106 protein-coding genes (2 of these 106 only partly in view) are annotated in these 112,698 nt (G+C 70.1%); 66 read left to right on the top strand and 40 right to left on the bottom strand.

What is annotated here, in order from left to right; translation table 11 throughout:
- Both H8N03_RS16895 and H8N03_RS16890 read left to right on the top strand, forming a co-directional pair.
- Positions 1-426, top strand: partial view of a BaiN/RdsA family NAD(P)/FAD-dependent oxidoreductase gene (locus tag H8N03_RS16895; protein WP_354005137.1) — the end only. The gene continues 834 nt to the left of window position 1, outside the view; only the last 426 of its 1,260 coding nucleotides appear in the window; its start codon lies off the left edge, out of view; its stop codon occupies positions 424-426.
- Between the two features lie 58 nt (positions 427-484).
- Positions 485-1,315 (top strand): ParB N-terminal domain-containing protein, encoded by an 831-nt coding sequence (locus tag H8N03_RS16890; protein ID WP_187077374.1) that lies wholly within the window; start codon positions 485-487, stop codon positions 1,313-1,315.
- Positions 1,316-1,318: 3 nt separating this feature from the next.
- Here H8N03_RS16890 and H8N03_RS16885 read toward each other — a convergent pair whose 3' ends face one another.
- Entirely contained in the window at positions 1,319-2,326 is a 1,008-nt protein-coding gene (locus H8N03_RS16885) for a hypothetical protein (protein ID WP_187077373.1), read from the bottom strand.
- A gap of 22 nt (positions 2,327-2,348) precedes the next feature.
- Here H8N03_RS16885 and H8N03_RS16880 point away from each other — a divergent pair, with 22 nt between their 5' ends.
- Positions 2,349-2,624, top strand: a complete 276-nt coding sequence (locus H8N03_RS16880) for a hypothetical protein (protein ID WP_187077372.1) — start codon at positions 2,349-2,351, stop codon at positions 2,622-2,624.
- A 499-nt stretch (positions 2,625-3,123) separates the two neighbouring features.
- On the opposite strand, the gene H8N03_RS16875 is transcribed toward H8N03_RS16880, so the two are convergent.
- The 3 genes from H8N03_RS16875 to H8N03_RS16865 all read right to left on the bottom strand — a co-directional run bounded on the left by H8N03_RS16875 (position 3,124) and on the right by H8N03_RS16865 (position 7,973).
- Positions 3,124-4,698: a M28 family metallopeptidase gene (locus H8N03_RS16875; RefSeq protein WP_187077371.1), complete on the bottom strand. Its 1,575-nt coding sequence runs from the start codon at positions 4,696-4,698 to the stop codon at positions 3,124-3,126.
- Positions 4,699-4,828: 130 nt separating this feature from the next.
- Positions 4,829-6,415, bottom strand: a complete 1,587-nt coding sequence (locus tag H8N03_RS16870; protein ID WP_187077370.1) for a benzoate-CoA ligase family protein — start codon at positions 6,413-6,415, stop codon at positions 4,829-4,831.
- 10 nt (positions 6,416-6,425) lie between these two features.
- On the bottom strand, positions 6,426-7,973 hold the full coding sequence (locus tag H8N03_RS16865) for a 3,4-dehydroadipyl-CoA semialdehyde dehydrogenase (RefSeq protein WP_187077369.1): 1,548 nt from the start codon (positions 7,971-7,973) through the stop codon (positions 6,426-6,428).
- A gap of 115 nt (positions 7,974-8,088) precedes the next feature.
- Here H8N03_RS16865 and H8N03_RS16860 point away from each other — a divergent pair, with 115 nt between their 5' ends.
- The 4 genes from H8N03_RS16860 (at position 8,089) to boxA (ending at position 13,562) form a co-directional block, all read left to right on the top strand.
- Positions 8,089-9,054, top strand: a complete 966-nt coding sequence (locus tag H8N03_RS16860) for a helix-turn-helix transcriptional regulator (protein WP_187077368.1) — start codon at positions 8,089-8,091, stop codon at positions 9,052-9,054.
- A gap of 98 nt (positions 9,055-9,152) precedes the next feature.
- On the top strand, positions 9,153-10,826 hold the full coding sequence (gene boxC / locus H8N03_RS16855) for a 2,3-epoxybenzoyl-CoA dihydrolase (protein ID WP_187077367.1): 1,674 nt from the start codon (positions 9,153-9,155) through the stop codon (positions 10,824-10,826).
- A 14-nt stretch (positions 10,827-10,840) separates the two neighbouring features.
- Positions 10,841-12,268 carry a benzoyl-CoA 2,3-epoxidase subunit BoxB gene (gene boxB / locus H8N03_RS16850; RefSeq protein ID WP_187077366.1) on the top strand — a complete coding sequence of 476 codons (1,428 nt, stop codon included), beginning with the start codon at positions 10,841-10,843 and terminating at the stop codon, positions 12,266-12,268.
- A 7-nt stretch (positions 12,269-12,275) separates the two neighbouring features.
- Positions 12,276-13,562, top strand: coding sequence for a benzoyl-CoA 2,3-epoxidase subunit BoxA (gene boxA, locus H8N03_RS16845; protein WP_187077365.1), 1,287 nt, complete (start codon positions 12,276-12,278; stop codon positions 13,560-13,562).
- 220 nt (positions 13,563-13,782) lie between these two features.
- Here boxA and H8N03_RS16840 read toward each other — a convergent pair whose 3' ends face one another.
- The 5 genes from H8N03_RS16840 to H8N03_RS16815 all read right to left on the bottom strand — a co-directional run bounded on the left by H8N03_RS16840 (position 13,783) and on the right by H8N03_RS16815 (position 18,697).
- Positions 13,783-14,235: an RcnB family protein gene (locus H8N03_RS16840; RefSeq protein ID WP_187077364.1), complete on the bottom strand. Its 453-nt coding sequence runs from the start codon at positions 14,233-14,235 to the stop codon at positions 13,783-13,785.
- A gap of 445 nt (positions 14,236-14,680) precedes the next feature.
- On the bottom strand, positions 14,681-15,511 hold the full coding sequence (locus H8N03_RS16830; RefSeq protein ID WP_187077363.1) for an N-acyl homoserine lactonase family protein: 831 nt from the start codon (positions 15,509-15,511) through the stop codon (positions 14,681-14,683).
- A 95-nt stretch (positions 15,512-15,606) separates the two neighbouring features.
- Entirely contained in the window at positions 15,607-16,464 is an 858-nt protein-coding gene (locus tag H8N03_RS16825) for a hypothetical protein (RefSeq protein WP_187077362.1), read from the bottom strand.
- Positions 16,465-16,544: 80 nt separating this feature from the next.
- Positions 16,545-17,747, bottom strand: a complete 1,203-nt coding sequence (locus H8N03_RS16820) for an MFS transporter (RefSeq protein WP_187077361.1) — start codon at positions 17,745-17,747, stop codon at positions 16,545-16,547.
- Positions 17,744-18,697: a LysR family transcriptional regulator gene (locus H8N03_RS16815; RefSeq protein WP_187077360.1), complete on the bottom strand. Its 954-nt coding sequence runs from the start codon at positions 18,695-18,697 to the stop codon at positions 17,744-17,746. The genes H8N03_RS16820 and H8N03_RS16815 overlap by 4 nt, the downstream gene beginning before the upstream one ends.
- Before the next feature lie 117 nt (positions 18,698-18,814).
- Between H8N03_RS16815 and H8N03_RS16810 the strand changes: the two genes are divergently transcribed.
- The 3 genes from H8N03_RS16810 to H8N03_RS16800 are packed head-to-tail and all read left to right on the top strand — an operon-like array spanning position 18,815 to position 22,343.
- Positions 18,815-19,792 (top strand): Bug family tripartite tricarboxylate transporter substrate binding protein, encoded by a 978-nt coding sequence (locus tag H8N03_RS16810; protein ID WP_187077359.1) that lies wholly within the window; start codon positions 18,815-18,817, stop codon positions 19,790-19,792.
- Positions 19,793-19,800: 8 nt separating this feature from the next.
- The gene (locus H8N03_RS16805; protein WP_187077358.1) at positions 19,801-20,625 is read left to right on the top strand and encodes an alpha/beta fold hydrolase; all 825 of its coding nucleotides are present in this window, start codon (positions 19,801-19,803) and stop codon (positions 20,623-20,625) included.
- Positions 20,622-22,343, top strand: a complete 1,722-nt coding sequence (locus H8N03_RS16800; protein ID WP_187077357.1) for a tannase/feruloyl esterase family alpha/beta hydrolase — start codon at positions 20,622-20,624, stop codon at positions 22,341-22,343. Before H8N03_RS16805 ends, H8N03_RS16800 begins: the two co-directional genes overlap by 4 nt.
- A gap of 99 nt (positions 22,344-22,442) precedes the next feature.
- On the opposite strand, the gene H8N03_RS16795 is transcribed toward H8N03_RS16800, so the two are convergent.
- A complete protein-coding gene (locus H8N03_RS16795) occupies positions 22,443-23,366 on the bottom strand; it encodes a LysR family transcriptional regulator (RefSeq protein WP_187077356.1) in 924 nt (307 codons plus the stop codon).
- Between the two features lie 84 nt (positions 23,367-23,450).
- Between H8N03_RS16795 and H8N03_RS16790 the strand changes: the two genes are divergently transcribed.
- The 3 genes from H8N03_RS16790 (at position 23,451) to H8N03_RS16780 (ending at position 27,304) form a co-directional block, all read left to right on the top strand.
- Positions 23,451-24,431, top strand: a complete 981-nt coding sequence (locus H8N03_RS16790; RefSeq protein WP_187077355.1) for a Bug family tripartite tricarboxylate transporter substrate binding protein — start codon at positions 23,451-23,453, stop codon at positions 24,429-24,431.
- Positions 24,428-26,101, top strand: coding sequence for an FAD-dependent oxidoreductase (locus H8N03_RS16785; RefSeq protein WP_187077354.1), 1,674 nt, complete (start codon positions 24,428-24,430; stop codon positions 26,099-26,101). The genes H8N03_RS16790 and H8N03_RS16785 overlap by 4 nt, the downstream gene beginning before the upstream one ends.
- A 201-nt stretch (positions 26,102-26,302) precedes the next feature.
- Entirely contained in the window at positions 26,303-27,304 is a 1,002-nt protein-coding gene (locus H8N03_RS16780) for a GNAT family N-acetyltransferase (RefSeq protein WP_187077353.1), read from the top strand.
- A 14-nt stretch (positions 27,305-27,318) separates the two neighbouring features.
- Here the strand turns inward: H8N03_RS16780 and H8N03_RS16775 are convergent, their stop codons facing one another.
- The 14 genes from H8N03_RS16775 to H8N03_RS16710 all read right to left on the bottom strand — a co-directional run bounded on the left by H8N03_RS16775 (position 27,319) and on the right by H8N03_RS16710 (position 38,717).
- On the bottom strand, positions 27,319-27,483 hold the full coding sequence (locus tag H8N03_RS16775) for a hypothetical protein (protein ID WP_187077352.1): 165 nt from the start codon (positions 27,481-27,483) through the stop codon (positions 27,319-27,321).
- A complete protein-coding gene (locus H8N03_RS16770) occupies positions 27,480-28,034 on the bottom strand; it encodes a hypothetical protein (protein WP_187077351.1) in 555 nt (184 codons plus the stop codon). Before H8N03_RS16770 ends, H8N03_RS16775 begins: the two co-directional genes overlap by 4 nt.
- Positions 28,021-28,443: a GreA/GreB family elongation factor gene (locus tag H8N03_RS16765; protein WP_187077350.1), complete on the bottom strand. Its 423-nt coding sequence runs from the start codon at positions 28,441-28,443 to the stop codon at positions 28,021-28,023. The genes H8N03_RS16770 and H8N03_RS16765 overlap by 14 nt, the downstream gene beginning before the upstream one ends.
- The gene (locus H8N03_RS16760; RefSeq protein WP_187077349.1) at positions 28,440-29,366 is read right to left on the bottom strand and encodes a universal stress protein; all 927 of its coding nucleotides are present in this window, start codon (positions 29,364-29,366) and stop codon (positions 28,440-28,442) included. Before H8N03_RS16760 ends, H8N03_RS16765 begins: the two co-directional genes overlap by 4 nt.
- A 68-nt stretch (positions 29,367-29,434) precedes the next feature.
- Positions 29,435-29,836, bottom strand: a complete 402-nt coding sequence (locus tag H8N03_RS16755) for a GreA/GreB family elongation factor (RefSeq protein WP_187077348.1) — start codon at positions 29,834-29,836, stop codon at positions 29,435-29,437.
- A gap of 331 nt (positions 29,837-30,167) precedes the next feature.
- A complete protein-coding gene (locus tag H8N03_RS16750) occupies positions 30,168-31,049 on the bottom strand; it encodes a universal stress protein (protein WP_187077347.1) in 882 nt (293 codons plus the stop codon).
- A gap of 27 nt (positions 31,050-31,076) precedes the next feature.
- On the bottom strand, positions 31,077-31,421 hold the full coding sequence (locus tag H8N03_RS16745) for a monovalent cation/H(+) antiporter subunit G (RefSeq protein ID WP_187077346.1): 345 nt from the start codon (positions 31,419-31,421) through the stop codon (positions 31,077-31,079).
- Entirely contained in the window at positions 31,418-31,693 is a 276-nt protein-coding gene (locus H8N03_RS16740) for a K+/H+ antiporter subunit F (protein ID WP_187077345.1), read from the bottom strand. Before H8N03_RS16740 ends, H8N03_RS16745 begins: the two co-directional genes overlap by 4 nt.
- On the bottom strand, positions 31,690-32,178 hold the full coding sequence (locus H8N03_RS16735; RefSeq protein ID WP_187077344.1) for a Na+/H+ antiporter subunit E: 489 nt from the start codon (positions 32,176-32,178) through the stop codon (positions 31,690-31,692). Before H8N03_RS16735 ends, H8N03_RS16740 begins: the two co-directional genes overlap by 4 nt.
- Positions 32,175-33,815, bottom strand: a complete 1,641-nt coding sequence (locus H8N03_RS16730) for a monovalent cation/H+ antiporter subunit D (protein WP_187077343.1) — start codon at positions 33,813-33,815, stop codon at positions 32,175-32,177. The genes H8N03_RS16735 and H8N03_RS16730 overlap by 4 nt, the downstream gene beginning before the upstream one ends.
- Entirely contained in the window at positions 33,812-34,156 is a 345-nt protein-coding gene (locus H8N03_RS16725) for a Na+/H+ antiporter subunit C (protein WP_187077342.1), read from the bottom strand. Before H8N03_RS16725 ends, H8N03_RS16730 begins: the two co-directional genes overlap by 4 nt.
- Positions 34,156-37,032: a monovalent cation/H+ antiporter subunit A gene (locus H8N03_RS16720; RefSeq protein WP_187077341.1), complete on the bottom strand. Its 2,877-nt coding sequence runs from the start codon at positions 37,030-37,032 to the stop codon at positions 34,156-34,158. Before H8N03_RS16720 ends, H8N03_RS16725 begins: the two co-directional genes overlap by 1 nt.
- A 9-nt stretch (positions 37,033-37,041) precedes the next feature.
- Positions 37,042-37,962, bottom strand: a complete 921-nt coding sequence (locus tag H8N03_RS16715) for a universal stress protein (RefSeq protein WP_187077340.1) — start codon at positions 37,960-37,962, stop codon at positions 37,042-37,044.
- The gene (locus H8N03_RS16710) at positions 37,959-38,717 is read right to left on the bottom strand and encodes a hypothetical protein (RefSeq protein ID WP_187077339.1); all 759 of its coding nucleotides are present in this window, start codon (positions 38,715-38,717) and stop codon (positions 37,959-37,961) included. The genes H8N03_RS16715 and H8N03_RS16710 overlap by 4 nt, the downstream gene beginning before the upstream one ends.
- A gap of 431 nt (positions 38,718-39,148) precedes the next feature.
- Between H8N03_RS16710 and H8N03_RS16705 the strand changes: the two genes are divergently transcribed.
- The gene (locus tag H8N03_RS16705; RefSeq protein ID WP_187077338.1) at positions 39,149-39,574 is read left to right on the top strand and encodes a GreA/GreB family elongation factor; all 426 of its coding nucleotides are present in this window, start codon (positions 39,149-39,151) and stop codon (positions 39,572-39,574) included.
- On the opposite strand, the gene gdhA is transcribed toward H8N03_RS16705, so the two are convergent.
- Positions 39,567-40,910: an NADP-specific glutamate dehydrogenase gene (gdhA, locus tag H8N03_RS16700; RefSeq protein ID WP_187077337.1), complete on the bottom strand. Its 1,344-nt coding sequence runs from the start codon at positions 40,908-40,910 to the stop codon at positions 39,567-39,569. The genes H8N03_RS16705 and gdhA overlap by 8 nt on opposite strands.
- The gene (speE, locus tag H8N03_RS16695) at positions 40,907-42,184 is read right to left on the bottom strand and encodes a polyamine aminopropyltransferase (protein ID WP_187077336.1); all 1,278 of its coding nucleotides are present in this window, start codon (positions 42,182-42,184) and stop codon (positions 40,907-40,909) included. The genes gdhA and speE overlap by 4 nt, the downstream gene beginning before the upstream one ends.
- Positions 42,185-42,626: 442 nt before the next feature.
- Between speE and H8N03_RS16690 the strand changes: the two genes are divergently transcribed.
- Complete coding sequence (locus tag H8N03_RS16690; RefSeq protein WP_187077335.1) at positions 42,627-43,490, top strand: polymer-forming cytoskeletal protein; 864 nt, start codon at positions 42,627-42,629, stop codon at positions 43,488-43,490.
- A complete protein-coding gene (locus H8N03_RS16685; protein ID WP_187077334.1) occupies positions 43,480-44,058 on the top strand; it encodes an N-acetyltransferase in 579 nt (192 codons plus the stop codon). The genes H8N03_RS16690 and H8N03_RS16685 overlap by 11 nt, the downstream gene beginning before the upstream one ends.
- Positions 44,059-44,162: 104 nt before the next feature.
- Here H8N03_RS16685 and H8N03_RS16680 read toward each other — a convergent pair whose 3' ends face one another.
- On the bottom strand, positions 44,163-45,134 hold the full coding sequence (locus H8N03_RS16680) for a Bug family tripartite tricarboxylate transporter substrate binding protein (RefSeq protein ID WP_187077333.1): 972 nt from the start codon (positions 45,132-45,134) through the stop codon (positions 44,163-44,165).
- Between the two features lie 46 nt (positions 45,135-45,180).
- Positions 45,181-46,080, bottom strand: coding sequence for a LysR family transcriptional regulator (locus H8N03_RS16675; protein WP_255428258.1), 900 nt, complete (start codon positions 46,078-46,080; stop codon positions 45,181-45,183).
- Between the two features lie 94 nt (positions 46,081-46,174).
- Between H8N03_RS16675 and H8N03_RS16670 the strand changes: the two genes are divergently transcribed.
- From H8N03_RS16670 to fghA, 7 genes are all read left to right on the top strand, one after another.
- Positions 46,175-47,155, top strand: a complete 981-nt coding sequence (locus tag H8N03_RS16670) for a tripartite tricarboxylate transporter substrate binding protein (RefSeq protein ID WP_187077332.1) — start codon at positions 46,175-46,177, stop codon at positions 47,153-47,155.
- Positions 47,156-47,159: 4 nt separating this feature from the next.
- Positions 47,160-48,569, top strand: coding sequence for an FAD-dependent oxidoreductase (locus H8N03_RS16665; protein WP_354005136.1), 1,410 nt, complete (start codon positions 47,160-47,162; stop codon positions 48,567-48,569).
- Between the two features lie 57 nt (positions 48,570-48,626).
- The gene (locus H8N03_RS26715) at positions 48,627-49,706 is read left to right on the top strand and encodes a phosphotransferase (protein WP_187077331.1); all 1,080 of its coding nucleotides are present in this window, start codon (positions 48,627-48,629) and stop codon (positions 49,704-49,706) included.
- A gap of 65 nt (positions 49,707-49,771) precedes the next feature.
- Positions 49,772-50,758: an aldose 1-epimerase gene (locus H8N03_RS16655; protein ID WP_187077330.1), complete on the top strand. Its 987-nt coding sequence runs from the start codon at positions 49,772-49,774 to the stop codon at positions 50,756-50,758.
- Between the two features lie 80 nt (positions 50,759-50,838).
- Positions 50,839-51,006, top strand: a complete 168-nt coding sequence (locus H8N03_RS16650; RefSeq protein WP_187077329.1) for a hypothetical protein — start codon at positions 50,839-50,841, stop codon at positions 51,004-51,006.
- A 141-nt stretch (positions 51,007-51,147) separates the two neighbouring features.
- Positions 51,148-51,876, top strand: a complete 729-nt coding sequence (locus H8N03_RS16645) for a hypothetical protein (RefSeq protein ID WP_187077328.1) — start codon at positions 51,148-51,150, stop codon at positions 51,874-51,876.
- A gap of 74 nt (positions 51,877-51,950) precedes the next feature.
- A complete protein-coding gene (gene fghA, locus H8N03_RS16640; protein WP_187077327.1) occupies positions 51,951-52,799 on the top strand; it encodes an S-formylglutathione hydrolase in 849 nt (282 codons plus the stop codon).
- Positions 52,800-52,871: 72 nt separating this feature from the next.
- On the opposite strand, the gene H8N03_RS16635 is transcribed toward fghA, so the two are convergent.
- Positions 52,872-53,801 (bottom strand): tripartite tricarboxylate transporter substrate binding protein, encoded by a 930-nt coding sequence (locus H8N03_RS16635; RefSeq protein ID WP_187077326.1) that lies wholly within the window; start codon positions 53,799-53,801, stop codon positions 52,872-52,874.
- Positions 53,801-54,712, bottom strand: a complete 912-nt coding sequence (locus tag H8N03_RS16630; RefSeq protein WP_187077325.1) for a LysR family transcriptional regulator — start codon at positions 54,710-54,712, stop codon at positions 53,801-53,803. Before H8N03_RS16630 ends, H8N03_RS16635 begins: the two co-directional genes overlap by 1 nt.
- A 127-nt stretch (positions 54,713-54,839) precedes the next feature.
- Here H8N03_RS16630 and H8N03_RS16625 point away from each other — a divergent pair, with 127 nt between their 5' ends.
- Entirely contained in the window at positions 54,840-57,497 is a 2,658-nt protein-coding gene (locus H8N03_RS16625) for a tannase/feruloyl esterase family alpha/beta hydrolase (RefSeq protein WP_187077324.1), read from the top strand.
- An 8-nt stretch (positions 57,498-57,505) separates the two neighbouring features.
- The gene (locus H8N03_RS16620; RefSeq protein WP_255428257.1) at positions 57,506-58,831 is read left to right on the top strand and encodes a hypothetical protein; all 1,326 of its coding nucleotides are present in this window, start codon (positions 57,506-57,508) and stop codon (positions 58,829-58,831) included.
- A 30-nt stretch (positions 58,832-58,861) separates the two neighbouring features.
- Here the strand turns inward: H8N03_RS16620 and H8N03_RS16615 are convergent, their stop codons facing one another.
- On the bottom strand, positions 58,862-59,431 hold the full coding sequence (locus H8N03_RS16615) for a lipid-binding SYLF domain-containing protein (protein WP_187077322.1): 570 nt from the start codon (positions 59,429-59,431) through the stop codon (positions 58,862-58,864).
- Between the two features lie 104 nt (positions 59,432-59,535).
- Here H8N03_RS16615 and H8N03_RS16610 point away from each other — a divergent pair, with 104 nt between their 5' ends.
- Positions 59,536-60,192 (top strand): hypothetical protein, encoded by a 657-nt coding sequence (locus H8N03_RS16610; RefSeq protein WP_187077321.1) that lies wholly within the window; start codon positions 59,536-59,538, stop codon positions 60,190-60,192.
- Here H8N03_RS16610 and ligD read toward each other — a convergent pair.
- Together ligD and H8N03_RS16600 are read right to left on the bottom strand one after the other, a co-directional pair.
- On the bottom strand, positions 60,189-62,771 hold the full coding sequence (gene ligD, locus H8N03_RS16605) for a DNA ligase D (protein WP_187077320.1): 2,583 nt from the start codon (positions 62,769-62,771) through the stop codon (positions 60,189-60,191). The two genes, H8N03_RS16610 and ligD, sit on opposite strands and share 4 nt — an antisense overlap.
- Before the next feature lie 47 nt (positions 62,772-62,818).
- The gene (locus H8N03_RS16600; RefSeq protein WP_187077319.1) at positions 62,819-63,847 is read right to left on the bottom strand and encodes a ferritin-like domain-containing protein; all 1,029 of its coding nucleotides are present in this window, start codon (positions 63,845-63,847) and stop codon (positions 62,819-62,821) included.
- 223 nt (positions 63,848-64,070) lie between these two features.
- Between H8N03_RS16600 and H8N03_RS16595 the strand changes: the two genes are divergently transcribed.
- On the top strand, positions 64,071-64,559 hold the full coding sequence (locus H8N03_RS16595; protein ID WP_187077318.1) for a hypothetical protein: 489 nt from the start codon (positions 64,071-64,073) through the stop codon (positions 64,557-64,559).
- Positions 64,556-65,404 carry a hypothetical protein gene (locus H8N03_RS16590; protein WP_187077317.1) on the top strand — a complete coding sequence of 283 codons (849 nt, stop codon included), beginning with the start codon at positions 64,556-64,558 and terminating at the stop codon, positions 65,402-65,404. The genes H8N03_RS16595 and H8N03_RS16590 overlap by 4 nt, the downstream gene beginning before the upstream one ends.
- Before the next feature lie 752 nt (positions 65,405-66,156).
- Here H8N03_RS16590 and metK read toward each other — a convergent pair.
- Positions 66,157-67,338 (bottom strand): methionine adenosyltransferase, encoded by a 1,182-nt coding sequence (gene metK, locus H8N03_RS16585; RefSeq protein ID WP_187077316.1) that lies wholly within the window; start codon positions 67,336-67,338, stop codon positions 66,157-66,159.
- Between the two features lie 136 nt (positions 67,339-67,474).
- Between metK and H8N03_RS16580 the strand changes: the two genes are divergently transcribed.
- Together H8N03_RS16580 and H8N03_RS16575 are read left to right on the top strand one after the other, a co-directional pair.
- Positions 67,475-68,299 (top strand): lysophospholipid acyltransferase family protein, encoded by an 825-nt coding sequence (locus tag H8N03_RS16580; RefSeq protein ID WP_187077315.1) that lies wholly within the window; start codon positions 67,475-67,477, stop codon positions 68,297-68,299.
- Positions 68,296-69,162 carry an LpxL/LpxP family acyltransferase gene (locus H8N03_RS16575; RefSeq protein WP_187077314.1) on the top strand — a complete coding sequence of 289 codons (867 nt, stop codon included), beginning with the start codon at positions 68,296-68,298 and terminating at the stop codon, positions 69,160-69,162. Before H8N03_RS16580 ends, H8N03_RS16575 begins: the two co-directional genes overlap by 4 nt.
- A gap of 386 nt (positions 69,163-69,548) precedes the next feature.
- Here H8N03_RS16575 and H8N03_RS16570 read toward each other — a convergent pair whose 3' ends face one another.
- Positions 69,549-70,445, bottom strand: coding sequence for an alpha/beta fold hydrolase (locus H8N03_RS16570; protein WP_187077313.1), 897 nt, complete (start codon positions 70,443-70,445; stop codon positions 69,549-69,551).
- Positions 70,442-71,101 (bottom strand): ribosome biogenesis GTP-binding protein YihA/YsxC, encoded by a 660-nt coding sequence (gene yihA / locus H8N03_RS16565; RefSeq protein WP_255428256.1) that lies wholly within the window; start codon positions 71,099-71,101, stop codon positions 70,442-70,444. Before yihA ends, H8N03_RS16570 begins: the two co-directional genes overlap by 4 nt.
- A 202-nt stretch (positions 71,102-71,303) precedes the next feature.
- On the opposite strand from yihA, the gene H8N03_RS16560 reads away from it, so the two are divergent.
- The 4 genes from H8N03_RS16560 to msrP all read left to right on the top strand — a co-directional run bounded on the left by H8N03_RS16560 (position 71,304) and on the right by msrP (position 76,546).
- Positions 71,304-71,954, top strand: a complete 651-nt coding sequence (locus H8N03_RS16560) for a c-type cytochrome (protein WP_255428267.1) — start codon at positions 71,304-71,306, stop codon at positions 71,952-71,954.
- A 93-nt stretch (positions 71,955-72,047) separates the two neighbouring features.
- On the top strand, positions 72,048-74,159 hold the full coding sequence (locus H8N03_RS16555) for a cytochrome c biogenesis protein ResB (protein ID WP_187077310.1): 2,112 nt from the start codon (positions 72,048-72,050) through the stop codon (positions 74,157-74,159).
- On the top strand, positions 74,156-75,481 hold the full coding sequence (ccsB, locus tag H8N03_RS16550; RefSeq protein ID WP_187077309.1) for a c-type cytochrome biogenesis protein CcsB: 1,326 nt from the start codon (positions 74,156-74,158) through the stop codon (positions 75,479-75,481). Before H8N03_RS16555 ends, ccsB begins: the two co-directional genes overlap by 4 nt.
- Positions 75,482-75,547: 66 nt before the next feature.
- Positions 75,548-76,546 carry a protein-methionine-sulfoxide reductase catalytic subunit MsrP gene (gene msrP, locus H8N03_RS16545; protein ID WP_187077308.1) on the top strand — a complete coding sequence of 333 codons (999 nt, stop codon included), beginning with the start codon at positions 75,548-75,550 and terminating at the stop codon, positions 76,544-76,546.
- Here msrP and H8N03_RS16540 read toward each other — a convergent pair.
- Entirely contained in the window at positions 76,530-76,952 is a 423-nt protein-coding gene (locus H8N03_RS16540) for a hypothetical protein (protein ID WP_187077307.1), read from the bottom strand. The two genes, msrP and H8N03_RS16540, sit on opposite strands and share 17 nt — an antisense overlap.
- A gap of 205 nt (positions 76,953-77,157) precedes the next feature.
- On the opposite strand from H8N03_RS16540, the gene msrQ reads away from it, so the two are divergent.
- A complete protein-coding gene (gene msrQ, locus H8N03_RS16535) occupies positions 77,158-77,796 on the top strand; it encodes a protein-methionine-sulfoxide reductase heme-binding subunit MsrQ (protein WP_187077306.1) in 639 nt (212 codons plus the stop codon).
- Positions 77,797-77,955: 159 nt separating this feature from the next.
- Here the strand turns inward: msrQ and lysA are convergent, their stop codons facing one another.
- Together lysA and lptM are read right to left on the bottom strand one after the other, a co-directional pair.
- Positions 77,956-79,233: a diaminopimelate decarboxylase gene (lysA, locus tag H8N03_RS16530; RefSeq protein ID WP_187077305.1), complete on the bottom strand. Its 1,278-nt coding sequence runs from the start codon at positions 79,231-79,233 to the stop codon at positions 77,956-77,958.
- Positions 79,233-79,481, bottom strand: coding sequence for an LPS translocon maturation chaperone LptM (lptM, locus tag H8N03_RS16525; protein WP_187077304.1), 249 nt, complete (start codon positions 79,479-79,481; stop codon positions 79,233-79,235). Before lptM ends, lysA begins: the two co-directional genes overlap by 1 nt.
- A gap of 12 nt (positions 79,482-79,493) precedes the next feature.
- Here lptM and cyaY point away from each other — a divergent pair, with 12 nt between their 5' ends.
- Positions 79,494-79,823 carry an iron donor protein CyaY gene (gene cyaY, locus H8N03_RS16520; RefSeq protein ID WP_187077303.1) on the top strand — a complete coding sequence of 110 codons (330 nt, stop codon included), beginning with the start codon at positions 79,494-79,496 and terminating at the stop codon, positions 79,821-79,823.
- Here the strand turns inward: cyaY and H8N03_RS16515 are convergent.
- Positions 79,813-82,269, bottom strand: a complete 2,457-nt coding sequence (locus H8N03_RS16515) for a penicillin-binding protein 1A (RefSeq protein WP_187077302.1) — start codon at positions 82,267-82,269, stop codon at positions 79,813-79,815. The genes cyaY and H8N03_RS16515 overlap by 11 nt on opposite strands.
- Positions 82,270-82,551: 282 nt before the next feature.
- Here H8N03_RS16515 and H8N03_RS16510 point away from each other — a divergent pair, with 282 nt between their 5' ends.
- The 30 genes from H8N03_RS16510 to hisA form a co-directional block, all read left to right on the top strand.
- Positions 82,552-83,631: a pilus assembly protein PilM gene (locus H8N03_RS16510; RefSeq protein ID WP_187077301.1), complete on the top strand. Its 1,080-nt coding sequence runs from the start codon at positions 82,552-82,554 to the stop codon at positions 83,629-83,631.
- On the top strand, positions 83,628-84,335 hold the full coding sequence (locus tag H8N03_RS16505; RefSeq protein WP_187077300.1) for a PilN domain-containing protein: 708 nt from the start codon (positions 83,628-83,630) through the stop codon (positions 84,333-84,335). The genes H8N03_RS16510 and H8N03_RS16505 overlap by 4 nt, the downstream gene beginning before the upstream one ends.
- 9 nt (positions 84,336-84,344) lie before the next feature.
- Positions 84,345-85,007 carry a type IV pilus inner membrane component PilO gene (locus tag H8N03_RS16500; RefSeq protein ID WP_187077299.1) on the top strand — a complete coding sequence of 221 codons (663 nt, stop codon included), beginning with the start codon at positions 84,345-84,347 and terminating at the stop codon, positions 85,005-85,007.
- A complete protein-coding gene (locus H8N03_RS16495) occupies positions 85,004-85,546 on the top strand; it encodes a pilus assembly protein PilP (protein WP_187077298.1) in 543 nt (180 codons plus the stop codon). The genes H8N03_RS16500 and H8N03_RS16495 overlap by 4 nt, the downstream gene beginning before the upstream one ends.
- On the top strand, positions 85,546-87,663 hold the full coding sequence (locus tag H8N03_RS16490; protein ID WP_187077297.1) for a type IV pilus secretin PilQ: 2,118 nt from the start codon (positions 85,546-85,548) through the stop codon (positions 87,661-87,663). The genes H8N03_RS16495 and H8N03_RS16490 overlap by 1 nt, the downstream gene beginning before the upstream one ends.
- A 28-nt stretch (positions 87,664-87,691) precedes the next feature.
- Positions 87,692-88,198, top strand: a complete 507-nt coding sequence (locus H8N03_RS16485) for a shikimate kinase (protein ID WP_222623024.1) — start codon at positions 87,692-87,694, stop codon at positions 88,196-88,198.
- Between the two features lie 10 nt (positions 88,199-88,208).
- Entirely contained in the window at positions 88,209-89,312 is a 1,104-nt protein-coding gene (aroB, locus tag H8N03_RS16480; protein WP_187077295.1) for a 3-dehydroquinate synthase, read from the top strand.
- An 8-nt stretch (positions 89,313-89,320) separates the two neighbouring features.
- Entirely contained in the window at positions 89,321-90,463 is a 1,143-nt protein-coding gene (locus tag H8N03_RS16475; RefSeq protein ID WP_187077294.1) for a deoxyguanosinetriphosphate triphosphohydrolase, read from the top strand.
- Positions 90,460-91,674 (top strand): MFS transporter, encoded by a 1,215-nt coding sequence (locus H8N03_RS16470; RefSeq protein ID WP_187077293.1) that lies wholly within the window; start codon positions 90,460-90,462, stop codon positions 91,672-91,674. The genes H8N03_RS16475 and H8N03_RS16470 overlap by 4 nt, the downstream gene beginning before the upstream one ends.
- A gap of 1 nt (position 91,675) precedes the next feature.
- Positions 91,676-92,236, top strand: a complete 561-nt coding sequence (locus H8N03_RS16465; RefSeq protein ID WP_354005140.1) for a DUF1415 domain-containing protein — start codon at positions 91,676-91,678, stop codon at positions 92,234-92,236.
- Positions 92,233-93,111, top strand: coding sequence for a class I SAM-dependent methyltransferase (locus tag H8N03_RS16460; protein ID WP_187077291.1), 879 nt, complete (start codon positions 92,233-92,235; stop codon positions 93,109-93,111). Before H8N03_RS16465 ends, H8N03_RS16460 begins: the two co-directional genes overlap by 4 nt.
- Positions 93,112-93,120: 9 nt before the next feature.
- The gene (locus H8N03_RS16455; protein ID WP_187077290.1) at positions 93,121-93,828 is read left to right on the top strand and encodes a transposase; all 708 of its coding nucleotides are present in this window, start codon (positions 93,121-93,123) and stop codon (positions 93,826-93,828) included.
- A 113-nt stretch (positions 93,829-93,941) separates the two neighbouring features.
- Positions 93,942-98,675, top strand: a complete 4,734-nt coding sequence (locus H8N03_RS16450; protein ID WP_187077289.1) for a glutamate synthase-related protein — start codon at positions 93,942-93,944, stop codon at positions 98,673-98,675.
- A gap of 21 nt (positions 98,676-98,696) precedes the next feature.
- On the top strand, positions 98,697-100,163 hold the full coding sequence (locus H8N03_RS16445; RefSeq protein WP_187077288.1) for a glutamate synthase subunit beta: 1,467 nt from the start codon (positions 98,697-98,699) through the stop codon (positions 100,161-100,163).
- A gap of 235 nt (positions 100,164-100,398) precedes the next feature.
- Positions 100,399-101,217, top strand: coding sequence for an ABC transporter ATP-binding protein (locus tag H8N03_RS16440; RefSeq protein WP_187077287.1), 819 nt, complete (start codon positions 100,399-100,401; stop codon positions 101,215-101,217).
- Positions 101,214-101,996 carry a lipid asymmetry maintenance ABC transporter permease subunit MlaE gene (gene mlaE / locus H8N03_RS16435; protein WP_187077286.1) on the top strand — a complete coding sequence of 261 codons (783 nt, stop codon included), beginning with the start codon at positions 101,214-101,216 and terminating at the stop codon, positions 101,994-101,996. The genes H8N03_RS16440 and mlaE overlap by 4 nt, the downstream gene beginning before the upstream one ends.
- A 146-nt stretch (positions 101,997-102,142) precedes the next feature.
- Positions 102,143-102,628 carry an outer membrane lipid asymmetry maintenance protein MlaD gene (gene mlaD, locus H8N03_RS16430; RefSeq protein WP_187077285.1) on the top strand — a complete coding sequence of 162 codons (486 nt, stop codon included), beginning with the start codon at positions 102,143-102,145 and terminating at the stop codon, positions 102,626-102,628.
- Complete coding sequence (locus H8N03_RS16425; protein WP_187077284.1) at positions 102,625-103,455, top strand: MlaA family lipoprotein; 831 nt, start codon at positions 102,625-102,627, stop codon at positions 103,453-103,455. Before mlaD ends, H8N03_RS16425 begins: the two co-directional genes overlap by 4 nt.
- 102 nt (positions 103,456-103,557) lie before the next feature.
- Positions 103,558-104,211: an MlaC/ttg2D family ABC transporter substrate-binding protein gene (locus tag H8N03_RS16420; RefSeq protein WP_187077283.1), complete on the top strand. Its 654-nt coding sequence runs from the start codon at positions 103,558-103,560 to the stop codon at positions 104,209-104,211.
- A 4-nt stretch (positions 104,212-104,215) separates the two neighbouring features.
- Entirely contained in the window at positions 104,216-104,506 is a 291-nt protein-coding gene (locus H8N03_RS16415) for an STAS domain-containing protein (protein WP_187077282.1), read from the top strand.
- Positions 104,507-104,555: 49 nt separating this feature from the next.
- On the top strand, positions 104,556-105,476 hold the full coding sequence (locus H8N03_RS16410; protein WP_187077281.1) for an ABC transporter ATP-binding protein: 921 nt from the start codon (positions 104,556-104,558) through the stop codon (positions 105,474-105,476).
- Positions 105,477-105,609: 133 nt separating this feature from the next.
- The gene (locus H8N03_RS16405) at positions 105,610-106,365 is read left to right on the top strand and encodes an ABC transporter permease (RefSeq protein ID WP_187077280.1); all 756 of its coding nucleotides are present in this window, start codon (positions 105,610-105,612) and stop codon (positions 106,363-106,365) included.
- Positions 106,366-106,370: 5 nt separating this feature from the next.
- Complete coding sequence (locus tag H8N03_RS16400; RefSeq protein ID WP_187077279.1) at positions 106,371-106,613, top strand: BolA family protein; 243 nt, start codon at positions 106,371-106,373, stop codon at positions 106,611-106,613.
- A 6-nt stretch (positions 106,614-106,619) separates the two neighbouring features.
- On the top strand, positions 106,620-107,885 hold the full coding sequence (gene murA, locus H8N03_RS16395) for a UDP-N-acetylglucosamine 1-carboxyvinyltransferase (protein WP_187077278.1): 1,266 nt from the start codon (positions 106,620-106,622) through the stop codon (positions 107,883-107,885).
- On the top strand, positions 107,882-108,550 hold the full coding sequence (gene hisG, locus H8N03_RS16390) for an ATP phosphoribosyltransferase (RefSeq protein WP_187077277.1): 669 nt from the start codon (positions 107,882-107,884) through the stop codon (positions 108,548-108,550). Before murA ends, hisG begins: the two co-directional genes overlap by 4 nt.
- The gene (hisD, locus tag H8N03_RS16385) at positions 108,547-109,863 is read left to right on the top strand and encodes a histidinol dehydrogenase (RefSeq protein WP_187077276.1); all 1,317 of its coding nucleotides are present in this window, start codon (positions 108,547-108,549) and stop codon (positions 109,861-109,863) included. Before hisG ends, hisD begins: the two co-directional genes overlap by 4 nt.
- Before the next feature lie 141 nt (positions 109,864-110,004).
- Positions 110,005-111,081: a histidinol-phosphate transaminase gene (gene hisC, locus H8N03_RS16380; RefSeq protein WP_187077275.1), complete on the top strand. Its 1,077-nt coding sequence runs from the start codon at positions 110,005-110,007 to the stop codon at positions 111,079-111,081.
- Positions 111,078-111,665 (top strand): imidazoleglycerol-phosphate dehydratase HisB, encoded by a 588-nt coding sequence (gene hisB, locus H8N03_RS16375; RefSeq protein ID WP_187077274.1) that lies wholly within the window; start codon positions 111,078-111,080, stop codon positions 111,663-111,665. Before hisC ends, hisB begins: the two co-directional genes overlap by 4 nt.
- Entirely contained in the window at positions 111,662-112,315 is a 654-nt protein-coding gene (gene hisH, locus H8N03_RS16370) for an imidazole glycerol phosphate synthase subunit HisH (protein WP_222623016.1), read from the top strand. The genes hisB and hisH overlap by 4 nt, the downstream gene beginning before the upstream one ends.
- Before the next feature lie 49 nt (positions 112,316-112,364).
- A protein-coding gene (hisA, locus tag H8N03_RS16365; RefSeq protein WP_187077272.1) for a 1-(5-phosphoribosyl)-5-[(5-phosphoribosylamino)methylideneamino]imidazole-4-carboxamide isomerase crosses the window boundary here: on the top strand, positions 112,365-112,698 show its 5' end (the start). The gene runs 407 nt beyond the window's last position; only the first 334 of its 741 coding nucleotides appear in the window; it begins with the start codon at positions 112,365-112,367; its stop codon lies beyond the right edge, outside the window.

The raw sequence follows: 112,698 nt of genomic DNA, 5'->3' as shown, positions 1-112,698 counted from the left end.
ATCGACCTGCTGCCGCAGCACACTGCGGACCATGTGCTGGCGGAAACGCGCCGGCCGCGCGGTGCCCGCAGCCTGTCGACGCACCTCAAGAGTCGCCTGGGCATCGAGGGGCTGAAGATGGCGCTGCTGCACGAGCTGCTGTCGCCGCAGCAGCTGCACGATCCGGAGGCGCTGGCGTCGGCGCTGAAGTCCCTGCCGCTGACCCTGGCGCGCTGCCGCCCCGTCGAAGAGGCGATCAGCACGGCCGGCGGGGTGCGGCTGGAGGCGCTGGATGCCAACGGCATGCTGCGCAAGGTGCCTGGCGTGTTCTGCGCGGGCGAGATGCTCGATTGGGAGGCGCCCACGGGCGGCTACCTGCTGACGGCCTGTTTCGCCACCGGCGTCGTGGCGGGGCAGGGCGCGGCACGCTGGCTGCGCCAGCGATGAGGCACGCGCTGCCTACAATGCGCGTCCTTCCGCAATCCGCCCCGCACCGCATTCCCCGATGGACATCGTCGTCAACGAAGAACTCCAGGCCTACATCGATCCGCTGACACCCGACGAATACCGCGCCCTCGAGCGCAGCATCCTGGCCGAGGGCTGCCGCGACGCCCTGGTGCTCTGGGGCGACCTGCTGGTGGACGGCCACAACCGCTACGCGATCTGCCGCAAGCACGGCCTGCCGTTCCAGACGGTGCAGAGCACGCGCTTCCAGTCCATGGAAGACGTGCACCTGTGGATGATCGACCAGCACCTGGGCCGGCGCAGCCTCTCCGACTTCCAGCGCGGCGTGCTCGCGCTGCGCAAGCGCGAGATCGTCGCCGCGCGGCTGGCACGCACGGAACCGGAAGCCGCGTCCGAGGTTTCCGCCCCGGACGCAGCGCCTGCCGACGCGCCCGCTCCCGTCGAGGCGCCTGCCGCCGAGACGCAGGAGACCACGCGCGAGGCGCTCGCCCGCGTGGCCCGCCTGAGCAGCAGCCAGGTCATGCAGATCGAGAAGATCCACAAGCGCGCCGCGCCGGAGGTCGTCGCCGCCGTGAAGGCGGCCGAGATCTCGATCAACGCCGCGGCCACGGTGGCCAGCCTCCCGTGGGAGGAGCAGGTGGCCGCCGCCACCGGCGGCAAGGAGGAACTGAAGCAGGCGGCCAAGCGCGTGCGCGAGTCGCGCAGGAAGCCGGCCGCCGAGGCCGCGCCTGCGTCCGCGCAGGACGACCCGTCGGCGGAGGCGGAGGACACGATCGAGTCCCTGCGCCAGCGCGTCGCCGCCCTCACCGCGGAGAACATGCAGCTGCGCGAGCAGCTGGCGCGCTTGCAGGGCGAAGCCGCCGGCGGCTGACGCTCAGCCCTTCAGCCAGGCCTTGACCGCGTCGAGGTCCGTCAAGGACCGCACCTGCCGGCGCACGTCCTGCAACTCGCCGCGCAGGCGCTGCGCTTCCGAGGAGATGACGCGATCGGCCTTGCGCGGCTGCAGTCCGGACCCCGCCGGCAGGCCGGTCGCGGCGCGAAACGCAGCTTCGAGCCGATGCGCTTCGGCCTGCAGTTCCGCGACCTGCTCCTGCAGCACGGTCACGTAGTGCTGCAGGCGGCGGCCGTCCACCGGCGCCGCGCGTGCCGCATCGACCTGCTCGGCCTGCAATTGCAGCTCCAGCAGCGCCAGCAGGTCTTCGTCGGCGTACGCCTGGTTGGCGTGCTGCATGAGGGCGGTCTTGTGCGCCCGCCGTTGCGCATCGGGCTCGCGGTCCGGGTGCAGTGCGCTCGCGACGCGGCGGTACACGTCGCGCAGCGATTGCGAGACCTCCTGCTCTTCCTTCTTCCGTCGCTTCGCGGCACTGGCGGCACGGCGCTGTGCCGCCCAGGCTGCGCGCTGCGCGGCGGCCGCGGCGGCCTCCTGCTCCCAGGCCTGGGCCAGGTCTTCCAGGAGCCCGTGTCCGCCAAGGGGCGGAGCCGCATCGTCCTGCCGAGGCACCGCGGACGCGGTGTCCTCCGCATGCCGGCTCGCGATGGCGGCCAGCTCGGCATCGTCGTCCAGCTCCAGCAGCGCGGCCGCGGTGTCGCGTACCAGCTCGTCCAGCCGGGCACGCTCCGTGCGCGACAAGCCGGGCTGCAGGCTGGCGTCGTCGAGCGCGAGCACCCATTGCCGCCACGCGGCATGCAGCTCGCGCCGCACCGGCTCGACGGCCTGGTGGTAGCGGGTCGTCCTGTCCTTCCACTCCTGGACGGCGGCACGCCACCGCGCGACCTCCTGGACCAGGGCGTCGAAGCGCGACTGCGCCTGCTCCTGCACCGGGCCGGGCGCGCCTCGTACAATGCTCGCCCCGACAGGCAGCTGCGCGCGAGACATTCCCATTTCGATCATCCTTTCCCACCAGGTGCTGGACGAGATTCTGCAGAAGCACAAGATCAAGTCCAACGACCTCGCCGCCATCGACAGGCTGTTCGGCGGCGCCGACGGCTATTACTGGTACCACACGCTGCGGCACATGTGCCCGAAGAACGCCATCATGACGTGGCGCAGCGAGGACGAGATGCGCGCGGCCGTGCAGGACCACGAGAACGAGACGGCCGCCGAAGACGAGGTGAAGCCGCAGGTCCTGCAGGACGCGCACGTGGCGGCCATCGTGAAGCTGCTGTCGGTGCGCGGTTGAAGCCGCGCCATCGGCCCGACGCAAGGTCAATCGCCGGCAGCGTTGTAGGGTGGCGCGGCGAAGCCGCGGCCGGTGAGCGAAAGCGAACCCCACCGGACGGCGCCCATGTTGGCCGCCCATCGGTGGGGTTCACTTCGTTCACCTTCCCGGCGTTCCGCCGGCCACCCTACATGTTCGCGCGCGGCGTGATCAAGCGAGCCGTGACGCGAGCGGACCCCACCGGACTGAAGGCGCGCCATCGGCCCGACGCAAGGTCAATCGCCGGCAGCGTTGTAGGGTGGCGCGGCGAAGCCGCGGCCGGTGAGCGAAAGCGAACCCCACCGGACGGCGCCCATGTTGGCCGCCCATCGGTGGGGTTCACTTCGTTCACCTTCCCGGCGTTCCGCCTGCCACCCTACATGTTCGCGCGCGCCGTGATCGAGCGAGCCGTGACGCGAGCGAACCCCACCGGACGGCGCCCATGTCGGGCACCCCGTCGGTGGGGTTCCGGATCACCTCATCACCGCCGCGAGTTGCGCAGGTGGTCGCTCTCCAGCGACGGCATCCGGAAGTTGCCCTTGCCGCGCTGGCCGTTCACGGCTTGCGTGTTCATCGAGAACTGCAGCACCGCATAGGCGATCGCGTCGCTGTTGACGTCGAGCGCCGTGTCGTTGTTGTTCGCGTACGTGTCGCAGGCGAGGTGGTAGCACGGGTCGTACGCCTGGCCGGCGGTGCCGCCCCAGAGCGCCGCCTCCTGCGCGGTCTTCACGCCTTCGGCGCCGGTGAACAGGCCGCCCGCCGGGATGCCCGCCGCGATGAAGGGCCCGTAGTCGGAGCGCCCGTCGAAGTCGGTGCCCTTGAACGGGATGCCGCGGCTGGTGAAGAAGCCCTCGAACACCTGCTCGACCTGCGCGGAGCCGCCCGGCCCGGGGCCTTCGCCGACGTTGTCGGAGTTGTCGCCGTCGTAGATGAAGAACACGTGGTTGGGCGAGCCGACCATGTCGAAGTTGAGGTACAGGGCGATCTTCGCCTTGTCCGCGTCGCTCAGGCCGGCCACGTAGGCCGTCGAGCCGACCAGCCCCGCTTCCTCGGCGCCCCACCACGCGAAGCGCAGCTTGTTGCGCGGCTTCACCTTCGCCATCTGGAGGGCCGTCTCCAGGATCGCGGCGGTGCCGGAGCCGTTGTCGTTGATGCCCGGCCCGCGCTGCACCGAGTCGAGGTGCGCGCCCGCCATCACCACGTTGTTCGGGTCGCCGCTGCGCGACTCGGCGATCACGTTGTACAGCGTCATCTCCACCGGCGGGTCGACACGCACGCGCGCCGCCGAGCCCGGCGCGGCCAGGGCGGAACCGTCCGCGAACGAAGCGCCGACGACCGGGATGGCCGCCGTGTCCGGCGCCAGCGTGCCCACGATCAGCGGTTCGCGTTCCGGCGTGTTGCCCTGGTTGAAGATGATCACCGCGGAGGCTCCGGCGGCCTGCGCGTTGAGCGCCTTCACCGCGAAGGTGCAGGTGCCGCGCTGGACCAGCGCGATGTTGCCCACCGGGAAGCCCGCGAAGTCCGCCGCCTCGCACCCGCTGGTGCTCGCCCGCGGCGGCACGAGGTTGATGTCGACCGCGGTGACGGGTGCGCTCACGTTGCCGTACCCGGTGCCGGTGAACGCGCCGGAGTCGTACGTTGCAACGGTCGGTGCGGTCTGCTGCAGCAGCGGCAGCGCGACGTAGGTGAACGGGAAGGGGTTCAGCTGCACGTCGTAGCCCGCGGCCGTCATCTGGCCGACGACGTACTGCACGCTCTGCTCGTAGCCGGGCGTGCCCGCGGCGCGCGTGCCGCCGTTCGCATCCGCGATCGCCTGCAGGGCCGCCTGGTGGCGGCGCACGCCGGCGAGCGTGACGCACTGGAGCAGTTTCTCCTGCGTGTTGTTGACGCGCGTGTCGCACGCGCCGCTGTCGGACCCTCCCTTGGCCAGGAGGTCGGAAGTGCCGGCGTCGCCGCCGCCGCCTCCGCACGACACGAGGGCGACCGCGGAAGCGACCGCCAGCAACGAGAGGCCGAGCGAACGCGGCGCAGCGCGCCGCAAGATGGATGGCTGCATGTCACTCCTTCCCTGTCCGCCATGGCGGCGGTGCGGAGAGGATGCGCCGCGCCCGCCAGCCTCTACAAGGGGGCGGGGTGCCGCGATCGGGGGAGGGACGCGTTACATCGTGTGAAGTGTGCAGCGAAGCTCAATGCGCCGCTGCCGGCCGCTCGCGTTCGCGCAGCCGGAAACGCTGGATCTTGCCCGTGGCGGTCTTCGGCAGGTCGGCCACGAACTCGATGAAGCGCGGGTACTTGTAGGGCGCCAGCCTGTCCTTCACGAACGCCTTCAGTTCGGCCTCGCTCGCCGCGGAGCCCGGCTTCAGCACGACGAAGGCCTTGGTCTTGGTCAGGCCCTCCTCGTCTTCCTTGCCGATCACGGCCGCTTCCAGCACCGACGGGTGCTGCACCAGCGTGGCCTCCACCTCGAAGGGGCTCACGTAGATGCCGCTCACCTTGAGCATGTCGTCGCTGCGGCCGGCATAGGTGTACGTGCCGTCCTCGTTGCGCACGTACTTGTCGCCGCTCTTCGTCCAGCCGCCCTGGAAGGTCTCGCGCGTCTTCTGCCGGTTGCCCCAGTAGAGCATCGCCGCGCTCGGACCCTGGATGTAGAGGTCGCCGGGCTCCCCGTCCGGCACCGGCCCGCCGTCCTCGCCGCGCAATTCGATCTCGTAGCCGGGCACCGGCCACCCGGTGGTTCCGTAGCGCACGCGGTCCGGCCGGTTGGACAGGAAGATGTGCAGCATCTCGGTGGAGCCGATGCCGTCGACGATGTCGACGCCGAAGTGCGCCTTGAAGCGTTCGCCGAGATCCGCGGGCAGCGCCTCGCCGGCCGAGGACACGAGCCGCAAGGCCATCTGCGCGCGCGCGGGCAGGTTCGGCGATGCGAGCATGCCGGCGAAGCCGGTGGGCGCGCCGTAGAACACGGTGGGCTTCGCGCCGCCCACGCCGCCGGTGAGGCGGTGGAAGGTCGCGTCCGGCGTCGGGCGCTCGGCCATCAGCAGCGTCGTGGCGCCGGCCGCGAGCGGGAAGGTGAGCGCGTTGCCCAGGCCGTAGGCGAAGAACAGCTTCGCGGCCGAGAAGCACACGTCGTCGCTGCGCAGCTGCAGGACGCCCTTGCCGTACAGCTCGCAGGTCCAGTAGGGATTGGCGTGCGAATGCACGGTGCCCTTGGGACGGCCCGTGGAGCCGGAGGAATAGAGCCAGAACGCGGGATCGTCGGCCCCGGTGCGCGCGGGGCGCGCCAGCGGCGTCGCGGCCTGCAGGAAGGACTCGAACTCCACCTCCGCCGGATGCAGAGGCGCCACCGGGCGCGACACGATCACCTTTGCCACCTCGTGGTCGCTGCGGGTCATCGCCGCCGTGATCGCGGGCAGCAGCGCGCCCGACACCAGCACGGCCTGCGCGCGGGAGTGTTCGAGCATGTACGCGTAGTCGTCGGCCGTGAGCAGCGTGTTCACGGCGACGGGCACGGCGCCGGCATACATCGCGCCGAGGAAGGCTACCGGCCAGTCGTTGCAGTCCTGCATGACGAGCAGCACGCGCTCTTCACGCCGCAGCCCCAGCGCGCGCAGGCCGGCCGCGAGACGGCGCACGCGCTCGTCGAGGGCGCCGTAGGTGAGGGTGCCGAGGTCGTCGACGAAGGCGGCCTTCGCGTGGCGCGATGCGTTGGCGGCCAGCAGGTGCTGCGCGAAGTTGAAGGCCTCGGGCGGCGGCGGGACGGTGGTGGGCGGCATCGGGGTTCCTTCAGTTCAGCTGCGACAGGACAGGGGTGGCGGCCTGCACGGCGGCGCGCCGGTGGTAGAAGTTCAGGGCGCGCACGCCGCCGAGCTCTTCGCCGCCGCCGGCGCGACCCGGGCCGCCATGCAGCGATTGCGGCATCACGTTGCCGTGGCCGGTGTGGAGGACGGCGACGTCCGGCGACACGACGTGCACGCGTCCGTGGCTGTCGGCGAGTTCGAGCGCGGTGGCGCCCAGGCTGCCGGCGTCGCTGCCGTACAGGGAGGCGACGAGCGAGCCCTGGCCGCGGCGCACGAGCGCGAGGCCGTGCGCGAGGTCGCGGTAAGGCATGAGCGTGGCGACGGGGCCGAACACTTCCAGGTCGTGCACCTGCGGGCTCGCGTCGGGGTTGCGCGCACCGAGCAGCGTCGGGCCGACGCAGCACGCGACCGCGGGGTCCGCGTCCACGAGGGCGTGCGAGGCGCCGTCGTGCAGCACCTCGGCGTGCTGCTTCAGTTCCTCGAGGCCGGCGCGCACCGCGCTCAGCTGCGCGCGGCTCACCAGCGCGCCCATGCGCACGGAGTCGTTGCGCGGATTGCCGACCGTGGTCTTCGCCAGGCGTGCGGCGATCGCCTCGGCGGCTTGCGCGTACAGCGCCTCCGGCACGAAGACGCGCCGGATCGCCGTGCACTTCTGGCCGGACTTCTGCGTCATCTCGCGCGCGACTTCCTTCGCGAGCAGGTCGAAGGCCTCGCTGCCCGCCGCTTCGCCGCGCAGGAGCAGCGCGCTGTTGATGCTGTCCGCCTCGATGTTCACGCGGACCGAGCCGCGCGCGATCGCCGGATGCGAGCGGATGATGGCGGCAGTCTCGGCGGATCCCGTGAACGACACGACGTCGAAGGGCTGCAACTGGTCGAGCAGGCCGGCCGAAGAGCCGCACACCACCGACAGCGCGCCGGGCGGCAGGATGCCGGCCGCATTCACGTCCTGCACCATCTGCTGCGTGAGCCAGGCCGTCGCGGTGGCCGGCTTCACGATCACGGGCACGCCCGAGAGCAGGGCAGGACCGGCCTTCTCCCACAGCCCCCAGCCCGGGAAATTGAAGGCGTTGATGAACAGGGCCACGCCGCGCGCGGGCACCAGCACGTGCTGCGACTGGAAGGCGGGATCCTTGCCGAGACGCGCCGCTTCGCCGTCGAGGAGGTGGCGCCGGTCGCCGAGGGTCTCGCCCATCTTCGCGTAGGTGCCCAGGGTGTAGATGCCGCCGTCGACGTCGATGGCCGTGTCGTTCTTCACCGTGCCGCTGTTGGCGGTGGAGATCTCGTCGTAGCGATCGCGGTTGGCCTGCAGCACTTTCACGACCGCGGCCAGCAAGGCGCCGCGCTGCGCATACGTGAGGGCGCGCAGGGCGCGGCCGCCTTCCGCGCGCGCGAAGGCGAAGCCGCCCGCGAGGTCCAGGCCGCCGGCGTCCACGCGGGCGAGTTCGGTGCCGAGCACCGGGTCGAACAGCGCCGTGCCGGCGCCCGTGCCGGCCTGCGGACGGCCGGCGAGATGGTTCAGGAGGAGTTCGCTCATGGAGGGTTCCGGTCAGCGGGAGAGGGGAAGCGGCGGCTGTTGCGGCGGATCAAGATTGCGTTTACCGCCTGGATGCAATATCGTGCATGCGGAATGTAGAAGCAGCCCAAAATCCATGTCAAGCAAAATAATGCATGAATCGGGGTTAACCCTCGGCGACCGGATGCGCGACGTTTCCGAGCCCGCCGACGGCCCCGACGGCAACGGAAAGCATCCTTTCCTCGTGCGGCTGGGGGAGCGGGTGCGCACGCGCCGCAACGGGCGGGGCATGACGCGCAAGGAACTCGCGGCGGCCGCGGGCGTGTCGGAGCGCCATCTCGGCAACCTGGAGCTGGGCGTGGGCAACGCCTCCGTCCTGATCCTCCTGCAGGTGGCGTCGGCCCTGAAATGCAGTCCCGCGGACTTCCTGCAGGACGAAGAGCGCTCCATCGAAGGGGCCTTGATCCGCGAACTGCTCGCGAACCAGGACGATGCGACGCTGCGGCGCGTGAGGGAGGCGATCCTGCCCATCGTCGGTGGCCCGGCAGGTGCCGGCGGCGGGCCTCGTCCGCCGCGGATCGCGCTGATCGGCCTGCGCGGGGCGGGCAAGTCCACGCTGGGGAGCATGCTCGCCGACGATCTCGGCTTCCCCTTCCTCGAGCTGAGCCGCGAGATCGAGAAGTTCGCCGGCTGCACCATCAACGAGATCCAGGCGCTGTACGGCCAGAACGCCTATCGCCGCTACGAGCTGCGGGCCGTCGAAGAGACGCTGCAGATCTATCCGGAGGCGGTGGTGGCCATCCCCGGCGGGCTGGTCGCCGAACCCGCCACCTACAACCTGGTGCTCTCGCACTTCACGACCGTCTGGCTGAAGGCGCATCCGGAAGACCACATGGGCCGCGTCGCCGCCCAGGGCGACCTGCGCCCCATGGCCGGCAACAGGGAGGCCATGGAGGACCTGAAAGGCATCCTCGCGCACCGCACGCCCTTCTACGCGAAGGCCGAGATGCACCTGGACACCAGCGCCAGGCCGCTGGACGAGACCTTCCTGGCGCTGCGGGCCATGGTCCGCAACGCGCTGCAGATCGAGGGAAAACCCTAGGAACAAAAGTGCTTGAATTCTCCCGGCTGCATGCACTATGATGCGTGTACCGTCCAACGCGCTAACGCAGTTTAGTGCATCAGCCTCCGGAGACTTCCTTGACCGCATCTGCCCAGCCCACTCCCGCGCCGGTCGACTACCAGACGCATCCCAGCCAGTACCGCCACTGGAAACTGAGCTTCGACGGCGCGCTCGCGCGGCTGGTCGCGGACTTCGACGAGAACGCCGGCCTGCGCCCCGGCTACAAGCTCAAGCTGAACAGCTACGACCTCGGCGTCGACATCGAGCTGAACGACGCGATCAACCGCATCCGCTTCGAGCATCCTGAGGTCCGCACGGTCATCGTGACGAGCGCGAAGGAGAAGGTGTTCTGCTCCGGCGCGAACATCTTCATGCTGGGCGTGTCGAGCCACGCGTGGAAGGTGAACTTCTGCAAGTTCACCAACGAGACGCGCAACGGGCTGGAGGATTCGTCGCAGAACAGCGGCCTCAAGTTCCTGGCCGCGGTCAACGGCGCCTGCGCCGGTGGCGGCTACGAGCTGGCGCTGGCCTGCGACGAGATCATCCTCATCGATGACCGCAACAGCGCGGTGAGCCTGCCGGAAGTGCCGCTGCTCGGCGTGCTGCCGGGCACGGGCGGCCTGACGCGCGTGACCGACAAGCGCCACGTGCGCCACGACCTCGCCGACATCTTCTGCACCACCGCGGAAGGGGTGCGCGGCCAGAAAGCCGTGGACTGGCGGCTGGTCGACGAAGCGGTCAAGCCCGCGCAGTTCGCCGCCCGCGTGCAGGAGCGCGCGCTGGAACTCGCGGCGAAGAGCGACCGTCCCGCGAACGGCAAGGGCGTGACGCTGGTGCCGCTGCAGCGCACGATCGAAGCCGACGCGCTGCGCTATTCACACGTCACGGTCGAGATCGACCGCACCCGCCGCGTCGCCACCTTCACGGTCAAGGCGCCCGCCGCGCCCGTCGAAAGCGACATCGCCGCCATCGAAGCGAAGGGCGCCGCGTGGTACCCGCTGGTCGTCGCGCGCGAGCTGGAGGACGCGATCCTCTCCATGCGCACGAACGAGCTGGACATCGGGACCTGGCTGGTCAAGACTGAAGGCACTGCCTCGAACGTGCGCTCCATGGATGCCGCCCTGCTCGCCCACAAGGACCACTGGTTCGTGCGCGAGACCATCGGCCTGCTGCGCCGCACGTTCAGCCGCCTCGACGTCTCCAGCCGCAGCCTGTTCGCGCTGATCGAGCCGGGCTCCTGCTTCGCGGGCAGCTTCCTCGAGCTCGCGCTGGCCTGCGACCGCAGCTACCAGCTGGCGCTGCCTTCCGACCCCGCCGCCGCGCCGGCGATCGAAGTGGGCGAGACCAACTTCGGCCTGTATCCGATGGCCACCGGCCAGAGCCGCCTGCAGCGCCGCTTCTATGACGAGGCGCCGGCGCTGGAAGCCGTGCGCGCGAAGGCCGGCCAGCCGCTCGACGCGGATGCCGCGTTCGCCCTCGGCCTCGTCACCAGCAACCCCGACGACATCGACTGGCCCGACGAGACCCGCCTCGCCATCGAGGAGCGCGTCTCCATGAGCCCCGACGCGCTGACCGGCCTGGAAGCCAACCTGCGCTTCAACGGCCCCGAGAACATGTTCACCCGCATCTTCGGCCGGCTCACCGCCTGGCAGAACTGGATCTTCCAGCGCCCCAACGCCGTCGGCGAAAAGGGTGCGCTCAAGGTGTACGGCAAGGGCGAGCGCGCCCACTTCGACTTCAACCGCGTCTGACCCGAGGAGACGACATGAGCACGATCAACTACAGCGAGAAGATCCCCAACAACGTCAACCTGAGCGAGGACCGGACGCTGCAGCGTGCCCTCGAGCAGTGGCAGCCCAACTACCTGAGCTGGTGGAACGACATGGGCCCCGAGGGCAGCCAGAACTTCGACGTGTACCTGCGCACGGCGGTGAGCGTCGACCCCGAAGGCTGGGCGCAGTTCGGCTACGTGAAGATGCCGGAGTACCGCTGGGGCATCTTCCTCAACCCCGGCGACGCCAACCGCAAGATCCACTTCGGCGAGCACCAGGGCGAGGCTGCCTGGCAGGACGTGCCCGGCGAGTACCGCGCCAACCTGCGACGCATCATCGTCACGCAAGGGGATACCGAGCCCGCGTCGGTGGAGCAGCAGCGCCACCTGGGCCTGACCTGCCCGAGCCAGTACGACCTGCGCAACCTGTTCCAGGTGAACGTGGAGGAAGGCCGCCACCTCTGGGCGATGGTGTACCTGCTGCACAAGTACTTCGGCAAGGACGGCCGCGAGGAGGGCGAGGCCCTGCTGGAGCGGCGCAGCGGCAACGAGGACAACCCGCGCATCCTGCAGGCCTTCAACGAGAAGACGCCGGACTGGCTGTCCTTCTTCATGTTCACGTACTTCACCGACCGCGACGGCAAGTTCCAGCTGTCGGCGCTGGCCGAGTCCGCGTTCGACCCGCTGGCGCGCACGACGCGCTTCATGCTGACCGAGGAAGCGCACCACATGTTCGTGGGCGAGTCGGGCGTGAGCCGCGTCATCCAGCGCACCTGCCAGGCGATGAACGAGCTGAAGACGGACGATCCGAAGAAGCTGCGCGAAGCCGGCGTGATCGACCTGCCGACCATCCAGCGCTACCTGAACTTCCACTTCAGCGTGACCGTGGACCTGTTCGGCGCGGACGAATCGAGCAACGCGGCGACCTTCTACACCTCGGGGCTCAAGGGCCGGTTCGAGGAGGGCAAGCGCACGGACGACCACCAGCTGCGCGGCCAGACCTACCGCGTGCTGCAGGCCTCGAACGGCCAGCTCACCGAGAAGGAAGTCCCGATGCTCAACGCGCTGAACGAAGTGCTGCGCGACGACTACATCAAGGACAGCGTGGCCGGCGTCGGGCGCTGGAACAAGGTGATCGAGAAGGCGGGCATCCCCTTCAGGCTGACCGTGCCGCACAAGGCCTTCCACCGCAACATCGGCGCGCTCGCGGGCGTGAAGGTGTCGCCGGAAGGCCGGGTGGTGAGCGAGGCCGAGTGGAACGCCAAGGTCGGCGAATGGCTGCCGACGGCGCAGGACCGCGCCTTCGTCGCGAGCCTCATGGGCCGCGTGGTGGAGCCGGGCAAGTTCGCCAACTGGATCGCGCCGCCGGTCATGGGCATCAACCGCCAGCCGGTGAACTTCGAGTACGTGCGGTTCGCCTGAGGTTCGCATGGACGCGTCGGATGTCGTCTTCCTCAAGCAGCACCTGATCGACCCCGAGATCTGCATCCGCTGCAACACCTGCGAATCGGTGTGTCCGGTGGGCGCGATCACGCACGACAGCAACAACTACGTCGTGGACGCCGCGAAGTGCAACCTGTGCATGGCGTGCGTGCCGCCGTGTCCCACGGGCAGCATCGACAACTGGCGCACCGTACCGAAGGCGAAGGCGTATTCCGTCGACGAGCAGTTCGGGTGGGAGTCGCTGCCCGAGCCGCTCGGCGAAGCGGAACTCGCGGAGGCCGCGGGCGGCGTGGAGGCCGCGGTGCTGCCGCCGCAGGCGGAAGCGGCTTCCGCGCCGATCGGCATCGAGCCGGGCGACGCGACGTTCCGCAGCGCGGACTACGGCGCGGTCGTTCCGCCCTGGTCGGCTGCCCACGCGTACACCAACCTGTACGGCCCGAAGGCCGCGGTGAAGACGCTGGTGGCGACCGTGACGGGCAACGTGCGCGTGACCGAGGTCGGCACGGACTACGACACGCACCACATCGTGCTGGACTTCGGCACCACGCCGTTCCCGGTGCTGGAAGGCCAGAGCATCGCGGTCGTGCCGCCCGGCGTCGACGAACGCGGCAAGCCGCATTTCCCGCGCCAGTACAGCATCGCCAGCGCGCGCAACGGCGAGCGTCCCGGCTACAACAACGTCTCGCTCACCATCAAGCGCGTGCTGGAGGACCACCAGGGCCGCCCGGTGCGCGGGGTGGCGAGCAACTACATGTGCGACCTGAAGGTGGGCGACAAGGTGGAGGTGATCGGGCCTTTCGGCGCGAGCTTCCTCATGCCGAACCACCCGAAGAGCCACATCGTGATGATCTGCACCGGCACGGGCAGCGCGCCGATGCGCGCGATGACCGAATGGCGCCGCCGCCTGCGCAAGAGCGGCAAGTTCGAGGGCGGCAAGCTGATGCTCTTCTTCGGCGCGCGCACCCGCGAGGAACTGCCCTACTTCGGGCCGCTGCAGCAGCTGCCGAAAGACTTCATCGACCTGAACCTCGCCTTCAGCCGCGTGCCCGGGCAGCCGAAGCGCTACGTGCAGGACCTGATGCGCGACCGCGCCGCGGACCTCGCCGTGCTGCTGGGGGACCCGAACGCGTATTTCTACGTGTGCGGGTTGAAGGCGATGGAAGAGGGCGTGGTGCTGGCGTTGCGCGACGTGGCGCAGCAGGCGGGACTGGATTGGGAAGCCGTGGGGGCCGCGCTCAAGCGGGATGGGCGTTTGCACCTGGAGACGTATTGAGGCCCCATCGGTGGGGTTCTCTGCGCTCACCTTCCGCGGCTTCGCCGCGCCACCCTACAGCCGCGGTGGTCACGCGTCGGTCACGCGTCCCTCCGGTTCGTAGGGTGGCGACGCGCCAGCGTCGGAAGGTGAGCGCCAGCGAACCCCACCGTGAAGTTCCACGCGACGCAAAGAAAACGGGGGCCGACGGCCCCCGCTTCTGCTTTTGCGACCCTTCCCCTCACGACCCGAGAATCAGGTTCGTGATCACCCCCGTCGCGATCGCGGCGAGCACGTAGTCCGGCCCCACCTGCACCCAGTGGTACCCACGGGGCGGCGCGGAGAGGTGGTGGCCGCGCCAGTTGGACACGACGTACTGGTTCTGGCGCAGCTCCGGCGGCAGGCGGTGGCCGCGGCGGAACTCGGGGCTGCGCGCGTTGTAGTAGCGGCGCGCTTCGCGGCGGTCCTGCTGCGCGTTGCGCAGGTCACGCTGCGCCTCGCGCAGGTCCTGCCGTGCCTCGCGCGTTTCGCGGCGCGTGTCGGCCTGGCGCAGGTCGCGCTGGGCTTCGCGGATGTCCTGGCGCGCTTCGCGGGCATCGCGCTGGGCTTCGTGGCGCGCCGGCTGCGCGAAGGAAACCGAGCCGAGGCCGAGCGACGCGATGACGATGCTGGAGGCGATGGTCTTGAACTTCATGTCTTGTGTACTCCTTGTTCGAAGCTCCATGCTCGCGGCGCAACGCGAAGCGCAGGCAAACGGACGGTACGGAGATGCAAGACACTGTTTCGCGCGGCGGCGTTCGCGGCGCGGTCCTACGCGGCGCGTCGGAACGCGCGCACGGCACGCGCCTCAGATCGAAACGTCGTGAGCTTCTGCCCCATAAGCTAGGCACGAACGATTCGTTGGGATTCGCCGCGGGGCTCCGCAGAATCGGCCGCATGGACCGACTCGCCACCGCCCGCCACGGCGCCCTCGATGCCGACGGGGCTGGACCCTGGCCCCGCACGACGTGCCCGCGGCGGTCCCGCTCATCGTGCCAGGCTGGCGCAACTCCGGGCCCGGCCACTGGCAAACGTGGACTCCGGCCATGGGCAATGGCCGCTCGGGTTCGCGCTGCTGCAGTCGCTGCTGGCGCGCTCGCCTACCGCGCAGCCGCAGGGAAGGCCGGCAGCTTCCCGATATCGCGCGGGTCGTGCTGGATGATGATCGTCGCGCGCGTGTTCTTCTCGATGCCCTTGATGCGCTCGAGCGATGCGATGGTCTGCGCGCGGTCGTAGTTGAAGCCCGGCACGCCGTTGCTCTGGTAGTTCTCGTGGAAGTGCGCGGCGTCGCCGACCAGCACCACGGGGCCCTTCTCCTTCAGGCGCACCAGCAGTGCCTGGTGCCCGGGCGTGTGGCCGGGCGTGCGCAGGATCATCACGGTGCCGTCGCCGAAGACGTCCTTGTCCCCCGCCTGCGGTTCGACCTTGCCGCCGCCGCTGATCCAGTGCGTGAAGCCGGCGACATTGGCGCCTGGCATGGGCGGCTTCGACGTGATGCCGGCCCACTCGCGGTCGCCGATCAGCAGCGTCGCGCCGGGGACCGTGGCGAGCTGGCCGGTGTGGTCCGCGTGGAAGTGGCTGATGCCGACGTACTTCACCTGCTCGGGCCGCACGCCCATCTGCGCGAGCTGCTCCGCCAGCGAGATCTTCGGCGCGTTCGCGTTCGTGCCGGGCGCGTAGCCCGTGTCCCAGACCATGTAGTCGTCGCCATGCCGGATCACGTAGCAGCTGAACGTGAACGGCATGCGCGGGTCGCTGTACGCGAAGGTGTCCGTGAAGCGCCGGGAATCGTTGAAGCCGTTGCCGCAGTCCAGGCGGGTGAGCGTCACTTCGGGGCCGCCCGGCGCCGGGGCCGGTGCGGGCGAGGGTGCCGTGGCGCACCCGGCGGCGAGGGCACTGGCGGTGAGGGCTGCAAGCAGGATCCGGCGCATCTGTGTCTCCGAAAAGCCCGACCGGGCGAATGGGCGCGGAGTTTGCCTCAAGCGCCGTATTCCCGCCAGTCGACGAACGGAGGCTCAGACGAGGGTCAACCCTTGCCCCGCTTCGTCCACTGGATCGCGCCTGCCGGGACTTCGCCGTTCTTCTGCGGGCGCACGGTGCCGTCGGACAGCACCACGTAGCTGCGCCGTCCCGCGTTCGGGCCTTCGCCGCCGCTGCCGGACCACTCGATGGTTCCTGCGGGTTGCGGCGCAGCGCGCCTGGTGGTGGCCACGCGCGTGAGCTCTTCGGGCGGCAGCGGCGGCAGGCTCGGGCCGCCCAGGCGCGCATTCAGTTGGTCCGCCTGCGCCGCACCGGCGCGCAGGTTGCGGATGTGCCTCTGCGTTTCGACGGGCAGGCGATCCGTGTTCAGCCCGTTCCATGCGCTGCGCGCCTGGGACGACAGGTTGTAGTAGATGGAGACGCCCTCGCGCAGCTTGGCCGCGCGCTGCTGCGCCGACAGGCCCAGCCCACCGATGCGCTGCGCGCTCCACACCGCGGCTTCGCGCAGCAGGCGCGCGGCCGCATGCACTGCCTGCACGGCGTCCTGCGGATCGCGCAAGCCCACGGCACGCGCGGTCGCCGGCTCGAATTGCGCGAGGCCTTCGCTGGTGACGCCGTTCTTGCCCTTGCCGTCGCGCGGCACCCAGCTCGTCTCCGCGTGGATGAGCCCGTACACGTCGCGGAAGTCCAGTCCTACTTCGGCCAGGCCGGCGCGGTCCGCGGCGGAGCGGGCCAGGCGCAGGCGCGACGCGGGGTCCAGGGTCTGCCCCGCGGAGGACGAGACCCAGCGCAGCCCGGCGTCACGAGGCAAGGAAGAAGCGGGGGTAGCGGGAGAAGCGGCCATCGCGCTGCCGGCGAGCAGCAGCGTGGCGGCCCCCAGCACGGAGGCGCGGCGACGAAGCAATGGATTTCCTGGACGTAGGACGGAAGGAGGAGCCTTGTATGACCCGTCCTACGCGGAGAGTTCCCGAGGCGCGTGGCTCATCAGGACTTTCGCAGCACGCCCCGCCACAGCACCACGGCGCAGAGCGCCAGCGGCAGAGCCAGCACGACGAAGCTGGCGCGGTAGCTGCCGAAGCCCGCCGAGACGCTGCCGAACAGCGGCGGGCCGAGGACGTTGCCGAGGAAGGTGATCGCGAGCGTGCCGCCGGTGGCCATCCCGGCGCGGCCTTCAGGCGCTTGCCGTGCCACTTCCGCAAGATAGACGCCGTTCCAGCCGATCGCCGACGCGCCGAACACGAACAGGACCAGCACGACGACCGCATGCGGCACCGCCGGCTGGAGCAAGGCGGCCGCCAGCGCGGCGAGCGCCATCAGCGTGCCGAGCGACGCCAGCATGCGGCGCGCGCCGAACCAGCGGTCCGAGGCGTAGCCCCACCACACGCGGCCGAACACGCCACCCAGTTGCGAGATCGCCAGCACCGCGCCCGCCGCGACGAGCCCGTACGCGAGGTCCTGGGTGAGGAAGGTGACGAGGTAGGTGGTCAGCGACAGCTGCGCCACCGAGAACACGAAGGAGCAGCCGGCCAGCATGCGCAGCGCGGGCACCGCGAACACCATGCGGACCGGCTCGAGGATGTTGCCCAGGCCGAGCCGCCGCTTCGGGTCGCGGTCCGCGTCGAATTCCGCGCGGAGCGTTTGTGCGACGAGCGCGCACGCGATGCTCGCGCCCGCGACGAACAGCAGCGCGAACTGCCAGCCCGCCACGAGCTGCAGGCTGGGCACGATCGCGCCGGCCAGCGCGCCGCCGAGCGGCACGCCCGTCTGCTTGATCGAGAAGACCACGGCCATGCGGTGCGGCGGCGTCGTGCGCGCGAGCAGGTGCGAGCTCGCCGGCGTGATCGGCCCGTACCCGAAGCCCACCAGCACCGCGCCGGCCGCGATCGTCGCCACCGACGGCAGCGCGCACAGCGCCAGGCCCGCGGCGCAGAGCACCAGGCAGGCCTGGCTCACGCGGATGCTGCCCCAGCGGCCGACGGCCGCGCCGGAAGCGAGGCTCGCGAGGATGGACGCGAGATAGGCCGCCGCGACGTAGAGGCCGACGTAAGCCGCCGACACGCCTACGGCTTCGGCCACGCGCGGCGCCATCGCGGGCAGCGCCAGCAGCGCCATGGCGGTCATCGACTGGATGCCGGTCGTGATGGCCAGCGGGGCCCAGCCGCCGGCGTCGTTGCGTTGCGTCGTCATCGGGCCGCGCCTTTCGTGGGCTTGCGCGCGCGCAGGAATTCGCCGAGGCGCCCGGCTGCTTCGCCGCGGCCGTCCTGCGGCTGCAGGACGCCGATCGCTTCCATCGGGCCGAGCTGCGCCGTACGCACTTCCGCGAGCAGGCCGGATTCGATCAGCGGCCGCGCCAGGTTGAGCGGCAGCAGCGCGAGCAGGTTCTCGCGCCGCAGGAGCCACACCACCATGGGCAGGGCGCGCGTCACGATGGAATGCGTGCGTGGCGGCGCGGGAAACTGCTGCGCGAGCTGGTCGAAGCGCGCCCGCGCGGCGAGGCCCGTGGGCAGCAGCAGCCAGCCCTGCTGCCCGAGCTCCGCCCAGGGCACGACGCGGCGCGTGCGCGCGAGCGGATGCTCCGCGCGGCAGATGATGGCGAAGCGGTCCTCGCGTACGGCGTGGAACTCCCAGCCTTCGGGAATGACGGGCGGACGGCGGCAGGCGACGAGGTCCACCTCGCCGCGCGCGATGGCGAGCAGCTGGTCCTCGCCTTCCGCTTCGCGCAGCTGCACCTGGATGCCCGGCGCGCGCGCGCTGAACTCCGGCAGGGCGTCCACCAGCAGGCCGTTGATGGCGGCGGCGGAGGCGACCATGCGCACCACGCCTTCGCCGAGCTTCTGCCTCGCCGCGACGATCTCCGCGCTGTCGGCGATGCCCATCATCATCTGCCGCGCCACGGGCAGCAGGTCGGCGCAGGCAGGCGTGGGACGCACGCCGCGCGCGTGGCGCTCGAACAGCTTCACTTCCAGCAGGTCTTCGAGGTAGGCGAGGGTCTGGGTCACGGACGACTGCGTCATGCCGATCGCGTCGGCGGTGCGTTGCACGCTGCCCAGCTCGGCGAGGTGCAGCAGCACCTGCACGTGGCGGAACTTGCCGCGGGCAAGGAGCCGGTTCAGGAGGGCGGAGGCGGAATCGGGCAAGGTATGGGCAAGTCTAATACCTGCCCCCGGAAATTAATTTGGCACCGATGGCTCCCGCGGCCAAGATGCGCCATCGCAAGAGACGCGCCGCACGACGGCCGTCCACCAGGAGACAACGTGAGAAGCATTACCCGCCGGCTCGCCGCCGCCGCACTGGCCTGCCTGGCCGCCACCGCTTTTTCCGCCCACGCACAGGGCGACTGGCCCGCGCGGCCGATCCGCATCATCGTGCCCGCGCCCGCCGGCGGCCCTTTCGACCGCACCATCCGCCCGCTGGCGCAGCACCTGTCGCAGACGCTGAAGCAGCCGGTGGTGGTGGACAACCGCCCGAGCGCCGGCAACATCGTCGGCACGCAGGCGGGCGCGACCGCGGCGCCCGACGGCTACACGCTGACGATGACGGGCATGCTCAACACGATCGCGCAGGGCCTCTACGACAACGTGCCTTTCGACATCGTGAAGGACTTCGAGCACGTGGGCGCCATCGGCGAAGGTCCGCAGTGGCTGGTGGTGCGCAGCGACGCCGGCATCGCCACTTTCCAGGACCTGGTGCAGCAGGCGAAGCGCGAACCGGGCAAGATCAATTACGCGAGCTCGGGTGCGGGCAGCACGGGCCACCTGGTGATGGAGCAGCTGCAGCGCGCCGCCGGCGTGCAGCTCACGCACGTTCCCTACAAGGGCGGCGCCCCGGCGCTGCAGGACGTGCTGGCCGGCGTCGTGTCCGTCATCGTGATCCCGTCGAACGCGGCGCTGGCGCCGGTGCAGGCGGGCAAGCTGAAGGTGCTGGCCGTCTCCAGCGGCAAGCGCAGCGCCAACGCGCCGCAGGTGCCCACGTTCGCGGAGCTCGGGTATCCGCAGCTCACGGTGAGCTCGTGGATCGGCCTCTCGGCGCCCAAGGGCACGCCGGCGCCCATCGTGCAGAAATTGAACACCGCGCTGAAGACGGCCATGAGCGACGCCGCGCTGCTCAAGCAGCTGGAGTTCGAAGGCCTCGTTCCGCTCAGCACCACTCCCGAGCAGTACGCCCGGATGGTGCGCAGCGACACCGAGCGCTGGGGCCAGCTGGTGCGCAGCCTGAACCTGAAGGCCAACTGAGGATCCGCATGCCTTTCGTGGAATCGCGCGGTCGCCGCATCTATCACGAGCGCCACGGCGACGGCCCGGCCGTCCTGTTCCTGCACGGGGCGGGCTCGAACGCCGCCACCTGGTGGCAGCAGCTGCCGGCGTTCACGCCGCGGCACACCTGCCTGACGATGGACATCCGCTGCTTCGGCCGCTCCGTCGCGCCGGTGGAGGAGTTCTCGCTGGAGAATTTCGTCGCCGACGTGCTCGCGGTGCTGGACGCGGAGCGCATCGAACGCGTGACGCTCGTCGGCCAGTCGCTCGGCGGGATGATCGGCCTCAAGCTGGCGCTGGACCATCCTTCGCGTGTCGCCGCGTTCGCCGCCTGCGACACCTCGCTGGCCATCGACCATCCCGTGCTGCTGGACATCCTCCAGAAGCGCCAGCTCACGCAGCGCGCCGTGGCGATCGAGCAGCGCTCGCTGGGGCGCTGGTTCCTGGAACACCACCCGGACAAGGCGGTGCTGTACGCGCAGATCAACCACTTCAACCCGAGCGCGCATTCCATCCCCGGTCCCGCGTGGGGCCAGGCGCTCGCCGGCCTGCTCGCGCCGGGCCGCTGCATCCCCATCGACGCCTTGCGCGGGCTTGCGTGCCCGACGCTGTTCCTCGTCGGCAGCGAAGACCCAATCGTCCCGGTGGCGGTGATGCGCGAAGTATCGGAGCTGGTGCGTGGCAGCGAGGTCGTCGTCGTCGACGCCGCCGGCCATTCCACGTACTTCGAGAAGCCGCAGGAGTTCAACCGCCACGTGCTGGACTTCATCGCGCGCCGCGTTCCCGCTTCCACCCCCGAGGAGACCTCTTGAACATCACCTTCCGCGCGACCGTCGTCGCCGCCGCGGTCCTGCTGTCCGCCTGTGGCGGCGGCGGCAAAGGCATCACCATCGAAACGGAGCTGCCGCTGCCGCAGCTCACCGCTGCGCAGGGCGCGACGCTGTCGTCCTGCACCGCGCTCTCGGGCGGCGGCTTCAGCTTCGCGAACACCTCCATCACGGCGGCGTCCGTCGTCGCGGCCGGCACGCTGGTGAATGCGACCCAGCCGGTTGGCGAGCACTGCCTGGTCACGGGCAAGATGAACCAGCGCGTGAGCACGGTCGACGGGCAGACGTATGCCATCGGCTTCGAGATGCGCTTGCCGAAGGACTGGAACGGCCGCTTCCTGTACCAGGGCAACGGCGGCACCGACGGTGTCGTGTCGCAGGCCAACGGCGGCTTCGTCGGCGGCGGCCCGCTGCAGAACGCGTTGCAGATGGGCTTTGCGGTGATCAGCTCCGACGCCGGCCACAGCAGCGCGCAGAACCCGCTGTATGGCCTGGATCCGCAGGCACGCCTGGACTACGGCTACATGGCGGTGGGCACGCTCACGCCCATGGCCAAGGCGCTGGTGAAGGCCGCCTATGGCAAGGGCCCGGACCGCTCCTACATCGGCGGCACCTCCAACGGCGGTCGCCACACCATGGTCGCCGCCACGCGCTACGCGGACCAGTACGACGGCTACCTCGCGCTGTCGCCCGGCTTCCACCTGCCCAAGGCTGCCGTGGCGCAGCTCTATGGCGCGCAGCAGTGGGCGACGGTCGCGACCACGAACACCAACCTGGAAACCGGCTTCACGCAGGCGGAGCGCACGGTGGTCGCCAACGCCATCCTCGCCAGGTGCGACGCGCTCGACGGCGTGGCCGACGGCATCGTCAACGACGTCGAGGGATGCCGCACCGCCTTCGACCTGCAGCGCGACGTGCCCACCTGCACCGGCGCGCGCGACGGCACCTGCCTGAGCGCCGCGCAGAAGACGGCGGTGGGCAACGTCTACACCGGCGCGCGCAACAGCCGCGGCGAGAAGCTGTATTCGCGCTGGCCGTACGACCCGGGCCTGCGCGCCACCGGCTGGGCCGACTGGAAGTTCCGCAACTCGGTGGGCGCGGCACGCGACCCGGTCGCCGTGGCCTTCATCTTCTCCTCGCCGCCGGCGAGCACCAGCATCCTGTCGGACACGCTGAACTACGCGCTGACCTTCAACTTCGACACGGACGCACCGAAGATCTTCGCCACCAGCGGCGTGTACGCGGAGAGCTCCTGGTCGTTCATGACCCCGCCGAACGAGACGCGCCTGGACACGCTGCGCCAGCGCGGCGCGAAGATGCTCGTCATCCACGGCAGCTCCGACCCGGTGTTCTCCGTCGACGACACGACGACCTGGTACGAGGCGGTCGATGCGCAATACGAAGGCACGGCCGCCGACTTCGTCCGCTTCTACCGCGTGCCCGGCATGGGCCACAGCCGCGGCGGCCCGGCCACCGACCAGTTCGACGCCTTCACGGCGCTGGTGAACTGGGTCGAGAAGGGCCAGGCCCCCGACCGCATCGTCGCCAGCGCACGCGGCGCCGGCAACACCGGCGGTGTCAACCCCGAAGTGCCGTCCGACTGGGCGGCCAACCGCACGCGCCCCCTGTGCCCGCACCCGCTGGTTGCGCGCTACACGGGTGGCGACAAGGAGTCGGCGGCGAGCTTCGCCTGCCAGCGTTGAGGATTTTCTGAACGCAGAGGGCGCAGAGGAAGCGCAGAGGTCGCAGAGAACTTCCAGGATTCCTCTGCGACCTCTGCGTCACCTCTGCGACCTCTGCGTTCAAGAATGTTCGTTCTTGCGCCCCAGCTCCCCTTCGATCACTACCGCCAGTGCCTGCGCCGCCGGCGACAGCGACCGCCCGCGCTTCGTCACGAGGTAGATGTCCCGCGACACCACGGGTGCGTGCAGCTTGCGCACTGCGAGCCCCGTGCGCCCCGATCCCAGCGCATACGCCGAGGGCATCACCGCTCCGCCCAGCCCGCACTCCACCATCCACAGCGCCGTCGACAGGAAGGTCACGTCGTTGACCACATCCAGCTGCACGCCCGCCTGCGCCGCCGCGCCGTCGATGAGGGGACGGATGCCGTAGCCGGGCCGCACCGTGATCACCGGCTGCCGCACCAGGTCGGCCCAGCGCACCTGCCTGCGCGCCGCGAGCGGATGGTCCTTGCGGCACACGAAGGCCAGCGTGTCGCCGAGCAGCTTGCGCGTGTCCACGTCCGCCGCGGCGCGCTCGGGCGTGCCTATGCCCAGGTCCACGTGCTCGCCCACGACGCGCGACACGAACTGTTCCGGCGAGCAGTCGTCCACCAGCACCTGGATCTCCGGGTGCTGTTTCGTGAAGCGCCGGACCACGGCCGGCAGCAGGATCTCGCCCAGCGTCGGCGTCACCGCCACCGACACGCGGCCGCGCCGCAGCGCGCCCAGGTCGCGCAGGCCGGCACCGAGCGAATCGACGTCGCGCAGGATGCGCTCGGCCACCGCGATCGCTTCCGCCGCCGCGGGCGTGGGCCGCAGCGAGCGCGTGGTGCGGTCGAACAGGCGCGTGCCCAGCCCATCCTCCAGCTGCCGGATCAGCACGCTCACGGCCGACTGCGTGATCGACAGCTGCTCCGCCGCCGCGCTGAGCTTGCGCAGGTGGAACACGGCGCGGAAGGCCCGCAGCTGGCGCAGGCTGGGCGTGAAGGCGGTCGCGGCATTCATGAAGAAACATCATAGGTGCTTCGGAATTCTTCGATTTACGAATGAATGGGCGTCGGTTCCAATGGGGCGACAAGGAGACAACCCATGCGACACCTCGCCCGCGCGCTCGCCGTGCTGCTGGCGGCCGGCTTCACCGCCGCCGCCTCCGCGCAAGCCCCCGCCGACTTCCCGAAACAGCCGATCCGCACCGTCGTGACCTTCCCGCCCGGCGGCAGCGCGGATGCCGTCGTGCGCATGCTCGTACCTCGCCTGAATGAAAAGCTGGGCCAGCAGGTCATCGTCGACAACCGGCCCGGCGCGGGCGGGAACATCGGCTTGTCGATCGTCGCCAAGGCGCCGCCGGACGGCTACACGCTGGGCGTCGGCGCGGCGGGCGCGCTGTCCGCCAACAGCAGCCTGTACGAGAAGATGCCTTTCGACCCGCTCAAGGACTTCAAGCCGGTCAGCATGCTGGCGGCCATTCCCTTCGTGATCATCGGCAACCCCAGCGTGGCCGCGAAGACGCAGAAGGACCTGATCGCGCTGGCGAAGTCGCAGCCGGGCAAGCTGTCCATCGCGCACGGCGGCAACGGCACGGCCATGCACCTGTCGGCCGCGCTGTTCTCGCAGATGGCGGACGTGAAGCTGGTGGAAGTGCCGTACAAGGGCTCGGGCCCCGCGGCGCTGGACGTGCTGGCCGGCAACGTGCCGCTGGCGGTGGTGGACCTGCCCTCGGCCCTGCAGCACATCAAGGCGGGCAAGCTGGTGGCGTACGCCGTGACGAGCCCGCAGCGCCTGCCGCAGCTGCCCGACGTGCCCACCGTGTCCGAAGCGGGATTGGGCGGCTACGACTCCACCGGCTGGTTCGGCGTGGTGGCGCCCGCGGGCACGCCGCAAGCCATCGTGAACCGCCTCAACGCGGAGATCACGGGCGCGCTGAACGACGAGCACATCAAGGCCAGCATGCGCAACCTCGGCGTGGAACCCGCGCCGACGAAGCCCGAGGAATTCGAGGCCTACATCCGTGCCGAGACCCAGAAGTGGGCGAAGGTGATCCGCACCGCCAACATCAAGATCGAGCAATGAGCCTGCAGGACATCGAGACCGACGTGCTGGTGGTCGGCGCGGGCCCCGTGGGCCTGACGCTCGCCATGGACCTGCAGTCGCGCGGCGTGAAGGTCGCGATCGCGGAGATCCGCCGCTACGCCGAACCGCCCAACGTGAAGTGCAACCACGTCTCGGCGCGCACGATGGAGCGCTTCCGCCGGCTCGGCGTCGCGCACAAGCTGCGGGCGGCGGGGCTGCCGGAGGACTATCCGAACGACGTCGTGTTCCGCACCAGCGTGTGCGGCACGGAGCTCACGCGCATCCCCATTCCCGGGCGCGGCGAACGCTACACGTCGAAGGAAGGCCCCGACACCTGGTGGCCGACGCCGGAGCCGCCGCACCGCATCAACCAGCTGTTCCTGGAACCCATCCTGCTGCAGCACACGGCGGCGCTGCCGGGCGTGACGCTCCTGAACCGGACGCAGGTCACCGCCTTCACGCAGCAGGGCGACAGCGTCGTGGCGACCGCGCTGGACCTGGAAAGCGGCCAGGAGCGCCGCATCCGCGCACGCTACCTCGTGGGCTGCGACGGCGGCAGTTCCACGGTGCGCAAGGCGATCGGCGCGAAGCTGGAAGGCACGCCCGTGATCCAGCGCGTGCAGTCGACGTACATCCGCGCTCCGAAGCTGCGCGCGATGATCCCGGGCAAGCCTGCGTGGTCGTACTACTCCGTCAACCCGCGCCGCTGCGGCACCGTGTTCGCCATCGACGGCCACGAGACCTGGCTGGTGCACAACCACCTGAATCCCGACGAACCCGACTTCGATGCGATCGACCGCGACTGGTCCATCCGGCAGATCCTCGGCGTGGGCGACGATTTCCAGTACGAGATCATCAGCAAGGAAGACTGGGTGGGCCGCCGGCTCGTGGCGGACCGCTTCCGCGACCGCAACGTGTTCATCGCCGGCGACGCGGCGCACCTGTGGGTGCCGTACGCGGGCTACGGCATGAACGCCGGCATCGCCGATGCGCTCAACCTTTCGTGGCTGCTCGCCGCGCGCGTGCAAGGCTGGGGCGAGGAATCCATCCTCGACGCCTACGAAGCCGAGCGCCAGCCGATCACCATGCAGGTCTCGAACTTCGCCATGGACCATGCGGCCAAGATGATCAAGGCGCGGCGCGCGGTGCCGGCGAACATCGAGGCGCAGGATGCGGAAGGCCAGCGCGCGCGCGAGGAGATCGGCCGCGAGGCCTACGAGCTGAACGTGCAGCAGTTCTGCTGCGCGGGCCTGAACTTCGGGTACTTCTACCGCGGCTCGCCCATCATCGCGGACGACGGCGAGGAGCCGCCCGCGTACACCATGGGCGGCTTCACGCCGTCGACGGTGCCGGGCTGCCGCGCGCCGCACTTCTGGCTGGCGGACGGGCGCTCGCTGTATGACGCGTTCGGCGCGGGGTATACCTTGCTGCGCTTCGATGCGGGCGTCGACGTGCAGGCGCTGGTGGGTGCGGCGCAATCGCGTGGCATGCCGCTCACGGTGGTGGACGTGCAAGGCGTCGCCGCGCCCGAAGGCTACCGCCACCAGCTCGTGCTGTGCCGCGACGACCAGCACGTGGCCTGGCGCGGCGACACCGTGCCGCGCGATGCGGTGGAACTGGTGGACCTGCTGCGCGGGGCTCGCACGCAGGCGTTGCGGATGGCGGCTTAGGGGGCCGCCCGTGCTGGTTCGGGTCGTTTGAACGCAGAGGGCGCAGAGGAAGCGCAGAGGTCGCAGAGAACATCCAGGATTCCTCTGCGACCTCTGCGTCACCTTTGCGACCTCTGCGTTCAGACATTTCTCGCCTGACGGTGTGACGCCCTACGGGGCGCCTTTGGCTTCCCTTCAGGTTCGCCGCCCAGAATGCGGCGCATGGAAGCCATCGAACGTTCCACCGCGATCTCCTTGCGCCCGTTCGCGGGCGAGGAGGATTTCCCGCGCATGGCGCGGGTCGCCAACGCCAGCATGGCCGCGGACGTGCTGGGCATCGTGCGGCGGGTCGAGGACATCCGGCGGGACTACGCGAGCTTCCACCAGTGGGATCCGGCGCGCGACATGCGCATGGCGGAAGTCGGCGGCGAGCTGGCGGGTTACGCACGCACGACGGACTGGACGACGGCGGAGGGAAGCCTGGTGCTCGGGCAGATCGCCTTCGTGCACCCGGAACAGCGCCGCCGCGGCGTCGGCACCGCGCTCCTGCGGTGGATCGAAGCGCGCCAGCGGGAGATCGCCGCGGCGCGCGAGGACGTGCAGGACGCGTTCCACCACGCCGGACTGAGCGAGAGCGAACACGATCGCGCGCACCTGCTGCGTGCAGCGGGTTATGCGCCCGTCCGCCATTTCCTCACGATGCGGCGGCCGGACCTCGAGGACATCCGCGACTTTCCCCTGCCGCCCGGGTTCGAAGTGCGGCCCGTGGAGACCTCGGACCTGCGCGCGATCTTCGATGCGCACATGGAGGCGCTGCGTGGCCACTGGGGCTTTTCGCCGCCGACGCCGGGCGCGTTCGAGCGCTGGACGCAGTCGCGCCTCTTCCAGCCGCACCTGTGGCAGGTGGCCTGGCACGTCGCGAGCAACCAGGTGGCGGGGCAGGTGAAGCCCTGGATCGACTTCGAGCAGAACGCGACGCAGGACCGGCGCCGCGGCTACACGGAATTCATCAGTGTGGGTGCCCCGTGGCGCCGCCAGGGCATCGCACGCGCGCTCGTCGCGCGCGCCTTGCACGCGCAGCGCGAAGCCGGCATGACGGAGAGCGAGCTGGGCGTGGACGCGGCCAACGCGCACGACGCGGCGCGTCTCTACGAAGCGTGCGGCTTCCGGGTGGTGCAGCGGCACGCGGCGTGGCGCAAGCGGGTCGAAGCCGCCGTGGCCTGACGGCGGCTCGGCCCTCAGGCCACCGTGAGCACCGCGGCCAGCGCCAGCTTGCCGCCACCGAGCGCGGCCATCAGCCACGCATCGCGGCTCGCGGCGCCTGAGCGGCGCGCGAGCCACGCCGTGGCCACGCAGGTGCCGCCCAGCACCGCCAGCAGCAGCGCGAGGTCTTCGATCGTCATGCCACCTCCGCCTGTTGTTCCGCCGCGCCCTGCGCGGCGGGTTCGTACCGCACCAGCCACGACAGCACCTGCGATGCGCCGTCGGTGATCTCCATGACCCGGCTCTCGAGGTCGACCGCGCGGGCGAGCACCAGGTCCGCCCGCAGCACGATGCGCTCCCGCCGGATTTCCATCGCGTGGAGCGCCGCGCCGCATTCCTTCAGCAGCGCCTGCAGCGGCTCGCCGTGCGCCCGCGGCGCGTCGATGCGCACGAAGATCACGGGGACCATCGTCGCGTTCGTCCGCGGGTCCAGGTACGTGTGCACGGTCGGGATGCCGAAGGAGACGCCGGGCCCATAGGCCTGCCGCAGCAGGGCGCGCGCCTCCGCCAGCGCCCGTTCGCCGGCGGCCAGGATCTGGCCCCCGGCTCCGCCGTGCGCCACGATGGCGTAGCGGTGCGGCTTGGACAGCCGGTCCAGCAGCACCTGGCGGGCGAACACGTCGGCCGCCTCGCCGTGCACCGTCACCAGTTGCCGCAGCGGCAGCAGGTCGAGCGCGTCACGCATTGGCATGGTCCTGCTCCTTCGTGCCGAAGGCAGCGGCGCGCGCGCCGCCATCGAAGCCGACCAGCCGCGCCACGCCGTGCGGGATGCGGATGTGGCTGCCCAGCACCTGGCCGATGCAGGCGAGCCCGAGGTCGCTCAGCACCGACACGCGGCCGCGCCAGAGGTCTTCGTCCTGCGGGCGCACCAGCGTGATGGGGATGGGCTCTGCCTCGCCGGGGATCTCCAGCAGCAGCGTGCGGCCCAGCGCGGCGACGTCCTCGCGCGCGCAGTGCGGCTCGCGGATGTGCGAGGCCGCCAGCAGGGCGGCCGCGTCCTCGCCCGCATTGAACTCGATGTCGCGCACGCGCAGCCACCGCTCCGCCGCGTTCTGGATCAGGACCGCTTCGTCGGCGGTGAGATACCGGTTCGTGTTCATGCATTCCTCCTTCCTGCGGGCTGCATCCGCAGCGCGGGCTGCGGGTGGGTGCCGCGCATGCGCTGCGCGGCGGCCGGCGCGGTCGCCGGGACGAAACCGTGGGGCACGACGAGGACGTCGCTGCTGCCCCAGCTGAGGACGCGGTGGGCGACGCTGCCGCAGAAGAAGTCTTCCCACGCGGAACTGCGCCGCTTGCCCACCACCACGAGGTCGGCCTCCGAGTGCTCCTGCTGGATCACGGTCTGCCGCCCCGGGTCGCCGCGGCCCAGCGCCGCGAGCAGCCGGTTGCGGCGGGCCACGTACGAGTCGGTCAGCGTGAGCATGCGCTGGCGCGCATCGCGCAGGCAGCGCTCGCGGTACGCGCGCACGGCCTGCTCGGTCGCTTCCGCCGAGCGCAGCTTCGCTTCGCCGAGCGTGTCGATCGCGTGGAAGAGTTCCAGCGCCGCACGCGCGTCCAGGTCCGCCGCGAGCCGCACCAGCCCTTCGGACGCGGGCGAGAAGTCGACCGCCACCAGGATGTGGCGGTACGGCAGTTCGCCGCCGTGGCGCGTCACGAGCACGGGGCAGCTGGCGTCGCGCAGGATGCGCACCACGGGCTGCCCGCGGAAGAACGCGGCCGTGGAGCGCTCGCGCCGGTGCGGCAGCACCACGAGGTGGGTGCCGCGCGCTTCGGCGACGAGGTCTTCGGGCTTGTGCGCCTTCACGGGCACGGTGCGCACGCGCAGCGCGAGGTCTTCCTCCAGCTGCATCGCCAGCGCGCCCAGGCGCAGCGTCGCGTCCGCCGCGGGCTTGTGTCCCTGCGGCGGCATGTACATCAGTTTCATGGAGGCGCGGTGCGCATCGGCCAGTTGCCGTGCGCGCAGCACCGCCCCGTTTTCCTGCACGGAAAGATCCGTCGCGACGAGGATCGATTGGATCGTCATCTTCCTGCTCCTTGTTGGATGCCGGCCATTCGGGGGGCAGGCCGGCCGCCCGGGGACACGCGCGGCGACTACGTCAGGTAGTCGCCGGTGGCCTCCGGCTGGAACAGGATCCCTTCGATCTGTGCGACGCTCTCGACGCCGCCCGGTCCCACCCAGCGCGCGACCGCGCCGACCGGCAGGCCGATGAGGCCCATGCCCGCCGGGGAGAGCACCGAGATGTAGCCCTTCGCCGGCTCGGCGTCGGCCGGGTAGCAGAGCACCAGCGTCTGGCGGTTCTGCAGCTTCAGGTCGCGGATGACGAACTGGGCGTACATGGTGACCACGTCGCCCGGGATGGCGCGCGCGGGCACCACCTCCGCTTCGTCCAGCAGGTCGTGCAGCTGCGGCAGCGCGCCGGCAGCGGTGAATTTGCTCAGGCGGGTGAAGTCAAGCTCGGTGAGCCTGCGCTCGCCGTTGTTCGGGGGAAGCATGGGCACTCCAATCGAAAAGCGAAGGGCCGGGCACGAAGGCTCGGTTCGCGGACACGCCGGGTGTGAGCCCGGCGGTCGATGGAATGGCGCTAGAAGGGAGGAAGGGCGGCCGCCGGGCCTAGGAATGTGCGGGCGTTCGCCGCGGACCCGCCTGCACAGGCGTGGTCGCGAGCGCCCGCACGCCGCGTGCGGCACGGAGCAGCGCGGCGGAAGCGGTGGGATGCGACGTGGGAAAACGTGCCATGCGCAAGAGTATAGGCCGAGGTACCGGAAAGCGGCGAATCCATTCTGGCAAGGAATGCAAGGGCATTGCGCGCGGCGCGTGCACTCCTCAGGGAAGCACGAGGACGTCGGCCTCGGCTTCGGCCAGCACGCGCCGGCTGACGCTGCCCAGGAGCAGGTCCTCGACGCGGCTCTGTCCCTGCCGCCCCATGACGACGAGGTCGCAGTCCTCGTCGTCTTCGAGGGCCAGGATGCGTTCGGGCGCGGAGCCGTGCACGACCATCGGGTACGTGCCTTCCCGCAGGCCCGCCTCGTCGCACAGCGACGCCATCTTCGCTTCCGCCTCGACGCGTGCCTGCTCGCGGTACTCCTCGAGGTAGCGCTCCTCCACGCTCGCGACGCGCAGCTTGCCTTCGAAGGGCGCTTCGTAGGCGTGCATGGGCACGAGCCGCGCGCGCGGCGCCACGGCCCGCGCGAGCCGCAGGGCGGGCAGCGAAGCCTCGGAGAAATCCACGGGCACCAGCACGCAGCGGTACTCGGCGACCGCCGGGCGCTTCACCACGAGCAGCGGCCGCGTGCACACGTCGATGAGGCGCGCCGCGGTGGAACCGAGGACCAGGTGGCGCAGCATGCTGCTGCCGCGGGCGCCCAGCACGAGCAGGTCGGCGTCGACGGCGGCGGCGGCAGCGTCGATGGCCTGCAGCAGCGGTCCGGTGGCCACGTGCGTCGCGGCTTCCACGCCATGGCGTTCGCGCACGACGGCCGCGAGCGCGTCCACCAGCATCTGCGTCTGCTCGCGCATGCGCGACGCGACGTCTTCGGGCAGGCCCGCGACGAGGCGGCGCAGTTCGTCGACGCGGGAGTAGGCCGCGACGTGCACCAGGTCGAGCCGCGCGCCGGTGGCGCGTGCCACCAGGGCGGCGCGTTCGACCGCATGCCGCGCGGGAGCGGAGAGGTCCGTGGCGGCCAGCAGCCGCTGCAGTGCGTTCATCGTCGGCTCCTCGAAGCGAAGTTCATTCTAGGACGGGGGTGGATCGCCGCGCGTCGCGTCGGCCGCCTTCGTCAGCATGCGCTCCACCCTCGTGCGGAACAGCGCGGCCCGCGCCACCACCGCGGTGGTGATCGGCACCGTGATGCACAGCACCACCACGATCACCCACTGGTGCAGCGCGAGCCGGCCGGTGCCCGCGGTGAAGTACACGATGGACGCGAGCGCGACCGCCCAGCTCGCGAGCGTGTTGGCCAGCGCCGGCGCGTGCATGCGCAGGAAGAAGTCCTCCAGCCGCCACAGGCCCAGCGCCGCGGTGAGCACCAGCGCGCCGCTCGCGAGCAGCAGCAGCGCGACGAGCACCTGCACGATCATTCGATCACCTCCCCGCGCAGCAGGAACTTGCCGAGGGCCGCGGACCCGAGGAAGCCGAACACCGCCATCAGCAGCGCCGCGTCGAAGTACATGCTGCTGTCGTAGCGGATGGCGAGCACCAGCACGGCGAGCAGGGCCACGGTGAACACGAAGTCGAACGCGACCACTCGGTCCTGCGCGCGCGGCCCCCGGAACAGGCGGGCGAGGCCCACGATCATCGCCAGGCAGTACAGCACCAGCGTCGCCGTGATGGCGCCATCGAGCAGGGTCATCCGAAGATCTCCTTGAGCGGCAGTTCGTAGCGCTGCTTGTACATCGCGATGAAGGCGTCCTCGTCCTCGAGGTCGAACACGTGGATCAGGAGGTGGCTGCGGTCGGCGGCCAGGTCGCACCACACCGTGCCGGGCACCACCGCCGTGATGATGGCGAGCGCCGCCAGGCCGTGCGGGTCGTGCAGGTCCAGGGGCACGTCCACGAAGCGCCCGCGCGGGGCGTGCCTGCCGGCGCGCAGCACCCCCGCGGCGACTTCCAGCGCCGAGACGACGACGTCGCGGCCCACGCGCAGCACCAGGCGCGCGAGCACGAGCGGCTTGCGCAGGCGCGGGCCGGCCGGCTTCAGCGGCGCCGCCACGAGGGGCGCGAGGAACGCGAGGATCGCCCCGAGCAGCAGGTCCGCGGGTGCGACCGAGTCGTTCAGCAGCAGCCACAGCGCCAGCAGCCCGGCGGACAGCGGCAGCGACGGGAACCAGCGCCTCACGGCCTGCTCCCGGTCGGGGAGGGCACGGGTTGCGCCTCGAACACGGTCTGCACGTAGCGGTCGGGCGCATGCAGCGCGGCCGCGACGCCCGCGGTGAACGCGAGGACGCGCTCGCCGCCGGCCGCCAGCGCGATGCAGGCCGCCAGCAGCAGGCCCACCGGCAGCATCTCGGCGATGCGCAGGGTCGCGGGCGTGCGCTGGTACGAGGCCCAGAAATGCGTGGAGAAGGCGCGCAGCAGCGCGACGCTGCCGGTGAAGCTGGAGAAGATCAGCAGCGCGAACAGCAGCCAGGCGGCGAACTGCGGGGCCGGTGCGAAGCGGGCCTCGGTGATGGCGCGCAGCATCGCGAGCTTGCCGACGAAGCCGGACAAGGGCGGCATGCCGGCGACCACCAGCGTGCACAGGAGGAAGGCGGTGGCGAGCAGCGCCAGCGATGCGGGGATCGCTCGGCCCACCAGCGGCACCTGGCGGTCGTCGAGGTTGGCGTCGATCGGCGAGGCCTCGCCGAAGCGCGGCAGGCGGCCGCCCGTGTCCGCGCGCGGCGGGTCCACTTCCGCCTGGCGCCTGCGCTCCACGAGTTCCGCCAGCAGGAAGAGGGCGGCGGCGCCGAGCGTGGAACTCGCGAGGTAGACGAGCGCTCCCGCCGTGAGCGCCGGCGTGTCGAGCCCCGCCGCCGCGACGACGGTGCCCGAGGAAGAGATGATGCTGTAGCCCGCAACGCGCCCGAGCTGCTGCGAGCGCAGCATGCCGATGGCGCCGAAGGCAAGCGTCGCCAGCCCGCCCCACACCAGCAGGCCGCCGCCGAAATGCGCGGAGAAATCGGCGCTGGTGGGAAAGCACAGCGTCCACAGCCGCAGCACCGCGTACACGCCGACCTTGGTCAGCGTCGTGAACACGGCCGCCGACGGCGCGCTGGCCGCCGCATAGGCGCGGGGCAACCAGAAGTTCAGCGGCCAGAACCCCGCCTTCGCGAGGAAGGCCACGGCCAGCAGGGCCGCCGCCGCGTGCAGCAGCCCGCGGTCCTCCAGCGGCACGAGCGGCAGCTTGCGGGCGATGTCGGCCATGTTCAGCGTGCCGGTCACGCCGTAGAGCAAGGCCACGCCCATCAGGAACAGGAAGGACGCGACCAGGTTCACCGCGATGTAGTGCAGGCCCGGACGCACGCGGCTGGTCCCGCCGCCGTGCAGCAGCAGGGCGTAGGAGGCCGCGAGCAGCACCTCGAAGAAGACGAACAGGTTGAACAGGTCGCCCGTGAGGAAGGCGCCGTTCAGTCCCGCCAGCTGCAGTTGCAGCAGCGGGTGGAAGTGCACGCCCGCGCGGTGCCAGCGCGCGAGGGAGAAGAGCAGGCCTGCCAGGGCCGTGGATGCAGCGAGCACCAGCATGCCGGCGGAGAGCCCGTCGAGGACGAGCACGATGCCGAAAGGCACCGGCCAGTTGCCTGGCAAGTACACCGCGGGGACCGCGGCGCCCTGCGCCCACGCGAGCAGGCCGCAGGCGAGCACCAGGCTCGCAAGCAGCGAGGCCAGGCTCAGCGCCGCCTTCGCACCGCGCCAGCGTTCGCCGACGGCGAGCAGGACGGCCGCGGTCGCCAGCGGCAGCAACACGGGCGCAGCAAGCAGGTGCGGGCCCGGACTCAAGGCCGCTCCTCCTCGCCGTCGACGTGGTCGCTGTCCGTCAGCCCGCGCAGGGCGAGCAGCACGACGAGGAACAAGGCCGTGGTCGCGAACCCGATCACGATCGCGGTGAGCACCAGCGACTGCGGCAACGGGTCGGTGTACTGCACGAGGTCTGGCGTGACCCCGGGCTGCACGATGGGCTCGCGCGCGATGGACAGGCTGCCCACGCTGAAGATGAACAGGTTGGTCGCGTACGAGAGCAGCGACAGGCCCACGAGCACCTGGAAAGTCCGCGGCCGCAGCACCAGCCACACGCCAGCCGCCGTCAATACGCCGATGGCGATCGCGATCACGGCTTCCATCAGGCGCTCCCTCCGGAGGGGCGGCGGCGCGCGCGGCCGGACTGGTGGGCGAGAGCGGTGAGCAGGAGCATGGTGGAGCCGAGCACGACGAGGAAGACGCCGAGGTCGAAGAAGAGCGCGCTGGGCAGGTGCACCTCGCCGAGCACGGGCAGCGCGAAGTGCGCCGTGTGCGTGGTGAGCAGCGGATAGCCGAGCGCGAGCGAGCCGAGCCCGGTGGCCAGGGCGCCGAGCAGGCCCAGCGCGATCCAGGCGCGCGGGTTCACGTCCAGCCGCGCCTCCAACCAGCGGGTGCCGCCCACCATGTACTGCGCGACGAAGGCGATGGTGACCGTCAACCCCGCGACGAAGCCGCCGCCCGGCAGGTTGTGGCCACGCAGGAACAGGTAGGCGGCCACGACCAGCGTCACCGGCAGCATGAGCCGCGCGAGCACGGCTGGGACGACGAGGGAGGCGCGCACGGGGTCTTCCTGTTCCTCGGTGGCCTGGTGCTGCGCGAGGCGCTGCTGCGGCGGCACCTCGGTGAGTTCGCGCGGCGGGCGGAAGCGGCGCAGCAGCGCGTACACGCTCAGCCCCACGATCCCGAGCACGGTGATCTCCCCCAGCGTGTCGAACGCGCGGAAGTCCACGAGCATCACGTTCACGACGTTGTGCCCGCCGCCGCCGGGCAGCGCGTTCGCCAGGTAGAAAGGCGAGATGCTTTGCGCGCCCGTGCGCGTGAGGAGCGCGTACGACACCGCGGCCAGCCCTGCGCCCGCGAGCACCGACAGCAGCAGGTCGCGGCTGCGCCGCCAGAGCGAGCGCCAGGCCACGCCCTCGACTTCGTCGCTCCCCAGCGGCTTCGGCAGCCAGCGCAGGCCGAGGAGGAAGAACACCAGCGTGACCGATTCGACCGCGATCTGCGTCAGCGCGAGGTCGGGGGCGGAGAACCACGCGAAGGTCACGCACAGCACGACGCCGGTGACGCCGAGGAGCACCAGCGAGTAGAGACGGTGGAACCGCGCCTGCCAGGCGGCGCCGATGGCGGCCGCGCCGCCGACCAGCCACAGCAGCACGAAGTCGATCGTCACCGGCACGCGCGGGCGCGAACCCCATTCGAGGGGCACCACGATGGCCGCGGCCAGCGCCGTGCTGCCGGCCGCCACCACCATCCAGAGCAGTTGCCGCTGCAGGTGCCGGCTGCTCGTGCGCCGCACCGTGCGCCGCGCGAGGTCCGTGCCGGCGGCCAGCAGCCATTCGAAGGCGCGGCGGCCATCGGTGCGCGCGAGCAGCGGCGCCCTTTCGAGCCAGCCTTCGCTGCGCAGGCGCGCGAACACGAGGTAGGCGGCGACGCCGCCCGCCAGCGCCACGAGGCTCATGATCATCGGCGCATTGAAGCCATGCCACAGCGCGAGGCTGTATTCCGGCAGCGTGCCGCCCACCACCGGCGCGGCCGCGGTCGCCAGCAAGTCGCCGACCGCCGCTTCCGGGAGCACGCCGACGACGACGCAGGCGAGCACCAGGATCTCGATCGGTGCGCGCATCCAGCGCACCGGCTCGTGCGCCACGCGCGGCGTGTCGCCCGGCGGCGGCCCGAAGAACACGTGGTGCCCGATGCGCAGCGAATACACCACGGCGAGCACGCCGTACACCGTGGCGGCCACCGGCAGCAGCCACTGCACCACGGGGGACGACTGCAGCAGCACCGTCTCCGCGAAGAACATCTCCTTGGACAGGAAGCCGTTCAGCAGCGGCACGCCCGCCATCGCCGCGCTTGCGATGATCGCGAGCCTTGCCGTGTGCGGCATGTAGCGGTAGAGCCCGTGCAGCCGGCGCATGTCGCGCGTGCCGGTCTCGTGGTCAATGATGCCCACCGCCATGAAGAGCGAGGCCTTGAAGGTGGCGTGGTTCATCGTGTGGAACACCGCCGCCACCGCGGCGAGCGGGCTGCCCAGCCCCAGCAGCAGCGTGATGAGGCCCAGGTGGCTGATCGTGGAGTACGCGAGCACCGCCTTCAGGTCCTGCTGGAAGATCGCGAGATAGGCGCCGAGCAGCAGCGTCAGCAGGCCGGCGCCGCCCACGAGCAGCAGCCAGGTGTCGGTACCGGCGAGCACCGGCCACAGCCGCGCCATCAGGAACACGCCCGCCTTCACCATGGTCGCCGAGTGCAGGTAGGCCGACACCGGCGTGGGCGCGGCCATCGCATGCGGCAGCCAGAAGTGGAAGGGGAACTGCGCGCTCTTGGTGAGCGTGCCGAGCAGCACGAGCACCACGATGGGCACGTACAGCGGGTCCGCCTTGACCTTGTCGCCCGCGGCCAGCACGGCGCCGAGTTCGTAGCTGCCGGCAACGTGCCCCAGCAGCAGCACGCCCGCGAGCAGCGCGAGCCCGCCCGAGGCCGTGACCACGAACGCCATGCGCGCGCCGCGCCGCGCGTCCTTGCGGTCGTGCCAGTACCCGATCAGCAGGAAGGAGAAGAGGCTGGTCAGCTCCCAGAACACCACCAGCTGCACGATGTTGCCGGAGAGCACGACGCCCAGCATGGCACCCATGAACCCGAGGAGCAGCGCATAGAAGCGCGCGGCGGGATCGTCGGCCGAGAGGTAGTAGCGCGCATAGAGCACGACCAGCGCGCCGATCACGCTCACCAGCATGCCGAACATCCAGGCGAAGCCGTCGATGCGCAGCACCAGGTCGACGCCCAGTGACGGGAGCCAGGAGATGGTGTCCTGCAGCACTTCGCCGCCGGCGATGCGCGGGTGCAGGGAGGCGAGCCCGCCCGCGACCGCGAGCGCCACGCCGCCGGCGAGCAGCGACTCCCAGTTGCGCGCGCGCGTGGGCAGGACCGCCGCGAGCAGGCTCGCCGCGAAAGGCAGCAGGACGATCCACCAGAGCGGCATGGACCGACTCTAGCCGACGGCGGAGGTGTCCGGCGTGGCCGCCGCGCTTTCTGCCGCGAAAGAACGCGGCCGTGGCGGCACCAGCAGCACGTCGCAGCGCGATCCGGACAGCACCTCGCGCGTGACGGTGCCCAGGAACCAGTCCCCCAGCAGGCGGCGCTCGCGCCGGCCGAGCACGATGAGGTCGGCACCCACCGCGCGTTCCTTCGCGACGACGGATGCGCCTGCGTGCCCGAAACCGACCGCGGCGCGTGCGTCCGCGGCGGGGCCTGCCTGTGCCATGCGTTCCCGCAGCGCCGCCCGCGCGCGCTCCACGGCCGTGCCGGTGCCCGCCGCCTCGGCGCGCGCGCCCTGCTTCTCGGGGGCGACCACGTGGAAGACCTCCATGCGCGGATCGGCGGAAAGGCAGGTCGCGGCCGTGATCACGTCCGCCGATCCGGGCCCGAGGTCGACGCAGGCGAGCACGCGGTCGTAGAGGTCCTTGGGCGGCGGCGCGAGATCGGTGCGGTCGCGGGAGCGCGCGAGCGGCCGCTTGACGACGAGCACGGGAATGCGGCTCGCCCGCACGAGCCGTTCGGTCGTGGTGCCCGCGATGCGTTCGCGCATGCTGCTGCCTTCGCGCGCGGGGACCACGAGCAGGTCGGCCGCCAGCGCGGCGCGGGAGGTCTCGCGCGCGGGGTCGCCGCGCGCGACCTCCACGTCCGCGGCCACGCCCAGCCGCAGCTGCACGGCTTCGGCCAGCTGCGCGAGCGCGGTGCGCGCGGCCTCGGCTTCGCGCGGCTCGCCGGGCACGTGCAGCAGGCGCAGCGTGGCGCCGTGCGCGCGCGCGAGCTGCGCGGCGCGCCACGTGGCGTTGCGTGCCGCCAGCCCGAGGTCCGTCGCCACCAGGATGTGCCGCGGCGGCAGGCCGCAGTCGCCGCTGGCCGTCATGCGTTCTCCCCTGCGAGCGGCAAGTCACGCTGCGACAGCAGCAGCCCGGGCGCGAGCGCACCGCCGGCGAGGCCCGCGGTGACCTCGTCGGGCCCCGGCAACGGCGATGGCAGCAGCAGCGTGTCGGCGCGCGTGAGCGCGAGGAAGCGGCGGGCCAGCGAGGGCTGGCGCGCGCAGGGCACCGCGACCACGTCGGGCAGCAGCGTGCGCTCGCGCTCCAGCAGTGCCGCCGCGGACTGCAGCAGCGCCGTGGCGGGCGCTTCGCGGCCGTCGGTCATGGCGGAAGCGGTGGCGAGCGCGCGGCCGTCGTCGCTTTCGTGCAGCGCGCCCACGAGGATGCGGCGGTACGGCACGGTGGCCGGCGTGCGCACGACGAGCGTCGGCCGGTTGGCGAGTTGCGCGACGCGCAGCGGGTGCAGCCCGGTGGCCGCATCGAAGCCCGAGGCAGCGCGCATCACCACGAGGTCGGCATCCTCGGCTGCGCGCTTCAGCTCGCCGGAGAGCGAGCCGCGGAAGGCGTGCGTGAGCACGCCGAGCTGCAGGTGCTCCTGCACGCGCCATGCGAGCGGTGCCAGCCGCTCGCGCGCGCTTCCGGGATCGCGCAGCCTGCTCACGTGCAGCAGGCGCATCCAGCCGTCGTGCGGCCGCACGACGAGGGCGCCGCGCCATGCGGCGTTGTCGGCATCGGGATGCAGGTCGTGCAGCACCAGCACGCGGCGGAGCCGGGGCAGCGGTGCGCGGGAGGGGTCGTTCATGTCCTGTCCTTCCTGGCGGGAACGGCGCCGGGCGTCGGCCCGGCGGTTCGAGGTTTGGCGCCTGGAGAGAAGGAGGCGACCGCCGGGCTCAGGAATGTGCAGGCGTGCGCTGCAACCACGCCTGCGCGCGTGCGCAGTCGGGTGCGATCGGATGCATGGACGGGTGGCGTGCCATGGCCCGAGTATAGGAAATGCGCGTGACCGTGGCGCGGCGCATTCTGGCAGGCGATGCAGGGGCATTGGCGCGACGCTTGGCGCACGCGCAGGCACAGCCTAGACTGCGTGCGTGCCGAAACGAACCGCAGCACTTTCCTGAGCCCGGCGATCCCCACGTCCGAACGCGCAACGAATCGCCGGGCACTCCAAGCGCCCACCCGCTCCGCCTGCGCGCGCCCGTCGCGCCGGCGCCGATCCGCAACTGGAGTGTGTTCATGCAGACCCTGGCACCGCGCGCGCCCGCGCGCACCCTCACCCCCCACGACCTCGCCCACCTGACGCGCCTGCTCGCGGAAGAGGGCACGGCGCACGCCGGCAAGGAGGACATCCGGCGTGCCCTCGACGAGAGCCGCCTCGCGCCCGCGGGCGCGGTGGCACCGGGGCTCGTGACGCTGGACGCACAGGTCTTCCTCGTCGCCGGCCCGCAGGAGCAGTTCTGCCGGATCACGCTGGTGCTTCCGCCCGATGCGGACCCGGCCCGCGGCCGCGTCTCGGTGCTGTCGCCGCTCGGCTCCGCGCTGCTGGGACGCAGCACGGGCGAGACGGCTACCTGGCGTTCGTTCGGGCGCGTGCACGCCGCCCGCATCGTGGCGGTGCTCGCGCCGTTGCCGGCGAAGGGCCCGGACGAGGCGACTAGATGATGCCTTGCGCGATCATCGCGTCGGCCACCTTGACGAAGCCCGCGATGTTGGCGCCCCGCACGTAGCTGACGGTGCCGTCGGGGCGCGCGCCATGCTGCACGCACGCCGCGTGGATGCCCTGCATGATGGTGAGCAGGCGCGCGTCCACTTCCTCGCGCGGCCAGGAAAGGCGCATCGCGTTCTGGCTCATCTCCAGGCCGGAGGTGGCCACGCCGCCGGCGTTGCTCGCCTTGCCCGGCGCGTACAGCACGCGCGCTTCCTCGAGGACGTGCACGGCCGCCAGCGTCGCGGGCATGTTGGCGCCTTCGGCCACGCATTGCACGCCGTTGGCGACCAGCGTGCGCGCGTCCTGCTCGTCCAGCTCGTTCTGCGTGGCGCAGGGCAGGGCGACGTCGGCCGGGATCTTCCAGGGGTTGCGTCCGGGCAGGAACTCCGCCCCCGTGCGCTGCGCGTAGTCGCTCACGCGCCCGTACAGGTGGTTCTTCACCTCCATCAGTTCCGCGAGCTTGGCGGGGGTGAAGCCCTGCGCGTCGTGCACCGTGCCGCTGGAGTCGGAGACGCTCACCACCTTCGCGCCGAGCGCCATCGCCTTTTCCACGGCGTACTGCGCCACGTTGCCGGAGCCGGAGACCGTCACGCGCATGCCTTCGAGCGACTTGCCGGCGCGGCGCAGCATCTCCTGCGCGAAGTACACGGTGCCGTAGCCGGTGGCTTCGGGGCGCATCAGCGAGCCGCCGAACGACAGGCCCTTGCCGGTGAACACGCAGTCGGCGCGGTTGCTCAGCTTCTTCATCATGCCGGCCATGTAGCCGACCTCGCGCGCGCCCACGCCGATGTCACCCGCGGGCACGTCGGTGTCGCCGCCGATGTGGCGGAACAGCTCCGTCATGAACGCCTGGCAGAAGCGCATCACTTCGCCGGGGCTGCGCCCCTTCGGATCGAAGTCCGAGCCGCCCTTGCCGCCGCCCATGGGCAGCGTGGTGAGCGCGTTCTTGAGGGTCTGCTCGAAGGCGAGGAACTTCAGGATCGAGGGGCTCACCGAGGGGTGGAAGCGCATGCCGCCCTTGTACGGCCCGATGGCCGAACTGTGCTGCACGCGGTAGCCGCGGTTGACCTGCACCTGCCCCTGGTCGTCGACCCAGCACACGCGGAACTGGATGATCCGCTCGGCTTCGACGAGGCGGTCGAGCAGGCCGTGCTCCGCATAGCGCGGATGTTCCGAGATGAACGGCCAGAGGCTGTCGATCACCTCGGTCACGGCCTGGACATACTCGGGCTGCCCGGGGTTGCGGGCGGCCACCTGGGCCAGGAACTCGGTGCTGGTCTTGTATTTCATGCGGGTTGCAGGAGCGGATGCGTGGGTGGAAACGCCGGCTCGCGGACGAGTTCGGCGAAGTAGGTGGGCAAGGCGAACAGGGCGCCGTGCACCTGCGCATTGTAGAAACGCAGGTCGGCGATGCCCCGGGCGTCGAGCCGGGCGCCGACGGCGGCCGCATCCAGTTGCGCCGGCCGGGCGTGCTGCGAGGCGATGGCGAACCCCCAGTACGCCCCGTACAGCGGCACGTGCAGGCCGAAGGCGTCCACGTTCGCGAAGACGCTGCGCAGCGTCGCGGCGAGGCCGCGCACCTGCTCCTGCTCGTGGAACGGCGCGCCGAGGTGCAGCACGACCATCCCGCCATGCCGCAGCAGCGAACGCAGTTGCCGCAGGAAGCGTTCCGTGTAGAGCGGGCCCGCGGGCGTCTCGGGATCGGTGAGGTCCAGCAGCACCAGGTCGTAGCGTTCGTGCGTGCCGCGCACGAACGCGGCACCGTCCTCGCACAGCACGCGCACGCGCGGGTCGTCGAGCGCGCCGCGGTGGATGGACGCCAGGTGCTCGCGCGCGACCGCCACCACTTCCGCGTCGATGTCCACCAGCGTCACCTGTTCCACCGCGGGGTGCTTCAGCACCTCCTCCGCGGCACCGCCGTCGCCGCCACCGAGGATCAGGACCTTCGCGGGCGCGGGATGCGCGATGGCCGCGGGGTGGACGAGCGCCTCGTGGTAGAAGAATTCGTCGGCTTCCGAGGTCATGAAGCGGCCGTCGAGGCGCAAGGTGCGACCGAGCTGCGGCGACTCGAACAGCTCCAGGTGCTGGAAGCGCGTGTGCCGCGAAAGCAGCCGGCGGTCGAAGCGGAAGCCGTACACGCTGCCGGCGTCCAGGGGTTCGAGCACGAGCGCCTCGGCGTCGCGCGGCGTGTCGCCCGCGGCGCGGTCGATGCGCTCGCGCTGCGCGCGCACCGGCGCGAAGGCCGCGAGCAGCGCCGACATCACCGCTTCCGCGCGGGGCGAGTTGTCCTCGCTGAAGTTGCACACGTAGACGTCGAGCGTCACGCCGGCGCGCTCCGGCCAGGTGTGCACGGCGAGGTGCGATTCGGCCAGCAGCAGCATGCCGGTGACGCCGCCGGGCTCGCCCTGGTACGAGGGGAACTTGTGCCAGTGCTCGCCGACGACGGTAAGGCCCGCTTCGCGCGTGGCATGGCGGCAGAGGTCGGCCAGCCAGGCCGCGCTGGTGAGCAGGGCGGGCGGGCAGCGGCAATCGAACAGGTCGGCGGTGAGGTGCAGTCCTTGCATCCGGGCACTCCATCGTTGGCGGGCCGCAGGGGCCCGCAGATGCGCGGGGCGGTTGCCCGGCGGTCGATGGTCAGCGCTGAATGGGGAAGGAAGGAGGGACCGCCGGGCTCAGGAATCTGCTGGCGTGCCTCGATGGTCCGCAGGCAGCAGCATGCCGGCCGCGATCGGCGGCAGCACGGGTGCGTGGCGGAGGGATGGAATCACGCGCGTAGTGTAGGCCACGCACCGCGCTGGCTCATGGATGACCCGACGATCCTTGCCAGAATGGCGCGGCCGTTTCGCCTGCCCGACGCGGTTGCCTATACTCCCGCCCGCCATGGCTCGTGTCCCCGCACATCCCTGAGCCCGGCGGTCCTCCCCTTCGCCTGAAGCGCAACTTCGACCGCCGGGCCCGCATCCGCGCGATCGATTCGGCGCGCCGCTCGCCGGCGCGCGCACTGCCATGGATTTCACGAAGGATTTCGTCCGTTCGAAGAACCCCTGCACCGACGGGTTCCGGTGGTACCTGCGGCACCACCGTGACGGAAGCGACTACCAGCAGGTCCTCGACGACCTCGTGCGCGACGGGCGCGTCGAGGACGCGTGCTGGCTGCTCGAGAAGGTGGGCCCCAGCAACACGGTCCTGCGCCTGGACCACCTCGCCTGCGACGCGATCGTCCACGCCGGCAGCATCGAGGTGCGCGGCAGCATCGACGTGGGTTCGGTGCTGCGCGCCGGCGGCGCCGTGCGTTGCGGAGGCGTGGTGCGCACCGGCGGCGAGCTCGTGGCCGGCGACGACGTGCGTGCGGACGGCGGACTGAACTGCGGCGGCCCCCTGCGCGCGGCCGGCACGCTCGTCTCCGGCTGGCACGCCGTCGTCGGCGGCCGGTTGCGCGCCGGCGAAGTCAAGGTGGCGGGCAGCCTGCAGTGCGCGGGTGCGCTGGTGGCCGGCGGCCCCGCGCTGGTGAAGGGCGACCTGTCCGTCGCCGGCGACTGCACGGCCAAGGCCCTCAGCGTGCGCGGCGCGCTGGAAGTGACGGGATCGCTGCGCACGTGGCAGGGGCTGATCTGCGACGGCGACCTCGCGTGCGGCATGCACCTCGACGCGGGCTGGGGCGTGAAGTGCGGCGGCGAACTCGCCGCGGGCGGCGCGATCCGCGCGGGCGAGGGGCTGGAGGCGGCGGGCACGATCCGCGCCGGCGACGGCTACGGCGTGTTCGCGGGGCTGTGCGTGCAACGCGAGGCGTGGGAAAGCAGCGCGCGCGTGCGCGCGCGCGAGCGCCCCGCGCGGCTTCTCAGCGGGTTCTGGAGCGGCCATGCGGATTGACGTCAACCTCTCGCACCGCGACCTGGAGGCCGAACTGGCCGTGCTGCATGCGCGCATGCAGCGGCCGGCGGACGCGTTGCACGGCCTGCCCTCGATCGCGACCCATTTGCCCGACCTGGTGCTGCGGTACCGCGAGGCCGACGGCGAGTTCCACGTGTACGTGGAGGACACCGCGGCCGGCAGGCTCGCGGGCTGCACCGTCTTCAACCGCGTCTTCGAGGTGGACCGGCGCGCCGGCTGCTTCGTGCGCAGCCCGCACTCGCGCTATGCCGAGGCGTACCACCGCCGCGGCGTGGCGAGCGCCGTCTACGGGTGGGCGCTGGCCGCGGGCATGTGCCTCGTGAGCGGCCCGCGCCAGTCGCCGGGGGCACACCGCTTGTGGCTGGCGCTGGCGCGGTCGCACGAACTGGCGTTCGTGCAGGTGCGGGACAAGCGGCTGCACCTCCTGGGCTCCTGCGGACCATCGGCCTTCGAGGACCTGGACACGCGCATGCTGCTGCTCGGGGCGGGGTGGACGCTGGAGGCGTTCGTGCGCGCGACGCAGTGCGAAGTGGCGGATGTCTTGTAGGGTGGCGCGGCGACAGCCGCGGAAGGTGAGCGGAAGCGAACCCCACCGTTGTGCGCTCGTGCGCCGGCGCCGTTCGGCGAAGATGGCGAGCGACGAGGTCGCGCTCAGGGCTGGTAGCCCGACTTCTTCACCACCGGGCCCCATTGCTCCTTGTAGGCGCGCAGCATCGCCTGGCTCTGCGCGCGCGTGGCGCTCACGGGCGTGAGCCTCGCGGCGTTGAACTTGCGCTGCGTGTCGGGGTCGTCCATCACTTCCTTGATCGCGCGTGCCAGGCGGTCCACCTCGGTGGCAGGCATGGACGACGGTGCGAAGAACGCATTCCACCCGGTGGCGACGATGTCCACGCCCGCTTCGCGGAAGGTGGGGATGTCCGGCGCGAAGGGTGAGCGCTTCGCGCCGGACACGGCGAGGATGCGCAACTTGCCGCCTTCGTGCTGGGGCAGCACGGTTTCGAAGGTGTCGATCGAGACCGGGATCTGCCCGCCGATCAGGTCGGTCGTGAGCGGGCCCGAGCCCTTGTAGCCGACGACTTGAGCCTTGACGTTCGCGCGCTCGCCCAGCATCAGCGCGAAGAAGTGCGGCAGGCTGCCGGTGGCGGGGACGCCGAGGTTGGCCTTTTCGGGATTCGCGCGCAGCCACGCGACGAGGTGCGACAGTTCCTTCACCGGCACCGCAGTCGATACGCTGATCGCGAAGTCGTAGTTGTTGACGTGCGAGACCATCGTGTAGTCGCGCCCGGCGTCGTAGCCGTTGTCCTTGAACACGAGCGGGGCGACCACCATCACGGCAGGATTGGCGATCATCAGCACAGCCTGGTCGGCGGGTGTGGTCTTCAGCTGCTGCGCCGCGAGCCGGCCGCCGGCACCGGGCTTGTTCTCCACGATGACGGTCCGGCCCAGCTTGCCTTCCAGCTTCTCGGCGACGAGGCGCGCGACCCGATCGGTCGAGCCGCCGGGCGCGTAGCCGGACACGAGGCGGAGGGGGGCGTTGCCCTGGGCATGGCCTGCGGCGGCGATGCCCGTCGCGGCCGTGGCGACCAGGAACTTGCGGCGGGAAAGCGGAGCACGTTGCTGCATGGGGAGCCTCCTGCCCGCACCATACCCCAGCTTCCCGGCCCGCGGCTCAGTCGCGCATCTCTTCCTTCCATACCGCATCGAACGCATCGCAGAACGCTTCCTGCACCAGCGACGGCGGGCGGTAGCGGTTGCGCAGCACGGCCACCGGCAGGCGCTCGCGCGTCTGGAACGGGCGGACGGCGAGGTGCGTGAAGGTCGGTCCCGCAACCGCGGCACGATCGACCACCGCGACGCCCACGCCCGCCTGCGCCTGCCAGCACGCGCTGGTGGCGGAGCGCACGTGGAAGTTGACTTCCAGGGTCCCCGCTTCCTTGCCGTACGCGCGCAGCAGCGCCTGGCCGTACGGCGTGTCCGGTGGCGAGCCGATGACGCGCTCGCCCACGAGGTCCGCGGTCGTGACGGTGCGCTTCTTCGCCAGCCGGTGCCCGGGCGGCGCCACGCACGCGAAGCCGCAGTGGTAGCCGCGCACGCGCACGAGGTTGGGATGCTCGTTGGGCAGCAGCGCGACCGCGACGTCGGCGGACTGCTCGAGCAGCGCGTCGACCAGGATGGGCGCGATGAGGATCTCCATGCGCGCCTGCAGCCCGGGGAAGCGCTCGGCCAGCAGCGCCAGGGCGCGCGGCACGAGGAAGGGCGCGAGGCTGGCGGAGACGGCCACGCGCAAGGTGCCGCTGCGCGGCGACGAGAGCGTGCGCGCCGCATCGCGCACCCGCTCCACGCCGCGCCACAGCGCCTCCACCTCGGCGTGCAGCGCCTGGCCTTCGGGCGTGGGCACCAGGCGGCCCTTCACGCGTTCGAAGAGCGCGAACCCCAGCTGCCGCTGTGCCTGCGCCAGCACCTTGCTCACCGCCGGCTGCGACACGTGCAGCAGCTCCGCGGCCCCGCCCACGCCGCCTGTGAGCATCACGGCACGGAACACTTCCATCTGGCGCAGGTTCATGGTCATGGCGGGAACATAACCGATGGTTAAGTGCTGCCCAACTCTTTTCATTTGACGCAGCGCTCCGCCGCCGGGACCATGCGGGAAACAGGAGACAAGCATGCATAACCTTCCCCACGACCGCACGCGGCGCCACCTGCTGCTCGCCGCGCTCGCCGGCGCCGCCCTCCCCGCCTTCGCGCAGGGCCAGAAGTTCCCCACCCGGCCCGTGAAGCTCGTGCTGCCGCAGCCCCCCGGCGGCGCGGCCGACCGGCTCGCGCGCATGCTCGGCGACCGCCTCGAGGCGCACTGGAAGCAGCCCGTCGTGCTGGAGAACAAGCCGGGCGGCGGCGTCGTGATCGGCACGCAGGCCGTGGTGCGCGCGCCGGCGGACGGCTACACCATCGGCCTGCTGGGGAGCTCGCTGAGCATCAACGCGGTGCAGCGCAAGGACCTGCCTTACGAGGTGAAGGACCTGCAGCCGCTCGCGCGCGTCGGCTACTACACGGTGGCGCTGGTGGCCGCGGCCAACTTCCCGGCGAACGACATCAAGGAACTCATCGCGCTGGCGAAGGGCAAGCCGGCGAACAGCATCTCCTTCGGCTCCAACGGCATCGGCACCTCGGCGCACGTGGCCGGCGAGATGCTGAACCACATGGCCGGCATCGAGCTGCAGCACGTGCCGTACAACGGCGCGGCCAAGATGTACACGGACATCGTGGGCGGCGTGCTGCCCATGGGCTTCTCGGTCGTCAGCTCCGCCGAGCAGTTCATCAAGGCGGGGCAGATGAAGGTGCTGGGCGTCACCAGCGCGCAGCGCAGCCCGCTGTACCCGCAGTGGCCCGCGATCGCGGAGACGCTGCCCGGCTTCGAGGCGGTGAACTGGGCCGGCTTCTGCGGCCCCGCGGGCATGCCGCGCGACGTCACGCAGCAGGTGGGCGAGGACATCCTGGCCGTGCTGAAGGCGCCGGACATCGGCAAGGCACTGGCCGCCATGGGCATCGAGGTCGCGCCGCAAGGCCCGGCGGAGTTCGCCGCGTTCATCCAGAGCGAGATGAAGCGCTTCGCGGTGCTGGTGAAGCCGCTCGCGGCGCAGAAGTGAGGGCGTGGCCGTGAGTTCGACCTACCAGTTCTCCCGCAGCATCCCTTCGGATGCACCTTACGACCTCGTCGTGGCCGGCGGCGGCCCCGCCGGGACGGCCGCTGCCGTGTGCGCGGCCCGCCTCGGCCTGAAGGTCCTGCTGGCGGAAGCCACGGGCTGCCTCGGTGGCATGGGAACGAGCGGCCTCGTGGCCTCGTTCGGCCCGGTGTCCGACGGCGAACGCATGCTGGTCGGCGGCTTCATGAAGGAGCTGCTGGCCACCATGTGGGAGCGGAAGGCCTTCGGCCCGCAGGTCACGCCCGACTACCTGGACCGGCAGCTCAATCGCTGGGTGCCGTTCAACCCGGAGCACCTGAAGCGCATCCTCGACGAGTTCACCGTGCAGGCTGGCGTGGAGGTGCGCTTCTTCACCCGCGTGGTGGAAGCGGACATGCACGGCCGCCGCGTCAATGGCGTGGTCGTGAGCAACGTGGAAGGCCTGCGCTACGTGCCGGCGAAGGCGTTCATCGACGCGACCGGCGATGCGGCGCTGGCGGCGTTGACGGGCGCCGAATGCAAGGTGGTGCTGCGCGACACCGAGACCGTCGCGCCCAGCACGCTCTGTTCGCTGCTCGCCGGCATGAACTGGAACGATCCCGCCTACGCCGGCAACGGCATCGACGCGATCAAGGCCCGCGTGCGCAGCGAGTGGGTGCCGAAGGCCATCGACGACGGCTTCTTCACGCAGGAAGACCGCTTCTTCCCCGGCATGAACCGCGTCGGGCCGCAGGGCGCGACGCTGAACGCGGGCCACGTGTTCAACCTCAACCCGCTGTCGGTGCGCAGCCTGTCGGACGGCATGGTGTTCGGCCGCAAGCTGGCGGTGGAGTACACCGAGTTCTACCGCAAGTACGTGCCGGGCTGCGAGCAGGTGGAACTGCTCACGACGGCGCCGGTGATGGGCGTGCGCGATTCGCGGCGGATCGTCGGCGAGTTCGAGCTGGGAATCGACGACTTCCTGGCGCGGCGCCAGTTTCCCGACCAGGTCGCCGTCTACAACCGGCCGACCGACGTCCACCCGAGCGATACGAGCAAGAAGGAATACGAGCGCTTCCTGAAGGACTTCCACGGCAAGGACAACCTGGGCCGCGGGGAAAGCGTGGGCATCCCGTACAGCATCCTCGTGCCGCGCGGTTCGGAGAACCTGTGGGTGGCGGGGCGCTGCCATTCGAGCGAGACGAAGGTGCACGGGTCGATCCGTGCGCAGTCGGCGGCGTACATGATGGGGCAGGCGGTCGGCACGGCCGCGGCGCAGGCGATCGCGACGGGGCAGCCGGCGAACGACCTCGATACGCGGGCGCTGGTGGAGACCTTGCGGGCGAATGGCGCGTACTTGCCGCAGCGCGAACTGGTGCGCTCCATGACGCGGGAGTGAGAGGTTGTAGGGTGGCCGGCGGCCCCGCCGGGAAGGTGAGCGCGAGCGAACCCCACCGTGCGGCACCGGCACTCCGCGGCTGGGGCCACGGAGGAGCCCAGTCTTCTTTGGCCTTCCTTCAGCCTTCCCTTCCACAATGCCGGCCATGAAGATCGCCCAGAGCACGCCCGCGGGAGAGTCCATCGCCGAAGTCGTGGCCGATGCGTATGCGTTCGGCCCCGTCACGCGCAGCGTGCTGTACCGCCGCGGCTTCAACCACGTCTACGGCCTCACGTTCGCGGACGGCCGCCGTGCCGTGGCGCGGCTGCACGCGGAGCGGCCACGCGGCGCACCCAACGCGGAGTACGAGGCCGCCTTGCTCGCGCACCTGCAGCGCGCGGAGGTCTCCGTGGCCGCCTGCCTGCCCGCGCGGGACGGCGCCGTGGCGGTGCCCTTGCAGCTGCCCGAAGGCACGCGGCTGCTGATGCTCTTCGAGCACCTCGAAGGCGAACCGCCCGGGGAGGTCGCCGCCGACGTGGAGATCACGGGTCGCGACCTCGCGCGGCTGCATGCGGCGGGCGACAGCTACGAAGGCCCCGCGAGCCGTTATGTGCTCGAACGCGATCACCTGCTGCTGCGCCCCTTGCGCACGCTGTGGGCCGCGCCGACGATGACCGATGCCTTGCGCACCGCATTCGACACGTCGCGCAGCGGCTCGCCGACCGCGTGGGCGCGATGCCCGGCCTCTCGCGCGTGCACTGCCACGGCGATTGCCACGGCAGCAACAACTTCATGCGCGACGGCCCTGGCGGGCGCGTCGCTTCCTTCTTCGACTTCGACGAGGCGGGGCCGGGCTACCTGGCGTACGAACTGTCCGTGTACCTCTGGGCCATGCTGCCGCGCAAGCCCGGCGGCACGCTGGACGCCGACGCGCTGGAGCGCTGGCGCCGCTACCTCGCGGGCTACCGTGCGGCGCGGGCGGTTCCCGAAGCCGACCTGGAGGCCATCCCGCCCTTCATCGCCGTGCGGCAGTTCTGGCTCATGGGCGAATACGCAGGCCGCGCGAGCGTGTGGGGCACCGAGTCCATCCCGACCAGCTGGTTGCGCAAGCAGGTCGACCTGCTGCAGTCGTGGGAGACGATGGCCGTTCCGGCCTGAAGGCGCGCGGCGCGAGAATGCTCCCGGGGCGCGCAGCGCGCCCATCGTTGCCGCGGAGGGACTTCATGGAAGACGTTCAGGACGGAGCATCGCCGGCGGTCGTGCGGCCCAGGCTGCTGGTGCTGGCGGCGGGCGAACTGCGGCTGGTGCTGGCGCCGGACGCGGGCGGCTCCATCGCCGCCTTCACGCGCCAGTGGCGCGAAGGGTCGCGGCTGCGCGAGCTGCACTGGCTGCGACCCGCCAGCGCGAGCGGCCTGGCCGCGGCCAACCCGCTGGAAATGGCGAGCTTCCCGCTCGTGCCCTTCTGCAATCGCATCCGCGACGGCCGCGCGTCCTTCGGCGGGCGCGAGATCCGCATGCCGCGCAACCATCCGGGCGACACCGCGGGGCATCCCTTGCACGGCATCGGCTGGCTCCTGCCGTGGGAGCTGGCGTCGGCGGCGCCGGCGGAGGCCGTGCTCGCCTTGCGCGTGCCCGCCGACGCGGCGTGGCCCTGGTCCTTCTCCGCGCGCCAGCACTTCACGCTGCACGAGCGCGCCCTGCAGGTGACGATGACGGTGCGCAACGAGGACACCGCCGTGATGCCGCTCGGCATCGGCCACCATCCTTACTTCCCGCACCACCCCGGCACGCGGCTGCGCAGTCCCGCGGCTGCGATGTGGCAGGCGGACGCGGAAGTGATGCCGACGCGCCTCGACACCGGCGGCCCCGTGCCTGCCCTGCGCGAAGGCGTCGAACTGTCCCGGCTGGACCTGGACAACAACTTCACCGGCTGGGAGCGCTCGGCCCGCATCGACTGGCCCGCGGACGCGCACGGACCGCGGCGCTGCCTCGTGATGGAAGCGGAGCCGCCGCTGGACCATTTCGTCCTCTACTGCCCGCGCGGGCAGGACCACTTCTGCGCGGAACCGGTCGGCCAGTGCACCGACTGGCTCAACCTCCTGCCGCGGCACGGGCGCGATGCGCTCGGCGGCGCGGAGCTCGCGCCGGGCGAGACGCTGTCCGTGCGCTTCGTCCTGCGACCGGACTGGGACGGCGCCGGGGGCGCTTGAAACACGGACAACGGAGTGTTTCGGCGCGGTGCGCGGGCGGCCCGCGGCCGCAGAATGCGCCTTCCCAGGGAGGATCCCCGATGGAGCAGGGCAAAGCCCCTCCGCGCGTGCGCAGGAGCCGGCGCTTCATCAGCCAGTTCGCCGAACTCGAGTCGGGCGTGAAGCGCCGCCGCGGGCTGCGCGCGCTCGTCGTGGTGCTGCTCGCGGCGGCGCTGGCGCTCGCCCTCTACGACATGCTCGTCCGATGAACGGTCCGAAAAGCCTAGTGGTTAACCCCCGCGATTGCCAAATCCTGCACGGCCGCGGCGGCTGGAGACCGTCCGGCGTTGACGGCTGAGCTTACAGCTTGCAAAACACTGCACATCTTCGTTTCGTTGGGGTGTGCAGACATGAACCAGGTCCAGCAAGGAACGCGGCGCGCCGCGTCCGCCGTCGCCGCGATCCTCGCGGCGCTCTCCGTGGCCTCCTGTGGAGGCGGCGACCCGTACACCGGCCTCTGGCAGGGCACCGTGGACGGCAACCGCGCCGCCAGCGCCATCGTCCTCGGCGACGGCACCTACTACCTGAAGTACGCGCCGTCCGCGTCCTCGCCCGGCGGCCTCGTCCGGGGGACGGGGGAGTTCCGCGGCGCCACGTTCACGTCCACGGACGGCATCGACTTCCGCTTCGCCTACCCGCCGCAGGCGCCGGCCACGGCACGCATCACGGGCAAGCTGGGCGGGCACCAGACCGTGAGCGGCAAGATCAACGCGGCGCCTTTCAGCCTCACCTACGTCAAGCCCTTCGACCCGGATGCGCGCCTCGCCGACCTCGCCGGTTCGTATCCGGGCGAAGTGACTTTCTCGCTCGGCCTGCGCCAGACGACTTTCGACGTCACCGCGGACGGCAAGCTGAGCACCGTGCTGAACGGCTGCACGATCACGGGCCAGGTGGTGCCGCGCAACGACGACGCCTTCGACCTCACGATCCAGTTCGCGGGCTCGCCCTGCGTCTTCCCCGGCGCGGTGTTCCGGGGCGCGGCCCTCTACAGCCACGACCTGCAGCAACTCGATGCCGCGGTGGTCAACGCGAGCTTCGGCCAGGCGATCACCTTCACGGCGAGCAGGAAGCAGCCCTGACGGGCGCGGCGCGCACCGCGCGCGCGCGAAAGCTGCGAAGCTCCGTGTTCCCGCATCGCAAGGAACACGCAACCATGACGGACGGCATCACCAGGCTGGAAGAGCACCGCTGCCACGACGGCGTGCAGGGCTTCTACGAACATGCATCCGCCGTCGTCGGGCTGCCGATGCGCTTCGGCGTGTACGTGCCGCCCCAGGCGGCGAACGGGACGGTGCCCGTGCTGTATTGCCTGGCGGGGCTCACGTGCAACGAGCAGACCTTCGCCATCAAGGCCGGCGCGCAGCAGCACGCGGCCGCGCACGGCCTCGTGCTCGTCACGCCCGACACCAGCCCGCGCGGCACCGGCATCGCCGAAGCCGACGCGGACTGGGATTTCGGCAGCGGCGCCGGCTTCTACCTCGACGCCACGCGGTCACCGTACGCGGCGCACTGGCGCATGGAAAGCTGGCTGCTGCAGGAGCTGCCGCAGGTGCTCGCGCGCCACTTCCCCGTGCGGCAGGACCGCGCCGGCATCCTCGGCCACTCCATGGGCGGTCACGGCGCGCTGACGCTCGCGCTGCGGCATCCGGACCGCTTCCGCAGCGTGTCGGCCTTCGCCCCGATTTCCGCGCCGGGCGAAGTTCCGTGGGGACAGAAAGCGTTCCGCGGCTACCTGGGCGAGGACCAGGCGGCCTGGGCGCGGCACGACGCCGTGCGGCTCATCGAGCAGGGCGCGCGCGTGCCGCCGCTGCTGGTCGACCAGGGCCTGGACGACCAGTTCCTCGCCACGCAGCTGAAGCCCGAGCGCCTGGAACAAGCGTGCGCCGCGGCCGGGCAGCCGCTGGAGCTGCGCCGCCATCCCGGCTACGACCACGGCTACTTCTTCATCCAGAGCTTCGTGGCGGACCACCTGGCGCATCACGCGGCGCTGCTGCGGGCGTGAACGTCGCGTCCTGGGAGGGTGGCGCGGCGCAGCCGCGGACGGTGAGCGACGGCGAACCCCACCGAACGGCGCCTACCGACGCAGCGTCGCCACCAGTCGCGCATTGATCGCGGACGCGCGCGCGATCGCACGCGCGAACGCGTCCGCGCTGCCGGCGGCCGCCATGTTGCCCGCTCCCGCGAGCACCTTCAGGAACTCCGGTTGCGCGAGCACGCGTCCGCAGGCCGCATTGACCCGCTCCACCGCATCCCGCGGCGTGCCTTCCGGCGCGAACAGCCCGAACAGCGAACTCAGGTTCGCATCGGGGCAGCCCAGCTCGGCGAACGTGGGCAGCGCCGGCAGCAGCCGCGAGCGCTGCGGCGCACCGAGCGCCAGCGGGGTGAGCCGGCCCGTGCGCACGTAATCGAGCTGCAGCGGCGCGAGGTTCGTCGAGAGCAGCTCGAAGCGGCCCGCGAGCGCGTCCTGCAGTTGCGGGCCGCCGCCCGTGTACGGGATGTGCACCAGCGACAGCTGCAGCTGCCGCCGCACCTGCTCCAGCGCGAGGTGCCCGATGGTGGCCACGCCGGAGGTGGCCCAGCGCAGCGCCTCGCCGTCGCCGCGCGCGATCTTCACCATGTCCTCGAAGCTGCGCGCGGCCAGCCCGGGGGTGCCCACGAGCAGCAAGGGCGTGTGCATCACGCCGCTCACCGGCACCACGCGCGGCGCCGGCGTGCCGAAGTGCGGCGACAGCGCGAGCGGGCTGATGGCGGCAAAGCCCAGCGTGCGCCCGTCCGGGCGCGCCAGCGCGAGCTGCGCGAGTGCGAGGCCGCCGCCCGCGCCCGGGCGGTTCTCCACGACCACCGCGTGGCCCACCAGCGGCGCGAGCCGCTCCGCGAGCAGGCGCGCGACCTGGTCGCTGACGCCGCCGGGCGGATACGCCACCACGATGCGCGTGACGTCGGCAGCGCGCGCGCCGAGAGCCGGCGCGCACGCCGCCGCCGCGAGCAACTGCCGCCTGCGCATCAGCGCGCGCTCCCGCGCGGCGCGGCCTCGCGCACCAGGCGCACGAAGGATTGCAGCGGGCCGCGCAGTCCGGCCTCGCGGTAGACCAGGGTCAGCGGCGCGTCGAGGCTGCGCGCGCCGGACAGCGGGCGGTACTCGATCGCATCCGGGTGCGCGCCACGCATCGACGCCGGCACCACCGTGATGCCTTCGCCGGCGGCGACCAGGTTGAGCGCGGTCATCATGCGCGAGACTTCGTGCGCCACCGCGGGCGTGAAGCCCTGTTCCTCGCACAGCGCGAGCAGCTGCGCATAGAGGCCGGGCGCGCCCGTCTGCCGCACGAGGATGAAGCGCTCGCCCTTCAGCTGCGCGAGCGAGAGCGCGCGGCCCTTGCGCGCGAGCAGCGCGTGCCCCACGGGCAGCGCCACCAGCACCGGCTCGCGCAGCAGCGTCTCGAAGCGCAGGCCCGGCGGGCGATCGACGGGCACGCGCAGGAAGCCGCAGTGCAGGCGGCCGCCCGCCACCGCCTCGGTCAGGCCGGCGGCGTGGTCCTCGCGGATCTGCAGCGCGATGTCCGGGTATTCCTGGCGGCAGGCGCGCAGCACCTGCGGCGTGAACGCGTGCGATGCCGCCGAACTGGTGAAGCCCACCGCCAGCACGCCGGCATGGCCCGAAGCGACCGCGCGCATGCGCTCGCGCACGGCCTCGGCCTCGTTCAGCAGGCGGCGGCTGTCTTCCAGCAGCAACTGCCCGCTGTCGGTGAGCGTCACGCCCTTGGGATGCCGGTGGAAGAGGGTGGTGCCGAGGCTTTCCTCGAGCGCGCGGATCTGCTGGCTCAGCGGCGGCTGCTGCATGCCCAGGCGCTGGGCCGCGCGGGTGATGTGACCGGTCTCGGCGACGGCCACGAAGTAGCGCAGGTGCTTCAGGTCCATCGCGACCGCATATGTTTTTCGTCTGGAAAACGCGTGTTCATTGTATTTGACCTTATGCAGTCGCGTCCCTATCGTTCGCGCCCTGCGGTCGCAGAACCGCTGGCACAGCATTTCCAGGAGACACGCCATGCCCCCCGCCTCGCGCCTGCCGGCGCTCGCGCTCGTCGCCGTCCTGCTCTCCGCCTGCGGCGGCGGTGGCGGCGGCACCACTACCGCACCGCCCGGCGACGACACACCTGCTTCCCCTCCGCCCGTGCTGCAGCAGGTCGCGTGCGCCGACCTCGCGGGCCGCAACGTCGCGGCTTCGGCCATCGGCCAGCCCAGCGGCGGCGCGACCGTTGCGAGCGCGACGCTCGTCGCCGCGGATGCGCCAGGGAACCAGCTCGGCGCCTATTGCAAGGTGCGCGGGACGATCGCGCCCGTGAACCCGGCAGCGCCGCTGATCAACTTCGCGGTGAACCTGCCCGAGACCTGGAACGGCAAGTCCATCCAGTTCGGCGGCGGCGGCTTCAACGGCGTGCTCATCGACGGCACGGAGCAGGTGCGCTTCGGCCCGCCGGAGAAGCCCGCGCCCCTCGCGCTGGGCTACGCCACCTTCGGCAGCGACAGCGGCCACCAGAGCGGCAGCATCACCGACGGCTCCTTCGCCGCGGACGACGAGGCGCTCGCCAACTACGGCGGGCAGGCGCTGAAGAAGACGCGCGACGTCGCCATGGCGCTGGTCGCGCTGCGCTACGGCAAGGGCGTGGACAGGTCGTACTTCCTCGGCACGTCCACCGGCGGGCGCGACGCGCTCATCGCCATCCAGCGCTGGCCCGCGGACTACGACGGCGTGATCGCCAACGAGCCCGCGCTGAACTACAGCGGCACCCGCCTGCACAACGTGGCCGTCGGCCGCGCCCTCTACGCCAATGGCGGTGCCGGCTGGATGAACGTGGCCAAGACGCTGCTGGTACAGCGGACCGTGCTCGCCGCCTGCGACCGCCTCGACGGGGCCAGCGATGGCATCGTCAGCAACGTCGAGAGCTGCCGGCAGCTGAACACGCAGATCCTGGCGTCGCTGCGCTGCGCGGGCGGCACCGACCTGGGCGACGGCTGCCTCTCCGACGCGCAGCTCGACACCGTGCGCACCATCGAGTCGCCGCTGGAGTTCACCGACTACGCGCTCGCGCACGACACGCGCAAGGCGGGCGGCCTCAACATCCTCGAAGGTACGCTGGTCGCCGGTCCGTACACGACGCGCGACCTCGGCACGCGTCGCGTGCCGGCCAACCCAGCCACCTCCGCCGACGCCAACCAGTACGTGACCGGCGACCAGTGGACGAAATTCTTCGTCACGCGCCAGGCGAGCTTCGACACGCTCACCTTCGACCCGCTCGCGCCTGGCGCCTTCACGCAACGCGTGGTCGACGTCTCGAACATCACCGACGCGCTGGACCCCGACTTGCGCCCGTTCCTCGCGCGCGGCGGCCGCATCATCCTGCTGCACGGCCTCGCCGACGAGGTGATCAGCAACAACTCCACGATCGCCTACTACCGGCGCGTCGTCACCACCGTGGGCCAGGACGCGGCGGACAAGGGAGTGCGCTTCTACACCGTGCCCGGCATGGGCCACGGCACCGGCGTCTTCATCCCGTTCTGGGATTCGCTCGCGGCGCTGGAGAACTGGGTGGAGCGCGGCCTCGCGCCTTCCACGCAGGTCGTGACGGACGCGGTCGCCGGCACCTACGGCCGCACGCGGCCGCTGTGCCAGTGGCCGGCGTGGCCCAGGTACAAGGGCAGCGGCAGCCTGGACGCCGCCCTCAACTACAGCTGCGTGCAGGAGACGACCGACCCGCTCGCGTGCGCCAACCTGCCCGGCACGGCCACCAGCTACAAGGGCGGTGACGCCTACGGCGAGGAGCTGACGGTGCGCATCGACCCGGCGGCCCTCACGTACACGATCACCGTCGATGCGAGCCTGCAGCGCACGGCCGGCACGCAGCGCACCGGCGCACTGCTGCCCCTGGGCAACTGCACCTACGCGAGCGGCGAGAACGGCGCGGTGTTCGCCTTCGGCACGGGCGGCGCGCTGCAGGGCGGCGTGGCCGCGCCGGCGGGCGGCAGCTTCCTGCCGGTGGTGGCCTTCGCCACGACCTTCGACAACGCGAGCAACCCCGCGGTCTTCAACACGATCGCCAACATCTACAACGTGGTCGGCGTGCAGTACGGCAGCGGCGGCATCGCGAGCAGCTACGCGGCCTCCGCGCGGCTGCGCAATGCAGGCACCTTCCAGAGCTGCCAGGACCCGTCCAGCGGCCAGTTCGTCACCTACGACCCCGCGTGCACCAGCACCACGAAGGGCTACATCACCTGGAACGCGGCGCGCGGCGCCTTCGACCTGCGCGCCACCTCGCCCACGGGCAGCGCCGTCACCACGGGCGGCACGCTTGCCGGCTCGCTGGTCGCGGGCAAGGTGGGCAGCAGCTACGTGCCCCTGGTGCTGTGGCGCGAGTCGGCCACGAGCTACGGCATGCGGCTGTATTCGCCGCAGCAGACCCTGCTGCCCGGTACCGCCGACGGCACCTACGCGACGCTCGCCACGGCAGGGGCCCCGGGCAGCGCCACCGTGACCGGCAGCACGTACACCGCGGGCAGCGCGGCGTCCGCGCTCGCCTTCGACAACCCGGTGCTCGGCGTCGTGCGCGCCACCGGCGGCCGCACCGGCTTCCTGCTGTTCACGGCGGGCTGGTCGGGCTTCATCCCGGACGCGGGCGGCAGCTTCGAGCTGGGACTGCGGAATTGAGGACGACCATGCGACTGCTTTCCCTCCTCCTCGCTGCCCTTCTGCTCGGGGGCTGTGCCGGGCTCCAGCGCGAATCACCCGAAGTCGCGCCGCAGGCGGCGGCGTGCCCCGCGGAACTGCCGAAGGACACGCACTGCCTGCAGGGGCGCGACAGCGCCGGCGCGTTCTACCTGATCGCCATGCCGGCGCGGTGGAACGGCACGCTGGTGCTGCATGCGCACGGCGGCCCGACGCTGGGTGCGCCGACCCTGGAGCGCACGGCCGAAGACCTCAAGCGCTGGGCGATCGTGCCCAGGGCCGGCTACGCCTGGGCCGGCTCCAGCTTCCGCCAGGGCGGCGTCGCCGTGCGCGCGGCCGCCGAAGACACGGAGCGCCTGCGCCGCATCTTCCTGCAGCACGTGGCCAGGCCGCAGCTGACGCTGCTGCACGGCCAGTCCTGGGGGGCTTCCGTCGCCGCGGTGGGCGCCTCGATGTTCACCGATGACGGCCACGGCCGGCGCCCCTACGATGCGGTGCTGCTCTCCAGCGGCGTGCTGGCCGGCGGCACGCGCGCGTACGACTTCCGCCTCGACCTGCGCGTGCTGTACCAGGCGCTGTGCAACAACCACCCGCTGCCTTCCGAAAAGGCGTACCCGCTGTGGATGGGACTGCCGGCGGACGCGACCCTCACGCCCGCGGAGCTGCGACGCCGCGTCGATGCCTGCCTCGGGCTGGACCGTCCCGCGGCGCAACGCACGCCGGAGCAGCAGCGCAAGCTGCGGACGCTCACCACGGCGCTGAAAGTCCCGGCGGAATCCATCCCGGGGCACCTCCACTGGGCGACCTGGCACTTCCAGGACATCGCGCAGCGCACCGGCGGACGCAACGTGTTCGGCAACATCGGCGCGGAGTACCGCGGCTCCGACGACGATGCGGCGCTCAACGCCGCGGTCGCCCGGTACGCCGAGGATCCGCAGGCGGTGGCGCAGTTCGGTGCCGACACCGACCCCGACGGGCGCATTCCCGTGCCCGTGCTCACGGTGCACGGCATCGACGACCCGACCGCGTTCGTGGAGATGGACCACGCGTTCCGCCAGACCATGGAGCGCGCGGGCACGGCGGGGCACCTGGTGCAGACGTTCACGGCGGACCGTGCCCACAGCTACCTCAGCGATCCGACGTACGTGACGCTGTTCGAGGCGCTGGCGCAGTGGGCGAAGGGAGGAGCGAAGCCGACGGCGGCGGGGATCGCCCAGCGGTGTCCGGCGTTCGAGGCAACGTATGGCGCGGGGTGCCGGTTCCGGCCGGAGTTCGAGCCGCGGGCATTGGGCACGCGGGTCACGCAGCGGCGGTGAAGGGGAACGGGCCGACCGCGCACCCCAGCATCACTGCAACGCCGCGTCCACCGTGTACACCGTCCCGCCCCAGCTCGCCTGCACCGCCATGCCGGACTCCGGCACCTGGTAGATGTCGATCGAGGGATTGAAGGACCGCATCATGCCGTCCTTGCCCGTGCTGACGGAGGCGCCCACGTCGGCCCCGGCGCTGCCCGCGGCCACGAACTGCTCCAGCGCGCCCTTGGTCTTGAAGACGAAGACCTGGTAGACCTTCTGCTTGCCCACGCCGGGCCCCGTGCCCGCGCGCGAGCTGTTCATGAAGGTCGGCTTCTTCGTCGCGTTGTCGAACAGCACGCCCTTGCCCTTCTGGCCGACGAAGACGAGGGCGTAGATGGAGTCGACCTCGAAGACGGCGTAGCCCACGGCCTTCTCCACGGCTTCGCGCGCGTCCGGCTGGATCTTGTAGAGCTTCTGCAGCCCCTGGTCGGCCAGTTGCAGCCTGGCCTGGCGTTCGGCTTCCTTGGCCTCGGGGCCGGCGGGCGTGTCCTGGGCCCAGCCCGCGCCGCAGGTCGCCAGGACGAGGGCGGCGGCCGCCAGCAGGCCGTGGAGGGTTCGCATGGTGTGCTCCGGTGACAGCGCGACGCGCGGTACGCGAAGCTTGGCCCAGCCGCCGGCGGCCCGGCATTGGACCTAGGTCGCACCCCCTGCTATAACCGTCCGCCATGTCCACCTCGCCCACGCCCGACTCGCCCCAAGTGGAAGCCGCGCGCTACGCCCTGCTGCGGCGCCTCGCGCCGTCCATGCGCCACCACCTCGTCGTCAACCTGCAGCCCATCGGGATGATCTACGAGGTCATGGACCGGCGCCTCCGCGCGCCCACGCCCGACATCGCGCACCTGCAGGACAGCGCGGGCAAGATCAACGGCTTCGCCAAGGCGGCGCTGGCCTCGTGCATCGACGTGGTCGGCTGGCTCGCCCCCGATGACACGGTCGGTGTCTCCGTGCCGGACGCCGTGCGCGAATGCGCCGCGCTGCTCGCCACGAGCTTCAGCTTCCGCGGCTACGCCCTGCGCAACGAGGTCGGCGACGTCCGCGTGCAGGTGCGTCGCTCGGCGATCCGGCAACTGCTCGCCGCGACGCTGCTCCACTGCACCGACCATCACCCCGCGCCCGCGGAACTGGTGCTGGGCGCGGCGGCCGAAGAGGGCGGCGTGCGCCTGTCGGTACTCGTGCGGCCGACGCAGGGCGACAAGGGCATCCCGGCCGAAGCGCACTACCGCCAGATCGCCTGGGAAGACGTCGCCGCGCTGGCCGGCGCCGAAGGCGTGGAGCTCGTGCGCCAGGGCGACGCCGTGGTGCTGCGCTTCGCAGCCTTCTAGCGCGGTTCGAAGCCGAGCTTCTTCATCGCGTCGTCCAGCGTGCAGCGGCTCTTCTCGTAGTCGTCCCAGGGCGCGTTGCCCTGGTCGAGCCGCTGGTGCGCCGTGCCCACCGTCCAGTGGGCGCCACCTTTGAGCGCGGGAAGTTCATCCCAGCGCGTGGGTACCGAGATCCCCAGCCCCGGGCGCGCGCGGGCCGACCACGCGCAGACCGTCGTCGCACCGTAGCCGTTGCGCAGGTAGTCGATGAAGATGCGGCCCACGCGGTTCTTCGCGCCGCTCTTGGCGACGAAGCGGTCGGGCAGCGTGCGCGACAGGTGCTGCACGACCGCCTGCGAGAAGTCCTTGACCGTGTCCCAATCGAAGCGCGGCTTCAGCGGCACGACGAGGTGCAGGCCCTTGCCGCCGCTGGTCTTGAGGAAGCAGGGCAACTGCAGCTCGTCGAGCATGGTGCGCACGAGCGTCGCCGCCTCCTGGATCTGCGCCCAGGTGACGCCTTCGCCCGGGTCGATGTCGAAGGTCATGCGGTCCGGCCTGTCGATGGTCTTCACCACGCCGTTCCACGTGTGGATCTCGATCACGTTCATCTGCGCGGCCGAGAGCAGGCCTTCGGCACTCGCCATCTTCACCATGGGCGGGTGGCCCGGAAAGATCTCGGGCGCGAGCGGCTCGACGCCGGCCATCTTGTAGCGGTCCAGGTGCTTCTGGAAGAAGAGCTGGCCTTCGATACCGTCGGGCGCGCGCACCATGGCAATGGGGCGGTCTTCGAGGTGCGGCATCATCAGCGGCGCCACCAGCGCGTAGTAGCGCACCAGCTCCACCTTCGTGATCTTGCTCTGCGGATCGACGACGCGGTCGGGGTTGCTGATGCGCAGCGTGGACGGCAAGGGCGTCGCGGCGGCCGGCGCAGCCGCCGGCGCCGGTGCAGGCGCCGCAGCCTTCTTCGCCGCGCGCTTCGGCCTGGCCGCCGGCTGGTCCGGCGGCGGCTCGTGGAGCACCGGCTCTTCGCCCACTGCCGCCGCGGGCTTGTCGCTGCGCAGCCCGTGGAAGACCGAGTGGCGGATCTTGCCGTCGCGCGTCCATTCGCCGAAGGACACTTCGCAGACCAGGTCGGGCCGTACCCAGTGCGCGTCGCGCGGCAGGCCCGTGCCGGCCTCGAAGGGCTTGCGCGAGGCGGCGAGGGCGTCGAGCCGCTTGCGCAGGTCGCGCAGGGCCTCCTCGTTGAAGCCGGTGCCGACGTTGCCCGCGTAGCGCAGCTTGCCGTCGTCGCCGTGCACGCCGAGCAGCAGCGAGCCGATGCCGGTGCGCGAGCCCTTGGGATCGGTCCAGCCGCCGATCACGAACTCCTGCCGCAGCTTGCACTTGAGCTTGATCCAGTCGCTGGAGCGCCGGCCGACATAGGCGGAGTCGCGCCGCTTGGCAATGACGCCTTCGAGCCCGAGGCGGCAGGCGGAATCGAGCATGTCCTGCGGCGCCACGTCGAACACGGCGCTGAAGCGCACGTTGGGGTGGGGCTTGCGTTCGCAGATGCGCTGCAGCACGGCGCGGCGCTCGGTGAGCGGCACGTCGCGCAGGTCGTGGCCGGCGCAGAAGGGCAGGTCGAACAGGTAATAGACGATCTGCTCGGTGCGCTTGCTGTCGAACGCGCCTTGCAGCGCCTGGAAGTCCGCCGGCGTGTCCTTGCCGGGCATGATGATCTCGCCGTCGTACCAGCCGTCGGGCAGCTCCATGCTGCGCAAGGCCTTCACGAGGCCGGGCAGGCGCGGCGTCCAGTCGTTGCCGTTGCGCGTGACGAGCTGCACCTCGCCGCCCTCGGCGCGTGCGAGCATGCGATAGCCGTCGAACTTGATCTCGAAGACCCAGTCTTCCGGGTGTTCCGGCGGCTCGTCGACGAGGACGGCGAGTTCGGGCTGGAGGGTGTCGGGGAGCTTGGCCTTGCGCGCGCCTTCGGGCGGGCCGTCACGGGCCGGAGCCGCCTTCGGCGGTGGGTCCCCGCCGGCGCGGGGATGGCGGGAAGGGGGGCGATCCGCGAGCGATTGCACCGAGTCCGGCATCTCGTCGACGACGCTGAATTCCGCGGCGGGCCGCGCGAAGTCGTCGCGCTCCTTGATCAGGAGCCACGGGTCCTTGCCGCGGTCGCCGCGGCCTTTCATGCGCACGAGCGTCCAGTGGCCGTGCATCTTGTGCCCGCGCAGCTCGAACTTGAGCTTGCCGTCGCGGTACCCCTTGTGCGGATCTTCCAGCGGGATCCAGGTGCCCTTGTCCCAGATGATCACCTTGCCCGCGCCGTAGTTGCCGGGCGGGATGGTGCCTTCGAACTTGTTGTATGCGATGGGATGGTCCTCGGTGGGCATCGCCATGCGCTTGTCGTTCGGGTCGAAGCTGGGACCTTTCGGGACCGCCCAGCTCTTCATCGTGCCTTCCAGCTCCAGCCGGAAGTCGTAGTGCAGCCGCGTCGCCCAGTGCTTCTGGATCACGAAGCTGCGGGCGCTCTCGTTCGCTTCGCCGCCTTCCGCCGGTTCCGGCGTCGCGTCGAAGTTGCGTTTGTCGCGATAGGTCTTGAGGGCGCTCTTGTCTGCCATGGGTCTCGCAAAAGAGGAAGGGGCCGCGGCCCCTTCCTTGTACTCCGTCAGCTGGCGGCGCGGAACTGGTCGCGCAGCATCTTCACCTGGTCGTGGTTGCGCTGCACGCCCTGGTACTGGCGCTCCACCACCTGGCGCACGTCCGACGGCAGGTTCTTCTGCAGCGCCTTCATGTAGCGCGCCTTGGCGTTGTCCTCGCCGCGCTCCGCTTCTTCCAGCACCGCCTTGTCGTCGTAGGTGGTCAGCTTGGACTTGATCGACACCCAGCCGCGGTGCATGGCGCCCATGGCGCTGCCGCCGTCCTCGGTCTTCGCGCCGTACTGGCGCAGGCAGTCGTTGAGTTCCTGCGCGCCGCGGCGGCAGTCGTCGGCCCGCTGCAGGAAGGTGGACTTCAGGTCCTCGCGCTTCGCCTGCTCGGCGCACTCGCGGAAGCCGTACTCGCCGTCCTTGCAGCACTCGACCAGGTCCTTCAGCACGTCGATCACGTCGCCGCGGTCGCCGTCGTTGTTGCCGGACTGCTGCATGGCGCCCACCGCGCCGGCCGCGCCGGTGCCGGCGGCCGCGCCCGACATGCCGCTGCCGGAGCCGCGGTACTGCTCGTCGACGCGGGACCACGCAGCCTGCGACGCGGGACGGGCACGGTCCCAGTTCAGCGTGGAGTTGCCGCGGGTGCTCTCCCATTCGCCGGCAAGGCGGGGCTCGACGGCCGTCCACTGCTCGTCCTGGTAGCGCTCGCGGCCGGACAGGCCCAGGCGGTACGCGGGGCTGTAGTCGTCGAAGCTGCGGCCGCTCTCGTAGTACGGCTCCTTGCTGTAGTTCTCGCGCCAGAAGGCTTCTTCGGCGGTGGGGTTCACGGCTTCGCCGGCGGCCTTGCCGGCGAGCCCGCCGACCACCGCACCGACGACGCCGCCCACGGCCGCGCCCACGGGGCCGGCCACCGAGCCCGCCGCCGCGCCGGCGACCGCGCCGCCTGCGGCGCCCACGCCGGTGCCGATCGGGTGCGCACCGGGTTCGTCGGTGATCGGGTCGCGGTTCAGGTCGCGGTTCAGGTCGCGGTCTTCGCGTTCTTCAGCCATGGTGTTCGCTCCTTTTGTCTGCGGGGAATGAAGGAAAGGTTGCCTCTCATCTTGGGACGCTGGCCCAGCCGGCACGTGCGCCAAACCCCGGCATCGCCTGTAGGAAACGTCGTGCGTGGCGCGCGCGTGCGGCCGTGGCTGAGCGCACGCACAGCCACTCGCAACGCCGTCCTACACATCGGCCGCGGGCACTGCTTCAGGCTGTGCCCAACGGGTGATGCCCATGAAATATTCGCTGCGCAAAACGCCATCCCACCTCCACCTCACGTACAAGTACGGGGAGGCCAATGGCGGCCTGCTCGGTCGCAACCTCGTGCTCGAGGTCGTCGACGAGAACCTGCTCACGCTGGAGATCGACCTGTCCGCGAACCTGCTGGCGCGCAACAAGCAGTCGCCCTGGTACCTGGACGCGGTGGACCTCTCCTCCAACTACCACAAGCTCAAGTCGCTGCAGTGCCCGGACAACCTGGTGCGCACCCGGCTGATCCGGGCGTGGGAAGGCGTGGCGGACCCGAAGCTGCGCCTGCGGCTGGTGCTGCATCCGCGCGGCCGCTACCTGTACGAGGTGGCGCCGCATTCGCTGTTCATGGGCGGCATCCAGCTCGACGTCCAGGCCTTCCTGGAAGAAGAGTCGGAGACCACCGGGACCGCCGCCGAACCCACCGAGGCTTCGCACGTCGAGGAAGCCGACCCCCACAGGAAACACGCATGAAGCGCATCTCTCCGATCGCCCGCTGGATCACGGGCGTGGGCACCGCCTGCGTGCTCGCGCTGGGCTCCGTCGCCGCCTATGCGGACGCGGGCGCCCTGCAGGGCCGCTACACCGAGCTGAAGCCGCAGCTGCAGAACAACTCGTACGGCCGCCAGCTGTACATCGACTCCGCCGAGGGCAGCAACACGCTGCGCGGCGACGTGTACGCGGTGCTGGACCACCCGTTCGAGCAGGTGAAGGACGCACTGCAGGACCCGAACGCCTGGTGCGACATCATGCTGCTGCCGTTCAACACCAAGGGTTGCCGCGCGAGCGGCAACAGCCTCACGGTGCGCATCGGCCGCAAGTGGAACTCGCCGATCGACCAGACCTATCCGATCAGCTTCGCCTTCAGCCCCGGCGCGGCCAGCAGCGACTACCTGTCCACGCGCCTCAACGCGGGGCAGGGCCCCTTCGGCACGCGCGACTATCGCGTGAACGTGGAGGCGGTCCCGCTGGAGAACGGCAAGACCTTCATGCACATGAACTACGCCTACGGCTACGGCGGCATCGGCAAGTTCGCGATGCAGGCCTACCTGTCCACCGCGGGCGCCAACAAGGCAGGCTTCACCAGCGACGGCCTGCGCGGCGCGGTGGAGCGCAACGCGATGCGCTACTACCTGGCGATCGACTCGTATCTCGACACGATGGATGCACCGGCTGCGTCACGCGTCGACAAGCGCATCAACCAGTGGTTCAGCGCGACGGAGCGTTATCCGCGCCAGCTGCACGAGATGGACCGCGGGACGTACGTGAGCATGAAGCGGGCGGACTACGAGCGGCAGACGACGGCGTCGGCGCAGTAGGCCTGTTCGTCATTCCCGCTCCCCTCTCCGTCATCCCCGCGAAGGCGGGGACCCAGGGCTTCCATCTTTGAACGGGCGCGTTGCGCCCGTTCCTGCTTTTGGCGCAGCGCCCCCGTCGCCCCAGGCGGTGCGCGGTGCCGTCCCGCGGTGCGGCGTCCGGCGGCTTCGCGCGCCGGAGTCCCTGGAAAGCTGCTCGCGGCGCCGCACGCTCGACAACTCGCCTTCAGTTGCACGCGCGCGTGCAACTGAAGACTCAATCAGTCTCGCGAGTCAGACCGGCGCACGTCCCGGCGCTTCGCTCTCCGGGCCGTGCGGCGGCGCCACAAGCAGCTTTCCAGGCGCCGCCCCTGACTGCGGGACGACACCGCGCACCGCCTGGGGCGACGCCCACCGCCGGCGTCGCATTGGGAAGGCGCTTCGCGCCTTTCTTTCTGGAGCCCTGGATCCCCGCCTTCGCGGGGATGACGGAGAGGGGGGATGCGGAGTGCCGGAGCCCTGTAGGCTGGGTTGCGCGAAGCGCACCCCAGCATCCGCGCATACGCACGGCGCAGGCCGTGGACGGGGCGGCCCGTCTGGGGAAAGTAAAGGAGGAGACGCGGGCTTCAGCCCGCGGCGGGGGACATTTCCCCAGGCGGGCCGCCCCGTCCGCGGCCGGACCACCGGGCGCGATGACGCGGCCAAAGAAAAAGCGCCGCATGCGCGGCGCTCGTAAGCCCTGGTTCCCGCCTTCGCGGGAATGACGAAAGGCGGAATTACTTCAAACCAGCCGCTGCACGCAGCGCGGCAGCCTTGTCCGTCCGCTCCCACGTGAACTCCGGCTCCTCGCGGCCGAAGTGGCCGTAGGCGGCGGTCTTGGAGTAGATGGGTCGCAGCAGGTCCAGCATCTGGATGATGCCCTTCGGACGCAGGTCGAAGTGGTCGTGCACCAGCGAGGCGATCTGGTCGTCGGGGATCACGCCCGTGCCTTCGGTGTAGACGGTCACGTTCATGGGCTTGGCCACGCCGATCGCGTACGCCACCTGGATCTGGCACTGGCGCGCCAGGCCGGCGGCCACGATGTTCTTGGCGACGTAGCGCGCGGCGTAGGCGGCCGAGCGGTCGACCTTGGACGGGTCCTTGCCGGAGAAGGCGCCGCCGCCGTGCGGGCAGGCGCCGCCGTAGGTGTCGACGATGATCTTGCGGCCGGTCAGGCCGCAGTCACCCTGCGGGCCGCCGATGACGAAGCGGCCGGTGGGGTTGATCAGGTACTTCGTGTCCTTCAGCCACTCCTTGGGGAGCACCGGCTTGATGATCTCCTCGATCACCGCCTCGACGAAGGCCGGCTTCATGTGCTTGCCGTCGCTCATCTCCGGCGCGTGCTGCGAGGACAGCACCACCGTGTCGATGCTGTGCGGCTTGCCGTCGACGTAGCGCATCGTGACCTGGGACTTGGCGTCCGGGCGCAGGAAGGGCAGGCGGCCGTCCTTGCGCAGCTGCGCCTGGCGCTCCACGAGGCGGTGCGCGTAGTAGATCGGCGCGGGCATCAGCACCGGCGTCTCGTCGCAGGCGTAGCCGAACATCAGGCCCTGGTCGCCGGCGCCGGTGTTCAGGTGGTCGTCGGAGGCGTGGTCCACGCCCTGGGCGATGTCGTTCGACTGCTTGTCGTACGCCACCAGCACGGCGCAGCCCTTGTAGTCGATGCCGTATTCGGTGTTGTCGTAGCCGATGCGCTTGATGGTGTCGCGCGCGACCTGGATGTAGTCGACGTGGGCGTTGGTCGTGATCTCGCCGGCCAGGACCACGAGGCCGGTGTTGGCCAGGGTCTCGGCGGCCACGCGGCTGCGCGGGTCCTGCTGGAAGATCGCGTCGAGGATCGCGTCGGAGACCTGGTCCGCGAGCTTGTCGGGATGGCCTTCCGAAACGGATTCGGACGTGAAGAGGAAATCGTTCGCCATTGAATACACTCCGTTGGTTTGACTGCGAAAGGCGCGTTGCCTTTTGCCGGAGCTCTGGGCGAACGCTTTAGCAGAATTCTTTAACGTCGCCCTGCAAGTAGTTCCGTAACTCGGCGACCCCCAAATTCTAACGCGCGTGAAACGCCTCTTCCAACTGCTTTCCGGATGGCCCTTGCCGCTGTTGCACCTTGCCGGCACGGGGGTCGGCTGGCTGGCCTTCCTGCTGTCGCCCACCTACCGCCGCCGGTTCCTCGCCAACGTGCGGCAGGCGGGCTACCGCTTCGCGCAGGTGCGCCGCGCGGTGGCGGAGGCGGGCAAGCTGGTGATGGAGACGCCGCGCCTGTGGTTCGGCGCGCCCGCCGCCGTGCACTGGGACGGCGCGGAGCTGATCGAGCGGCTGCGTGCACAGCAGCGCGGCATCGTGTTCCTGACGCCACACCTGGGGTGTTTCGAGGTGACCGCGCAGGCCTATGCCGCGCGCTTCGGCCGCATCACCGTGCTGTACCGCCCCGCGCGCAAGGCGTGGCTGCGCGACCTGGTCGCCACGTCGCGCGTGCGGCCCAACATGGAGGCCGCGCCGACGACGCTGGCCGGCGTGCGCCAGATGCTGCGCGCGCTCAAGGCGGGCGAGGCCGTGGGGCTGCTGCCGGACCAGGTGCCGCCGCAAGGGCTGGGTGTCTGGGCGCCTTTCTTCGGCCAGGACGCGTACACGATGACGCTGCCCGCGCGCCTGGCGCGGCAGACCGGGGCGGCGGTGCTGCTCGCCTGGGGCGAGCGGCTGCCGCACGGGCGGGGCTACACGGTGCATCTGCAGCCCTGGGAGGGCGAGCTCGGGGACGACCCGGTGCAGTCCGCGCGCGAAGTCAACGCCGCGATGGAGCGCCTCGTGCGCGCCGGCCCGCAGCAGTACCTGTGGGGCTACGCGCGCTACAAGCAGCCGCGCGAGGAGCTCGCCGCATGATCAGCCGCCTGGGCATCCTCTTCATGCGCGCGATCGCGCCGCTGCCGCTGGCCTGGATCCGCGCGTTCGGCCACGCCGTCGGCCTGCTGCTGTACGTGCTGGTCGCGTCGCGCCGCAAGGTCGTCGACGTGAACCTCCGGCTGTGCTTCCCCCAATGGAGCGAGGCGCAGCGCAAGCAGGTGGCCCGCGAGGTCTTCGTGCACGTGGCGCAGGCCTGGTTCGATCGCGCGTGGCTGTGGCACGGCCACCCGGACGTGGTCCGGCGCCGGCTGGTGCTGACGGGCGCGGTGGAGGAGCTGGCCGGGCAGGACCCGACGATCCTGTTCTGTCCGCACTTCGTGGGGCTGGATGCGGGCGTCACCACGGTGTCGCAGCAGCTGCCGCGGCGCTTCGTGGGCATCTACACGCGGCAGAGCGACCCGGTGATCGATGCCTGGGTGCTGAAGGGGCGCTTCCGCTTCGGCGACGCGCGGCCGATGAGCCGGTCCGAAGGCGTGCGCGACATCATCGCGGCGCTGCGCGAGGGCGGCGTGCTGTACCTGCTGCCGGACATGAACTTCGGCGCGGAGGATTCGATCTTCGTGCCGTTCTACGGCGTGCCCGCGGCGACCATCCCGTCGCTGTCGCGCTTCGCCCGCCTGGGCAAGGCCAAGGTCGTGCCGCTGATCACGCGGCTGACCCCGGGGGGTTACGAGGTGCGGGTGCTGGAGTCGTGGAAGGGGTATCCGACGCGGGACGTGGTGGCGGACACGGCGTTGATGAACGAGCGGCTGCAGGGGTGGATCGATGGGATGCCGTCGCAGTATTACTGGGTGCACAAGCGGTTCAAGACCAGGCCTCCCGGGGAGCCGGGGGTTTACTGAAGGTGTGCGAAATCGCTGGGGTGCGCTTCGCGCAACCCAGCCTACAGGCCCGCGGCGCTGGGGTGCGCTTCGCGCAACCCAGCCTACAGGCCCGCGGCGCTCCCGGCGAGGTAGGCTGGGTTGCGCGAAGCGCACCCCAGCAAGATCCCGGGCCCGCGGCGCTCCCGGGACGTAGGCTGGGTTGCGCGGAGCGCACCCCAGCAAGATCCGCGGCCCGCAGCGCTCCCGGGACGTAGGCTGGGTTGCGCGAAGCGCACCCCAGCAAGATCCCAGGCCCGCGGCGCTCCCGGACGTAGGCTGGGTTGCGCGAAGCGCACCCCAGCAAGATCCCGGGCCTGCGGCGCTCCCGGACGTAGGCTGCGTTGCGCGAAGCGCACCCCAGCAGATCAGCGCAGGAACGCCCCCAGCCTTTCCATCACCAGCCCCGGCTTCTCATGCACGATCCAGTGCGACGCCTCATCCACCTTCTCCAGCGTCAGCTCCGGGATGTACTCCTCCAGCCCCTCCACCAGCTCCGGCAGCAGCGCCGTGTCCTGCATGCCCCACAGCACCAGCGTGGGAACGGAGATCGTGAGCATCTCCCGCGGCAAGGTGATCGCCGACGCGCCCGGGTCGCCGTCGCGCGGCGGGCGCAGCGGCGAGGCGCGGTACCAGTTCAGGCCGCCGGTCAGGCTCGCGTCCCATACGGCGCGGTAGCGCGCCTTCAGGTCCTCGGTGAGCCAAGGCGCCGGACCCCAGTGCGTGAAGAACGCCAGCAGCCGCCGGTACCCGTCCTCGCGCAGCAGCTGCTCCGCGTCCGGCCGCACCAGGAAGTTCATGTACGCACTGGCCTCGCGCTGCGCGGGGCTCGCCTGCAGCGCGCGCAGGAAGGTGCCCGGATGCGGCGAGTTGATGATGGCCAGCCTGCGCGTGCGCTGCGGCAGCTGGTTGGCGAAGTTCCAGGCGACGGCGCCGCCCCAGTCGTGCGCGACCAGGCAGGCGAGCGGGGCGCCGCCGGCTTCGACCTCCGCGAGCGCCGCGATGTCCTGCACCAGGTGCTTCGGGCGGTAGAGGGAAACGTCCGCCGGCTGCGACGATTGCTCGTAGCCGCGGAGATTGGGCGCCACGCAGCGGTAGCCGCCGTTGGCGGGCTGCGCGAAGTGTTCCAGCAGTTCGTCCCAGATGAACGCGGCTTCCGGGAAGCCGTGCAGGAACAGCAGGACCGGGCGGCCGCGCTCCCCTGCGGCGCGGCAACTGAGGGTGATGCCGTGGGGAAGCGCCTGCTGCCAGGTCTCGATCGTCATGATGGGTCGGGCTCCGGTTCCGGTTCGGGATGGGTCCACTGCCACAGGAGGAGCGATGCTTCCTCCACGCCCTGCCGCTTGGGGGCGGAGAACAGTTTCACCTCGCCGCCGCCCGCCTGCAGTCGCGCGATGGACAGGGCCTTGTTCTGCTCGGACCGGTTGAGCTTGTCGGCCTTCGTCAGCAGCACGAGGAACTTCAGCCCCTGCTCGACGCGGGGGCGGATCACTTCCAGCAGGATGTCGTCGAGTTCGGTGAGGCCGTGGCGCGGGTCGACCAGCATCACCACGCCGGTGAGGTTCTCGCGCGTGACGAGGTAGTTGGCCATGACCTGCTGCCAGCGGATCTTGTCCGCCTTGGGCACGGCGGCGTAGCCGTAGCCGGGCAGGTCGGCCAGCACGGCATCGGTGATGCCCTGCTTGCCCAGGGAGAACAGGTTGATCGCCTGCGTGCGCCCCGGCGTCTTGGACGCGAAGGCCAGGCGCTTCTGCTGCGTCAGCGTGTTGATGCAGGTGGATTTGCCGGCGTTCGAGCGGCCGACGAAGGCGATCTCGGGGACCTCCAGGTCGGGGAGGTGCTCCAGCCTCGGCGCCGTGGTGAGGAAGCGGGCGGTGTGCAGCCAGGCAACAGCCTGCTGCGCCGCGGGGGAAGTGCTCATGGGGGGCGGGAGGAGAGGGGGAGGCGGCATTGTAGAATCCCCCGGTTTTGCGCCCCAGAAACAAAGAAACGTGATCAAGACGCCTGCTTCCCTGCTGCTGGCCGCCCTCGTGGCCGCGTTCGCGCTCCAGACCTGGGCCCAACAGCCCGCCGCCAGCGCCCCGGCTTCCGCCGCCAGCGCCGCCGCTCCCGGCGCGTCCGGGCTGACGGTGGCCCCGCCGCAGGCGTCCAGCGCCGTGCCGGCCCCCGGCCCGGCGGCTGCCACGCCGGCGCCCGCTGCGCCGAACGCGGTGGAGGCGACCGCTGCCGCGGCCAAGGCGGACCCCGCCGCCGGCGACACGCGTTTCGCCGCGGTGTGCGTGGCCTGCCACGGCGTGGGCGGCAACTCCGGCACGCCCGCCAACCCCAAGCTGGCGCAGCAGCACCCCGACTACATCGTCAAGCAGCTGCAGGAGTTCAAGTCCGGCAAGCGCCCGAACCCCATCATGCAGGGCTTCGCCGCGCAGCTGAGCGACCAGGACATGAAGAACATCGGCGCCTACCTGGCCACGCAGCAGTCCAAGCCGGGCTTCGCGAAGGACAAGGAACTGGTGAGCCTGGGCGAGAAGATCTACCGCGGCGGCGCGCAGAACCGCCAGCTGCCCGCCTGCGCCGGCTGCCACAGCCCCAACGGCGCCGGCATCCCCGCGCAGTACCCGCGCCTGTCGGGCCAGCACGCCGACTACACCGCCAGCCAGCTCGTCGCCTTCCGCGACGGCATCCGCAAGAACAGCCCGCAGATGGCGCAGATCGCCGCCAAGATGAACGACCGCGAAATCCGCGCCGTGGCGGATTACATCGCCGGCTTGCGCTGAATCAAGTCCGACTGTTGAACTAATAGTCCACTAGAGGCACCAAGTACGGGCGGGCTGCTCTTGCGAGCGCCCGCCTTTTTTCTTTCGGACGACATGAGCACCATCACCGCCGACCCGCCTGCCGCCAGTGCCCCCAGCCGGGTGCGCGGGCTCGTCGAGCTCCTCTCCTCGATGCGCTTCGCGATCGCCCTGCTGACGGTGATCTGCATCGCGTCCGTGATCGGCACCGTGCTGAAGCAGCACGAGCCCTTCACCAACTACGTCAACCAGTTCGGGCCGTTCTGGGCGGAGCTGTTCATGGCCATCCGCCTGAACACGGTCTACAGCGCCTGGTGGTTCCTGCTGATCCTGGCCTTCCTGGTGGTGAGCACCTCGCTGTGCATCGCGCGCAACACGCCCAAGATCCTGGCGGACCTGCGCACGGTGAAGGAGAACATCCGGGAGAACTCGCTGCTCGCCTTCCACCACCGCGCCGAGGGCGCGCTGGTCCAGGCGCCGGAGGCGGAGGCGCAGCGCATCGGCACCGCGCTCGCGAAGGCCGGCTGGAAGGTCAAGCTGCAGCAGCGCAGCAACGGCTGGATGGTCGCGGCGCGCGCGGGCGGCCTGAACAAGATCGGCTACATCTGCGCGCACAGCGCGATCGTGCTCGTCTGCCTCGGCGGCCTGCTCGATGGCGACCTGATCGTGCGCGCGCAGATGCTGTGGGGCGGCAAGCAGCCGTACAAGGGCGGCGGCATGATCTCGCAGGTGCCGGAGCAGCACCGGCTGGCCACCAACAACCCCACCTACCGGGGCAACCTGCTCGTGGCCGAAGGCACGCAGTCGTCCACGGCGATCCTGAGCCAGTCCGACGGCATCCTGCTGCAGGAGCTGCCGTTCTCCATCGAGCTCAAGAAGTTCGTGGTGGAGCACTATTCGACCGGCATGCCCAAGCTGTTCGCGAGCGACATCGTGATCCACGACCGCGAGACCGGCGAGGCCATCCCGGCGCGCGTGGAAGTGAACCACCCGGTGTCGCACCGCGGCGTGGAGATCTACCAGTCCAGCTTCGACGACGGCGGCTCCAGCGTCACGCTGAAGGCGGTGCCCCTGGACGGCAGCGGCCGCGCGTTCGAGGTGCAAGGCACCATCGGCGGCTCCACGGAGCTCACGCGCGGCAACGGCTCCGACGCGCAGAAGATGACGCTGGAGTACACGGGCCTGCGCGTGATGAACGTCGAGAACCTGGCGGGCAACTCCGGAAGCGGCGCCGACGTGCGCAAGGTCGACCTCGGTGCCTCGCTCGATGCGCGCCTGGGCGCGGCGAACAAGACCAAGGACAAGAAGAACCTGCGCAACGTGGGCCCGAGCATCACGTACAAGCTGCGCGACGCGGCCGGCCAGGCCCGCGAGTTCCACAACTACATGCTGCCCGTCGACCTGGGCGAGGGCGTGCCGGTGTTCCTCATGGGCATGCGCGAGACGCCGGCCGAGAACTTCCGCTACATGCGCGTGCCCACCGACGAGGCCGGCGGCATGGACGGCTTCCTGCGCCTGCGCGCCGCGCTGTCGGACCCGGTGCTGCGCGAGAAGGCCGTGCGCAAGTACGCCGCGGAGGCGACGGACCCGGCGAAGCCGGAGCTCTCCCAGCAGCTGTTCGCGTCCACCTCGCGTGCGCTCGCGCTCTTCGCCGGGGCCGAGGCGGCGCCCGGCAGGGCCCCCGGCGGCCTGCAGGCCGTGTCCGAGTTCATCGACGCCAACGTGCCCGAGGCCGAGCGCCCGCGCGCCGGCGAGGTGCTGGTGCGCATCCTCAACGGCGCCCTCCTGGAGCTCGCCCAACTGAGCCGCCAGCAGGCAGGCCTGGCGCCCCTGCAGCGCGACGAGCGCACGCAGGCCTTCCTCACGCAGTCGGTGCTGGCCCTGAGCGACGCCTTCGCCTACCCGGCGCCCATGGCCTTCGAGCTCAAGGACTTCAAGCAGGTGCAGGCCAGCGTGTTCCAGGTCACGCGTTCCCCTGGCCGCTACGTCGTCTACCTGGGGTGTACCTTGCTGATCCTGGGTGTTTTTGCCATGCTGTATGTTCGGGAGCGCCGCCTCTGGGTGTGGCTCGCCCCCGAAGGAGCCGGTTCGCAGGCGCGCATGGCGCTTTCGAGCAACCGGAAGCTGCTGGACGTGGACCGCGAGTTCGATCGGCTCCGCGACGGCCTCTTGGGAGACAAGCGATGAACACCGCCACGACGACCACCACCCTCTCGCTGGAAGAAGGCTTCTTCTCGCGCCGCAACTGGTTCGACTGGCTGTTCGCGGTGGTCGTGGTGGCCGGCGGCCTCTACGCCTTCGCGCGCTACCAGAGCTACATGGATGTCTACGAGAAGGGCATCCTGCTCGCGGCGATGCCGTCGGCCATCTGGCTCGGATGGTTCTGGAAGCCGCTGCGCGCGCTGATGCTGGTCGTGGCCGGCGCCTCGCTGCTCGCCGTCGCCTCCTACCAGGGCGAACTCGCGCGCGCCGAGAGCGTCTTCTGGCTCAAGTACTTCCTCTCCAGCCAGTCGGCCATCCTGTGGATGGCGGTGCTGATGGTCATGAGCACCGTCTTCTACTGGATCGGCATGTTCTCGCGCGCGCAGGGCCCCGCGATGGAGGGCATCGCCTCCCGCCTCGCCTGGGTGGCGGTCGGCATGGCGCTGATCGGCACCATGGTGCGCTGGTACGAGAGCTACCTGCTCGGGCCGGACATCGGCCACATCCCGGTGAGCAACCTCTACGAGGTGTTCGTCCTCTTCTGCTGGATGACGACCGCGTTCTACCTGTACTTCGAGCAGCAGTACGGCACCCGCGCGGTCGGCGCCTTCGTGATGCTCGTGGTGAGCGCCGCGGTCGGCTTCCTGCTCTGGTACTCCTTCGCCCGCGAGGCGCACGAGATCCAGCCGCTGGTGCCCGCCCTCAAGAGCTGGTGGATGAAGCTGCACGTGCCCGCCAACTTCATCGGCTACGGCACCTTCGCGCTCGCCGCCATGGTCGCCTTCGCCTACCTGGTGAAGCAGCAGGCCGGCGAGACGCGCTGGGTGAAGCTCGCGCCGCTGTTCGTGCTGGGCGTCGGGCTCACGGTCCTGCCGATGGTCTTCCGCCGCAACGTGGAAGGCAGCGCGAACTACTGGTTCATGTACTTCGGCGTCGCCTCGCTGATCGTGGGCGGGATCCTGTTCGGGCGCCGCCGCATCGCGGAGCGCCTCCCCAACCTCGAAGTGCTGGACGACGTCATGTACAAGTCCATCGCCGTCGGCTTCGCCTTCTTCACCATCGCCACCGTGCTCGGCGCGCTGTGGGCGGCGGAGGCCTGGGGCGGCTACTGGAGCTGGGACCCCAAGGAGACCTGGGCGCTGATCGTCTGGCTGAACTACGCAGCTTGGCTGCACATGCGGCTGATGAAGGGCTTGCGCGGCACCGTCTCGGCCTGGTGGGCGCTGGTCGGGCTGGCGGTCACCACCTTCGCCTTCCTGGGCGTGAACATGTTCCTGTCCGGCCTGCACAGCTACGGCGAACTCTGACGCGGCTGCAACCGGAACGCCTTTCGCTGCGTATCTGGGGAGGCAAGGCTACTTGAAGGAGACTGCATGCTGATCCGAACCGGCCGCGACGGCCACGACCACGGCGTTCCCAGCGAGATCACGCCCCGTGCCGTCCACGAGGACCGCCGCACGCTGCTGAAGTGGATGGCCACCGGCGCCGCCGGCGCGGCCCTGGCGACGTGGGCGCAGCGCGAGGCGCTCGCGCAGCAGGTACAGCGTCCCGGCAAGCTCGCGGCGCTCCAGGCCGTGCGCTCCACCGTGCCGGGCGCGGTGACCATGGAGAAGCTCACCGAGTACAAGGATGCGGCGAGCTACAACAACTTCTACGAGTTCGGCACCGACAAGTCGGACCCGGCGGAGAACGCGCACACCCTGAAGACGCGCCCCTGGGTCGTCGAGGTCGAAGGCCTGGTGAAGAAGCCGGGCAAGTTCGCGATCGAGGACCTGATGAAGCTCGCGCCCATGGAGGAGCGCATCTACCGCCTGCGCTGCGTCGAGGGCTGGTCGATGGTGATCCCGTGGGTGGGCTACCCGCTCGCGAAGCTGATCGAGAAGGCGGAGCCGCTGGGCAGCGCGAAGTTCGTCGAGTTCCTGACGCTGGCCGATCCCAAGACCATGCCCTTCGTCGGTTCGCGCGTGCTGGATTGGCCGTATGCCGAAGGCCTGCGCATGGACGAAGCCATGCATCCGCTCACGCTGCTCACCTTCGGCATGTACGGCGAGGTGCTCCCCAACCAGAACGGCGCGCCGGTGCGCATCGTGGTGCCCTGGAAGTACGGCTTCAAGAGCGCCAAGAGCATCGTGAAGATCCGCTTCAGCGAGCAGATGCCGCACACCGCCTGGAACAAGGCGGCGGCGCAGGAGTACGGCTTCTATTCCAACGTGAACCCGAACGTGGACCACCCGCGCTGGTCGCAGGCCACCGAGCGCCGCATCGGCGAGGACGGCCTGTTCGCGAAGAAGCGCAAGACGCTGATGTTCAACGGCTACGAGCAGCAGGTCGGCCAGCTGTACGCCGGGATGGACCTCAAGAAGAACTACTAGGGCTGCTGGGCGGCACGTCGTCCTTGCGCTCGCGGGCGGCTTCCGCTTCGGCTTCCTCCGCGAGCTCCCCCATGCGCAGGTGGTAGGTCGCGTACCAGAGGACGTACTCCGGCGTGCCGTTGTCGTAGGGGTAGCGCACCTCCGCGGGCGCGGCGTTCCAGTCCCGCTCCGCGCGGCGCTCCGCGTGCGCCCGGATGGCCGCCGCGTGTTCCGGGGTGATGCCGCCCGAGAGGGGCACCGGCGCGCTCGTGAGCGGCTGCACCGGCGAGTCCTTCCCGGCCTGTTCGTAGTACGCCCGCCGCGCGCGTCGCTTCGCCGAGCGCTGCAGCCAGTTGGCGAACCAGCCCACGAGGGCCGCCAATGCGACCGCCCCCAGGAGCCACATCCAGCCGGTGCCGTTGATCATGGCGGGCGAGTGGATCACAGCTCATCCCTGACAACCGTCTCAGCGGCATTACGGGAGTGACGAGGCGTAAGGACGATGAATACGAAAGCTCGCTTCTCCTCCCAATGGCTCGGCCGTTGCGTGAGAAAGCGCACGGCCGCCGCGCGTGCCGCCCCGCGGCGAACCGCATCCGGCGCGCCTTCTTGCGCGTACCTATGATGTGAAGATGACCCTTGCCCGCGCGCTGCTGCATCCCGCCGCCAAGCCGGCGGTCTTCGTGCTCTCGCTGCTGCCTTTCGCCTGGCTGGTGTACGGCGCGTTCGCGGACCGGCTCGGCGCCAATCCGGCCGAATACCTCACGCGCTCCACCGGCGACTGGACGCTGCGCTTCCTCTGCCTCACGCTCGCCGTGACGCCGGTGCGGGTGGTCGCGAACCTGCCCACGCTGGCGCGCTTGCGCCGGATGCTGGGGCTCTTCACCTACTTCTACGTGGTGCTGCACTTCATCACCTGGGCGTGGTTCGACCAGGGACTGGACCTGTCGGAGATGGCGAAGGACATCGCCAAGCGGCCCTTCATCCTGGTGGGCTTCGCCGCCTTCGTGCTGCTCACGCCGCTGGCGGCCACCTCGTTCAACCGGGCGGTGAAGGCGCTGGGAGCCAAGCGCTGGCAGGCGCTGCACCGCCTCGTCTACGCGATCGCGGGGCTGGGCATCCTGCACTTCTTCTGGATGCGCTCGGCCAAGAACAACTTCGCCGAGGTCGCCGTGTATGCGGCGATCCTCGGCGTGTTGCTGGGGTGGAGGGTGTGGAATCGTTCGCGGCGGATGTCCGTGGGGGCGGTGCGGTCCACCGCTTCGCGGTGACGGTGGGGTTCGCTTCGCTCACCTTCCGGCGCTCGCGCGCCGCCACCCTACGAAGAGGCGCCGCGCCGCGTGGGTGGTCGTGAACGGAATGAACCCTTGTAGGGTGGCGCGGCGAACGCCGCGGAAGGTGAACGAAGTGAACCCCACCGAAGGGCGCTTCTACGGCAGCAGCTTTTCCTTGCGCAACTGGTCCGCGACGTCTTCCCGCTCGCGGATCACGTGCACGGTGGACCCGTCGACCAGCACCTCCGTCGCACGCCCCCGCGTGTTGTAGTTGCTGGCCATGCTCATGCAATAGGCACCCGCCGACAGCACGGCGAGCGTGTCTCCCGGCTGCACGGCGAGCTTGCGGTCGCGGCCGATCCAGTCGCCGCTTTCGCACACGGGGCCCACGACGTCGTACGTGACCGGCTTCCCACCCGACGCCTGCAGCGGCACGATCTGGTGGAAGGCTTCGTACATCGCCGGACGCGGCAGGTCGTTCATCGCCGCGTCGATGATGCAGAAGTTCTTCTGCTCGCCCGGCTTGAGGTACAGCACTTCCGTGAGGCACACGCCGGCGTTGCCCACCAGCGAGCGCCCGGGCTCGATCATCAGCTGGCGGTCGCCGTAGCCGCGCGCGTCGAGGCGCGCGAGCAGGCGCTGCCACAGCGCATCGGCCGCGGGCGGCTGCTCCGCGTTGTAGGTGATGCCCAGGCCGCCGCCGAGGTCGATGTGCGCGATGGGGATGCCGGCGGCCTCGATCGTGTCGACGAGGTCCAGCATGCGGTCGAGCGCGTCGAGGTAGGGCGAGACCTGCGTGATCTGCGAGCCGATGTGGCAGTCGATGCCCACCACGCGCAGGCCGGGCAACGCCGCGGCGCGCTGGTAGGCGCGCAAGGCGTCCTTGTGCGCGATGCCGAACTTGCTGCCCTTGAGCCCCGTGGAGATGTACGGGTGCGTGAGCGGGTTGACGTCCGGGTTCACGCGCAGGCTCACCGGCGCCTTCAGGCCCATGTCCGCGGCCACCGCGCTCAGCACCTCGAGCTCCGGCTCGCTTTCCACGTTGAAGCAGTGGATGCCCGCTTCCAGCGCGCGCTTCATCTCGCGGCGGGTCTTGCCCACGCCCGAGAAGATGATGTCGGCGCCCTGGGCACCGGCAGCCAGCACGCGCTCGAGCTCGCCGCCCGAGACGATGTCGAAGCCGCAGCCCGCGCGAGCGAAGACCTGCAGGATCGCCAGCGACGAGTTGGCCTTCAGCGCGTAGTGCACCTTGGCCTTGCGGCCGGCGAAGCCGCGCTGGTACGCGGCCAGCGCCGCCAGCATCGAAGCCTTCGAATACGCGAACAGGGGCGTGCCGTGCTCGCGCGCCAGCTCGGCGAGCGGCACGTCTTCGAGGAACAGGGCGTCGCCGCGGTACTGCAGCTGCGGCGCGCCGGGGAGGAGAGGGGCGGCCATCAGTTGCGCACCGGGTTGACGATGCCCGTGGGCGGGAGGCTGGACGCGGCGGTGGACGGCACGATGGCGGTCCCCGAACCCGTGCGGTTGGTGGGGCTCAGCGTCTCCGGCAGGGTCGCGCGGCCCGCCGCGGCGTCGCCGGTCGGCAGGAACAAGGGGCCTTTCTGGCCGCAGGCGGCCAGCAGGGCCAGCACGCCGGCGGCGAGGACGCGGCGCCCGCGGGCGCTGACTAGAATCGGGAGAAGCATGTGGAAATTGTAATGACCGACCTCGAGTACCTCGATCGCGCCGAAGCCCTGCTCGCCAGCGTCGAGGCGAGCTGCGACCGCATCAACGAAGACACGGACGCGGACGTCGACAACCAGCGGGTCGGCGGCATGGTCACGCTGACCTTCGCCGACCGCAGCCAGATCATCGTGAACCTGCAGAAGCCGCTGCAGGAAGTGTGGCTGGCGGCGAAGTCCGGCGGCTTCCACTACAAGTGGGACGGCGCCGCCTGGCGCGACACGAAGCAGGGCAGCGAGTTCTTCGCCGACCTCACCCGCTACGCGAGCGAGCAGGCCGGCACGACCCTCGCCTTCAGTTCCTGAACAGGTCCAGGATGCTGCGGCGCTCGTCGGCGGGCGCCGGGGCCACCGGCGGCATGCCGCCGGAGTTCTGCATCGCGCGGTCGCCCGGCAGGCCCGGGGCCTGCTCGCCGGAGGAGCCGCCCGGAGCTGGTGCGCGCGCAGGCGCGTCGCCGCCGTTCAGCCCGAGGCTCGCCACGCCGTTGCCGCGCGCGTATTCCTCGTAGAACCACTCGCCGCCGACGTTCACCAGGCCTTCGGGCGCGGCCGGTTCCATCACGGGCACGCCCTTGAGCGCGGTCTCCATGAAGTTGATCCACACCGGCAGGCTCAGGCCGCCGCCGGTTTCGCGGTCGCCGAGCGAGCGCGGCTGGTCGTAGCCCATCCAGACGATCGCCACGAGCGTCGGGTGGAAGCCGTTGAACCAGGTGTCGATGGAATCGTTGGTGGTGCCGGTCTTGCCGTACAGGTCCGGGCGCTTCAGGTCGCGCTGCGAGCGCGCCGCGGTACCGGAGCGCGCCACTTCCTGCAGCAGGCGGTCCATCACGAAGGCATTGCGCGCATCGATGGCGCGCACCGACTCGTTCAGCAGCGGCGGCTGGCTCTCCACCAGCGGCTTGCCCTTCTGGTCGGTGATGCGCGTGATCAGCCAGGGGTTGATGCGGTAGCCGCCGTTGGCGAACACCGCGTACCCCAGCGCCATCTGCATCGGCGTGACGGAGCCGGCGCCCAGCGCCATGGTCAGGTAGGGCGGGTGCTTGTCGGCATCGAAGCCGAAGCGCGTCACCCAGTCCTGCGCGTTCTGCGTGCCGACGGCCTGCAGCACGCGGATCGACACCATGTTCTTGGACTTGGCGAGCGCCGTGTGCAGCGGCATCGGGCCTTCGAACTTGCCGTCGTAGTTCTTGGGCTCCCAGGGCTGGCCGCCGGTGACGCCGGCGTCGAAGAAGAGGGGGCTGTCGTTGACGATGGTCGAAGGCGAGAAGCCCTTTTCCAGCGCCGCGGAGTAGATGAAGGGCTTGAAGCCGGAACCCGGCTGCCGCCACGCCTGCGTGACGTGGTTGAACTTGTTCTTGTTGAAGTCGAAGCCGCCCACCATGGCGTGGATGGAGCCGTCGCGCGGGTCGAGCGCGACGAAGGCGCCTTCCACCTCGGGGATCTGCGTGATCTCCCAGGTGTCCTTGGGCGTCTTCATCACGCGGATGATCGCGCCGCGGCGGATCTTGATCTTGGGCTGCGCCTTCTCGGAAAGCCCGGAGCGCGCGGCTTCCAGGCCGGCGCCGACGATCTCGAAGCGGTCGCCGTTGCCGCGCACGGCCACGATCTTCTTGGGATTGACTTCCAGCACCACGGCGGCCATCACGTCGCCGTTGTCCGGGTGTTCGGCCAGCGCGTCGTCGATCGCGTCGTCCAGCTCCTTCGGGTCGCTGGGCAGGTCGACGAAGCGTTCCGGGCCGCGGTAGATCTGGCGCTTCTCGTAGTCCATGATGCCCTTGCGCAGGGCCTTGTACGCCGCTTCCTGCTCGTTGGCCTTCACCGTGGTGTAGACGTTCAGGCCGCGCGTGTAGGCTTCGTCGCCGTACTGCGAGAAGACCAGCTGGCGCACGGTCTCGGCGATGTACTCGGCGCGCACCGCGGAGGTCTGCAGGCCGGTACGGACGCGCAGCTCCTGCTTCTTGGCGGCGTCCGCTTCCTCGGCGGTGATGAAACCGTTCTCCTCCATCCGTTCGATGATGTAAAGCTGCCGGGAACGGGCGCGGGAGGGGTTGGTGACCGGGTTGAAGGCCGATGGCGCCTTGGGCAGGCCGGCCAGCATGGCGGCCTCGGCGATCGTGATGTCCTTCAGGGGCTTGCCGAAGTAGGTCTCGCAGGCCGCCGCGAAGCCGTAGGCGCGGTTGCCCAGGAAGATCTGGTTCATGTAGATCTCGAGGATCTGGTCCTTCGTCAGCAGGTGTTCCAGCTTGAAGGTGAGGAGCACCTCGTACAGCTTGCGCGTGAAGGTCTTCTCGGACGACAGGTAGACGTTGCGCGCCACCTGCATCGTGATCGTCGAGGCGCCCTGGCTCTTGGCGCGACCCAGGTTGGCGATGCCGGCGCGCATCAGGCCCTTGTAGTCGACGCCGCTGTGCGAATAGAAGCGCGCGTCCTCGATCGCGAGCACCGCGTTCTTCATGACCGCGGGGATCTCCGCGATCGGCGTCAGGTTGCGCCTTTCCTCCCCGAACTCGCCCAGGAGCTGGCCGTCGGCGCTGAAGACGCGCAGCGGCAGCTTGGGCCGGTAGTCGGCGAGCTCGCTGATGTCCGGCAGGTTCGGGTAGGCCACCGCGAGGGCGACGCCGGCCACCGTGACACCCGCGAGGACGAGGGCGAAGGCGAGGCCGAAAGTCCAGGCGAAGAACTTGAGGATGAAACGCTGCCAGGCCGGCCGGGGCGCGGGGGCGGGCGCTTCGGAAGAAGGATCGGAAGCCATAAAACTCCAACGGGCGTCCCGTGGTGCGCGCCCATTATCTAGAAAACATCAGAGCCGGCCCACCGGGCGGCGGTTCCGCGCCTGCTGTCGGGAGGCCTCTTGCGCCCGCTTGCGATGCCGGGTCGAGCGCCCGCAGTATGGCATCCGTGCTCGTCGGCTTTTGACAACGCGGCGAGTGCAGCGCAGCCGGAATTTCCTTTGGCGACAAGGATGTTACTGCTAGCATTGAAGTGGAATCTTAAGTTCGTTACGCCTTGACACGAGGCGTCGTAGGAGACGGGTTTGATCTCAATCGGCTCACTTTTCGGCAGCAAGTCCGCCCCGATCCTGGGCATGGACATCAGCTCCTCCAGCGTGAAGCTGGTCGAACTGAGTCTGGCCAAGAACGGTGGCTACGTCCTGGAGCGGTGCGCCATCGAGCCGCTCGAACGCGGCTGGATCACGGACGGCAACGTCGAGAAATTCGAGGAAGTGGCGGAAGCCATGCGCCGGGTGGTCAAGAAGAGCGGCACCCGCACCCGCAACGTCGCCATGGCGCTGCCGGCCTCCGCGGTGATCACCAAGAAGATCATCCTGCCGGGCGGCCTCTCGGACCAGGACCTCGAGGTCCAGGTGGAGAGCGAGGCCAACCAGTACATCCCCTTCTCGCTCGATGAAGTGAGCCTGGATTTCTGCGTGGTCGGCCCCAGCGCCAACTCCGCCGGCGACGTCGAGGTGCTGATCGCCGCCTCCCGCAAGGAGAAGGTGCAGGACCGCCAGGGCCTCGCCGAAGCCGCGGGCCTGAAGCCGGTGATCATCGACGTCGAGTCCTATGCCTCGCGCCTCGCGGCCGGCCGCCTGATCAGCAACCTGCCCAACGAGGGCAAGGACCAGATGGTCGCCCTGTTCGAGGTCGGCGCGTCGACCACCAGCATGCAGGTGATCCGCAACGACGAGGTCCTGTACGACCGCGACCAGGCTTTCGGCGGCGCCCAGCTCACGCAGCTGATCGTGCGCCAGTACGGCTTCTCCCCCGAGGAGGCGGAAAGCAAGAAGAGGAGCGGCGAGCTGCCGGACGACTACGAGTCCGGCGTGCTGCGGCCGTTCGTCGACAGCATGGCGCAGGAAGTGGCCCGCGCCCTGCAGTTCTTCTTCACCAGCACCCCGCACAACCGCGTGGATGCCATCATGGTGGCCGGCGGCTCGGCGAGCCTGCCGGGGCTGAGCGAGGCCATCACGGCCCAAACGTCCTTCCCCTGCGTCCTGGCGGATCCCTTCCAGGGCATGCAGTTCGGCGACGCGGTGCGCGAGAAGAAGGTCCGCCGGGAGGCGCCTTCCTACCTCACCTCGTGCGGCCTGGCCATGCGGAGGTTCATGCAGTGATCCTGATCAACCTGCTTCCGCACCGCGAAGCGGCACGCAAGCGCCGCCGCGAGATCTTCTATGCCGCCCTCGGCGCCTCCGCCTTCGGCGGCCTGGTGATCGCCGGCGCCGTCTGGCTCTGGTACGGGGCCCAGATCTCCAACCAGCAGAACCGCAACACGATCCTGAGCAACGAGATCAAGCGCCTCGACAACCAGATCAAGGACATCGCCTCGCTGCAGGAAGAGATCAACGCGCTGAAGGCGCGCCAGCAGGCCGTGGAAGACCTGCAGGCCGATCGCAACATGCCCGTGCACCTGCTCAACGAGCTGGTGAAGCAGCTGCCGGACGGCGTGTACCTGACCGGCATGAAGCAGACCGGCCAGACCGTGTCGCTGGTGGGCGTGGCCCAGTCCAACGAGCGCGTCTCCGAGCTGCTGCGCAACCTGAGCTCCAACAGCATCTGGCTCACGCGCCCCGAACTGGCCGAGATCGTGGCGGGCAACGTGAACATGGGCAAGGAGCAGCGCCGCGTCGCCAACTTCCGCATGACCGTGAAGCTGGTGCGCGCCGCCGAGGCGCAGAAGGCGGCGTCCGCCGCGGCGCCCGCGAGCGGCGTGGTGCCGACCGCGGCCGGTGCCGCCCCCGGCTCGCCCGCGGCCAGCACCGCCGTCGCCTCCGCCGCCATGGCCAATGCCGCCCCCGCGGCCTCCGCCCGGAAGTAAGGACTGAACATGGCTACGACTGCCAAGGGAATGGACATCAACGGGGCGTTCGAGCGCTTCGCCGGACAGTTCCGCAACCTCAACCCGAACGACCCGGCCTCCTGGCCCATCGTCCCCAAGGTCGCGCTGTGCGCCCTGGTGACCGTGGCCATCGTGGTGGCCCTGTGGTTCGTGTGGCTCACCGGCTCCGCCGAGGAGCTCGCCGCGGAGCAGAAGAAGGAAGAGGGCCTGCGCGCCGACTTCCAGAAGAAGCTCGCCCAGGCCGTGAACCTGGACGCCCTGCGCAAGCAGCGCGAGCAGGTGCAGCAGTACGTGACGCAGCTCGAGAAGCAGCTTCCGAGCAAGTCCGAGATGGACGCCCTGCTGTCCGACATCAACCAGGCCGGCCTCGGCCGCAGCCTGACGTTCGACCACTTCCGCCCCGGCCAGGTGAGCGTGAAGGAGTACTACGCCGAACTGCCGATCTCCATCCGCGTGACCGGCCGCTTCCACGACATCGGCTCCTTCGCCTCCGACGTCGCGCACCTCTCGCGCATCGTGACGCTGAACAACCTGGAAATCTCCACGCGGTCCGATTCCCTGGTGATGGACACGACCGCCAAGACCTTCCGCTACCTCGACCCGGACGAAGTCGCGGCGCAGCGCAAGGCGACCGGAGGGAAGAAGAAATGAGGCACACGCTGTTGCTCGCCCTGGCCGCCTGCGCGGCGCTCGCCGGGTGCGAGGGGTCCGAAAGCGAGGAAGTCACGAAGTGGATGGCCGAGCAGAGGGCCATCACCAAGCCGAAGGTGCAGCCCCTGTCCGAGCCCAAGCAGTTCCGGCCGGAGGCGTATGCGATGGAAGGGCAGGTCGAGCCCTTCAGCAACCAGAAGCTGCTGGTCGCGCTCAAGCGCGACTCGCAGCAGCAGGGCACCGCGAGCGCGGCGCTGCTGGCCCCCGAGCTCAACCGCCGCAAGGAGCCGCTCGAAGCCTTCCCGCTGGACGCGATGGCGATGGTGGGCAGCCTGATGAAGCAGGGGCAGCCGGTCGCGCTCGTGAAGGTGGACAACCTGCTGTACCAGGTCCGGCCGGGCAACTACCTCGGCCAGAACTACGGGAAGATCACGAAGGTGGGAGAAAGCGAAGTCGTGCTGCGCGAGCTCGTGCAGGACGCCGCCGGCGAATGGGTGGAAAGAGTCGCGACACTGCAACTGCAGGAGAAGGCCAGATGATGAAAAGAAACGCTTGGGGTTGGCGAGCCCTTGTTGCCGCGGCTGCGGTGTTCGTGTCCGGATGGACGTTCGCGGCGCCGGCCGTGCAGAACGTCACCGGGTCCCTGCAGGGCGGCCAGGAAGTGGTCCGCATCGAGTTCTCCGAGCCGCTGGCCTCCGTGCCCACCGGCTTCGTCACGCAGTCGCCGGCGCGCATCGCGCTGGACGTGCCGGGCGCGACCAACAGCATGGGCCGCACCGGCGTGGAGATGAACGTCGGCAACCTGCGTTCCGTGAACGTGGTGCAGGCGGGTGACCGCTCCCGCGTGGTGCTGAACCTGAAGACGCCCACGAACTACAAGCTGCAGCTCGAAGGCAATGCACTGCTCGTCGCGCTGGATCCGGTGGCCCAGACCGCCGCTGCCGCCAGCCAGCCGTCCACCTTCTCCGAAAGCCGCAACCGCGAGTCCCAGCCCCTGAAGGACCTGGACTTCCGCCGCGGCCCCGACGGCTCCGGCCGCGTGATCGTCGACCTGCCGACCAACCAGGTGGGCGTGGACATCCGCCAGCAGGGCCAGACCCTGGTCGTCGACTTCCTGAAGTCCTCGCTGCCCGAGGGCCTGCGCCGTCGCATGGACGTCACCGACTTCGGCACCCCCGTACAGAGCGTGACCACCACGCAGCAGGGCGACCGCGTGCGCATGGTGATCGAGCCGCGCGGCGCGTGGGAGCACAGCGCGTACCAGTCGGACACCCAGTTCGTCGTCGAGGTGCGCCAGCAGCGCCAGGACCCGAACAAGCTGACGCAGGGCCCGGGCTACAGCGGCGAGAAGCTGTCGCTGAACTTCCAGAACATCGAAGTGCGCTCCCTGCTGCAGGTGATCGCCGACTTCACCAACTTCAACATCGTGACCTCCGACTCGGTCACGGGCGCCGTGACCCTGCGCCTGAAGGACGTGCCCTGGGACCAGGCGCTGGACATCATCCTGCAGGCCAAGGGCCTGGGCATGCGCCGCACGGGCAACGTGCTGTGGATCGCGCCGAAGGACGAAATCGCCGCCAAGGAAAAGCTGGAGCTCGAGGCCAACGCCGCGATCCAGAGCCTGGAGCCGCTGCGCACGCAGGCCTTCCAGCTGAACTACTCGAAGGCCGGCGACATCGCCGTGCAGCTGACCGGCAGCGGTGCCTCGCGCATCCTGAGCACCCGCGGCAGCGCCATCGCCGAGCCGCGCACGAACCAGCTGTTCGTGACCGACGTGCCTTCGCACCTGGAGCGGGTGCAGGCGCTGATCGCGCGCCTGGACATCCCGGTGCCGCAGGTGCTGATCGAGGCGCGCATCGTCGAGGCGTCGGACAGCTTCGGCCGCTCGCTGGGCGTGCGCCTCGGCGCGGTGGACCTGCGCACGGACAACCCGCGCGGCGGCACCTCCGGCTACCAGGTGGGCGGCAACCGCGGCGCCTGGGGCGCGACCTACGACGCGGTGTCCGGCCAGACCGGCCAGCTCACGAGCGCGGGCCTCACGACGGCGAACACCACGTTCCTGAACATGCCTTCCGCCGGCGCGGGCGGCTTCCCGGCCGCGAGCTTCGCGGTGTCGATCTTCAACTCCGCCGCCAACCGCTTCCTGAACCTGGAGCTGTCGGCGCTGGAGGCGGACGGCAAGGGCAAGCTGGTGTCCAGCCCCCGCATCGTGACCGCCGACAAGACCAAGGCGCTGATCGAGCAGGGCACGGAATTCCCGTACCAGCAGGCGACCTCCAGCGGCGCGACCTCGGTGGCCTTCCGCCGCGCGACGCTGAAGCTGGAAGTCACGCCGCAGATCACGCCCGAGGGCAACATCATCCTGGACCTCGACATCGCCAAGGACAGCCGCGGCGAGACGACGGCGGCCGGCATCGCCATCAACACCAAGCACATCAAGACCCAGGTGCTGGTGGAGAACGGCGGCACGGTCGTGATCGGCGGCATCTTCGAGCTGACCGAGAGCGAGAACGAGGCGCGCGTGCCGCTGCTGGGCGACATCCCCGTCGCCGGCAACCTGTTCAAGAACAAGAACCGCAGCACGACCAAGCAGGAGATGCTGGTCTTCATCACGCCGAAGATGGTGAGCGACCGCCTCGCCGGCGCCGTCCGCTGATGCGGGGGTGATCCTCTCCCTCGTCGGCATGCCCGGCAGTGGCAAGTCCACTGTCGGGCGCCAGCTTTCCAGGCGGCTCGGGCTGCCTTTTTTCGATTCCGACCACCTGATCGAAGAGCGCCTGGGCTGCAGCATCCGGGAGTACTTCGCCCGCGAGGGCGAAGCGGCGTTCCGGGACGTCGAGGAGCAGGTGTTGCGCGAGCTCGCGCAAGGCCCGTCGGCCGTCGTGGCCACGGGGGGTGGCGCCGTCGTGCGCCCCGCGACGCGCGAGGCGCTGCGCGCCGGCGGCAAGGTGGTCTACCTGCGCTCGAGCCCCGAGGAACTGCACCGCCGCCTGCGGCACGACACGCAGCGGCCGCTGCTGCAGGTGGCCGACCCGCTGGCGAAGCTGCGTGCGCTGCACGCGGAGCGCGACCCGCTGTACCGCGAGGCGGCGCACTTCCACATCGAGACCGGCCGGCCGTCGGTGCCCACGCTGGTGAACATGATCCTCATGCAGCTGGAGCTGGCCGGGGTGCTGCCGCTGCAGCCTTAAACTCCGGGGCATGCCCGCCCCGTCCCCCGCAGTCCCCGAACGCGTGCGCATCGCGCTCGAAGAGCGCAGCTACGACATCCTGATCGGCCCCGGCCTGCTGGCCCACGCCCCGAGCTGGGAAGGGCTGCCAACGGCCGCGGCGGCCGTCATCGTGAGCAACGCCACCGTGGCCCCGCTGTATGCAGCGAAGCTGCGCAGCGCGCTCGCCGGCCGCTACCGCACCGTGCACGAAGTGGTGCTGCCCGACGGCGAGGACCACAAGGACTGGCCGACGCTCAACCGGGTCTTCGACGCGCTGCTGGCGCACGGCTGCGACCGCAAGACGGTGCTGTTCGCGCTGGGCGGCGGCGTGGTGGGCGACATGGCCGGCTTCGCCGCGGCCTGCTACATGCGCGGCGTGCCTTTCGTGCAGGTGCCCACGACGCTGCTGGCGCAGGTGGATTCCTCGGTGGGGGGCAAGACGGCGATCAACCATCCGCAGGGCAAGAACATGATCGGCGCCTTCTACCAGCCGGCGCGCGTGGTCTGCGACCTGGACACCCTGGCGACGCTGCCGCCGCGCGAGCTGAGCGCGGGGCTGGCGGAGGTGATCAAGTACGGGCCCATCTACGACATGGCGTTCTTCGCGTGGATCGAGGCCAACATCGATGCGCTGATGCGGCGCGACACCGCGGCGCTGGCGCATGCGGTGCGCCGCAGCTGCGAGATCAAGGCGGAGGTGGTGGGGCAGGACGAGCGCGAGGCGGGGCTGCGCGCGATCCTCAACTTCGGCCACACCTTCGGGCATGCGATCGAGGCGGGGCTCGGCTTCGGCGAATGGCTGCACGGCGAGGCCGTCGGCTGCGGCATGGTGATGGCGCTGCAGCTGTCGCGGCGCCTGGGGCTGGTGGGCGAAGACTTCGTGCGGCGCGTGACCGCGCTGGTGCAGCGCGCGGGGCTGCCCACGGTGGGCCCGGCGCTCGGCGCCGACCGCTACCTGGAGCTGATGCGCGTCGACAAGAAGGCGGAAGCCGGCGAGATCCGCTTCGTGGTGATCGAGCAGCCGGGCCGGGCCGCGGTGCGCGGCGCCCCGGACGACGTCGTGCGCCAGGTGCTCGCGGACTGCACGCGCTGAGCGCCGCCATGAGCCTGGCCGCCTACGCCTGCGACGCGGCGCGCAGCCGCGGGCGCCGCCATCCCGAAGCGCCCGCGCCGACGCGCAACGACTTCCAGCGCGATCGCGACCGCATCGTGCATTCCACGGCGTTCCGGCGCCTCGTCTACAAGACCCAGGTCTTCCTGAACCACGAAGGCGACCTGTTCCGCACGCGCCTCACGCACTCCATCGAGGTGGCGCAGCTCGCGCGCTCGATCGCACGGCCTCTCGGCCTGAACGAGGACCTCGTCGAGGCGATCGCATTGGCGCACGACCTGGGGCACACGCCCTTCGGGCACGCGGGCCAGGACGCGCTGAACGAATGCATGGCGGGGCACGGCGGCTTCGAGCACAACCTGCAGAGCCTGCGCGTGGTCGACAAGCTGGAGGAGCGCTATCCGGACTTCGACGGGTTGAACCTCTGCTTCGAGACGCGCGAAGGCATCCTCAAGCACTGCTCGCGGGCGAACGCGGAGAAGCTGGAGGCGCAGGAGCCGGGCGGCGTCGGCCGCCGCTTCCTCGACCGCACGCAGCCCGCGCTCGAGGCGCAGCTGTGCAACCTGGCCGACGAGATCGCGTACAACGCGCACGACATCGACGACGGCGTGCGCTCGGGGCTGATCACGATGGAACAGGTGGCCGAGGTGCCCCTGTTCGGGCGGTACCACCAGGAGGCCATGCGCGAGCATCCGCGACTGCAAGGGCGGCGCCTCCTGTACGAGGCGATCCGGCGCATGCTGAGCGCGCTGGTGTACGACGTGATCGAGGCGACGCGCGAGCGTCTCGCCGCGGTGCAGCCCGAAGATGCCGACGCGGTGCGGCGCGCGCAGCCGCTCGTGTGCTTCACGGCGCAGGCGCGCGCGCAGGCCGCGGAGCTGAAGTCCTTCCTGTTCCACAACCTGTACCGGCACGCGCGCGTGATGGACACGACCTCGCAGGCCCAGGAGGCCGTGCGCGAGCTCTTCGCCTGCTACGTGGCGCAGCCGGGCGAAATGCAGGCCGGTTTCACCGCGCGTGCGGACACGCATCGCGCCGTGGCCGACTACATCGCCGGCATGACCGACCGCTACGCGCTGCGCGAGCACGAGCGGCTCACGGGGCGCAGGCTGCTCGCTTCGGGGAGCGCATGACGCGGCGGATCGATCCCGCGCTGGTCGTCGTGCTCGCCGGCATCAGCGCGGCGCTGCACGTGGGCAAGCTGCCGCCGGCGTTGCCGGTGCTGCGCGACGCGCTGCAGATCAGCCTGGTGCAGGCGGGCTTCCTGCTGTCGCTCGTGCAGCTCGCGGGCATGACGCTGGGCGTGGCCATCGGCGCGGCCGCCGATTCGCTGGGGCCGCGGCGGACGATGGTGCTGGGGCTGCTGATCCTCGCGGTCGCGAGCTTCGCGGGCGGGTTCGTACAGACGCCGGGCGCGCTCATGGCATTGCGCGCTGCGGAGGGCGCGGGCTTCCTGCTGGCCACGCTGCCGGCGCCGGGGCTGATCCGCCGGCTGGTGGAGCCGCAGCGCCTGGCCGCCACGCTGGGGCTGTGGGGCGCGTTCATGCCGATCGGCACCGCCGCGGCGCTGCTGGCGGGGCCGGCGTGCATCGCGCTCGCGGGGTGGCCGGGCTGGTGGTGGCTGCTGGCGCTGCTGGCGCTGGTGATGGCGGTCGTGCTCGCGCTGGCCGTGCCTTCCAGTGCCGATGCGCGCATGGCGGCCGCGGCCGGTGCGGGGCGGCGCATCATGCGCACGATCCGCGCGAAAGGGCCGTGGCTGCCGTCGCTGGCCTTCGCCGTGTATTCGGCGCAGTGGCTCACGGTGGTCGGCTTCCTGCCCACGATCTATGCGCAGGCCGGGCTGCCTACGGCGTATGCTGCTTTCGCCACGGCGTTCGCGGCGCTGGTGAACATGACGGGCAACATCGCGTCGGGCCGCTTCCTCCAACGCGGCGTGCCCGCACCCGTGCTGCTGTTCGTGGGCTATGCCGCGATGCTGGTCGGCGCGGTGGTCGCGTTCTCGCCGGCCTTCGACAGCGCGGTGCTGCGCTACCTCGGCGTGCTGCTGTTCTCCTCGCTGGGCGGGCTGGTGCCCGGCACCTTGTTCTCGGTGGCCGTGCGCGTGGCGCCGGACGACACGACGGTGTCGAGCACGGTGGGCTGGGTGCAGCAGCTGTCCGCGTTCGGGCAGTTCGTGGGGCCGCCGTTCGCGGCGTGGGTCGCGGCGCGCATGGGCGGGTGGCACGTGATCTGGTGGGTGACGGGCGCGTTCGCGTTGGCGGGCATGGGCATGGCGCACGCGATCTCCCGCTTCCTCGCGGGGCATGCGGACGCGCCGCCTGCGGTACCGCATCCGCGTCCGTAGAATCCCGCCGGTGAGCACGCCGCCGAACGCCATCGCCGATACCCGCCGCTGGCTCGAGCGCGCCGTCGTGGGGCTGAACCTCTGCCCCTTCGCCAAGGCGGTGCTCGTGAAGCAGCAGGTGCACATCGCCGCCACCGGCGCGCGGGACGCGAACGCGATCCTCGCAGCGTTCGGCGAGGAACTGCAGGCGCTGGTCGCGCTGCCGGCGAGCGAGCGCGACACGACGCTGCTCGTGGTCCCCGAAGGCATGGACGATTTCCTCACCTTCCTCGACGTCGTGGCGCGCGCGGAGCGCCTGGTGCGCAAGCGCGGGCTCGAAGGGGTGGTGCAGGTCGCGCATTTCCATCCGCGCTTCGTGTTCGCGGACAGCGACGAGGACGACGTCACCAACTTCACCAACCGCTCGCCCTGGCCGACGCTGCACCTGCTGCGCGAGGAAAGCCTCGACCGCGCCGTGGCCGCGTTCCCCGACGCAGCGGACATCTACGAGGCGAACATGGCGCGGCTGCAGGCGCTCGGGCGCGAAGGCTGGGACGCGCTGGACGTGGGGCCGTCGCGATGAAGGTCCAGAAAGACATCCACGCGGAGCTGGGGCTGCGGCCCGGGCAGTCGCTGGAGCTGCTGCGCGAGCTGCACATCCTCACGCGCGAGGGCAAGGTCAACCAGGACTCGCGGCGCAAGCTCAAGCAGGTCTACCACCTGGTGCAGTTCATCGAGAAGCTGCTGCTGGAGATCCCGGCGGAGGGCGGACACCCGACGCTGGCGGACCATGGCGCGGGCAAGTCGTACCTGGGCTTCATCCTCTACGACCTGTTCTTCCAGCCGCGCGGGGTGGGGCACATCTACGGCGTCGAGACGCGCGCCGAGCTGGTGGAGAGGTCGCGCGAGCTCGCGCGGCGGCTCGGCTTCGAGCGCATGTCCTTCCTGCACCTCAGCGCGGCCGAGGCGGCGGACGCCGCGCAGCTGCCGGAGAAGATCGACGTGGTGACGGCACTGCATGCCTGCGATACCGCGACCGACGACGCGATCGCGTTCGGGCTGCGCAAGCACGCGAAGTTCATGGTGCTGGTGCCCTGCTGCCAGGCGGAGGTGGCGTCCTGCCTGCGCGAGCAGAAGGCGCTGTCGCTCTCGCGCACGCCGCTGGCCGAGCTCTGGCGGCACCCGCTGCACACGCGCGAGGTGGGCAGCCAGGTGACCAACGTGCTGCGATGCCTGTACCTCGAGGCCATGGGCTACTCGGTCACCGTCACCGAGCTGGTGGGCTGGGAGCACTCGATGAAGAACGAGCTGATCCTGGCCCGCTGGACGGGCCAGCGCAAGCGCAGCGCCGCGGAGCGCCTTCGCGCGCTGCTGGCGGAGTTCGGGCTGCAGTCGCTGGAGGCGTTGCGCTACCCGGGTCTTCCAGAATTGGCAGAATTGGGGTCAGATTCCAATTAAGATCGGCCGATGGCCCGCCTTCCACGCCTGACGGTCCCAGGCTACCCCCACCACATCATCCAGCGCGGCAACAACCGGCAGGCGATCTTCGGCGGTACCGCGGACTACGAACTGCTGCTGAGCCTGATCGACGAGCATGCGCGCAAGCAGCACGTGGCCGTCCATGGCTACGTGCTCATGAGCAACCACTTCCACCTGCTGGCGACGCCGGAGACGGAGGAGGGCATCCCGCAGATGATGCAGGCGGTGGGCCGCCGCTACGTGCGCAACTACAACCTGCGCTACCAGCGCACCGGCACGCTCTGGGAAGGCCGCTACAAGTCGACGCTGATCCAGGCCGAGCGCTACCTGCTGGCCTGCATGGTCTACATGGACCTGAACCCGGTGCGCGCCGGGATGGTGGCGGATCCGGCGGACTATCGCTGGTCGAGCTACCTGCACTACATCGGCCGGCGCTCGGACAAGCTGCTCACGCCCCACCCGCTGTACTGGGAGTTGGGCAACACGCCTTTCGCACGCGACGAGGCCTACGCCGCCATGGTCCGCGCCGGCATCAGCGAAAGCGAGAAGCAGGCACTCACCGACGCGACCTTGCGCGGCTGGGCGCTCGGCGAGCCGAACTACGTCGCGGACCTCCAACGGCGCACCGAGCGCCGGGTGGTGAAGTCGCAGGCCGGTCGCCCCGTCCGCAGGAGCTCCGAACCTGTCCCCAATTAGGATTGAGGCCCAACCGCGGACCACATAATTGGAATCTGACCCCAATTATTTTGCTTGGCAGGAGGAGGACGGTGCAGTAACCTCGGGTTTTCCCCGAATCCTGAGGACGCGCCATGACGACGGCTGCCGAAATCTCCCATTTGCAAGAACAAGGCCTGTACGCCGGCGCGAACGAGCATGACGCGTGCGGCGTCGGCTTCGTCGCCCACATCAAGGGCGAGAAGAGCCACAACATCGTCTCCCAGGCGCTGAAGATCCTGGAGAACCTGGACCACCGCGGCGCGGTCGGTGCGGACAAGCTGATGGGGGACGGCGCAGGCATCCTGATCCAGCTGCCGGATGCGCTGTATCGCGAAGAGATGGCGAAGCAGGGCGTCGAGTTGCCCCCGCCGGGCGAGTACGGCGTCGGCATGATCTTCCTGCCCAAGGAGCACGCCTCGCGCCTCGCCTGCGAGCAGGAGATGGAGCGCGCGATCAAGGCCGAAGGCCAGGTGCTGCTGGGATGGCGCGACGTCCCCGTGGACCGCGACATGCCGATGTCGCCTGCCGTGCGCGCCAAGGAACCGATCCTGAAGCAGGTCTTCGTGGGCCGCGGCAGCGACGTGATCGTGCAGGACGCGCTGGAGCGCAAGCTGTACGTGATCCGCAAGACCGCCAGCGCCGCGATCCAGAGCCTGAAGCTCAAGCACAGCAAGGAGTACTACGTCCCGTCGTTCTCCAGCCGCACGGTCATCTACAAGGGCCTGCTGCTGGCCGACCAGGTCGGCGTGTACTTCAAGGACCTGCAGGACCCGCGCTGCGTGTCCGCCCTGGGCCTGGTGCACCAGCGCTTCTCCACCAACACCTTCCCCGAGTGGCCGCTGGCCCACCCGTACCGCTACGTCGCCCACAACGGCGAGATCAACACGGTCAAGGGCAACTACAACTGGATGAAGGCCCGCGAAGGCGTGATGTCCTCGCCGGTGCTCTCCGCCGACCTGAAGAAGCTGTACCCGATCAGCTTCCCCGACCAGTCCGATACCGCCACCTTCGACAACTGCCTCGAGCTGCTGACGATGGCGGGCTACCCGCTCGCCCACGCGGTGATGATGATGATCCCGGAGCCCTGGGAACAGCACACGCTGATGGACGAGCGCCGCAAGGCCTTCTACGAATACCACGCGTCCATGCTGGAGCCCTGGGACGGCCCGGCCTCCATCGTGTTCACCGACGGCCGCCAGATCGGCGCCACGCTGGACCGCAACGGCCTGCGTCCCTCGCGCTACTGCGTGACCGACGACGACCTGGTGATCATGGCCTCCGAGTCCGGCGTGCTGCCGGTGCCGGAGAACAGGATCGTGCGCAAGTGGCGCCTGCAGCCCGGCAAGATGTTCCTGATCGACCTGGAGCAGGGCCGCATGATCGACGACGAGGAGCTGAAGTCCTCGCTCGCCAACGCCAAGCCGTACAAGCAGTGGATCGAGAACCTGCGCATCAAGCTCGACGACCTGTCGGAGACGGCGGGCAGCGCGCCGCAGAACCAGGTGGAGCTGCTGGACCGCCAGCAGGCCTTCGGCTACACGCAGGAAGACATCAAGTTCCTGATGTCCCCGATGGCGCAGGCCGGCGAAGAGGGCATCGGCTCCATGGGCAACGACAGCCCGCTGGCCGTGCTCTCGGACAAGAACAAGCCGCTCTACAACTACTTCAAGCAGCTGTTCGCGCAGGTGACGAACCCGCCGATCGACCCGATCCGCGAGGCGATCGTCATGTCGCTGGTGTCCTTCATCGGCCCGAAGCCGAACCTGCTGGACATCAACCAGGTCAACCCGCCGATGCGGCTGGAAGTCAGCCAGCCCATCCTCGACTTCGCGGACATGCAGAAGCTGCGCGAGATCGAGAAGCACACGCACGGCAAGTTCCGCAGCTACACGCTGGACATCACCTACCCGCTGGCCTGGGGCCATGAAGGCGTGGAGGCGAAGCTCGCTTCGCTGAACGCCGAAGCGGTCGATGCCCTGCGCAGCGGCCACAACATCCTGATCATCAGCGACCGCGGCGTCTCGGCCGAGAAGGTCGCGATCCCGGCGCTGCTGGCCCTGTCGTCCATCCACCAGCACCTGATCCGCGAAGGCCTGCGCACGACCGCCGGCCTCGTGGTGGAGACGGGCTCCGCCCGCGAAGTCCACCACTTCGGCGTGCTGGCCGGCTACGGCGCCGAAGCCGTGCACCCGTACCTCGCGATGGAAACGCTGGCGTCCATCCACCAGGACCTGCCGGGCGACCTGTCGGCCGAGAAGGCGATCTACAACTACGTCAAGGCGATCGGCAAGGGCCTGTCGAAGATCATGTCCAAGATGGGCGTGTCGACGTACATGTCCTATTGCGGCGCGCAGCTGTTCGAAGCCATCGGCATCAACAGCGACACCATCGCCAAGTACTTCACCGGCACCTCCAGCCGCGTGGAAGGCATCGGCGTGTTCGAGATCGCGGAAGAGGCGATCCGCCTGCACAAGGCGGCCTTCGGCAGCGACCCCGTGCTGGCCTCCATGCTCGACGCGGGCGGCGAATACGCCTGGCGCACGCGCGGCGAAGAGCACATGTGGACGCCCGACGCCATCGCCAAGCTGCAGCACGCCTCGCGCGCCAACAACTGGAACACGTACAAGGAGTACGCCCAGATCATCAACGACCAGAGCCGCCGCCACATGACGCTGCGCGGCCTGTTCGAGTTCAAGGTCGACCCGTCCAAGGCGATCCCGGTCGACGAGGTCGAGCCCGCCAAGGAGATCGTCAAGCGCTTCGCCACGGGCGCGATGTCGCTGGGCTCCATCTCCACGGAAGCGCACGCGACGCTCGCGATCGCGATGAACCGCATCGGCGGCAAGAGCAACACCGGCGAAGGCGGCGAGGACGAGAACCGCTACCGCCAGGAGCTCAGGGGCATCCCGATCAAGACCGGCCAGACGATGGCGCAGATCATCGGCAGCGACGTGGTCGAGGTCGACATCCCGCTGCAGGACGGCGACTCGCTGCGTTCGCGCATCAAGCAGGTTGCCAGTGGCCGGTTCGGCGTGACCGCGGAGTACCTGCAGTCCGCCGACCAGATCCAGATCAAGATGGCGCAGGGCGCCAAGCCCGGCGAAGGCGGCCAGCTGCCCGGCGGCAAGGTTTCCAAGTACATCGGCAAGCTGCGCCACAGCGTGCCGGGCGTGGGCCTGATCTCCCCGCCGCCGCACCACGACATCTACTCGATCGAGGACCTCGCGCAGCTGATCCACGACCTGAAGAACGTGGCGCCGCACGCTTCCATCAGCGTGAAGCTGGTGTCCGAGGTGGGCGTGGGCACGATCGCCGCGGGCGTGGCGAAGTGCAAGTCCGACCACGTGGTGATCGCCGGCCACGACGGCGGCACGGGCGCCTCGCCCTGGTCGTCGATCAAGCACGCCGGCTCGCCCTGGGAAATCGGCCTGGCCGAGACCCAGCAGACCCTGGTGCTGAACCGCCTGCGCGGCCGCATCCGCGTGCAGGCCGACGGCCAGATGAAGACCGGCCGCGACGTCGTGATCGGCGCGCTGCTGGGCGCCGACGAATTCGGCTTCGCCACCGCGCCGCTGGTGGTCGAGGGCTGCATCATGATGCGCAAGTGCCACCTGAACACCTGCCCGGTGGGCGTGGCCACGCAGGACCCGGTGCTGCGCAAGAAGTTCTCGGGCAAGCCCGAGCACGTCGTCAACTACTTCTTCTTCGTCGCCGAGGAAGTGCGCCAGATCATGGCGCAGCTGGGCATCCGCAAGTTCGACGACCTGATCGGCCGCGCCGAGCTGCTGGACATGAAGAAGGGCATCGCGCACTGGAAGGCGCGCGGCCTGGACTTCAGCCGCCTGTTCGCGCTGCCCAAGGTGCCGGCGGACGTCGCCCGCTTCCACGTCGAAGACCAGGACCACAAGCTCGAGAAGAGCCTGGACAAGGTGCTGATCGAGAAGTCGAAGGCGGCCATCGAGCGCGGCGAGCGCGTCCAGTTCATGGAGCACGCCCGCAACGTCAACCGCTCCGTGGGCGCGATGCTCTCCGGCGCGCTGACCAAGGTGCACCCGGAAGGCCTCCCGGACGACACGCTGCGCATCCAGCTGGAAGGCACGGGCGGCCAGTCGTTCGGCGCGTTCCTGGCCCGCGGCATCACGCTGTACCTGATCGGCGACGCCAACGACTACACGGGCAAGGGCTTGTCCGGCGGCCGCGTGGTGGTGCGTCCCTCGATCGACTTCCGCGGCGACGCGACCAAGAACATCATCATCGGCAACACCGCGCTGTACGGCGCGACCACCGGTGAAGCGTTCTTCAGCGGCGTGGCCGGCGAGCGCTTCGCGGTGCGCCTCTCCGGCGCGACCGCGGTCGTCGAAGGCACGGGTGACCACGGTTGCGAATACATGACCGGCGGCACGGTGGTGGTGCTGGGCAAGACCGGCCGCAACTTCGCGGCGGGCATGTCCGGCGGCATCGCCTACGTGTACGACGAGGACGGCAAGTTCGCGAGCCGCTGCAACACCAGCATGGTGTCGCTGGAGCGCGTGGGCAGCACCACGGAGCAGCAGGCGTCCGCCGGCCGCACCCGCCTGCACCGCGACCAGACCGACGAGGCCCTGCTGCGCAAGCTGCTCGAGGACCACAACCGCTGGACCGGCAGCCGCCGCGCCCGCGAGCTCCTGGACGACTGGGCGAACGCCCGCGCGAAGTTCGTGAAGGTCTTCCCGAACGAGTACAAGCGCGCGCTGGCCGAGATGTACGAGCGCGAAGTGGAGCTGGCGAGCGTCGGCAACAACCAGGAAGCCGCGATGACCAAGCGCGAGCACGCCCCCGCCAAGTAAGAGAGACGGAGAGAAACGAACATGGGCAAGGTCACCGGCTTCATGGAATTCGAGCGCATCGAGGAGGGCTACAAGCCCGTCCCCGAGCGCGTGAAGCACTACAAGGAATTCGTCATCGGCCTGGACGACCAGCAGGCCAAGGTGCAGGCCGCGCGCTGCATGGACTGCGGCACGCCGTTCTGCAACTCGGGCTGCCCGGTCAACAACGTCATCCCGGACTTCAACGACCTGGTGTACCAGCAGGACTGGAAGGACGCCTTCACGGTCCTGGACTCCACCAACAACTTCCCGGAGTACACCGGCCGCATCTGCCCCGCGCCCTGCGAGGCGGCCTGCACGCTGAACTACAACGCGGACCCGGTGGGCATCAAGTCGATCGAGCACGCGATCGCCGACCGCGCCTGGGAGAACGGCTGGGTGCAGCCGCGCATCCCGCGCATCAAGACCGGCAAGAAGGTCGCCGTGGTGGGCTCCGGCCCCGCCGGCCTGGCTGCCGCGCAGCAACTGGCGCGCGCCGGGCATGACGTCACGCTGTTCGAGAAGAACGACCGCCTGGGCGGCCTGCTGCGCTACGGCATCCCCGACTTCAAGATGGAGAAGCACCTGATCGACCGCCGCGTCGAGCAGATGAAGGCCGAAGGCGTCACCGTGCGCACCGGCGTGATGGTGGGCGAGCTGCCCAAGGACTCCAAGGTCACGAACTGGGCGAAGGAGACCATCTCGCCCAGGCAGCTGCAGGAACAGTTCGACGCGGTGGTTCTCACCGGCGGCGCCGAGCAGTCGCGTGACCTGCCCGTGCCCGGCCGCGACCTCGACGGCGTGCACTTCGCCATGGAGTTCCTGCCGCAGCAGAACAAGGTGAACGCCGGCGACAAGGTGAAGAACCAGATCCGCGCCGACGGCAAGCACGTCATCGTGATCGGCGGCGGCGACACCGGCAGCGACTGCGTGGGCACGAGCAACCGGCACGGCGCCAAGTCCGTGATCCAGTTCGAGCTGATGCCCATGCCGCCCGAAGAGGAGAACAAGGCGCTGACCTGGCCCTACTGGCCGTACAAGCTGCGCACGTCCTCCTCGCACGAGGAAGGCGTCACGCGCGAGTTCGCCATCGCCACGAAGGAATTCATCGGCGAGAAGGGCAAGCTCACCGGCCTGAAGACGGTGCACGTGGAGATGAAGGACGGCAAGTTCGTCGAGATCGCCGGTACCGAAAAGGAGTACAAGGCCGACCTCGTGCTGCTGGCCATGGGCTTCGTCAGCCCCGTGCAGACCATCCTGGAAGGCTTCGGCGTGGACAAGGATGCCCGCGGCAACGCGAAGGCGACCACCGACTTCCACGGCGGCTACGCCACGAACGTGCCCAAGGTATTCGCCGCCGGCGACATGCGCCGCGGTCAATCCCTGGTGGTCTGGGCGATTCGCGAGGGGCGCCAAGCTGCACGGGCCGTGGACGAATTCCTCATGGGCTTCTCCGACCTCCCTCGCTGAACCCTCGCAAATCGCCCCAAGGGGCGTCACGGAAACGCCGGGCTCGCCGCCCGGCGCGCGGGAAGGCCGACAGGCGGCCCGCGCCGTGGACGAATTCCTCATGGGATTCAGCGACCTGCCGCGTTAACGCCACAGCCGGGGCGGAGCTAAGCCTCCGCTCAGGCTGCTGCTCAGCAAAACACCTATCATTCCGGGTTTCCGCTAACGGCCGCCCGGTGCGGCCCGCTTCCTCGGGATGACCGAATCCGACCCGAGCGCGCTCGTCGAATGCCGCAACTTGCGCTTCGGCTACGACCAGCGGCGCATCCTCGATGACCTGAGCTTCACCGTGCCGCGCGGCAAGGTGACGGCGCTCATGGGCGCGTCCGGCGGCGGCAAGACCACCGTGCTGCGCCTGATCGGCGGGCAGGTCCGGCCGCAGTCGGGCGAACTGCTGTTCGACGGCCAGAGCATCCCCGCGCTGGACCGCGACGGCCTGTACCGCATGCGCCGGCGCATGGGCATGCTGTTCCAGTTCGGCGCGCTCTTCACCGACCTCTCCGTCTTCGACAACGTCGCCTTCCCGCTGCGGGAGCACTCCGGATTGCCGGAGAACCTGGTGCGCGACATCGTGCTGATGAAGCTCAACGCCGTGGGCCTGCGCGGCGCGCGCGACCTCATGCCCAGCCAGGTCTCGGGCGGCATGGCGCGGCGCGTGGCGCTGGCCCGTGCGATCGCGCTGGACCCGGACCTGATCATGTACGACGAGCCTTTCGCCGGCCTCGACCCGATCTCGCTCGGCACCGCCGCCCACCTGATCCGCCAGTTGAACGACACGCTGGGCATCACCAGCATCATCGTGTCGCACGACCTGGAGGAGACCTTCCGCATCGCGGACCACGTCATCGTGCTCGCCAACGGCCGCATCGCGGAGCAGGGCACGCCCGAGGCGGTGCGCCACTCCAGCGACCCGCTGGTGCACCAGTTCGTGCACGCGCTGCCGGAAGGCCCGGTGCACTTCCACTACCCCGGCCCGAGCGTCGCCGAAGATTTCAGCGAAGGGTTGGGGAAATGAGCTGGTGGCGTCCTTCCGACGTGGGCTATGCCGTGCGCACCAAGCTCGCCGACATCGGCGGCGCGGCGCGGCTGCTCGGCCAGCTGCTGGCGCTGGTCGGCCCGACCTTCGCACGCGCCCGGCTGCTGCGCGACCAGGTGCACTTCCTGGGCAACTACTCGCTCGCGATCGTGGGCGTGTCGGGCCTGTTCGTCGGCTTCGTGCTGGCGCTCCAGGGTTACTACATCCTGCAACGTTACGGATCGTCCGAGGCGCTGGGACTCATGGTGGCGCTCAGCCTGGTGCGCGAGCTCGGGCCCGTGGTGACCGCGCTGCTGTTCGCGGGCCGTGCCGGCACGTCGCTCACCGCCGAGATCGGCCTGATGAAGGCGGGCGAGCAGCTCTCTGCCATGGAGATGATGGCAGTCGATCCGGTGCACCGTATCCTTGCGCCCAGGTTCTGGGGTGGCGTGATCGCCATGCCGCTGCTGGCCGCGGTGTTCAACGCGGTGGGCATCCTCGGCGGCTGGGTCGTCGGCGTGGTGCTGATCGGCGTCGACCCCGGTGCGTTCTGGAGCCAGATGCAAGGCGGCGTCGACGTGTTCAAGGACGTGGGCAACGGCGTGATCAAGAGCGTGGTGTTCGGCATCGCCGTCACCTTCATCGCCGTGCTGCAAGGCTATGCGGCGAAACCGACGCCCGAAGGCGTTTCGCGCGCGACGACGCGCACCGTGGTGATGGCCTCGCTGGCCGTGTTGGGACTGGACTTCATCCTGACCGCGATGATGTTCAGCATATGAAAGGCCCACCCCCGAAGCGGCCTGCGGCCGCCTCCCCCTCAAGGGGGCGCCCCCAGCGGCCCGGCAAAGCCGGTTCCGCGGCGGCACTGGGTTCGGCTGCGGAGGCTTGGGTGCAGTGCCGGTAGTAGTAACGAGGAGAGTTTGATATGGAGCGCAACAAGAACGACGTCTGGGTGGGGCTCTTCGTCCTCGTCGGCGCCGCCGCGCTGGTGTTCCTGGCCCTGCAGGCGGCCAACCTGCTCACGCTGAGCTTCCAGCCGACGTACAACCTGAACGCACGCTTCGACAACATCGGCGGGCTCAAGCCGCGCGCCGCGGTCAAGAGCGCGGGCGTCGTGGTCGGCCGTGTGGAATCCATCACGTTCGATGACAAATCGTTTCGTGCGAGCGTCACGATGGCGCTGGAAAGCAGGTATCAATTCCCCAAGGACAGCTCGCTGAAGATCCTGACCAGCGGCCTGCTGGGCGAGCAGTACATCGGGATCGAGGCGGGCGCCGACGACAAGAACCTCGCCGCGGGCGATACGATCAACAGCACGCAATCCGCGGTCGTCCTCGAAAACCTGATCGGACAATTCCTCTACAACAAGGCGGCTGAGGGCCCGGCCCCAGCCGCCGCGAACAAGAAATGAAGACACCTCGCTCGGCAACGCGCACGTTCGCCGTCCTGGCGCTCGCCGGGGCGCTGGCCGGCTGCGCGAGCACGCCCAAGTCCAACCCGCGCGACCCGCTCGAGCCGCTGAACCGCCAGACGCACAAGTTCAACGAAGGCGTGGACAACGTGGTGCTCAAGCCCGTGGCCACGCTGTACCGCGAGAAGGTGCCGCCGCTCGTGCGCACCGGCGTGTCCAACTTCTTCGGCAACCTGGGCGACGCCTGGTCGGCCGTGAACAGCCTGCTGCAGTTCCGGCTGCAGGACGCCGAGGAGAACTTCGCCCGCTTCCACCTGAACACGATGTTCGGGGTGTTCGGCGTCTTCGACATCGCGAGCGACGTCAACATCGAGCGCCATCGCGAGGACTTCGGCCAGACCCTGGGCCGCTGGGGCGTCCCGGCCGGCCCGTACATCGTGCTGCCCCTGCTCGGCCCCTCCACGCTGCGCGACACGGTCGCCCTGCCGGTGGACTGGAAGGCGGACCTCCTGAGCGAGGTGCGCCCGATCGACGTGCGCAACGTGACCTACGGCGTGCGGGCGGTGGACACGCGGTCCAACCTGCTGCGCGTGAGCTCCGTGCTGGAAGAGGCGGCGCTGGACAAGTATTCCTTCACGCGCGATGCCTACCTGCAGCGCCGCCGCGCGGAGGTGTACGACCAGACCGAGGACGGCGAGGTCCCGCCCGGCCTGCCGAAGCTGCAGATCCTGCGGCGGGACGACGGCAAGGGGCAGGACGGCGATCCCAACGCCGGCAAATTGCCTCCGGTGGACGACGAGCCGCCCAAGGCGCCTCCGGCCCGCTGAGGTTGCACGCTGTTGCGATGGCCAGCAGCCCCTGCTGAACCTTGGGAAACTGCAGTGTTCCAAACGGGAGCTCCGGGCTTCGGCCCGGCTGAAAGGACAGAGATGAACCGACGTACCCTGGGCCGCCTCGCGGCGGCCGTGTTTGCCACCAGCCTCTTCGCGGGCCTGGCGCCGCTGGCGCATGCCGCCGACGAGGCGCCGGATGCCTTCATCAAGCGTCTCTCCGACGACGTGCTGGCCACGATCAAGACGGACAAGAACGTCCAGTCCGGCAACATCGACCACATCATGAAGGTGGTCGACGCCAAGATCATGCCGAACGTGAACTTCCAGCGCATGACCGCCGGCGCCGTGGGCCCGGCCTGGCGCCAGGCCACGCCGGAACAGCGCCAGCGCCTGCAGGACGAGTTCAAGCTGCTGCTGGTGCGCACCTACTCCGGCGCGCTGTCGCAGGTGTCGAACGAGCAGATCACGATGAAGCCCCTGCGCGCGGAGCCGACCGACACCGACGTCCTCGTGCGCAGCGAGATCCGCGGCCGCGGCGAGCCGATCCAGCTGGAATACCGCCTGGAGAAGACGCCGGGCCAGGGCGCCGGCTGGAAGATCTACAACCTGAACGTGCTGGGCGTGTGGCTGGTCGAGACCTACCGCAGCCAGTTCGCGCAGGAAGTCAACGCCAAGGGCATCGACGGCCTGATCGCCTCGCTCGCCGAGCGCAACCGGGCCAACGTCGCCAACGCCGGCAAGAAGGGCTGACGGCGTGCTGGTGCTCCCCGCCGAACTGACCCATGCCCAGGCCACCGCCTGCTGCCGCATGCTGGCGCAGGCGCTGCGCTCGGAGCCGGGTCGCGAGGCGGTGGCCGATGCCTCGGCCCTGCGCGACTTCGACTCCTCGGCGCTCGCCGTGCTGCTGGAATGCCGGCGCGAGGCACTGGCGCTGGGCAAGCAGTTCGCGGTGAGCCACATGCACCCGCGGCTGCGCGCGCTCGCCACGCTGTACGGCGTGGCCGAACTCCTGCCCGAAACCGCTGCCACCCCGGTCGCGGGCTGACCCCTCGCGGGCGGCGGGAAGGGCCGCGCCGTAAAATCGCGGGTTCCCCATGCCCGCCATCTCCTTCCAGTCCGTCTCCAAGACCTACAGCACCGCACGCGGCAAGTTCCAGGCGCTGGATGGCGTCTCCTTCGACATCGAGGAGGGCGAGTTCTTCGGCCTGCTCGGGCCGAACGGCGCGGGCAAGACCACCCTGATCAGCATCCTGGCCGGCCTCGCGCGCGCGACCTCCGGCCGCGTGCTCGTGCACGGCAAGGACGTCCAGCAGGAATACGCGGACGCCCGCCGGCAACTGGGCGTGGTGCCGCAGGAGCTGGTGTTCGACCCCTTCTTCACGGTGCGCGAAGCGCTGCGCATCCAGTCCGGCTACTTCGGCGTGAAGGACAACGACGCCTGGATCGACGAACTGCTCGCGAGCCTCGGTCTGGCGGACAAGGCCGGGTCCAACATGCGCCAGCTCTCCGGCGGCATGAAGCGGCGCGTGCTCGTCGCGCAGGCCCTCGTGCACCGGCCGCCCGTGATCGTGCTGGACGAACCGACGGCGGGGGTGGACGTGGAACTGCGCCAGACGCTGTGGCAGTTCATCGCGCGCCTGAACCGCGAAGGCCACACCGTGCTGCTCACCACGCACTACCTGGAGGAAGCGGAGGCCCTGTGCAGCCGCATCGCCATGCTCAAGACCGGCAAGGTCGTCGCGCTGGAGCGCACCAGCGACCTGTTGAAGGCGGCTTCGAGCAACGTGCTGCGCTTCAAGCTCGATGGGGCCCTGCCGCAGGAGTTCGAAGGCAAGGCCCGCGTGACGGGCCGCATCGTGCAACTGCCCGCGCACGACGCGCACGAGATCGAACAGCACCTGGCCGTGATCCGGCAGGCAGGCCTGCGCGTGGAGGACGTCGAGATCCGCAAGCCCGACCTCGAGGACGTGTTCCTGGACGTGATGACGGCGGAGCGGGGCAAGGTGGTCGCATGAGAAGAATGAACGCAGAGGTCGCAAAGGTCGCGCAGAGGTCGCAGAGGAAGTGCGTGGAAAGGTATTCCTCTGCGACCTCTGCGCTGTCTCTGCGACCTCTGCGTTCCATTTCCGGTTGCTCGAGGGCTTGTCCATGACCGGCTGGCAGACACTCCTGTACAAGGAAGTCCTGCGCTTCTGGAAGGTCAGCTTCCAGACCGTCGCCGCGCCCGTGCTCACGGCGTTGCTGTACCTCCTGATCTTCGGCCACGTGCTGTCGGACCGCGTGAAGGTCTACGACCAGATCAGCTACACGGCTTTCCTCGTGCCGGGGCTGGTGATGATGAGCGTGCTGCAGAACGCTTTCGCCAACAGTTCCTCCTCGCTGATCCAGAGCAAGATCACGGGCAACCTCGTGTTCGTGCTGCTGACTCCCTTGTCGCACTGGAGCTGGTTCATCGCCTACGTGGGCGCCTCCGTCGCCCGGGGGCTGTGCGTGGGGCTGGGTGTCTTCATCGTCACCGTGTGGTTCACGCACGTGAGCTTCGCGGCGCCGCTGTGGATCCTCGTCTTCGCGGTGCTGGGCGCGGGCATGCTCGGCACGCTCGGCGTCATCGCGGGGCTCTGGGCCGAGAAGTTCGACCAGATGGCTGCCTTCCAGAACTTCATCGTGATGCCGATGACGTTCCTCTCCGGCGTGTTCTATTCCATCCATTCGCTGCCCGAGTTCTGGCAGCGCGTGTCGCACCTCAACCCCTTCTTCTACATGATCGACGGCTTCCGCTACGGCTTCTTCGGCGTGAGCGACGTGTCGCCCTGGCTCAGCCTGGCGATCGTCGGCACGGCGATGCTGGCGGTGAGCGCGATCGCTGTCCACCTCCTGCGCATCGGCTACAAGATCCGAGGCTGAACCCCATGACTGCCGACCAACTCCGCTCCCTCATCGCCTCCGGCCTCGCCTGTGAACACATCGAGGTCGACGGCGACGGCCGCCATTGGTCGGCGGTGATCGTGTCAGCCGAGTTCGCCGGTTTGCGTCCTATCCAGCGGCACCAGCGCGTCTACGCCACCCTCGGTGCGAGAATGCACACCGACGAGGTACATGCCTTGTCGATGAAGACATTCACGCCCGCCGAGTGGCAGGCCCAACCTCGCTAAAGGCCCATGGACAAGCTCCTGATTCGCGGCGGCCGGCCGCTGAACGGCGAAGTGCGCATTTCGGGCGCCAAGAACGCCGCCCTGCCGGAACTCTGTGCGGCACTGCTGACCGCCGAGCCGATGACGCTGAAGAACATCCCGCGCCTGCAGGACGTGGCGACGATGCTCAAGCTCATCCGCAACATGGGCGCGACCGCCGAATTCAGTCCGGACGGCACCGTACGCCTCGACTCCAGCGAGCTGCACTTCCCGGAAGCGCCGTACGAGATGGTGAAGACCATGCGCGCCTCCGTGCTCGCGCTCGGCCCGCTGCTCGCGCGCTTCGGCGAAGCGACGGTGTCGCTGCCGGGCGGCTGCGCGATCGGCGCGCGCCCCGTGGACCAGCACATCAAGGGCCTGCAGAAGATGGGCGCCGAGATCGTGATCGAGCACGGCTACATGATCGCCAAGCTGCCCAAGGGCTGGACGCGCCTGAAGGGCGCGCACATCCGCACCGACATGATCACGGTCACCGGCACCGAGAACTTCATGATGGCCGCGGCGCTGGCCGAGGGCGAGACCATCCTCGAGAACCCGGCGATGGAGCCCGAGATCACCGACCTCGGCGAGATGCTGATCGCGATGGGCGCGAAGGTCGAGGGCCACGGCACCGGCCGCATCCGGATCGAGGGCGTGGAGAAGCTGCATGGCGCCACGCACAGCGTGGTGGCCGACCGCATCGAGTGCGGCACCTTCCTGTGCGCCGTCGCGGCCACCGGCGGCGACGTGTTCCTGAAGGACGGCCGCGCCGAGCACCTGGGCGCCGTGATCGACCTGCTCATCGCCGCGGGCGCGCAGGTGGAATCCGTCGAGGGCGGCATCCGCGTGCGCTCGCAGGGGCGCCTGGAAGCCCAGAGCTTCAAGACCACCGAATACCCCGGCTTCCCCACCGACATGCAGGCGCAGTTCATGGCGCTGAACTGCATCTCCGAGGGGGACGCCAAGATCACCGAGACCATCTTCGAGAACCGCTTCATGCACGTCAGCGAGCTGATGCGCATGGGTGCGCGCATCGACGTGGACGGCAAGGTCGCCATCAGCCACGGCGTGGAGAAGCTCTCCGGCGCCACGGTCATGGCCACCGACCTGCGCGCTTCCGCCAGCCTGGTCATCGCCGGCCTGGTGGCCGACGGCGAGACCCTGGTCGATCGGATTTACCATCTCGACCGTGGCTACGAGCAAATGGAAGCGAAACTCACGCAGCTCGGCGCCGATATCGAAAGAGTGAAATGAACCCTGCGGGCAAGCCCGCCATTACCCTGGCCCTCTCCAAGGGGCGCATCTTCGACGAAACCCTGCCGCTCCTGAAAGCCGCAGGGATTTCGGTTTTGGAGGACCCGGAGAAGTCGCGCAAGCTGATCATCGGCACGAGTGATCCGAATCTCCAGGTGGTGCTCGTGCGCGCCACCGACGTCCCCACGTACGTCCAGTACGGCGGCGCGGACCTCGGCGTGACCGGCAAGGACACCTTGATCGAGCACGGCGGCCAGGGCCTGTACCAGCCGCTGGACCTGCAGATCGCCAAGTGCCGCGTCAGCGTGGCGGTGCGCGCGGACTTCGACTACGCCTCCGCGGTCCGCCAGGGCTCGCGCCTGAAGGTCGCCACCAAGTACGTGAGCATCGCGCGCGACTTCTTCGCGGCCAAGGGCGTGCACGTCGACCTCATCAAGCTCTATGGCTCCATGGAGCTGGCGCCGCTGACGGGCCTGGCCGATGCCATCGTCGACCTGGTGTCGACCGGCGGCACGCTCAAGGCCAACAACCTCGTCGAAGTGGAGCGCATCATGGACATCAGCTCCCGCCTGGTGGTGAACCAGGCCGCGCTCAAGCTGAAGCAGGAACCCATCCGCCACCTGATCGACGTCTTTTCGAAAACCGTCGCAGCCTCCCAGAAATGACCCTCCCTGCCCGTCCCCTGCGCCTCGCCACCACCGACAGCGGCTTCGACGCCGCGCTGGCGGCGCGCCTGCATTGGTCGGCGGACACGGATGCTGGCATCGAGCAGGCCGTCGCCGACATCCTCGAGGACGTGCGCAAGCGCGGCGACGCCGCGGTGCTGGAGTACACGAACCGCTTCGACATGCAGGCGGCCGCCATGGCGGACCTGCAGCTGAAGCCGTCCGAGCTGAAGGCCGCTTTCGACGGCCTGCCGCCCAGGCAGCGCGCGGCGCTGGAATCCGCCGCGCAGCGCGTGCGCAGCTACCACGTGGCGCAGCGCAAGGCCTCCGGCGAGAGCTGGAGCTACCGCGACGAGGACGGCACGCTCCTGGGCCAGAAGGTGACGCCGCTGGACCGCGTCGGCATCTACGTGCCCGGTGGCAAGGCGGCGTACCCGTCTTCGGTGCTGATGAACGCGATTCCGGCGCACGTCGCCGGCGTCGGCGAGATCATCATGGTGGTGCCCACGCCGCGCGGCGAGAAGAACCCGCTGGTGCTCGCGGCGGCGCACGTGGCAGGCGTGACCCGCGTTTTCACGATCGGCGGCGCGCAGGCCGTGGCAGCGCTCGCGTACGGCACCGAGACCGTTCCGCGCGTCGACAAGGTCACCGGCCCCGGCAACGCCTACGTCGCCGCCGCCAAGCGCCGCGTCTTCGGCCAGGTGGGCATCGACATGATCGCCGGCCCCAGCGAGATCCTGGTGCTGGCCGACGGCACCACGCCGCCGGACTGGGTGGCCATGGACCTGTTCTCGCAGGCGGAGCACGACGAGCTGGCGCAGAGCATCCTGCTGTGCCCCGACGCGAACTACATCGAGCAGGTGCAGGCGGCCATCGACCGCATGCTGGGCGAGATGCCGCGCGCGGAGATCATCGCCAAGTCCCTCACGGGCCGCGGGGCGCTGATCCACACGCGCTCGATGGAAGAAGCCTGCGAGATCAGCAACCGCATCGCCCCCGAGCACCTGGAGATCGCCAGCCGCGACCCGCACCGCTGGGAGCCGCTGCTGCGCCACGCCGGCGCGATCTTCCTGGGCGCGTACACCAGCGAGTCGCTGGGCGACTACTGTGCCGGCCCCAACCACGTGCTGCCCACCAGCACCACGGCGCGCTTCTCCAGCCCGCTGGGCGTCTACGACTTCCAGAAGCGCAGCAGCCTCATCGAGGTCAGCGAAGCCGGCGCCCAGGTCCTGGGCACCATCGCCGCCGAATTGGCCTATGGCGAAGGCCTGCAAGCACACGCCCGCGCGGCGGAGCTTCGGCTGAAGAGGTAGTATTTCGAACAACAGAACGCAGAGGTCGCAGAGGTAACGCAGAGGTCGCAGAGAAGAAGACCTGTCCCGGATGTTTCTCTGCGACCTCTGCGAACCTTTGCGACCTCTGCGTTCTTTTCCCCGCACCCGTACCCACCGTCCATGACCGCCCGCCTCGACCGCCTCATCGCCACCCGCATCCGCCAGGACGTGCAGGGCATGCATGCCTATGCCATCCAGGACTCGCGGGGCATGGTCAAGCTGGATGCGATGGAGAACCCGCACCGGCTGCCGCCTGCGTTGCAGCGGGAGCTGGGCGAGCGGCTGGCCTCGGTGGCCCTGAACCGCTACCCCGGCGAGCGCATCGAGGACCTGAAGCAGGCGCTCGCGAAGCACGCCAAGCTGCCCGCCGGCTTCGGCCTGATGCTGGGCAACGGCTCGGACGAACTGATCTCGCTGCTGGCCATGGCCTGCGACGTGCCGGGCGCCACCATCCTGGCGCCGGTCCCCGGTTTCGTCATGTACGGCATGAGCGCGCAGCTGCAGGGCCTGAAGTTCGCAGGGGTGGACCTCACGCCCGACTTCGAGCTCGATGAGAAGGCCATGCTGGACGCGATCGCGCTGCACCAGCCCGCCATCGTCTACCTGGCCTACCCGAACAACCCGACGGCCAACCTCTGGAACGACGGCACGATCGAGAAGATCGTGGAAGCCGCGCCCGGACTGGTGGTGATCGACGAGGCCTACCAGCCTTTCGCCAGCCGCAGCTACCTCGATCGCGTGACGAGGCACGAACACGTGCTCCTGATGCGCACCTTGAGCAAGTTCGGCCTGGCCGGCGTGCGCATCGGCTACATGATGGGCCCCGAGCGGCTGATCCACGAGGTGGACAAGGTGCGCCCGCCCTACAACATCAGCGTGCTGAACGCCGAGGCGGCGCTCTTCGCGCTGGAGCACGAGGACGTTTTCGCCGCCCAGGCGGCGGACCTGAAGAAGGAGCGCTCGCGCCTGCAGTCCGCCCTGGAGGAAATGGGCCTGAAGTCGTGGCCCAGCGACGCCAACATGATCCTGGTGCGCGTGCCCGACCCCGCCGCCAGCTTCGAGGGCATGAAGGCCCGCAAGGTGCTCGTCAAGAACGTTTCTAGAATGCACCCATTGCTGGCCGGCTGCCTGCGCCTGACCGTCGGGACGCCCGACGAGAACACGCAGATGCTGTCCGCCCTGCAATCCACCCTATGAGAACCGCCGAAGTCACCCGCAACACCGCGGAAACCAAGATCACCGTCCGGGTCAACCTCGATGGCACCGGCCAGGCGAAGCTCGCCACCGGCATCGGCTTCTTCGACCACATGCTGGACCAGATCGCCCGGCATGGCCTGATCGACCTGGACATCCACGCCGAGGGCGACCTGCACATCGACGGCCACCACACCGTGGAGGACGTCGGCATCACCCTGGGCCAGGCGGTCTACAAGGCGATCGGCGACAAGAAGGGCATCCGCCGCTACGGGCACGCCTACGTGCCGCTGGACGAGGCGCTGTCCCGCGTGGTGCTGGACTTCTCCGGCCGTCCCGGCCTGATCATGAACGTGCCGTTCAAGAGCGGCATGATCGGCACCTTCGACACCCAGCTGGCCCACGAGTTCTTCCAGGGCTTCGCCAACCACGCCTTCGTGACGCTGCACATCGACAACCTGCGCGGCGAGAACGCCCACCACCAGTGCGAGACGGTGTTCAAGGCCTTCGCCCGGGCGCTGCGCTTCGCGGCGGAGCTCGATCCGCGGGCGGCGGGCACCATTCCTTCGACGAAGGGCAGCCTTTGACCCGTCGTGTCGTCGCCGTGGTGGACTACGGCATGGGCAACCTCCGGTCGGTCTCGCAGGCGGTCATGCACGTCGCCGCGCAGGACCCCACCATCACGGCCATCGTGACCTCCCGCCCCGAAGAGGTGCGCGCGGCCGAACGCGTGGTGCTGCCGGGGCAGGGGGCCATGCCGGACTGCATGCGCGAGCTGCGCGAGTCCGGCCTGCTGGAATCCGTGCTCGAGGCCGCCGCCACCAAGCCGCTCTTCGGGGTGTGCGTGGGCATGCAGATGCTGCTGGATCGCAGCGAGGAAGGCCCGACCGCCGGCCTGGGGCTGATCCCCGGGGAGGTGGTGCGCTTCCAGCTCGAAGGGCGCCTCCAGCCCGATGGCAGCCGCTACAAGGTGCCGCAAATGGGCTGGAACCGCGTGCGCCAGGCGCAGCCGCACCCCATGTGGGCGGGCATTCCCGACGACAGCTTCTTCTACTTCGTGCATTCCTTCTACGCGCGGCCGTCCGAGGCACGCCACAGCATCGGGGAATCCGAGTACGGCGTGCGCTTTACCTGTGCCGTGGGCCGCGATAATATTTTTGCGACCCAGTTCCACCCCGAGAAAAGCGCCGACCAGGGGCTCACCCTCTATCGCAACTTCCTGCACTGGAATCCCTGATCGCCCAGGAAGCGGTCTCCCGTCCTCCAGTCCCTGCAGCACACCCCCCATGCTCCTGATTCCCGCGATCGACCTGAAAGACGGCCACTGCGTACGCCTGAAGCAGGGCGACATGGACCAGGCCACCACGTTCAGCGAGGACCCCGCCGCGATGGCGAAGACCTGGCTGGACCGCGGCGCCCGTCGCCTGCACCTGGTGGACCTGAACGGCGCGTTCGCCGGCAAGCCGGTGAACTACGCCGCCGTGCGCTCCATCCTCAAGGCCGTCGGTGACGACATCCCCGTGCAGCTCGGGGGCGGCATCCGCGACCTCGACACCATCGAGAAGTACATCGACGGCGGCCTGCGCTACGTGATCATCGGCACCGCCGCCGTGAAGAACC

The sequence above is a fragment of the Ramlibacter cellulosilyticus genome, from assembly GCF_014297465.1.
GTDB classification, from domain to species: Bacteria; Pseudomonadota; Gammaproteobacteria; order Burkholderiales; family Burkholderiaceae_C; genus Ramlibacter; species Ramlibacter cellulosilyticus.
Note: the sequence above shows the minus strand (reverse complement) of the source record. Positions and strands in the feature narration are given on the sequence as shown.

Bases quoted from the DNA above. Each gene is read 5' to 3' on its own strand.
- H8N03_RS16685 (WP_187077334.1), top strand. From the start codon at position 43,480: ATGCGGATTGACGTCAACCTCTCGCACCGCGACCTGGAGGCCGAACTG.
- H8N03_RS16740 (WP_187077345.1), bottom strand. From the start codon at position 31,693: ATGACCCTGCTCGATGGCGCCATCACGGCGACGCTGGTGCTGTACTGC.
- fghA (WP_187077327.1), top strand. From the start codon at position 51,951: ATGACGGACGGCATCACCAGGCTGGAAGAGCACCGCTGCCACGACGGC.
- H8N03_RS16645 (WP_187077328.1), top strand. From the start codon at position 51,148: ATGAACCAGGTCCAGCAAGGAACGCGGCGCGCCGCGTCCGCCGTCGCC.
- H8N03_RS16750 (WP_187077347.1), bottom strand. From the start codon at position 31,049: ATGAACGCACTGCAGCGGCTGCTGGCCGCCACGGACCTCTCCGCTCCC.
- H8N03_RS16690 (WP_187077335.1), top strand. From the start codon at position 42,627: ATGGATTTCACGAAGGATTTCGTCCGTTCGAAGAACCCCTGCACCGAC.
- H8N03_RS16635 (WP_187077326.1), bottom strand. From the start codon at position 53,801: ATGCGCAGGCGGCAGTTGCTCGCGGCGGCGGCGTGCGCGCCGGCTCTC.
- H8N03_RS16450 (WP_187077289.1), top strand. From the start codon at position 93,942: ATGACGACGGCTGCCGAAATCTCCCATTTGCAAGAACAAGGCCTGTAC.
- H8N03_RS16445 (WP_187077288.1), top strand. From the start codon at position 98,697: ATGGGCAAGGTCACCGGCTTCATGGAATTCGAGCGCATCGAGGAGGGC.
- H8N03_RS16820 (WP_187077361.1), bottom strand. From the start codon at position 17,747: ATGACGACGCAACGCAACGACGCCGGCGGCTGGGCCCCGCTGGCCATC.
- H8N03_RS16830 (WP_187077363.1), bottom strand. From the start codon at position 15,511: ATGCGCCGGATCCTGCTTGCAGCCCTCACCGCCAGTGCCCTCGCCGCC.
- H8N03_RS16455 (WP_187077290.1), top strand. From the start codon at position 93,121: ATGGCCCGCCTTCCACGCCTGACGGTCCCAGGCTACCCCCACCACATC.
- H8N03_RS16770 (WP_187077351.1), bottom strand. From the start codon at position 28,034: ATGCCAATGCGTGACGCGCTCGACCTGCTGCCGCTGCGGCAACTGGTG.
- H8N03_RS16410 (WP_187077281.1), top strand. From the start codon at position 104,556: ATGCCCGCCATCTCCTTCCAGTCCGTCTCCAAGACCTACAGCACCGCA.
- H8N03_RS16745 (WP_187077346.1), bottom strand. From the start codon at position 31,421: ATGATCGTGCAGGTGCTCGTCGCGCTGCTGCTGCTCGCGAGCGGCGCG.
- H8N03_RS16595 (WP_187077318.1), top strand. From the start codon at position 64,071: ATGAAATATTCGCTGCGCAAAACGCCATCCCACCTCCACCTCACGTAC.
- H8N03_RS16460 (WP_187077291.1), top strand. From the start codon at position 92,233: ATGAAGGTCCAGAAAGACATCCACGCGGAGCTGGGGCTGCGGCCCGGG.
- H8N03_RS16680 (WP_187077333.1), bottom strand. From the start codon at position 45,134: ATGCAGCAACGTGCTCCGCTTTCCCGCCGCAAGTTCCTGGTCGCCACG.
- H8N03_RS16840 (WP_187077364.1), bottom strand. From the start codon at position 14,235: ATGAAGTTCAAGACCATCGCCTCCAGCATCGTCATCGCGTCGCTCGGC.
- H8N03_RS16440 (WP_187077287.1), top strand. From the start codon at position 100,399: ATGACCGAATCCGACCCGAGCGCGCTCGTCGAATGCCGCAACTTGCGC.
- yihA (WP_255428256.1), bottom strand. From the start codon at position 71,101: ATGAGCACTTCCCCCGCGGCGCAGCAGGCTGTTGCCTGGCTGCACACC.
- H8N03_RS16865 (WP_187077369.1), bottom strand. From the start codon at position 7,973: ATGAGCGAACTCCTCCTGAACCATCTCGCCGGCCGTCCGCAGGCCGGC.
- H8N03_RS16860 (WP_187077368.1), top strand. From the start codon at position 8,089: ATGTCAAGCAAAATAATGCATGAATCGGGGTTAACCCTCGGCGACCGG.
- H8N03_RS16870 (WP_187077370.1), bottom strand. From the start codon at position 6,415: ATGCCGCCCACCACCGTCCCGCCGCCGCCCGAGGCCTTCAACTTCGCG.
- H8N03_RS16885 (WP_187077373.1), bottom strand. From the start codon at position 2,326: ATGGGAATGTCTCGCGCGCAGCTGCCTGTCGGGGCGAGCATTGTACGA.
- H8N03_RS16650 (WP_187077329.1), top strand. From the start codon at position 50,839: ATGGAGCAGGGCAAAGCCCCTCCGCGCGTGCGCAGGAGCCGGCGCTTC.
- H8N03_RS16755 (WP_187077348.1), bottom strand. From the start codon at position 29,836: ATGCTTCCCCCGAACAACGGCGAGCGCAGGCTCACCGAGCTTGACTTC.
- boxB (WP_187077366.1), top strand. From the start codon at position 10,841: ATGAGCACGATCAACTACAGCGAGAAGATCCCCAACAACGTCAACCTG.
- H8N03_RS16590 (WP_187077317.1), top strand. From the start codon at position 64,556: ATGAAGCGCATCTCTCCGATCGCCCGCTGGATCACGGGCGTGGGCACC.
- aroB (WP_187077295.1), top strand. From the start codon at position 88,209: ATGCCCGCCCCGTCCCCCGCAGTCCCCGAACGCGTGCGCATCGCGCTC.
- H8N03_RS16760 (WP_187077349.1), bottom strand. From the start codon at position 29,366: ATGACGATCCAATCGATCCTCGTCGCGACGGATCTTTCCGTGCAGGAA.
- H8N03_RS16710 (WP_187077339.1), bottom strand. From the start codon at position 38,717: ATGAACGACCCCTCCCGCGCACCGCTGCCCCGGCTCCGCCGCGTGCTG.
- ligD (WP_187077320.1), bottom strand. From the start codon at position 62,771: ATGGCAGACAAGAGCGCCCTCAAGACCTATCGCGACAAACGCAACTTC.
- H8N03_RS16615 (WP_187077322.1), bottom strand. From the start codon at position 59,431: ATGCGAACCCTCCACGGCCTGCTGGCGGCCGCCGCCCTCGTCCTGGCG.
- H8N03_RS16875 (WP_187077371.1), bottom strand. From the start codon at position 4,698: ATGCAGCCATCCATCTTGCGGCGCGCTGCGCCGCGTTCGCTCGGCCTC.
- H8N03_RS16515 (WP_187077302.1), bottom strand. From the start codon at position 82,269: ATGGCTTCCGATCCTTCTTCCGAAGCGCCCGCCCCCGCGCCCCGGCCG.
- msrQ (WP_187077306.1), top strand. From the start codon at position 77,158: ATGACCCTTGCCCGCGCGCTGCTGCATCCCGCCGCCAAGCCGGCGGTC.
- H8N03_RS16400 (WP_187077279.1), top strand. From the start codon at position 106,371: ATGACTGCCGACCAACTCCGCTCCCTCATCGCCTCCGGCCTCGCCTGT.
- H8N03_RS16495 (WP_187077298.1), top strand. From the start codon at position 85,004: ATGAGGCACACGCTGTTGCTCGCCCTGGCCGCCTGCGCGGCGCTCGCC.
- mlaE (WP_187077286.1), top strand. From the start codon at position 101,214: ATGAGCTGGTGGCGTCCTTCCGACGTGGGCTATGCCGTGCGCACCAAG.
- H8N03_RS16610 (WP_187077321.1), top strand. From the start codon at position 59,536: ATGTCCACCTCGCCCACGCCCGACTCGCCCCAAGTGGAAGCCGCGCGC.
- H8N03_RS16670 (WP_187077332.1), top strand. From the start codon at position 46,175: ATGCATAACCTTCCCCACGACCGCACGCGGCGCCACCTGCTGCTCGCC.
- boxA (WP_187077365.1), top strand. From the start codon at position 12,276: ATGGACGCGTCGGATGTCGTCTTCCTCAAGCAGCACCTGATCGACCCC.
- H8N03_RS16620 (WP_255428257.1), top strand. From the start codon at position 57,506: ATGCGACTGCTTTCCCTCCTCCTCGCTGCCCTTCTGCTCGGGGGCTGT.
- H8N03_RS16795 (WP_187077356.1), bottom strand. From the start codon at position 23,366: ATGAATGCCGCGACCGCCTTCACGCCCAGCCTGCGCCAGCTGCGGGCC.
- hisG (WP_187077277.1), top strand. From the start codon at position 107,882: ATGAACCCTGCGGGCAAGCCCGCCATTACCCTGGCCCTCTCCAAGGGG.
- H8N03_RS16405 (WP_187077280.1), top strand. From the start codon at position 105,610: ATGACCGGCTGGCAGACACTCCTGTACAAGGAAGTCCTGCGCTTCTGG.
- H8N03_RS16485 (WP_222623024.1), top strand. From the start codon at position 87,692: ATGCCCGGCAGTGGCAAGTCCACTGTCGGGCGCCAGCTTTCCAGGCGG.
- speE (WP_187077336.1), bottom strand. From the start codon at position 42,184: ATGCAAGGACTGCACCTCACCGCCGACCTGTTCGATTGCCGCTGCCCG.
- H8N03_RS16425 (WP_187077284.1), top strand. From the start codon at position 102,625: ATGAAGACACCTCGCTCGGCAACGCGCACGTTCGCCGTCCTGGCGCTC.
- H8N03_RS16490 (WP_187077297.1), top strand. From the start codon at position 85,546: ATGAAAAGAAACGCTTGGGGTTGGCGAGCCCTTGTTGCCGCGGCTGCG.
- H8N03_RS16715 (WP_187077340.1), bottom strand. From the start codon at position 37,962: ATGACGGCCAGCGGCGACTGCGGCCTGCCGCCGCGGCACATCCTGGTG.
- murA (WP_187077278.1), top strand. From the start codon at position 106,620: ATGGACAAGCTCCTGATTCGCGGCGGCCGGCCGCTGAACGGCGAAGTG.
- H8N03_RS16600 (WP_187077319.1), bottom strand. From the start codon at position 63,847: ATGGCTGAAGAACGCGAAGACCGCGACCTGAACCGCGACCTGAACCGC.
- H8N03_RS16725 (WP_187077342.1), bottom strand. From the start codon at position 34,156: ATGGAAGCCGTGATCGCGATCGCCATCGGCGTATTGACGGCGGCTGGC.
- H8N03_RS16780 (WP_187077353.1), top strand. From the start codon at position 26,303: ATGGAAGCCATCGAACGTTCCACCGCGATCTCCTTGCGCCCGTTCGCG.
- H8N03_RS16775 (WP_187077352.1), bottom strand. From the start codon at position 27,483: ATGACGATCGAAGACCTCGCGCTGCTGCTGGCGGTGCTGGGCGGCACC.
- H8N03_RS16785 (WP_187077354.1), top strand. From the start codon at position 24,428: ATGAGCCTGCAGGACATCGAGACCGACGTGCTGGTGGTCGGCGCGGGC.
- metK (WP_187077316.1), bottom strand. From the start codon at position 67,338: ATGGCGAACGATTTCCTCTTCACGTCCGAATCCGTTTCGGAAGGCCAT.
- H8N03_RS16470 (WP_187077293.1), top strand. From the start codon at position 90,460: ATGACGCGGCGGATCGATCCCGCGCTGGTCGTCGTGCTCGCCGGCATC.
- H8N03_RS16500 (WP_187077299.1), top strand. From the start codon at position 84,345: ATGGCTACGACTGCCAAGGGAATGGACATCAACGGGGCGTTCGAGCGC.
- hisD (WP_187077276.1), top strand. From the start codon at position 108,547: ATGACCCTCCCTGCCCGTCCCCTGCGCCTCGCCACCACCGACAGCGGC.
- H8N03_RS16575 (WP_187077314.1), top strand. From the start codon at position 68,296: ATGATCAGCCGCCTGGGCATCCTCTTCATGCGCGCGATCGCGCCGCTG.
- gdhA (WP_187077337.1), bottom strand. From the start codon at position 40,910: ATGAAATACAAGACCAGCACCGAGTTCCTGGCCCAGGTGGCCGCCCGC.
- H8N03_RS16420 (WP_187077283.1), top strand. From the start codon at position 103,558: ATGAACCGACGTACCCTGGGCCGCCTCGCGGCGGCCGTGTTTGCCACC.
- H8N03_RS16765 (WP_187077350.1), bottom strand. From the start codon at position 28,443: ATGAACACGAACCGGTATCTCACCGCCGACGAAGCGGTCCTGATCCAG.
- H8N03_RS16540 (WP_187077307.1), bottom strand. From the start codon at position 76,952: ATGATCAACGGCACCGGCTGGATGTGGCTCCTGGGGGCGGTCGCATTG.
- H8N03_RS16625 (WP_187077324.1), top strand. From the start codon at position 54,840: ATGCCCCCCGCCTCGCGCCTGCCGGCGCTCGCGCTCGTCGCCGTCCTG.
- cyaY (WP_187077303.1), top strand. From the start codon at position 79,494: ATGACCGACCTCGAGTACCTCGATCGCGCCGAAGCCCTGCTCGCCAGC.
- H8N03_RS16555 (WP_187077310.1), top strand. From the start codon at position 72,048: ATGAGCACCATCACCGCCGACCCGCCTGCCGCCAGTGCCCCCAGCCGG.
- mlaD (WP_187077285.1), top strand. From the start codon at position 102,143: ATGGAGCGCAACAAGAACGACGTCTGGGTGGGGCTCTTCGTCCTCGTC.
- H8N03_RS16675 (WP_255428258.1), bottom strand. From the start codon at position 46,080: ATGACCATGAACCTGCGCCAGATGGAAGTGTTCCGTGCCGTGATGCTC.
- lysA (WP_187077305.1), bottom strand. From the start codon at position 79,233: ATGGCCGCCCCTCTCCTCCCCGGCGCGCCGCAGCTGCAGTACCGCGGC.
- msrP (WP_187077308.1), top strand. From the start codon at position 75,548: ATGCTGATCCGAACCGGCCGCGACGGCCACGACCACGGCGTTCCCAGC.
- H8N03_RS16720 (WP_187077341.1), bottom strand. From the start codon at position 37,032: ATGCCGCTCTGGTGGATCGTCCTGCTGCCTTTCGCGGCGAGCCTGCTC.
- hisB (WP_187077274.1), top strand. From the start codon at position 111,078: ATGAGAACCGCCGAAGTCACCCGCAACACCGCGGAAACCAAGATCACC.
- H8N03_RS16475 (WP_187077294.1), top strand. From the start codon at position 89,321: ATGAGCCTGGCCGCCTACGCCTGCGACGCGGCGCGCAGCCGCGGGCGC.
- H8N03_RS16630 (WP_187077325.1), bottom strand. From the start codon at position 54,712: ATGGACCTGAAGCACCTGCGCTACTTCGTGGCCGTCGCCGAGACCGGT.
- lptM (WP_187077304.1), bottom strand. From the start codon at position 79,481: ATGCTTCTCCCGATTCTAGTCAGCGCCCGCGGGCGCCGCGTCCTCGCC.
- H8N03_RS16655 (WP_187077330.1), top strand. From the start codon at position 49,772: ATGGAAGACGTTCAGGACGGAGCATCGCCGGCGGTCGTGCGGCCCAGG.
- hisC (WP_187077275.1), top strand. From the start codon at position 110,005: ATGACCGCCCGCCTCGACCGCCTCATCGCCACCCGCATCCGCCAGGAC.
- H8N03_RS16705 (WP_187077338.1), top strand. From the start codon at position 39,149: ATGCAGACCCTGGCACCGCGCGCGCCCGCGCGCACCCTCACCCCCCAC.
- ccsB (WP_187077309.1), top strand. From the start codon at position 74,156: ATGAACACCGCCACGACGACCACCACCCTCTCGCTGGAAGAAGGCTTC.
- H8N03_RS16570 (WP_187077313.1), bottom strand. From the start codon at position 70,445: ATGACGATCGAGACCTGGCAGCAGGCGCTTCCCCACGGCATCACCCTC.
- H8N03_RS16890 (WP_187077374.1), top strand. From the start codon at position 485: ATGGACATCGTCGTCAACGAAGAACTCCAGGCCTACATCGATCCGCTG.
- H8N03_RS16790 (WP_187077355.1), top strand. From the start codon at position 23,451: ATGCGACACCTCGCCCGCGCGCTCGCCGTGCTGCTGGCGGCCGGCTTC.
- H8N03_RS16805 (WP_187077358.1), top strand. From the start codon at position 19,801: ATGCCTTTCGTGGAATCGCGCGGTCGCCGCATCTATCACGAGCGCCAC.